A 115,343-nucleotide genomic window follows, 5' to 3' on the forward strand; every position below is an offset into this window, starting at 1 on the left:
TATAATCTGCACAAGGCCGATACCATGAAACTGATCCAAAGCCTGTTGTGCGCGTTAATGGCCACTTTCGCCGTCCCGGTCTGCGCAGAAACCCTTACCCCTTTGCGGGCGCACGACGTGCGCTCAACTATTGGTATCAATACCCATGTCAACTATACTGACGGATCATACCGCGCGCCGGATGAGGTCTATAAGGCGCTCGATTATCTCGGCATCAAGCTGATCCGCGACTCCTCGCCGTTCCCGTGGGTCGGCGGCAGCACGGGGGTAAACACCTATACCGACCTGATGAAACAGGGGGTGAAGTTCAATATTCTGGTCTTTGGGCAAGGGCCGGGGGCTAATTATGACCCGAAAATCCCGGTTGATCTGATCGATAATCTCGAATGGGCCTATCCCGGCGGGGTGGTCGCGATCGAAGGTTTTAACGAAATCGATCATGCGCCGGTGACCTATGGCGATCAGCGCACTGAGGCGTCATCGATTGCCGCCCATCTGGAAACGGTGCGCCTGATCCGTGAGCGTAAGCGTATGAAACATCTCCCTATATATGACCTGACCGGGGCAGCGGTTCCGCAGGCTTTGGGGCCGCGCGGCGATTATGCCAACAAACATGTCTATGCCCAGAACGGCAATCCGCCCCGCCCGCATTTCGAGGGGGCTCACCGTGGCCTGAGTGGCCTTAAGCCGTGGGTGGTGACGGAGTTTGGCTATGCGACCTACCCGGAAATCGACTGGCTGGTGATTGGGGTCGATGAACGTACTCAGGCTAAGGGTGTACTGATGGGCATTTTTGATGCCTATCATTTGGGAGCATCCAGCATATATCTTTATGAGTTGCTGGATCAGAAGCTGGAGCCGCATCGGGAGATGCACTTTGGCCTGTTTGATTACCACTATAAGCCTAAACCGGCGGCCACCGCCGTGCGCAACCTGATCCGTATCATTGAGGATAAAGGTGAGGGCGCAAAAACGTTTACTCCGCGCTCGCTGGAGGTCGGCCTGACCCTGCCGGAAGGGACGTTTACGCTGGCGCTGGATAAGGCGGATGGGGTGACACAACTGGCGATCTGGCGCGAGACTCAGATCTGGGTGCGCGAGGTGGGCAAGCGTAAGGACAACCCCCCGGTGCCGCTGACAGTCAAACTACCCAACGGGGCCGAGGCCCGCGCACTCTATGATCCGCTTGTTAGCGATCAGCCCGTCAAGAGCTATGGCGGTGAGGGCCAGGTGACCATCGACCTGCCGGATTATCCAGTCATACTCGAATTTAGCCGGTAATCAGCGGCTTAAACGTGTCGATCACGGCGCGGTAGGACTCGCGCTTAAACGAGACGACCCGGTCCATGACCTTATCGAGATCGCACCATTCCCAGGCTTCAAACTCCTGCTCACCGTGGGCTTGCAGGTTGATCTCGGCGTCGTCGCCTAAGAACCGATAGGCAAACCAGATTTGCTTTTGGCCTTTAAAATTGCGGCCGATCTTTTTCTGCGCCAGCACTTCGGGCGGGAAGTCATAGATAACCCAATCCTGAGTGCGCCCGATCAGTTCGACCGAAGTCATACCGGTTTCTTCATAAAGCTCACGTTTGGCGGCAGGCTCCAGCGCTTCGCCGTCGTCAACACCCCCTTGCGGGAATTGCCAGACGTAAGCGCCGGTCATACCAAAGCGATGGCCAAGCCATACCTTGCCGTCACGATTGACCACCACAATGCCGACATTGGGGCGGTAAGCTTTCAGAGTGTCATCAGTCATCGGCGCGTTATAGCCGAAGCGGGCGCCAGTTGCAGCCCTTTTTGATTGAGCGTTTGCGTCCACTTAATCGCCGTCGCGACCGTCACCGGATAGGCAAAGCCGGTGCCCAAGGCCTGCCCGCGGCTTTTGGCGGCGGTTTCTAACCCTGCCAGTTGCGCCTGAATAGCCGCGGCGGTCAGGGATTGATCGATGATGCGGTCGGCACTGGCGCGTGGCATGGTGGCGGCGGCACCGTCAATGGCCCGGCCCTGTCCGTCATCAATGAAGGCAAGGCCCCGCGCCCGCAGACTGCCGGTCAGGGCACCAACACCGGTGCGGTCTTTCAGGAAAGCGCTGCCCTGATAGTTTGTGATGCCAAAATAACCGGTAGCGCGTCCCAGCACCTTATTAAGGCGCAGATTAAGATCATCGGCGCGGGCATTGATCAAAAGGGTGTCCGGGCCGGTGTCATTGTCAGGATAGTTGACCGGCTGCATCGGCACTTCGATCAGGACTTCGTGGCCCTGCGCGCGCGCCAGATCAATCCAGGTCTGAAGATTATCGGCATAGGGCACGAAGCTTAAGGTCACATCGGCTGGCAATTGTTCAATGGCGGCCTTGGTGGTGGCGGGATTGATACCTAAACCGCCGACGATCAGGGCGACCATCGGGCGGCCATCGCTGCGGAACGGGCGGGCATATCCTTGCGCCGGAGTCTGACCATTCGGCCCGATGGCTGGCAGCGGGCCTTGCGGTGATGGTTGTGACAAACCTGCAATCGGGGCGGGCGGCAGGGGCTGGGCGCTCAGTTTTGGCGCATTAACCGTGCCGCCATCACTGCCGGGCAAAGTAATGACGGCGCGGTTATCAACCGGCTGACCATTGGCATCCAATACGCTTACCGGTGCGTCGGAAAATAAACCCAGAGAGTCGATGGTAAAGGCGTCGGCGCCTGAGGGTGCCACCGGTGTATCTGTAAGGTGCGCCGCTGTGGTGGCCGGTTTTTCTTTCGGCATTTTGACGCGGATACTGGGTGAGCCGGCGTCAGGGTCTGAGGACAGGGCGATAAAGGTAGCACCCAACCCCAAAAAGACCATAAGCGCGAGGGCAGGGGCGACATAGGGTTTATTGAGCGTGGTCAGTATAGGAACCAGCTTCGCTTTAAGGTCAAGGCCGGGCTTTCTCGGTGTCTTACCAAACACCGATCCTGCCGCTCCGCTCGTGGCCTTGAATTTAGCGAACATGTGACGCAAGCCTTAAAGCGCGTCGTAAAACAAGCGCGCATATGAGATCATTGATCCAATATGCGCGACTTACAGTTAACAAAGACTAACGAAAGTTAAATTTGTCAGGGTTTCGGCGTGGCGGGTTTGGCTGGCTCGGCAGGTTTGGCCGGAGCTGCGGGAGGCGCGGGCTCAGCCTTGACCGGATCCTTGGTCGCGGCGCTCTTGGTTGCGGCAGTTTTGGCCTGCATCTTTTTTTCAAAGCGCGAACCGGGCTTGGCTTCCGCGGCGGCGGCATAGGCCTTACCGCGCGGATGAGCGGCGGCCATTTTGACATCGCCGTTGTAGCCCAGCACGTCCAGCGCCCGCGCCAGTTGGAAATCACCGGCCTTGGTATCATAATCCTCTGGTGGCACTTCGGAGACCTCGTGCTTTTCGCGACGAGCCTTGCCTTCGTCGGCATCGAGCGCGTTTTTATAAGCGGCCTCGGAATACTGGAAGGCCGAAGAGGCGATGATTTTGGCCTGTTCCTTGGTTTGCGCAACCTCAAGATCCGGCTCAATACCAGTTTTCTGGATCGAACGGCCAGACGGGGTGTAATAGCGGGCGATGGTCAGTTTGACGGCGCGGCCTTCGCCAAGGTCCATAACACTCTGCACTGATCCCTTGCCAAAGGTGGTAAGGCCTACGATCGATGCGCGCTTCTGATCCTGTAAGGCACCGGCAACGATTTCCGCCGCCGAGGCTGAGCCCGGATTGGTCAGGACGACGATGGGCAGGCCCTTCATCATGTCGCCCTTTTTGGCGTGATAGCGCACGATGTCGGAGGTGTCGCGCCCGCGCTGGGAGACGACTTCGCCGCCCTCCAGGAACATGTCGGCCACCCCTACGGATTGATCGAGCAGACCGCCCGGATTGTTACGCAGGTCAAGCACCAGACCTTTGAGCTTATGCTTGGCCTTAAGCTCGGTCAGGGCGTCGCGGGCTTCCTTGGCGGTGTTTTCATTGAAGGACGAGATGCGCAGGTAGCCGAAATCACCCTCCATGCGCGCCTTGACCGATTTGACGTTGATGATCTCACGCGTCAGGGTGACACCAAACGGCTCATCGCGGCCTTCGCGGACGATGGTGATGGTGATGTCGGTCTTAGGCTCACCCTTCATCTGGGAGACGGCGTCATTGAGCCGCTGCCCCAGGATCGAGGTGCCGTTAATGGCGGTGATATAGTCGCCGGACATGATCCCGGCCTTGCTGGCGGGCGTGTCGTCCATAGGGGTCACGACCTTGACCGCACCGTCTTCGGACTGCACCTCAAGGCCCAGACCACCGTAGGAGCCGCGGGTTTTTTCCTTAAGATCGGTGAAATCTTCGGCCGGCAGATAGTTTGAATGGGGGTCGAGCGAGGACAGCATGCCCTCAAGCGCAGCTTCGATCAGTTTTTTGTCGTCGGTTTCGACCACATAGTTCTGCTGAACGAGAGCGAGGACGTCGCCAAACAGTTCCAGCATCTCATAGGTGTCGGATTTAGGCGAAAACACCGGCTGGTTGGCATAGGCCATAGCCCCAACCCCCAAGGCCAGTGCCGCAACGCCACCCGTCAAAAACTTCTTCATAAACGCTGTCCAAACAAAGATATGCCGCAACTGGCCTAACATCATAGGTTACGAGCCTTGCCATAATTTACAAGGGGGCGAGGCGGGTGACCGTGAAATTATCCAGACATGCAACTATGGCGTAACAGAGGCAAACAGGCGGTTAACGCTTAAGATGCCGCCAGATCAAAGCGCGCATTGGGGTTCACCGGCACTTCGCCACGGCGCAGTTCCAGATAAAGTTCGGTCTTTTTTGACGACAGATTGGGCATGCGCCCGACCGGTTCACCGGCGATCACGGTCTGACCCGCATCGACATAGACCCGACCAAGACCGGTCAGCACGATCCGCTCATCTGCACCCGTGCGCACGATCACCACCTGTCCATAGGTATCGAGCGGCCCGGCATATTCTACCGTGCCATTGCCGGGGGCGGTCACTTGCGCGCCGGGTGCCGATTCCAAGGTCAGGCCGCGGCTGCCTTCGACGCCATAGTCACCGACTTTTTTACCCAAGATCGGGGATTTGAGACGGTTATCTTTCGAAGCCCCAAGAAGGCCTTTGAGCGGCAGGTTACCGCGCAGGCGGTCGGACTGGCTTTTCAGCACCAGGGCCTGACGTTCCGCCGCATCGGCTTCGCGCAAAAGCTGGTCTTCCAGATCGTATTTTTCCGCGATCAGCGCTTCGATCCTGGCCTGCTGTTCCGATACATCGCTCTCAGACACGAACAGGGCTTCCGATTGCAGGGCGGCGGCGCGTCTGACGTTGATCAGGGTTTTGTTCTGTTCGGATAGCTTGGCGGCGCGCAGTTTCAACTCCGGCGTGATTTCCTTCATGATGATGGCGGCGACCACGGCATCATTGGCGCGGCGTGAGGACACGAAAATGGCCGGTGGCGGATTGCGTGAATAAAGCTGCAGGGCGGATAGCAGGCGCGATTGTTTGGCGCGAACGGCCCCTAATCTTCGGGTCAGATCGGCTTCCATCTGATTGAGGGTCTCAAGCTTAGCACGGTAGATAGCGCTGCGTTTTTCGGAAGCGCCCTGCTGGCGGGAAATCGCGACGATCTGCTCGCGCAGTTTTTCTATCTCAGACGCAATCTGACGGGCCGAGGCGCGGCGCGTGTTGGTGGTGCGTTCAGCAGCGGTCAGGCGTGCATCGATGGCGTCCAGTTCGGCCTGAGCCTGTTTTGACAGGGGGGGCTTGGATTGGCTGGTCACCGGCCCGGTCAGGCACAACAACCCCGTCACGACCAAAGCCGCAACACTGGCGGGTTTAAGCTGACGGGGTGGTTTGCGCATTACCTATGGGTAAACCGGTTTGACGCGCTTCTCAATAGGTTAGCCGATTTCGCCTCTGATGCGTCCCGACAGTATCAGTTCGACCGGAATGTTATTGGCGCGAACCGCATAGCCGCCCGCTCCACCACCGCGCCCGCGATCGCCCAGACCGGGTTCGCCGTCGCGACCCGCATTGCCGCCGTTTCCGCCAGGTGTGGCATTGGCCATCGTACTTGCCGATCCGGACATGGGGGGTGGTATGATGCTTCCACTCCAGTACCATCCTGTCACTGAGTGATTATTGCCGCCACGGCCGGGGCTGTGGAGCGTACCCGGCCGGCCATTATTGGCACCGCCATTTCCACCGGAGCCGCCAATGCCATACTGACCATTGGGAAAGCCGCCCCCTCCGCCTCCGCCTCCGGGCGCGCCCTGGCCCTCTCCAATCGAGCCGCCGCTGACCTCAGCACCACCGCCCCCTCCGCCTCCGCCTTCAACAGTGCCGGTTTCAGCGATTACAATAAGGATGGGCGCACGCACATAGATGGCGTCGCCGCCTTTCGTGCCGGATTTTGCACCGGGGACAGGGCCGCCATCGCCACCATTGCCGCCCCCACCATAGACCTTGCCGTTGATGGCCAACGCAAGATAAGCGGTGTCGGGCCAGTCGCCGGTATCGATCGCCGTTCCGCCGCCGGGTTTGCCCATGATGGTCGTCTGTTTTTCGACCACGAACAGGAAGTTTGCAGGGGATTTCCCGTCATATCCGGCCTTGTCGGCCAATGTCCGCAAATCGGCGGGTTCAGTGACCACTATGGTCGTCAGGGGCTTGGACATCCGATCCGGCGGCAGATTGGCGGTCACCGTCACGGTTGTGACATTTTCAGGATTATCAGGTTTGTCCTGAGCGGTCGCCGCCCCCGCTGCCACCCACAACGCCACCAGCAGCGCGCACCATTTTAATGTCATGATAGCCCCCTCAGTCTGTATAATTATACTGTATACAACTGAGGCGCGTGTCAAGTTTAGTCGCGGTGATATGGCGACCCGGAAAGTATGGTGGTCGCACGGTACATCTGTTCGGCCAGCATGAGGCGTACCAAAGCGTGAGGCCATGTCTGGGGGCCAAAGGCCAGTGTAAAGGCTGAGGCCTTGACCAGTTCCGGATCAAGGCCATCGGCGCCACCGATGACAAAGGCCATCTTACGTTCACCGCGATCCTTGAATTTATCGATGCGGGCAGCGATCTGGCGTGAGGTCAGAAGTTCCCCGCGCTCATCGCAAGCGACAATCGCCACGCCTTCGCCAAGTGCTGTCAGAATGGCTTCGGCCTCTTGGGCTTTAGTGGGGGCTTTATTGGTTTTCTTAGTCTCGATTTCGAGCAGTTCAGCAGGGCCCAAACCTAAAGCGCGCCCCGTATTGGAGGCGCGCTGAAGGTAGTCGCGGGTAAGGGTATTTTCAGGCGTCGAGCCTAAGCGCCCGACTGCCGCCAGAATTAGCTTCATACAGGCGGGTGACCTTAGTTTGTGGACACCGTATGGCCGGTGCCGGTCGCCGAAACCGACCAGATTTTCTCAATGTTGTAAAAGGCGCGTACTTCCGGGCGGAACAGGTGCACGACCACATCACCCACATCGATCAATACCCAGTCGCAAGCCGGCAGGCCTTCGATCTTGGCCTTCCCGTGACCGGCATCCTTCAATGCGCGCAGCACATGGTCTGCCAGAGCGCCAACGTGGCGGTGCGAGCGGCCCGATGCGATGATCAGTGTGTCGGCCATGGATGATTTGCCGCGCAGGTCGATGCAGACGATATCCTGCGCCTTATCGTCATCCAGACGGTTGAGGATTAGGGTTTCAAGCGCCAAATCTTCGCCGTCCGCCGGGGACAGGCTACTGAGATCGATGGCAGGTTCACCGGCATCATGCACGGAGGATGGAGCGGTGGACGGGGCCGTTGCGGCCGGTTGACGAGACAGTGTCATGGTTCCTTAGATTACAGATAGTACGTCGACCTTAGCACATTAAATCGCCAAGGTCATCCACGTTGGTTAGGGGCTGTGGGTAATTTTAGAGCGTTTTCCCATCAAATGATATCATTTGATGGATCAGAAAGAGCGACCACATTTAGGTGACCGATTTGCGCCGAAGGTTGCGCAGGGCGGTCGATGAGGCGGTATGGAGCGGGCCGGTCAGATAGGTCCAGGCCGGAACCTTTTGATGGGCAAGGGTTTTGGCAGCTTGCGCTGAGACGCGGGCATGGGCAAAACGGCGCGCAGTCGGTGAAAAACGGCTGTTCATCAAGGCGCCCGGCCGCGACACTATGGCCATCGGGATCATGTGCGCGATCTGCGTCCAGCCGCGCCAGCGATGGAAGGAGGCCAGACTGTCGCCACCCATGATCCAGACGAAATTCACACCGGGGTAGCGGGCCTTGAGGGCGCGCAGGGTGTCGAGCGTGTAGTTAGCCTTAATGCGGGTTTCAAAATCAGAGATTATGTCACGCGGCCCGATAAACGGGCGAATGGCGTCGATCCGGTCGGATAGAGGTGCCGTTTCATGATTTGATTTCAAAGGGTTCTGTGGCGACACCAGCCAGATGATCTTATCCAGCCCAAGGGCGATGCGCGCGGTATTGGCGACATGGGCGTGGCCTTCGTGGGCCGGATTGAATGAGCCGCCAAACAGCCCGATCGTCATGCCGCGCTCCAGATGCAGGCCGGTACGCAGCGCACCGGGCCGCACAGAATGATAAAGAGGGGCGGGACCGGCGAACCACATGAGTTAGCGCATTCCCAAAAGTGCCAAAACACTTTCATGGCGGTTTTGGGATATAAATGCGCGGCCAAAAAACACGTCTAGTTGTCCCACGGGCTGTAGGGGGCGGCTTCCGGCGTATCGTCGCTGTCCTCAGCCACAGTTGATTGACCGCTGATGATACCGAACGCGACAAACAGTAGTTCGCGTACACCTTCGCCGGTCACGCCTGAAATCAGATAAGGTGTCTTTTTGGCGGCTTTTTTCAGGGCTTTGGTCAGCTCTTTGCGGGCGTCGGCATCCATGGCGTCAACCTTATTGATCGCCAGGATTTCAGGTCGTAGAGCCAGGTCCGGATCGTATTTTTTAAGCTCCTTGCGGATAACCTTATAGGCGGTGACCGGATCTTCCTGAGTGCCGTCCACCAGATGGATCAGCACCTTTGTACGTTCAACGTGACCGAGGAAACGGGTGCCCAGACCCGCGCCATCAGACGCGCCTTCGATCAGGCCTGGGATGTCGGCGATCACAAAGCGTTGCTCCGGCCCCAGATCAACCACCCCCAGATTGGGCGTCAGGGTCGTAAACGGATAGTCAGCGATTTTGGGCTTGGCCGCAGAAGAGGCCGCTACAAAGGTCGATTTACCGGCGTTGGGCAATCCCAGAAGCCCGGCATCGGCGATCAGTTTCAGGCGCAGCCAGATCCAGCGTTCCTCGCCGTCCTGACCGGGCAGGGCAAAGGTCGGGGCCTGATTGACCGGGCCCTTGAAGCGGGTATTGCCCCAGCCGCCATTGCCACCCTTGGCCAGCATGTATGTTTGACCGGCTGTATCCAGATCGACGATCAGAGTTTCCTGATCTTCTTCAAATACCTGCGTGCCGACCGGGACTTTCATGACGATATCTTCGGCATTGGCGCCGTGCATCTGGCGGCCCATACCGTGGGTGCCGGTCTTGGCTTTGAAATGCTGCTGATAGCGGTAATCGATCAGGGTGTTCAGGCCTTCGACCGCTTCGATCCACACGTCGCCACCCTTACCGCCGTCGCCGCCATCGGGGCCACCATTCGGGATGAACTTTTCACGGCGGAACGACACGGAACCCGCGCCCCCGTTACCGGAACGGATGAAAATTTTGCACTGATCGAGGAACTTCATGAGGGGTATGTGAACTAAAAGGGAAAAAATATCAAATAGTCTCTGAGAGTATAAGGGGCGAGCCTCTTATACTCTCAGAGGATTTTGATCAGGTGCAGGGCCGTATGGCCACTATCACGCATCAGGGAGGTTTCCTGCGTGCGACGGCCTGTGTAGAGAAATCCTGACCGGATCAGAACCTGAGCGGAAGGCGCGTTATCGGCAAAGTGCGCCGCATGAACGATTCTCGCGCCGCCATATGTGCGCAGCCAGCCAAGCGCGGCTGTCACAGCCTCAGTCCCATAACCGTGGTTTTGGTAAGGGTGGGCAATAAACAGACTCAGCATCGGGCCAAAGCTGTCCTGGCCTACGGTTTCGGAAAACAGCAGGACACCAATCAGTCTCCCGCCCAACCGGATGCCCCACTTGGGGAAACGGCGCGAATGCTGGGTCATGGCCATGCTGAGAAACGCGAAGGCGTCGTCCAGTTCGAACGGATGCGGGATGTCGTGGGTCATCCGCGCCGTTTCAGCCGAGGCAAATACCTGCGTCAGGGCCGTGACATCGGAAAAGGTCAGCGGGCTTAAAACCAGCCGCGCGCTTTCAACCCGCGCGGACGGGAGGGGTGTATGCAAAATGGGGGGCGTTAAACTTAAATCTCTGCCCCCGAAATCCTTGGAGATCATCGGAGTGTGTCCTTAGAAAACTGAACGCGGGGCAAAGAAAAAGGGGAGCCGGTATGATCCGAACTCCCCGCTTATCGCTTTAGTTCAGATCGGGCTTAAGGGTTAAGCGCGATCTGAAACATGTCTTCGATCGGCTTATTCAGCAGCCTGGGCTGCCGGAATGATCGACACATAACAGCGGTTATCGCGCTTGGTGGTGAACTTCACCTGGCCATGAGCCGTAGCGAAAAGGGTGTGATCGCGGCCCATGCCGACATTTTCACCCGCGAAGAACTTGGTGCCGCGCTGACGGACGATAATGTTGCCAGCGAGGACAGCTTCGGAGCCGTACTTCTTGACGCCTAGGCGTTTGGATTCTGAATCGCGGCCGTTACGCGACGAACCGCCAGATTTTTTGTGAGCCATGGTGGCCTCCTAATAAAATGGTTGTCGCTTAAGCTTCGGTGTCCGAAGCGTCGGCTTTCTTTTTGGCCGGAGCCTTTTTCGCGGGCTTTTCAGCCACAGCTACGTCTGCAACCGAAGGAGCCTCGACAGCGGCAGCCACGTCACGCGGAGCCAGATTGCGGGCGCGGGCATTAAGCTCGGCCTTGGTGGTCAGCGAGACGGTGCCGTCCCACTTAGCGGACTTACCGGCACCATCGATGCCCGTGACGCGGATCACGGTTTCAACCTGACGGTGGCCACGAGTGCGGCGATAGCCCTGACGACGGGTCTTCTTGAAGATCTTGACCTTGTCGCCCTTACGGGTTTCGACCAGAGTGCCAACGACCGCACCACCGTCAACCAGCGGAGCGCCGACCACAGCACCGGCTTCGTCACCGATCATCAGGATTTCTTCAAAACGGACTTCTGCGCCCGCTTCGCCTTCAAGCTTCTCAACAACCAGAAGGTCGCCGGCTGAAACGCGGTATTGCTTACCGCCAGTTTTAATGACCGCGTACATGGTCAAGCGCCTCTTATCTATATAGACTAATGCGCAGACCCTGAATTTACCGAATTAAGGTGACTTCAAGCCCGCGCCATAAACGGGTGACCCAGCAGACAAAAAGCCTGTCGGGCGTGAGGGGCGGACTTATACAGACGATTATTGATGAGTCAATCGCAAAGCCGCGGCAAATCTGCATTATTGGCGCACGGATGAGCGAAAAATAGTGCAGGCGCTGATCGTGACAATGTTTGCCGCTTGATTTCGATCTTAAAAAGCATACTTAAACACCAACTCCTGTCTATATTACTGTGAAGGCGCATTTATGGCCGATACTGCATCCATTTCCTCAAAGACCCCTGTGACGGTTCTGACCGGCTATCTGGGGGCGGGCAAGACGACGCTGCTCAACCGCATCCTGTCGGAAAACCACGGTCAGAAATACGCGGTCATCGTCAATGAATTCGGCGAAATCGGCATCGACAACGACCTGATCGTCGGGGCCGACGAAGAAGTCTTTGAAATGAACAACGGCTGTGTCTGCTGCACGGTGCGCGGTGATCTGATCCGCATCCTGCAAGGGCTGATGCGCCGTAAGGGTAAGTTTGATGCCATTATTGTGGAGACCACGGGCTTGGCTGATCCGGGGCCGGTGGCGCAAACCTTTTTTGTTGACGAGGACGTTAAGGCCAAGACCTATCTGGATAGTGTGACCGCTCTGGTTGATGCCAAGCACTTCAAATCGGCGCTGGATGCCGACCGGGTGGTTAAGGAACAGATCGCCTTTGCCGATCAGGTTATCCTCAATAAGACCGATCTGGTGACGCCGGAGGAGCTGAATGAAGTCGAGGCCCGTATCCGCGGCCTGAACCCGCTGGCGACCATTCAACGCGCTGAGCGTTCGGGTGTCGATATCAAAAGCCTGCTGAACCAACACCGCTTTGACCTGTCGAAGATGGACGGCATCGCCAATCATGACGACCACGGCCCGGACTGTGCCGATGATTGCGGCCATGATTACCATTACGATCATAGTCACCACCATCACGATCATAATCCGGCCCACGGTGAAGCTGGCCATGTCCATGACGAACACTGCGGCCATGACCATCACCACCATGATCACGGTCACGCTCATGATCATGGGCACATTAATCCGATCCATGACAATGAAATTCGCTCGGTATCGCTGTCGTCGGACAAACCGCTGGACGGCGTGCGCTTTACCAAATGGATCGATCAGCTTCTGGCCGCTAAAGGCCCTGACATTCTGCGCGCCAAGGGCATTATCGACGTGGCCGGCGAAGATAAGCGTCTGGTGTTTCAGGCGGTGCACATGATCCTCGAAGGCGAACTGCAAGCGCCGTGGAAAGACAGCGAAAACCGCTTCTCACGCGCGGTGTTTATCGGCCGCCATCTCGATGAAGTGGCCCTGCGCGCCGGTTTCGAAGCCTGTATCAAAGTTTAAAACCCGCCGCCCCGGCTTGCGGGGGAGGTAGATTTTTGCTTTAGCAACAAGACGGAGGGGGCAGCGTCACGGAAGGTGTTGCCCCCTCCGTTGTCTCATGCTTTCGACAACACCTCCCCCGCACGCAGGGGAGGAGGAATATAAAAATGACCTTTGCTGTTCAAAAAGACTACGGCGCCTATGTCGTCAGCTCCCTGTTCGATGCCGCCGATGAAGCGATTGTCGCCCTGTCCGACGGTCGAGTGGTGTTTGTCGATGTCGACATGAGCTTTGACGCCCACCCGGGTGCCGGGATTTTGTGCGCCGTGGCCCATCCGACCGGTGTGGGCATAGTCACCGGCGGCGATGACGGGCGGGTGGTGTGGACGACCAAGGACTCCCAGCCGATTGAGCTTTTGAACATAAAGGGCGCGTGGTTTGACTCGGTCGCTGTGAATGCCGAGGCCATGCTTCTGGCGGCCGCCTCTGGCAAAAAGGTCTATATCTATGACCTCGCTAAAAAGGGTGAGTCCAAAATTTTCGAGCACCCCAACAGCGTCTCAGGATTGGTGTTCGACCCTAAGGGCCGCAAGCTTTATTGCGCCTCCTATAACGGCGCCTATGTCTGGTTTTCGCGCATCCACCCTCAAAAACCGCAACTGCTGAAATGGGCGGGATCGCATACCGGCATTGCCATATCGCCTGATGGTAAGTTTGTGGTCACCTCGATGCAGGAAAATGCCCTGCACGGCTGGCGGTTATCCGATTCCAAAGACATGCGCATGGGCGGCTATCCGACCAAGATCAAGTCGATCGACTTCTTCGCCAAGGGCAAGCTTTTGGCCACGTCCGGCGCCAATGGCGCGGTGGTATGGCCGTTCCTGAAAGCCAACGGGCCGATGGGTGAAGAGGCGTCTGAGATTAACGCCGATGAATCGTCGATGGTCACGGTGGTGGCCGGTGCGCCAGAAGATACAGTGCTGGCGGCGGGGCTTGATGATGGCCGGGTGTGGGTGGCTGAGCTGCAATCGACCGGCATTGAATATATTCAGCGCGAAAAAGGCTCACCCATTACGGCTCTTGCGGTATCCGGTGATGCCGCGCGCATCCTGTTTGGCAACGAAGACGGTGGCGTCTGGTTGTTTGAATCGACCCATTAAGTTATTTACCAAAGTCGTGTATAGATAGCCGTACTAGGTTATTCGGGGCGTTTTATGTCGGGGTTGTTCGCAAAGCTTAAATCCGTCAAGTGGGGACGGGTTTTGTTAGGGCTTGTGCTTGGGTTTTTTGTGTTCAGCGTGGGATCAGTTCTGATCCACCGCTTTGTGCCGGTGCCGGTGACCTTTCTGATGGTGCAGCGCCTGTTTGAAGGCGAAGGCTATGATCACCGCTGGGTGTCGATGAAAAACATCAGCCCGCACCTGCAGACCGCGGTAATCGGTGCCGAAGACGCCCGCTTTTGCAGCCATGACGGTTTTGATTTTGAAGCCATCGAAAAGGCCCAGAAATACAATGCCCGCCACACCAAACGTAAGCGCGGGGCCTCGACCATCTCTCAGCAGACGGCCAAGAACGTCTTCCTGTGGCCCGCGCGGTCGTGGGTGCGCAAAGGCGCTGAGGTCTATTATACCGTCCTGATTGAGACCCTGTGGCCGAAAAAGCGGATCATGGAAGTCTATCTCAACAGTATCGAATGGGGGCCTGGGGTTTATGGCGCCGAGTCGGCGTCGCGGTACTGGTTTAAAAAAAGCGCGTCAGAGCTTTCCCGTGCCGAAGCCTCACGTCTGGCGGCTATACTGCCCAGCCCGCGCAAGTGGCGGGCGGCAAAACCAGGTAAATACGTCGCTAAACGCTCCGGCCGTATCCGCGCCAATGCCTCATCCATCAAGGCGACCGGCGATATGGCGTGTTTGAATTAGTTAACGCCTGCTTGCGAATGTAACCATTGAAGGCTTGACGATCTCCCCCAAATGCCTTTCCCTGTGCCCGTTCTGTTTCAGGGAGAGGGTTTCATGATCATCAAGCGTTTGATGCTGTCCGCCGCTATGGTCGCTATCTTAAGCGGCTGCGCCACCACCTCATCGGTAGAGCCCGCCGCCCCGCCGGTGGCCACGGCCCCCGAAGCGCCCGTTATGGCGACGAAGCCCACACCGGCTGAGGCCAAGGCCTTTGTCGATGCGGCGGAGACCAAACTGTCCGAAATGAGCGAATATGCGGCGCGCGTGCAGTGGCTGCGGGCGACCTACATCAATTTCGACAGCATGTGGCTGGAATCCAAGGTCAACGGCGAATTTACCGAGCAGACGGTGAAATACGCTATGGAAGCCGCTAAATATGATGGCGTTAATGTCGATCCGGTGACGGCGCGTAAACTCAAGCTTTTGAAACTGGCCCTGTCTCTGCCTGCCGCTGATCGTCCGGGCGCCGCCGATGAACTGGCGCAGATTTCAACGCGTCTGGACTCGGTCTATTCGACCGGAAAATTCACCTATAACGCCAAAACCTATACCCTGAACGACGCCTCCGAAGTCATGGCCAAGTCGCGCAATCCGGCGGAACTGCGCGCCATGTTTGAAGGCTGGCGCACCGTGTCGCCGGCCATGAAGGCCGACTACACCCAGATGATCAAGCTGTCGAACGAGGGCGCTAAAGGGTTAGGCTTCACGGATGCCGGGGCCATGTGGCGGTCGGGCTATGATATGGAGCCCGATGCCTTTGCGGCTGAAACCGACCGTCTGTGGGCGCAGGTTGAGCCGTTCTATAAGAACCTGCACTGTTATGTGCGCACCAAACTGAATGAGAAATACGGCGATGCCGTGCAGCCCAGAAATGGTGCCATCCGCGCGGACCTTCTGGGGAACATGTGGGCGCAGGACTGGGCCAATATCTATGATATCGCGGCCCCAAAAACCGGCAATTACAAGACCGCCTACAACCTTGATGCCCTGCTGAAATCCAAGAAATACGACGAAGTGAAAATGGTCAAGACGGGTGAGGGGTTCTATACCTCGCTGGGTCTGGCGCCATTGCCGCAAACCTTCTGGGAGCGCTCAATGATCGTGCGTCCGAAAGACCGCGAAGTGGTCTGCCACGCCTCGGCCTGGGATCTGGATAATGCCGATGATATCCGCATCAAGATGTGTACCCTCGTCAACGGCGAAGACCTCTATACCGTCCACCATGAACTGGGCCATAACTACTATCAGCGGGCTTATAAGAACCAGCCGTTCCTATTTAAAAACGGGGCCAATGATGGCTTCCACGAAGCGATCGGTGATTTCGTAGGCCTGTCGTCAGTAACACCTAACTATCTCAACCAGATCGGTCTGCTGGATAAGGTGCCCGCCCAAACCGGCGAAGATATTCCGTACCTGCTGAAAATGGCGATGCAGAAGATTGCCTTCATGCCATTTGGTCTGCTGGTCGATCGCTGGCGCTGGGAAGTCTATTCCGGCCAGATCACACCGGCGCAATATAATGACCGCTGGTGGGCGCTGGTCAAAAAGTATCAGGGCCTGACCCCTCCGGGTGCCCGTCCGACCGCCGCCTTCGATCCGGGAGCCAAGTACCATGTGGCGGCGTCTGTGCCCTATACCCGCTATTTCCTAGCCCACGTTTATCAGTTCCAGTTCCAGAAAGCCGCCTGCGATCAGATCGGCTTTAAGGGGCCGCTCTATCGCTGCTCTATCTACGGGGAAAAGGCCGTGGGCGAAAAGTTCAACAAGATGATGGAAATGGGCCAGTCAAAGCCGTGGCCTGATGCGCTTGAGGCCTTTACCGGCACACGCCAGACCGATGCGTCGGCGGTGGCGGAATATTTCGCACCGCTCAACACCTGGCTGATCCAGCAGAACAAGGGCCAGAAGTGCGGGTGGGAGGTGTGATAACTCACCTCTAAAGTCCCTCGCTGACGCTCAGTGTACTTTAGAGGTGCAAGAAATGTCACCCCCACGGCTAAGCCGTGGGGGTGTTTCAATTTTTAAGAGCAATGGCACTAAGTCTGATATGGATTACTCTTTACACGACACATATTACGTTACGCTTTCACCGGGCTATTTTTATATTTGGCTCGGTTTAAATGCGCTTGTTGCTTTAGGGGTTGGGTTCTGGGCGTGGCGTAAAGGGCCTAAAGTGGGAGCGATTATGCTCGCTGTTTCTATGGCCATTTTACTGCTAATTTTCAGTGGTTCGGTATGGCAAAGCTTTATGTCATTCCCCGAAAACCTGTCTCCCGAAGCCTTGGCATCTGGTGGGCGCAAAATTCTTTGGGGGCCTTTGCTTTCGTTAGGCGTCGCGCCGCTTCTTCTTACGCCGTTGGCGTATGGGGTGGGGTTCTGGCTATATCGTCGCTGCAAGAACCTTAAGTCAGCTTGATTTCGCGCAGGCGTTGCTGGAGGAAATCTTCGGCGGAGATGGGGTCGGGGAACTGGTTCGGGCGGTCTACGCTGATGCAGTTTTCAAGCGTCTCAATGACATAGGGCGGCTCGAAATGCAGGAAAAACGGCGTCGAATAGCGTGAAAAATCCTTGCGGCCTTCGGCGGGATTAACGACGCGGTGGATGGTCGACGGCAGCACCCCATTGGTCAGGCGCGACAGCATATCGCCGATATTGATGACGATGCAGCCTTCCGGCGGGGTGATCGGCAGCCATGTGCCGTCACGATCCTGAAGTTGCAGGCCCGGTTCTTCGGCGCCCATCAGCAGGGTAATGACATTGATATCGCCGTGGGCGCCGGCACGGACACTTTCACCCGCAGCGGTCACCGGCGGATAGTGCAGCAGGCGAAGCACCGAATTGCCTTCGCGCACGGTCGGGGTGAAAAATTCCGGGTCGAGTTTCAGATAGATGGCAATGGCTTTCAGCACCCGTTTGCCGAGGAAATCGAGCGCGGTGTAAAGCTCTGACACATGGTCGCGAAAGCCGCTGACTTCGCCGGGCCAGACATTTTCTGGCATATAATCGCGGTACGGGTGCCCTTCGGACAGGTCACGGCCAGTGTGCCAGAACTCCTTAAGGTCGTGATGGCTGGCGCCCTTGGCGGTCTCGATCCCAAACGGCGTATAGCCGCGCTGACCGCCGACGCCGGTCTTATATTGCATCTTGGTGTCTGTCGGCAGGGCGAAGAAGGCCTTGGTGTCGGCCAGTGCCTGATCAACCAGAGTCTTATCGAGGCCTGCCCCGTCCTTATCGAACAGGCCCGACAATACGGCGAAGCCATAACGCTCAAACGACGCGCCCAGACTTTGCGAAAAGGCGTCGATATCCTCGGCATAAAGGCTGATCGGAACGGGCGTAATGGCGGAAGCGGTCATGATAAAACCTGTCACAAAATATACTTTTCCAGCCGTTATGCCTTAGTCCGGCTACGGCGGGGGCGCAAGGGATCAATTGCCGCACTTGTGGGGGCGTTAAATCCGTATTAATTCGCGTAATTCTATCACACTCGCCCAAAACTTCGGCGTCTGAGGAAATTTTAATTGCGGGGCGGCTTTAACCATTGTTCATATCGGTTGAAGTCAAGCCGTTTGGAATCGAAAGAGCTGTTGCGTATAGCCATGAGATTGTGGGCTCACAAACCCTTAGCGTCAAATATCCGTGGCCTTAGCGCCGGGGGGCTTTTGTGCGCCTTGTGGCTGGTACTGGTTGCGGCCGTGCCTGCCGTCGCCACACCTGCGGTAACGGAAGCGCCCGCCTCGGCGTCGACGGATCAGGTTCTGGCCGAAATGGTCGATCCGAAATTTCAGCCGATCAATTCGACAAAAGCCCTGAAATCATCTGAGCAGTCGGTGGTGCGGGTGCTGGTGGTTTACCGCGGTTTCGGCGGCGTGCCGCTCGATGCTGTTGGCATGGGCTCCGGCTTTGTGGTCGCGCCTAACTATATCGTCACCAATTTCCATGTGGTCGAAGCGCCACCCGAAGCGTCATCGGCGGAAATCTACATCGTGCCGCATAAGGACACCGGCGCAGCCTATCAGCAGGTCGAACTGGTCAAGTCCTGGACCGAAGGCGATCTGGCGCTGCTGAAAGCACCGTCCTTAAAAGTGGCTCCGCTCAAGCTTTATCTGACCCCGCAAAAGAACCAGCGCATTGTGGCTATGGGCTATCCGGGGGTAACCGATCGCTTGCTGAAGCGCGGCGGGACGGAGCTTTTGGTACCGGCGGATGCCTATGTCACCCAAGGCTCGATCGCGCTGTTTGCCTCAACCAACCCTGATGGCGGGCGGGTAGATACGTTGTTTCATACCGCACCGGTTAATCCCGGCAATTCCGGCGGGCCGCTGCTGGATGAATGTGGTCAGGTGGTCGGCGTCAATACCTGGAGCGCGGCCTCTTCCCTGTCGGATAGCGGTGATTTCGATGTGCCGGCAGGGCAATATGTCGCTACCCACGTCTCAGCGCTCAATACATTCTTAAATTCGGCGGGCATTACCCCGCAGATCCAGCCCGATGCCTGTTACGCCAAGACCGAAGATGAAATCTCGAAAGACGACGCCCTGACCAAGGCCCTGGCTGCCGCCGCCGAAGCCCAGCGTCAGCGTTTGGAGCAGGCCAAAAAAGCCGAAGCGGCTTCGGCCCTGATGGATCAGTTGCAACTGGCGGCTCTTGTGGTGCTGTCGCTGCTGGTTTTGGTGCTGATTGTTGTGCACATCCGCCGTGAGCGTGAGCATAAGGAAAAGGCGGCACCGACGGCCTATGCGCCAGAGCCTGAAACGGCGGACGCCAAGCCGCTGCAACTGAAATCGGCCCCGCAAAAGGTACGCATCAAGCACCCCTTCCCGTGGGGCTGGACATTGCTTGGGGTGCTGGTGGTCATACTGGCGCTGGTGTTTGTGGTGCGCGACTCCGGTTTGTGGGAGCGTCATGCGGCCAAGACAGCCGCCGCTGAGACCGTGTCCGAAGGGCTGGTGCGTCTGGCGTGTGAGGTTGATAAATCCGCATCTCCGCGACCGCTGAACGGGGCGGGCCCGACCGAATTTGAGTTCGAAGCCTCGCGGGCTTGCGTCAACAACCGCACCCCCTATGAGCGTCAGGCGGATGGGTCATTGCTGCGCTTTACGGTCAGCGATTCTGAGCCGTTTGCGGCGAAACTCGAACTGTCCAAGGACGGGCTAAGGTTTAAGCGAAGCGATTATCGCCTGTCGCCGGAGGCCCATCAGGCCTATGTGTCACAGCGCACGGCGCTAGGTACCCTGCGCTGTGCATCGCCTGACAATGCCGGTCAGCAGGCGGCCCTGAAAGACAATCTGCAAAAAGTGCGCACCCTGGCGCAGTCTTATCTGACAGCGGCGCCGGAAACCCAGACCGTGTGGCGCTGTCATAAAACTGAGGCCGCCAAGGCTGTAAAATAACAACCTCATCATGTTTTAATGATGCGCTTATGGCCCCCTTATTTTTGGATGGGTCAACGGCATTGGTTGTTTGTGTCATTCATTCTAGGTTCAGCAAAACTGGAATAGTTTCAGGCTATAACCGCTTCAACCCATGAATGGCGGTAGGTCTGAGCTTAAGGGAGAGTTTAAGCATGAAAAAAGTTCTGTTAGGTTTCGCCGCCACCGGTATTTTGCTGGCAGGCTGTACGACGACCGACCCGAATACGGGTCAGGTGGTGCGTGATAACACCAAAACCAACGCCATCATCGGTGCGGCCGTAGGGGCTGCGGCGGGTTATGCTACCAACACTAATAAGGGTGAGCAGGGCCGCAAAAACGCGATCATCGGCGCTGGGATTGGTGCACTCGGTGGTGCGGCTATCGGCAACTATATGGATAAGCAGCAAGCGGCCTTGCGCGAAAAGCTGCACAATACCGGCGTGACCGTGGATCGTAAGGGCAACATCATTACCCTGAACATGCCGTCTGATGTGACCTTCCCGGTCAATGGCGATCAGGTCGATTCCCGCTTCTATAAGGTGCTGGATGACGTATCGGGCGTGCTGAAAGACTATCCGTCGACCTATATCGATGTGGTCGGCCATGCGGATCGTACCGGTTCGGCTGAGTATAATCAGGCCCTGTCGGAACGCCGCGCCAATTCGGTCGCCAACTATATGTCGAGCCGCGGTGTCGCCTATCAGCGCATCTATGTCGCCGGGGCTGGCTTCAATCAGCCGATCGCCACGAACGATACGCCCGAAGGCCGCGCCCAGAACCGCCGGGTCGAAGTGACCTTGCGTCCGGTTGAGCAATAGGTTTAGGCAGTAATTTCTCAACACCTCTGAGCTATAACAGGCGGCATGACACCCTCATGCCGCCTGTCTTTGTTAGGAGCCGAAGTTGATGCCATCACGCCCGATGAGGTGATGGACACCATTGCGCAATCGGTCGTAGCAAAACGCCGGATGGTGATAGCCAATCACAATCTACATAGTCTTTATCTGTTTCATCGCCGTGCGGACATGCGGGCCTTTTACGATAAGGCCGACCTGATCGAGATCGATTCTACGCCCATGATTCTGTGGGGTCGCCTGCTTGGCAAAGACGTGTCGCGGGCCCATCGCTGTACCTATCTCGATTTCCGCGAAAGCTTTTGGGCTAAGGCGCAAAGTGAGGGATGGCATGTCTATCATGTCGGTGGGGCACCTGAGCATAATCCACGCTCCAGGGCCGCGATCCTTAAACGCTATCCGAATGTGCGGCTTTCTATGCACACCGGCTATTTTGATGTGAACGGCTCCGACAATACGCGCCTTCTGGCCGATCTGGCCGATAAAAAGCCGGATGTGTTGCTGGTCGGCATGGGCATGCCGCGTCAGGAGTTATGGATTCTGAATAATCTGGAGCAACTGCCTGATTGTGCGATCATGCCGATCGGGGCGGCCTTCGATTATGAGGCGGGCGTTATGTATACGCCGCCGCGCTGGACCGGGCGGGTGGGGTTAGAATGGCTGGTCAGGTTTCTTCATGAGCCGAAGCGTTTGTTCAGCCGTTATTTTCTGGAGCCCTGGGTGCTGATCCCCCATGTCGTGCGTGATCTGATGCGGCGCAGGCCGCGTTAACTACGCCTTAAGCGCACCACCGCATCATGCGCACAAGACCTAGAGCGTTTTCCTATCAAATGGGATCATTTGATGGATCAGAAAGAGCGACCACTAAAAATTAGAGCATTTCATCTGATGCAATCAGATCAAAATTGGCTCTAATTCGTCAAAGTAACCGGAGTTTTGGCATGTCCGCACCGTTATATCGTGATTTTGCCCCTCAGATGGATCCCGTACAAGGTAAGGTCGTGCTGATCACGGGGGCTACCGGCTCATTCGGGCGCAAGATGGTCATGACGCTGCTGCGGGATTATGATCCGCGCAAGGTCATCATTTTTTCGCGTGATGAACTCAAGCAATATGAGATGCGCGCCGAGCTTGAGGAAATGTTTCCGCGCGAAAAAACCTCACGCTTGCGTTTTTTCTTAGGCGATGTGCGTGACCGGTTGCGGCTGGTCATGGCGTTTCGCGGGGTCGATATCGTCATCCATGCCGCGGCCCTGAAACAGGTGCCGGCGGCGGAATATAACCCGTCGGAATGTATCGCCACCAATGTCAACGGGGCGGAAAATGTCGTCTCGGCCTGCCTTCAGACCGGCGTACACCGGGTGGTGGCGCTCTCTACCGATAAGGCCTGTTCACCGATCAATCTTTATGGCGCCACCAAGCTGGCGTCGGACAAGATTTTTGTGGCGGCGAACAATATGGCGGGCGATACCGGTATCCGGTTCTGTGCGGTGCGATATGGTAATGTGATCGGCTCGCGTGGGTCGGTGGTGCCGTTGTTTAAGCGCTTGATCGCTAACGGGTCGAAAACGCTGCCGATCACCGATCCTCGCATGACGCGGTTCTGGATCACCTTGGATCAGGGAGTCAATTTCGTCCTGTCGTCGCTGGAACTGATGCAGGGCGGGGAAATTTTCGTACCCAAAATCCCGGCGACCCTGATGACCGATCTGGCCACCGCTATGGCCCCTGAGCTTGAGCAACCCACGGTCGGTATTCGGCCAGGCGAGAAACTGCATGAGGTCATGATTTCCGCCGATGATGCGCGCGCGACCTATGAGCTGGATGACCGCTATATCATTGAGCCGGAATTTGCCGAATATACCCGCAAAAGCTTTGCCAAGGTGCGTGGTGCAAAGCGCGTGTCGGAAGATTTCTACTACGCGTCGGATGTCAATCCGGAACGGCTGGACATTGACGGCATTAAGGCGCTTTTGGCCGCCTATACGGGATAAGGCGCGATGCTGAGCCAGCCCTTTTTGGCCTATGGCCGTCAGTCGATCGATCAGAGCGACATTGATCATGTTGTTGAGGCGTTGCAATCCGATTTTCTGACCACCGGCCCGTGGGTTGAACGGTTTGAGCGCGAACTGGCCGCCTATGTGGGGGCGAAAGAAGCGGTGGTGGTCGCAAACGGCACGGCGGCGCTGCATCTGGCCATGCTGGCATTGGGGGTAGGGCCGTCCGATGTAGTCATTGTGCCGTCGATCACCTTTGTGGCCTCGGCCAATTGTGCCGCCTTTTGCGGGGCGCAGGTGGTATTTTGCGATGTTGATCCGCTGACGGGTTTGATGACCGATGAGACGTTTGAGGATGCGCTGAAGATCGTCCGGTGCGACTATAGCGAACTGCGCTTTGCCGGGGTCGTTCCGGTGCACTATGCCGGACGTGCGGTGGCGCTGGATCAGATCGCGGGGCGGTGCGCGGAACTGGACGCCTTTGTGGTCGAAGATGCCTGCCATGCGCTGGGGACGCTTGATAAAGGCGTTATGGTTGGCGCGTGCCAGTATTCGCAAATGGCGGTATTTTCGTTCCATCCGGTCAAGACCCTGACGACCGGTGAAGGCGGGGCGATCACCACCAATGACACGGAACTGGCACGCAAACTGCGGGCTCTGCGCAGTCATGGCCTTGAGCGGGAACCGGCGCGGTTTACCGGCCTTGGTTACGGCGATGACCGGGATAGTGGCGGTTGGGTCTATGAGATGCAGGCGTTAGGCTATAACTATCGCTTGCCCGATCTGAACTGCGCGCTGGGGGTTTCGCAACTCCAAAAGATGCCGCACTTTGCCGCCCGTCGCCGCCGGTTGGTTGCGCTTTATCAGTCGGCGCTCACGGCAGCGCGTCTGCCGGTAAGCTGGACGGCACCCGCAGCGCAGACCGATCCAGTGTTTCACCTGATGGCGGTGCAGATTGATTTTAGAGCAATAGGCAAAACCCGCACCGAGGTCATGGCAGAGCTAAAAGCGCGCGGTGTTGGTACGCAGGTGCATTACATCCCCGTCCATCGTCAGCCCTATTGGCAGCAGCACGCGTTGGGTCAGCGGGATCTGCCGGGAGCCGATGCCTATTACAGCCAAACCCTGTCCCTGCCGCTCTATCCTGATATGACCGACAGCGATCCGGCGGCGGTAATTGCCATCCTGAAAGAGGTGTGCGGCCTATGACCTATGAAATCGACATTGCCGGTCGCAAGATTGGATCGGCCCATTCGCCCTATATCATCTGCGAACTGTCCGGCAATCATAATGGCTCGCTGGAGCGGGCGCTTGCGCTGGTCGATGCGGCGGCGGAGACCGGTTGTGACGCCATAAAGCTTCAGACCTATACCGCCGACACCATCACTATGAAATCCGACCGACCTGAGTTTTTCATCGGCGGCGGGCCGTGGGAAGGCTATGGGCTGTGGGATCTCTATAACGAAGCCCACACCCCCTGGGACTGGCATGAGGCCCTGTTTGAACGGGCGAAGTCGCGCGGCGTGACCATCTTTTCGTCGCCGTTCGATGAAACGGCGGTTGATCTGCTGGAGGGATTGGGGGCGCCGGCCTATAAGATCGCCTCGTTTGAAATGATCGATTTGCCGCTGATTGCCTATGCGGCGTCTAAGATGAAGCCGCTGATCCTGTCGACCGGCATGGCCAATCTGGCCGAGATCGAAGCCGCCGTCGAAACCGTCCGTAAATACGGCAATGGCCAGTTCGTGCTACTGCACTGTGTTAGCGAATATCCGGCCAATATCAACGATGCCAATGTGCGGGTTGTTCCCGATCTGGGGGCAAAGTTTCAGTGCCCGTCGGGCCTGTCGGATCACACCTTTGGGACGGCGGCATCCATTGCGGCGGTAGCTCTGGGCGGCTGCGTAATCGAGAAACACTTTACTTTGGCGCGGGCAGATGGCGGGCCGGATTCGAGTTTTTCGCTGGAACCGGCCGAATTTACCGCTCTGGTGCGTGACTGCAAGGACGCGCATCGGGCCTTGGGGAGTGTGCATTATGACACTCTGGGCTCTGAGCGCGGCTCAAAGACCTTCCGGCGCTCTCTCTATGTGGTGGCCGATGTCAAAGCTGGTGAGTTGTTGACCAAAGATAATGTCCGCTCGATCCGTCCGGGTTTGGGTTTGCCGCCGGTCAGACTATGGGACGTACTGGGTAAACCCGCCGCCCGTGATCTGGTGCGTGGTGAACCGCTAACGGACGAAATGATAGAACTCCCCCTGTTGCAGGGGGAGCTTTGATTTTAGGGTGTCCTAAAATCAAAGAGGGGGTAATTCAACGGTGGTTTTACCCCAACCGTTTCGCCCCTCACCCCAACCGGCACGGGCCGCCCCGCTCTCCCCGCGAGCGGGAGATGAATTATATCTCGCCTCGTGCCTTCAACACCTCAAACGCGACCTCCGCGACCTCCCAATCTTCCGGGGTGTCGATATCGTGGACCAGATGACGAGGCAGGATGACCGGCACGGAGACCGGTGAAAAGGCGATATGACCGTTAAGCCAGGCTTCGGTCTTACCCCAATAGAACTGGGCGGCGTCATGATAGGCGGGCTCTAAATCCTGCGAACGCTTATTTAGATTCTCCGGCCAGAACATATCGACGCTGCCGTCCGGCGTGCGCTTTAAGGCGCGCTGAATGGGAAAGGCAAACGAAGTGACCGAAAAGGCAAAGGATTTGTTGTGTGCGATCAGCGCGTCATGGCCCTCAATCAGGCGCTCAACCTGAATAAACGGCGCGGTCGCGTAGATGCAGCAGGCCAGATCAAAATCGATACCTTGCGCCTTAAACCAGTTGATCGCATGGACTACCACCGCACCCGTGCCGGTATGGTCATCGGCCAGTTCAGGCGGTCGTAGGAACGGGACTTCCGCGCCATATTGCTTGGCGACCTCAGCGATTTCCGCATCGTCAGTCGAGACGATCACCCGCGCAAACAAGCCGCTGTCGATGGCCGCGCGGATCGAATAGCTGATCATCGGCTGACCATGAAAGGGCTTGATATTCTTACGCGGAATGCGCTTTGAGCCGCCGCGGGCCGGTATGATAGCAATAGCGCTCATTTCAAAAAAATCCGGTTAATATAGGGATCATAGCCGCCGGGATTATCCATAATGGGCGCTTTCGGGCAGTGCGGTGAGGCATAGAGATTATACTGGATGGCCAGCAACAGACGCGGCTTATTGACTGGCAACTGGCCCTTGTGAAAGCCGTAAACATCCTCAAGGAACCACGATCCGGCCGGGCCGGTAATGGCGGTGAGGCGATCCGTCCCAAAAGCTTCTGTAATGGCTTCATCGGTCTGGGCCTTGCCGGTCTCTAACGCGCGGTCATTGTGCGATCCGCGCACAAACATATGGGGGCCCGCCTCGTCGTCGACCTCGGTCAGGTAGTAGAACAGCTTGATGTTTTGTACGCAGTCATAGTCGCGGTGAAAGCGCTGCACGCCCTTGGCGGTATGACGGTCGGGGTATGACCAGAAGGCCCCGATATTATCGACCACAGGCTTGCAGCCAAGATGTAGTTCCATCGCCTCCAGCACGTCAGGCCGGTTCATCAGATCGAGCATATGGGGGGCGCGCAGGGTTTCTTCGGCGGTATAGTAGCCCATATTGATCTCATCTGCGGGCGGCTGATCCCACGCGAATGTACCGACATGGGGGCGGAACGGATCATGGCAGGGCGTGACCTTAAAATAGTCGACCACATCATTCAGTATATCCGCCGGTATGGCCGGTTGCATCGGGGTCAGGCCATCCTGCTTCAAAGCCTGACACAACGCACGGGCTTGATCGGACGGCGCAAAATCGAAGGTTTTTGGTTTAAGTGCGCCGATGAGTGCCGCTACCCCGCCGCGCTGCGGCAGGCCCAGCGTGGGTAGAAGATCATAGGCAATATGGCGCGAATCCTGACAGGCACGCTCGGAAAACCGTTTCAGGGACGGCACGCGGGTCCTTAGCCGTTCTGAAAAGGTTGTGGCCATCTTTAAAGCCCTGCGAGATCCGCCAGATCGTTGAGGGTCTTGGCCTGTTTCAGCTTTTCATTATCGACGATCCGGTCGAGGTCTGAATCGACCATCGCCACGAACGAGATAACGGCCAGGCTGTCCCAGTTGCCGAGGTCATCAAGGGTTTCAGCGCCTGTAAGACCAGTCGTCTCGGTTTCCAGAATTTCGGCCACAGCGGCGAAAAAGGCGGGTTTATCCATTGGGCGGTACTCCGGTAGTGCGTTGTGCGAATCGTGAGGTTGAAAGTCGCGGTCTGGTCACAGGGAATATGGTTTTCGTCAATATTTGCTTAAAACTTGCTAACTAAGGTTAACGCGAAATCGTCCCAGATACTATGGAGGGCCGGCATGACTTCAGCCCGTTTAAGCGGCATTGGTATCAAGGGCGTGCGGGTGTGCGTGCCGAAGGATATCCGCCGCCTTGAGGACGAAGACCTTTTTCCGGAAGCGAAAGACCGCGACCGCCTGACTGGCTCCATCGGGGTGATTGAGCGCCGGGTGGCCCGTGAAGGGGTCACGACCTCTGATCTGTGCGAACAGGCCGGGATGAACCTGTTGGCTGAGTTGGGCTGGGCTAAGGACAGCATCGATGTGCTGATCATGGTCACCCAAAGCCCGGATTACGTTATTCCGGCCACCGCCTGCACCCTGCAAACGCGGATGGGTATCGGCAACTGTCTGGCCTTTGATATTAATCTGGGCTGTTCCGGCTATCCCTACGGTTTGTGGACGGCGGCCAGTTTGCTGAAGACCCTGACGGTTGAGGGCCGTCCGGCGCGGGCTCTGGTGCTGGCCGGAGATATTTCGACCGTAAAGCTGCTGAAAGACGATAAGGCGACCGTGCCTTTGTTTGGTGATGCCGGGTCGGCTACGGCGCTGGAGGTCGATGACGCAGGCGGTATCTGGCACGGCGTGTTCGGCACGGATGGATCAGGCGCCGAGCATATCATGGTCAAGGCGGGCGCTATGCGGCGCTCATTGGTGCCGACCGATGAGCCACAATCGCCCGAAGAGCAGGCGGCTTTATACAAGGAATCGCGCCTGCATCTGAACGGGGCGGAAGTGTTTAACTTCACCCTGCGGGCCGTGCCGGCGCTGGCGAAAGAGCTGTTCGAGACGGCAGGCATTACCGCCGATGACGTCGATTATGTCGTGCTGCATCAGGCCAATGCCTTTATGCTCAATCACCTGCGCAAGAAAATCGGACTGCCGGAAGAAAAGGTGCCGATTGCACTGGGCGCTTACGGCAATACATCGTCGGCCTCGATCCCACTGGCTATGGCCTCGCATTTGTCGGAGGCTTTGACGCAGCCGCAGCGTCTGGTAATGATGGGCTTTGGGGTAGGCTGGTCGTGGGGGGCGGTCAGGCTGGATATGGCCGCCATTCCGGCACCCAAGATCGACGAATATGTTTGACGGTCTCTACAGCGGGTTTAGCTCCGACGTATATCTCAGGCCTGACGTGTTTGAGGCCGAGATGGAACGGGTGTTTGCCCCGTCATGGCTGTGTCTGGGCTTTACCGATGACCTGCAAAACCCGAACGATTTCATTACCCGTCAGACCGGGCGTACGAACATAGTCGTGCAGAATGTCAAAGGCACGCTGCGCGCGTTTCGCAATGTCTGCACCCACCGGTTTTCGCGCATTCAGTGTGAGGCGAAGGGCAACCGGTCTCTGACCTGCCCCTATCATGGCTGGTCGTTTGATGGCGAAGGTGTGCCGGTGGGCGTACCGCACAATGCCAAGAGTTTTGACCTCAATGATGCGGATCGGCAGAACTTGCGGCTGGAGGCGTTTCAACTTGAAACCTGCGGGCGGTTTGTGTTTGTGCGCATGGCAGCGGGCGGGCCGGATCTGCGCGGGTTTTTGGGCAATTTTTATGAAATCCTCGAGCACCTGAGCGAAACCTGCCCGGAACGGTTCGATAGCCATCAGGCATCCTGGGACTTTAACTGGAAGCTGGGCATGGACAATGCCGCCGAAGGCTATCATGTCCCGCTGGTCCATCCGGAAAGTTTCGCGGCCATGCTCAAACCCGACCTGCGCCTGACGCCTGAGGGTGAGCATGGCTATTTTGTCGGTGATTTCCGCGAACAGTCGGTGAAATGGTGGACAGGCGTGTCAAAGGCCATCGGGTTGCAGACCACGCTACGGTTTCCTGAATATGCCTGTTTTCTGGTCTTTCCCAATATCGTCATCAATATGAGCTGGGGCGGGTTTTATTCAGCCCTGATGTTTGATCCCATCGGGCCGGAGACGACGGCGGTCAATGCCGGGCTGTTTCTGGGCCACAATAAGGGTGGGGCTGCCCGCGACATGATTGTGGCGCAGCTAAAGGAATTCTCCGATAAGGTGCGGGCTGAGGATCACGATATCTGCGCCAAGGTGCATCAGGGGCTGAGCTCTATGGTCACGCCGCGCGCGCCCTTATTGGGTAAGATGGAAGATGCCTGTGCTCACTTCCATGCTGTCTATGCCAACCGAATGAAGGGGGCTTTATGAGCGATCTGATGCCGGTTCAAAATCCATCCCGCGCACCTTTCAACCCAATGTCGCTCGAAGGCCGCACCATTCTGGTGACCGGTGCGTCGAGCGGTATCGGTAAGGGTACGGCCATCTATCTGGCGAAACTGGGCGCACGGGTCATTGCGTCGGGGCGTAATGCCGAACGGTTGCAGGAAACGCTCAACGAAATGCCGGGTGAGGGCCATGTTGGGCGGGTGCTCGACCTGTCGGAACACGAGAAGATAGTGCCGTGGATGAAGGAAACCTGCGCGCTTTATGGCCCTTTGAGCGGTCTGGCGCATTGTGCGGGCATCCAGTCGATGCGGCCGTTGCAGACAGTTAATCTCGACTATATCCGTGAGGTATTCGACGCCAATCTGACGGCGGCGCTGGTGCTGGCTCAGGCCATGCGGCTAAAGGCGTGCCACACGCCGCAGGCCTCATTGGTGTTTGTGGCCTCGACCTCGGCCCTGCGCGGGGCATCCGGCAATTCGGTCTATGCGGCGTCAAAAGGCGGTATGGCGGCCATGACGCGCAGTCTGGGGATCGAACTGGTGCGCGACGGGTTGCGGGTCAATTGTGTGGCGCCGGCCCTGGTCGATACGCCAATCGCCCATGCCTATCGTAAGCTGACTGAGGACGGCTATCAGAAACTGACCGCAGCGCATCCGCTGGGGATTGGCTACCCTGAAGATGTCGCCGCGGCGGTCGCCTTCCTGCTGGCCGATACCTCACGCTGGATTACCGGGTCGATCATGGCCGTGGACGGAGGCCTGCTGGCATGACGGTTGCCGCGCCCAAAGCCCCGTCACGGCGCATCAGTTTGTCGCTTAATCATGATCATAGCTGTGCGCCGCTCAGCTATCTGGAAATGGGGCGGGCGGACGGGCCGGTATTGGTGTTTCTGCATGGGCTGGGGGCGGATTGTCTGGCCTGGCATTATTGCCTGCCCGCGTTCATATCAAAATACCGGGTATTGGCGCTCGATCTGCCGGGACATGGGAAATCAGGTCAGGATGTGGGTGACGGCGATGTCGCCTTTATGACCGGCTGGCTGGACGAAGCCCTGGCGCTGCTGAAGGTGCCCTCGGCCCATGTGGTCGGTCATTCGATGGGGGCCAAGCTGGCGCTTGGTCTGGCCCATCGTCACCCTGAGCGTGTGCAATCCCTGACCCTGATCGCACCGGCGGGGCTGGGCGGGCCTTTTCATTATGAGACGATGGATGCCTATCTGGCCGCGCCGTCGCTAAAGACCGCCCATGATCTATCCCGGTTTCTGGTGACTGAGCGCCACGCCCAGATGGTGCCCGCTTTGGCTCAGGCGCTTTTTGAGTCGGTCAGCGATGCGGGGCGACGGGCGGCCTTCATAAAATTGCTGGAGACCGCCAAAACCTTTGGTGTGGAATTGTCGCCGCAATGGCGCGACTGGTCGCGCTTGCGCTGCCCCTTGCAATTTATCTGGGGCGATCAGGATCGGCTGACGCCCTTACATGAGGTGGCCTATCTGCCAGCGGATGCGGTGGTTCACGTCCTGCCGGACACCGGCCATCTGCCCCATGTTGAGGCGGCGGCAGGCGTTGTGTCGCACCTGAAAGCGTTTTGGGAGGGATAGGGCGGTCATGGTCACCTTTGTCACCCGCGGCCCGGCCCTCAGGGGCATTGTGACGGCCATGCCTCAGCGTCAGGACGCGAACCGTGATCTGGCCACCCTCTTTGGCGAAGAGGCGGTCGATAAAATCATCCGGGCGACGGGGATCGAGACCCGTCCGGTTTCGGACGGCCTGCTGATCAGTGATATGGCGGTGGCGGCGGCGGAAAATCTGATGGAGGGGCTGGGCTGGACGTCGGACAGTATCGACCTGTTGGTCGTGGTGACCCAGACGCCGGACTATCCCTTACCCGCAACCTCCTATGTCGTGCATGGCCGGTTGGGTCTGCCGATGACGACGGCGACGCTGGATTTGCGGCTGGGCTGTTCGGGCTTTGTCTATGGCCTAAGTGTCATATCGTCGATGATGGCGGCGGGCGGCTTAAAGCGGGCCCTGCTGATTGGCGGCGATGTCATCAACACTATGATCGCCGAGGATGATCGGGCGCTTCGTCTGTTGTTCGGGGATGCGGTGGCGGCAACGGCTTTGGAAGCGTCAGATGACGATCATCAGATTGGCTTTGATCTGGGCGCCGATGGGTCGGGTGTGCCGCATCTGATCTCAGAAACCGGCGGTGTGGCAAAGTCCGGCAATCCGCAGCTTTATATGGACGGGGCGCGGGTGTTGTCGTTTTCGTTGCGTCAGGTGGCGCCTTCGGTAGCGCGGGCGCTGGCAGTGACGGGACAAACCGCAAGTGACATGGATCATGTCATCCTGCACCAGGCCAATGCCATGATGATTCAGTCTCTGGCCAAAAAGATCGGCTTGCGCGATGATCAGGTGGTTGAGGCGGTCAGGGACTATGGCAATACCGGCCCGGCGTCGATCCCGCTGGCCATGTGTGATCTGTTTCGCGGGCGCGCATCGCAATATCCGGTAAATCTGCTGCTGAGTGGTTTCGGTGTCGGCTGGTCGTGGGCGTCAGCCGTCTGGCGGACATCCCTGCCGACCTATTGCGAGATTATCCGTCTGCCGCATAAGGATCAGGTATAATGGCGCGTTTGTGGATCAGAACCGAAGCGTCTGCCGTTATCGGCCTTGGCCATTTCATGCGTTGTTTCGCCATTGCCGAAGCCGCCCGTGCGCACGGGTGGAAGGTCAGCTTCATCCTCAATGAGGCCTCAAGCGCTGCCCAAAAACATATGGCGGCCATCGGCGCCAACTGGGTTCAGGTGCAAAGCCGGATCGGCTCTCAGGCGGACGGGGTCGCGTTGCGCGTACTGATTTCCAGCCATCACTGGCTGATCATCGACAGCTATATCGCCACCGCAGACTATATCGCCGCCATGTATGATCATGCCAAAGTTCTGGTCATGGATGATCTGGCGCAACTGAGCCATATCCGTGCCCATATGGTGGTCAATGCGGCAGCGGCGGCCAAAACCTTACCCTACGACGATATTGCCCCGCAGGCCGTGGCCTGCCTTGGGCCACTCTATGCACCGATCCGTGCTGAGTTCAGCCGCGACTATCCAAAGTCCGAGCAGGAGGGCTTTATCGCCCTGATGTTTGGCGGATCAGATCCTAACAACCTGACGGGACAGGCGCTTAATCATCTGTACCATGAGATGTTCCCGATGATCGGCCAGCGCGTGCCGATCCGTCTGATCGCAGGCCCGGCTAATCCCCATGTTGAGGCCCTGTCAGCCCAGATTGCGGGCATGGAGCAGGTGTCATTACATGTGGCCCCGGACAGTGTGGCGGAGACTTTGAATGGGGCGGCCCTGGTGGTAACAGCCGCCGGTGGCAGCGTCGGGGAAATTGCGGCCCAGAGCCTGATGGCGCTGGTACTGATCGTGGTTGATAATCAGATCATGTCGCTCAAATCCTCACCCTATCCGGTGATGGATGCGCGCGCGGGTTTACCGGATGATTTTGCGCAGTGGGTAGCAACCTTTCTGATGCACCCTGAAATCTGTCAGGAAACCGCCACGCGCGCCAAAGCCTTAATCGACGGGCAGGGGCCGCGCCGGATTGTTGAAATCATGAACGAATTGAGTGTTTAAATCATGATCTACGCGCATATGTCCTTCCGTGAACCTACGGCTGATGACGCCAAAATGATCCTTGACTGGCGCACGGCGGATCATGTCGCGCCCTATATGCTGACCACGGTCGACTATGATCTCGATAAACAGAGGGCGTGGATTGAGCGCAGTAATGCCCGCGACGATTATCACCACCGCCTTATCCTGATCCACGGCCGACCGGTCGGCTATACCTCGATCACCATAGTTGATATGGAACATCGCGTCGGTGAAATCGGCATCTATATGGGCGAACGCGGCGTGTCAGGCGACCTGACCATGTATAATTTCGTACCGACCCTGAACCATGCCTTCTACGCCTTGCGGCTGAATAAGCTGGTCAATCACATCGTCGACTGGAATCCGCGCGTCATCAAGGTTCAGAAATATAACGGCTACCGTCAGATCGGTGTCGAAGAGGGCAAGATCATCAAGGACGGCGTCGCCCATAATCTGCATGTGTTTGAACAGACGGCGCAGGAATGGGCGCAGTTCCGGCGGAAATACCCCGACACCCGTGACTGGGATGGTGTAGCGCGTCCCTAAGTCGTCGTTGCCGATTGAGATTTAGTGGCGCGGGCCTATATTACTAATCGAATATAGGAGATCACATATGGCCCGTTCATCGCTCGGTTTTGACCTGACCCCGCCGACAGAGACGCAGTATAAGTCGCTTGCGGCCAAACTTGATCCCGAAGCGGTACGCATCCTGCTTAATCATGGCACGGAACCGCCCTTTTGCGGCAAGTTCGATGAGTATGAGGATGAGGGCATCTATACCTGCGCCCTGTGTCACCTGCCGCTGTTTAAATCCCGCGCCAAGTTTCATTCCGGTTCGGGCTGGCCCAGCTTTTATGAAAGCATCAACAAAGATCACATCCGCTATATTCAGGATCGCTCACACGGTATGGTGCGCACGGAAATCCGCTGCGGGCGCTGTGACGCGCATCTGGGCCATGTGTTTGAAGATGGCCCGCGTCCGACCGGCCTGCGTTACTGCATGAATTCGGTCGCTATGGACTTTGTACCGGACGGCGAGACATTGCCAGATGTGCTGGAGCGTGATGATCCGGCGCAGGTTTAATTTGATCTGTATGCAGATCAAATAATTCCGTTCAAAAATGCGTGAAATTATTCCGTATCCGGATTTATTTTTGTTGCTAAGTCTCTAAAAGAGCGCATGATTTCATAACAGTCCAGGGAGGGCTGTGCCGAACTTTCGGCTTTAACCCGATATAAAAAACGGGAGTGAAATCATGATCAAGTTAACCGCGATCGCCGTGGCAGCGGCGTTTGGGACGCTTATGACCACCTCAGCTTTTGCCGAATGCGACATCATTCAGGGCCAGCAGGTGGGTAAGGCCATCACCCGCGTCACCCAAAAAGACCTGTCGGGGGTGATAACACCCGCCCGAAAGCCGGTGATCGACATCCTGCGCTGCGAAGGCGGCGGCAGTAAGTTTGAGGCGACTTTTCGTTATTCGCAAATAAACAGCGATGGCCAGACGGTCTGGATCGAAGGCACGGCCAAAGGGCAGAATGACCGGATCAGCGATATTCAGTACCGCAAGGCAAGCCCCCAACTTCAGTCCAGTCTGGAGCCGCGCAAGGGTAAGTTCTGATCGCGCAAGGCGACCTCTGAAAAGAGGTCGCTTTTAGCCTTGGTCAATGGCTTTGTGCATAGTGTCGGCAAGCGAGTTGAAGATGCCACAATAAGCGGCGGCAATAACGGCTGCCACGATCATGCACCATAAGGCCAGCCCAATTGCTGTAGGTGCGGGTGGTGCAATCGGAAGAACCTCGTTTGTATGGTAGGGATCATCCTGAAACGCCTTACCGTGTAGTTCGGGGTCGTACTTCAACAACAAGAAAATATGACCAAGTACGCTGCAAGCTATAGAGAAGCCATGCGTTAGGATGATATCCCGATATTCATTGTCACCCCACATCGCGATAATGCCGAAAATTATATACTGAATAACCGTAAGCTTCCAAAGGACACTAAGTGTTCTTTGCGGAACAATAGGTTCGCTAAAATAATCGATTAAATCTGGCGTCCCGTTTTTATATTTTACTTCGGGGAAGACCCGCACGGCTCTTTGTACACGCCCGTCAGACAAAGCTAATATAAATTGCGTGCCCGCAACGATGACTGAAACCCACATCAGAGCGTACCATATAGGCGCAGGCAGCCAATCCGTGAATGTGGCCGCAGGTATCGCAATAAGGCCGGCAATCGCGTTGACAACAACCGGCCAGTAAAATGCGGCCATCAGCCTGTCGTAAGTTTGCACGAAACGCATTCATTCCCCCATTGCCGGTAATGTTGTCATGGTAAGTATTCGATCGGCAACAAAAAAAGCGGCCCCGTTATCGGAGCCGCTTTTATTAATGGGGTGTGGGGTTTGTAACCCCACAATCCTTTAAGCCGAGGTGTAGGCCGTCTTGACGATGGTGTAGAATTCCTTGGCATAGGCGCCTTGTTCGCGCGGGCCGTAGGATGAACCCTTACGGCCACCGAACGGAACATGGTAATCAACACCGGCGGTCGGCAGGTTGACCATGACCATACCGGCCTGAGCGCGGCGCTTAAAGGTCTCGGCAGACTTGAGCGAGGTGGTGCAGATACCGGCCGACAGACCCATTTCGGTGTCGTTGGCAACCGCAATGGCTTCTTCCAGGTCCTTAACGCGGATCACGGACGCGACCGGGCCGAAGACTTCTTCCTTGTTGATGGTCATGTCAGGCGTCGTCTTATCGATCAGGGTCGGGGCATAATAGTAGCCCGGCGTCCCGAACGTCAGGTCTTCGCCACCAGCGACGATCACGCCGCCTTCGGCCTTGGCCGTGGCAACCGCATCCTGAGCGATCTTGAGTTGTTCTTGCGACGCGATCGGGCCCATCTGAACGCCATCGGCGCGGCTGTCACCAACCTTGATCGCCTTGGCGGCCTTGGCCAGCTCGGCAACAAAGGTGTCAGCGATGCCTTCGGTCACGATGATGCGCGAAGAAGCCGTGCAGCGGTGGCCGGACGAGAAGAACGAAGAGTTCAGAACCGAGTTAACGGCGATGCCGAGGTCGGCGTCATCAAGCACGATGACCGGGTTCTTACCACCCATTTCGCACTGGATGCGCTTGCCCTTGGCCACAGCCGCGTCACGGACGCGCGTGCCGGTCGGAACCGAGCCGGTGAAGGAGATGGCGTCGCAGCCGTCGATCAGCAGCGGACCTGCGACCGAACCGCGGGCGAACACGACGTTCAGCACGCCCTTGGGCAGGCCGGCGCGGGTCAGGATGTCCGCCAGAGCCCAGGCACAGGCCGGGGTCAGTTCGGCAGGCTTACAGACAACCGTGTTGCCAAAGGCAATCGCCGGGGCCATTTTCCAGGCCGGAATGGCGATCGGGAAGTTCCAAGGGCAGATCAGGCCGATGACGCCGACCGGCTCACGGGTGATCTCAACCTTAACGCCGGGACGCACAGAATCGAGCACTTCACCGTGGGCGCGCAGGGCTTCACCGGCAAAATATTTAAAGATGTGACCGGCGCGGGTGACTTCGCCGATGCCTTCGGGCAGGGTCTTGCCTTCTTCGCGCGACAGGAGTGCGCCTAGTTCGGCCTTACGGGCCAGAATTTCTGTACCGGCATTGTCGAGCACGTCAAAGCGCTGCTGCGGCGTCGAATACTGCCAGGTCTTAAAGGCTTCGCGGGCGGCCTCGATGGCGGCCTTTACCTCGGCTTCACCGGCGGTCGAATAGGTGCCGATGATGTCGTTGGTGTCCGAAGGGTTGATGTCGTTGAAGGTGTTGCCCGTTACGACCCATTCGCCGTTGATCAGGTTGCCATATGTTGTCAAAGTCCGCTCTCCCGGAGTGTCTGAAAATCTTTGTAGCTACGCGCCAGAATGTTAGCGCTAACTTAAGGGGCATGTGGTCGCGCAAAAGCCGCTTTACGTCAACCGCCTCTCGCAAAAAAGTGAAAAGTCCGGCTAAACCGGAATTTGTGCGAGCCGACCTCTATATAAAGAAAAGTCCGACAAATTAAAGGGCTGATTTCAGAAAATCGTATACGAAATGGTCGCGCAAATCCCTTTTTTGGATTGAAATGTTGGGTAATGCCTTTTGAGGTGCGCGCGTCTCATAACCTGATACATCACCATTTTAGGTTTTGACGCGATATTGTAGCCGAAAACCGCATACACTTTTCGGCATATCGCTGACTGAAAATTCAGGCTTTTTAAGAAGGCGTCCTATGGCTATTCCGTTTATCGACCTCGGCACCCAACGCGCGCGTATCGGCGCGAAAATCGAAGCCGGTGTGCTTAAGGTCATTGGTCATGGCGCCTATATTATGGGGCCGGAGGTCAAGGCCTTTGAAGCCGATCTGGCCGCCTTTGCCAAATCAAAGCACGCTTTATCTTGCGCTAACGGCACCGATGCCATTGAGCTGATCCTGCTGGGACTTGGGATTGGTGAGGGCGACGCCGTATTTGTCCCGGCCTTTACCTTTGTGGCGACGGCGGAAGTCGTGCCGATGACGCGGGCTGAACCGGTGTTTGTCGATATTGATGCCCGTACCTACAATATCGATCCGGTCAAGCTTGAAGCCGCCATTGAGGCTGTGATCAAAGAGGGGCGTCTTAAGCCGGCTGCTATTGTCGCGGTTGATCTGTTTGGTCAGCCCGCCGATTATCCGGCGCTCAAACTCATAGCCGACAAGTATGGTCTGCCGCTGATCTCAGATTCCGCTCAGGGCTTTGGCGGCACGATTGACGGTAAGCAGCCGCTGGAATGGGCGGTTGCGACCGCGACCAGCTTTTATCCGGCCAAGCCGCTCGGCTGCTACGGCGATGGTGGGGCGGTGGTCACCAGTGATGATGTGTTGCAGGATCGTCTGATTTCATATCGTGTTCACGGTGGGGCGACCCCTGCGGATGCGGCGGCGGCCAAATTCGAGCATGAGACCAAGTATCTCAATGTCCGTATCGGCATGAACTCACGCCTTGATACCATTCAGGCCGCCGTTCTGATCGAAAAGCTGGCCATTTTTGGTGAGGAAATCGAACTGCGTCAGGCCGTGGCCAAGCGCTACAACGAAGCGCTGGAAGGCTTTGTGACCAGTGTGCCCTATGTGAAGGACGGCTACGTCTCGACCTGGGCGCAATATACGATTGAGCACGAAAATCGTGATGGGCTGCAACTGCATTTGCGCGAAAAAGGCATCCCCACGGCGGTGTATTATCCGATCCCGCTGCACCAGCAGCCGGGCTATGCAGCCTTTACATCTGGCACGCGCGATCTTTCGGTATCTGAAGCCAAGTCCAAGACGGTGATTTCCTTACCGTTTTCGCCTTACCTGACGGCGGAGACGCAAAATGAGATCGTTGAGGCGGTGAAATCTTTCAAGGGTTAAAATGCGTCGTGATGCGCAACAAAATGACTCTATGGCGGTAAAATTTGTCACCAAAGCCATTTTTGCAGGAAAAATTTTGACGTGGAATTGACAAGACGTCAGTTTATATGCTTGAGAAAAACAGCGTAGCCTTCGCGTGTGCAAACGTGCGGATGAACAGGCGAAGCGCTAATTTTTCAGGCTTGATACGGGGATATATCGGGAATGACGGCTACACCCGCCACGGATGCGATGGTTGCTGCGGCAAACCCTGAACCGGTCTCAGCATTGCTGGCCCATCAGGCGCCGCTTTCGCTCGACCCGGCGGCCACTGTGTGGGTGCTGATCTCGACCGCTCTGGTGCTGCTGATGACCCTGCCGGGCCTTGCGCTGTTTTACGGCGGCATGGTGCGTAAGAAAAATTTGTTGGCGACGCTGGCCCAATCAGTGGCCGCGACCATTCTGGTGTCGGTGCTGTGGATCGTAATCGGCTACAGCCTGTCGTTCGGCGTCGGCCCGAATGACGGCTGGAACAAGGTTCTGGGCGGTTTTCAGGTCGCCCTTCTTTACGGCGTTGGTATGGATACGGCCTATTCTACCTTGCCGGGCTTGCCTGAATATTTATGGGTGGTGTTCCAGATGACCTTTGCGATCATCACGCCCGCCCTGATCGCCGGGGCGTTTGCTGAGCGCATGAAGTTTTCGGCCTTTCTGCTGTTTGTTGGCCTGTGGCACCTGCTGGTTTATGCACCGGTCTGTCACTGGGTATGGGGCGGCGGTTTCTTAGGCGCTATGGGTGTGCTTGATTTCGCCGGTGGTGCGGTGGTGCACGTCAATTCCGGTGTCGCGGGTCTGGTCTGCGCCTATGTTCTGGGGCAGCGCCGCGGTTACGGCCGTGATAACATGGCGCCGCATAATCTGGCCTTTACGATGATTGGCGCCTGCTTGCTGCTGTTTGGCTGGATCGGGTTCAATGGCGGCTCAGCCTTGGCGGCAGATTCTCTGGCGGCAGTGGCGACGCTTAATACGATTTTGGCAGCCATGACGGGTGCTATCGGCTGGATTATTCCGGAGTGGATTGAACGCAAGCAGCCCACGCTTTTGGGCATGATCACCGGTCTGGTGGTTGGTCTGGTGGCCATTACCCCGGCGGCGGGTTTTGTCGACCCGCGCGGGGCGTTGCTGATCGGTCTGATTACCGGCCCGATCTGTTTTGTGGCCTCGACCGCGATCAAGAAGGCCATGAAATATGACGATAGCCTGGATGCCTTTGGTGTGCATGGTGTTGGTGGTTTGGTCGGCGCGTTACTGACCGGTATTTTCGCCACGACCTCGGTAAATGCTCTTGCCGAAGGCGCCAATATCGGCAAGCAGGCGCTGGGTCTGGTGGCTGTGATTATCTGGTCGGGTGTGGTGACGTTCCTTATTTTGATGATTTGCAAATACACGACCGGCCTGCGGGTCACTGAAGAACAGGAAATTGAGGGTCTCGACAGCACGCAGCACGGAGAGACCCAGCACGGATAGAAACAAGCCACATTTTCCAAAAGGCTTGGGCGTTTATCCTCCCCCTCGCGTTTTGGCTCCGCTTTCGGCAGTCAGGCCGGGCAGAGACCAGAACCGAGGGGGTTCGTATGTTTGGACTATGGTTTTTGAAAAAGACATTCGTTTGCAATTGGCGTTCGCATTCGGACGATGTCTGTGAAGAGAACAAAAGGCAAACTGGTATCCATTGATACTAAGTGGCCTGATGCTGATAAAAATCTCACCCACGGGTGAAATCTTTATCTAACTTGGTTTTTGTGCTTTTTATTTGGCAGCAATTGCGCTTTCACCCAAGCGCTTTTGCTGAGCGGATCAGGCGCAGTGAGGCAATAGTTTTGGGGTCGAAGGTGTAAGGACTTTCGACAGGTTTTGGAGGTTTAACAATGACGGGCGAAACGAACCGCTTTGTTGTCGAAGTCCGGCGCACGCCGCAGAAGCATGATGCGAAAACCCGCATTACCAACTTCTCGGAAATTTATGCCGATTTCAAACCGACACAAGCCACGACCCAGTCTTCGCGCTGCGCCCAGTGCGGCGTGCCGTTCTGCCAGTCGGGCTGCCCGCTGCAGAACAACATCCCCGACTGGCTGCGTATGACTGCTGAGGGCCGTTACGAAGAAGCCTATCTGCTGTCGTCAGCGACCTCGACCCTGCCGGAAATCTGCGGCCGCATCTGCCCGCAGGACCGCCTGTGTGAAGGCTCGTGCGTGCTCGAACAATCCGGATGGGAAAACGTCACCATTGGCTCGGTTGAGCGCTTCTTAGGCGACATGGCGTTTGAAAACGGCTGGATCGAGCCGATCGTCCCTGTGCAGGAACGTGGCCAGAGCATCGGCATCATCGGGGCTGGCCCTGCGGGTATCGCGGCGGCGGATCGTCTGCGCACGCTTGGGTACAAAGTCACCATCTATGACCGCTATGACCGCGCCGGTGGCCTTCTGACCTATGGCATCCCGTCGTTTAAGCTTGAAAAAGACGTCGTGCTGCGCCGTACCGACCGCCTTGCGCAGTCGGGCGTCGAATATGTGATGAACTGCGACATCGGCAATGATGTCTCGTTCGAGGAACTGCGCGAAAAACATGACGCGATCATGATTGCGACCGGCGTTTACAAGACCCGCCGACTGAGCGTGCCGGGCTGTGGCTCGCAGGGCGTGGTGATCGCACTCGATTACCTGACCGCATCAAACCGCGTCGGCTTTGGCGACACGGTGCCGGACTATGTGTCGGGCCGTCTGAATGCCGAAGGCAAGAACGTCATCGTCATCGGTGGTGGCGACACGGCGATGGACTGCGTGCGCACCGCGACCCGTCAGGGCGCGAAGTCCGTCACCTGCGTCTATCGCCGTGACCGCGCCAACATGCCGGGCTCAGACCGCGAAGTGTATAACGCCGAAGAAGAAGGCGTGAAGTTCGAATGGTTGTCGGCGCCTATGGCGGTGCTGGGCGATGCCGAGACCGTCACCGGTCTGAAGGTGCAGCGTATGCGCCTGACCACGCCGGATGCACAGGGGCGTCAGGGTATCGAAGACATTGCCGGTGCTGAAAACGATCTGCCGGCCGATCTGATCATTGAGGCGCTGGGTTTTGAGCCGGAAAACATTCCGGTCATGTTCAATGAGCCGGGTCTTGAGGTCACCAAGTGGGGCACGATCAAAACCCTTGCCGGTGAGTTCCAGACCCTCGTGCCCGGCGTATTTGCGGCCGGTGATATTGTGCGCGGTGCGTCTCTGGTGGTGTGGGCTGTCCGTGAAGGTCAGGATGCCGCCGCCGATATCCACCACTATCTGCAAACCCAGTTGGCTTTGTCTCTGTCGGAGGCTGCCCAATGAGCAAGAATGCAAGAATGTCTTACGAATTTGATCTCGAACGCTATCTCGAACAACGCCAACGCCTGATCGACGGCCACGCCTATGATCCGGCGTCGGAAATCGACTCCTGCGGTGTGGGTGTCGTCTGCTCCATCGACGGTAAGCCGCGCCGTGACGTGGTTGAACTGGCCGTTAAGGCGCTGAAAGCCCTGTTCCACCGCGGCGCCGTTGATGCTGATGGCAAGTCTGGTGATGGTGCGGGGATTATGTTGTCCGTCCCGCAGGCCTTTTTTCAGGAGCAGGTTCGCAATATCGGTCACAACCCGCGCTCCGGCCCGGTTCTGGTCGGACAGGTGTTTTTGCCGCGCTCAGACCTTGGGGCCCAAGAGGCCGCGCGGACCATCGTCGAATCCGAGATCCTGCGCTCTGGCTTTTATCTCTATGGCTGGCGTCAGGCGCCGGTCGATGTCGCGCAATTAGGCACGCGCGCCGCCTCGACCCGCCCGGAGATCGAGCAGATCATGATGGCCGCCCCCGAAGGCTTAGAGGGCGAAGCGCTGGAACGCGCTATGTTCCTGTGTCGCCGCCGGATCGAAAAGCGCGTTGATGAGGCCAACCTTGATTGCTACCTCTGTTCGTTCTCGTCCAAGACCCTGATCTATAAGGGTATGTTCCGGGCCGAACTGGTCGATGATTTCTATCTCGACCTTAAGGATCCGCGTTTTGAATCGTCGGTGGCCATCTTCCACCAGCGTTTCTCGACCAACACCTTCCCCGAATGGAAGCTGGCCCAGCCGTTCCGTATGCTGGCCCACAACGGTGAAATCAACACCCTGCGCGGCAACGTTAACTGGATGAAGTCGCATGAAATCCGCATGGCGGCCACGACCTTCGGCGACCACGCCGAAGACGTAAAGCCGGTCATCCAGCCGCGCGGTTCGGACTCAGCCGCGCTCGATAACGTGTTCGAGGTTCTGGTGCGCGCGGGCCGTTCGGCTCCGATGACCAAGGCGCTTTTGATTCCGGAAGCGTGGTCGAAACAAGAAGTCACGATGTCGGATAAGCATCGCGCGCTTTATGCCTATGCCAATGCGGTGATGGAACCGTGGGATGGCCCCGCTGCCGTCTGCGCCACCGATGGCCGCTGGGTTGTGGCGGGTAAGGATCGCAACGGTCTGCGCCCTTTACGTGTCACTGAAACCAAGGATGGTCTGCTGATCGTCGGCTCCGAAGCCGGTATGACGGGTGTGTCCGAAGAGCGCGTCTCGCGCCGTTCAGGCATCAATCCGGGCCGGATGATCGCGGTCGATCTGGAAGAGGGCAAGCTCTATTCCGAGACCGAAATCCTTGATGCCCTGGCCTCAAAGCACGACTATACCCAGTGGCTTGAAAACATGGTCGAAGTCGATTCGATCATCGAGCCCGGCCCTGAGCCGCGCGCCTATCACGGCGAAGAACTGGATCGCCGTCAGATCGCTGCGGGCTTTACGGTCGAAGACCTCGACACCGTCCTTGACGCCATGATCAAGGATGGCAAGGAAGCTATTGGTTCTATGGGCGATGACACCCCGTTGGCCGTTCTGTCGAATGAATGGCGGCCTTTGTCGCACTATTTCCGTCAGAACTTCGCGCAGGTCACCAACCCGCCGATCGACCCGTTGCGCGAAGAAGCCGGCATGTCGCTCAAGACGCGCTTTAAGAACCTCGGCAACATCTTGGCCGAAGACGAAGCCCAGACCAATGTGCTGGTCATGGACTCGCCGTTCATGACCACGGGCATGTATGACCGCCTGCTGGAAACCTCAAACGTCGGTCAGGTGGCGCAGCTTGATTGCTCGTTTGCGCTGCCGGACGTAGCGGCAAAGCCGGGGGCTGCCCTGCGGGTGGCGCTCGATCGCCTGCGTGATGAAGCGGTGGCCGCCGTGAAAGCCGGTGCTGCCATGATCGTGCTGTCGGATAAGGCGTCTGGCCCGGCCCGCATGGGTGTGCCGATGATTCTGGCGGCGGCGGGTGTTCATGCCCGTCTGGTGCAGGAGGGCTTACGCTCATTTGTGTCGATCATCGTCCGCTCGGCTGAGGCGATGGATAGCCATGCCTTTGCCGTTCTGGTCGGGGTTGGGGCGACGGCGGTCAATCCGTATCTGTCGCTGGAGTTGATGCAGGCGCGTTTCGAGGCGGGCCGTTATGGTCAGATCACCTCCTACAAGGCGTTCATGAACTATAAGAAGTCCATCGAAGCTGGTCTGATGAAGATCCTGGCCAAGAAGGGCATTTCGATCATCTCGTCCTATCGCGGCGGTTATGAGTTTGAGGCGCTGGGCCTGTCGCGGGCGCTGGTGGCCGAATTCTTCCCCGGCGTGACCTCGCGCATTTCCGGTATCGGTCTGGCCGGTATCGAGACCAAGCTTCTGGAACTGCACCAAAAGGCATGGGCGTCCAAGCGCGCTCTGGTGCCGATTGGTGGCTTCTATAAGCTGCGGGCCGCCGGTGAGACCCACTATTATCAACCCAAGCTGATCCACCTGCTTCAGGATGCGACGACGCGCGGCGATTACAAGACCTTCAAGACCTACTCCAATCTGGTCGGGAAGATGTCGAAGGATACGCCAACCGCACCGCGTGATTTGCTCGATTGGGCCCCGAAGGCCGCACCGGTGGCGATTGATGAGGTCGAGTCGGTCAACGAAATCCGTAAGCGTTTCGTAACGCCGGGCATGTCTTTGGGCGCACTGTCGCCAGAAGCCCATGAGACGCTCAACATCGCCATGAACCGTATCGGCGCGCGCTCGGTGTCCGGTGAAGGCGGCGAAGATCCCGAACGCTATGTTCGTCGTCCGAACGGCGATAACCCGAACTCGGCTATCAAACAGATCGCCTCAGGCCGGTTCGGCGTAACGGCAGAGTACCTCAACCAGTGCCGCGAAGTCGAAATCAAGGTCGCGCAAGGGGCCAAGCCCGGTGAGGGCGGTCAGCTTCCGGGCTTTAAGGTCACGGAATTCATCGCCCGTATGCGTCATTCGACGCCGGGGGTTGGCCTGATCTCGCCGCCGCCGCACCACGACATCTATTCGATCGAAGACCTGGCGCAGTTGATCTATGACATCAAGCAGATCAACCCGGATTGCCGCGTGACGGTCAAGCTGGTGTCCCAGTCGGGTATCGGCGCGGTCGCGGCAGGCGTGGCCAAGGCCAAGGCCGACGCCATTCTGGTGTCCGGTCAGGTCGGCGGTACGGGCGCATCGCCGTTGACCTCGATCAAGTTTGCCGGCCTGCCGTTTGAAATCGGTTTGTCGGAAGCCCATCAGGTGCTGACGCTCAACAACCTGCGCGGACAAATCCGTCTGCGTTCGGACGGCGGGATGCGCACCGGCCGCGATATCGTCATCGCCGCCATGCTTGGGGCCGAGGAGTTCGGTATCGGTACGGCGTCTCTGGTGGCCATCGGCTGCCTGATGGTGCGTCAGTGTCAGTCGAACACCTGCCCGGTCGGTGTATGCGTGCAGGATGAACGTCTGCGCGCCAAGTTCACCGGCACGCCGGAAAAGGTCATCAACCTGTTCACCTTCATCGCCGAAGAAGTGCGCGAAATTCTGGCCTCGCTCGGCCTGAAATCACTGGATGAGGCGGTCGGCCGCACCGATCTGCTGCGTCAGATATCCCGCGGCGGAGCGCACCTCGATGACCTCGATCTCAACCCGCTGCTGGTTAAGGTCGAGCGCGATCCGAACGCCCTGATCACCCTGCCGCATGAGATCAATGCGGTGGCCGATACGCTGGATGCCCAGATCGTCAAGGATGCTGCCCCGCTTCTGGAGCGCGGTGAAAAGATGTCCCTGACCTATGATGTGCGCAACACCATGCGCGCGGTCGGCACCCGCACATCCTCGGCGCTGGTGCGCCGGTTCAAGGATACGCTGGCCGACGGTCACCTGACCCTGCAACTGCGCGGGTCGGCGGGTCAGTCTCTGGGGGCCTTCGCGGTCAAGGGGTTATTTATCGATCTGGTCGGGGAATCCAACGACTATGTCGGTAAGGGCCTGTCGGGGGCGACCATCTCGATCCGTCCGCGCCACTGGCAAGAAAAGCAGGCTCTGGCCGGCAACACCATCCTTTACGGGGCGACGTCGGGTAAGCTGTTCATTGCCGGAACCGTCGGTGAGCGCTTTGCTGTGCGTAACTCCGGGGCGACCACGGTTGTCGAAGGGGCCGGTGCGCATGGTTGTGAATATATGACCGGCGGTAAGGTCGTCATCCTCGGTTCGGTCGGCGCCAACTTTGGTGCGGGCATGACCGGCGGTGTTGCCTATGTCTGGGACCCGGATAAGTCGTTCGCCAACTACATCAACCCCGAAGGTATCACTTTACGTTCGGTACCGGATGAAGCGGAAGCCGAGTTGAAGGGCCTGATCGAGGAGCATTTCAAAATGACGCTTTCGCCACGTGCCGAGGCCCTGCTTGATGACTGGGATAACAGCCTTAAGGCGTTTGTTCAGGTTATGCCGAACGAGATATTGGCGCTACAGGCCCGCTTGGAGAAAATAGCTTAAAGTAAAAAAGCGGTTCGTTAACAGCGAGCCGCTTTTGTTTTATGGTGTAGCCAAACATAAGAGGAGGCCGCCATGAAAGTCGATATCCAAACTGAGCATCACTGGCTGGAGAAGCTGACGGGTGATTGGGAGATCCTCCCTGACTCCTCGCTGCCCGAAGCTGAGCGCACGACCGCGTGGATTGAGCGCGGACGTATGCTGCACGGGGTATGGCTGGTGGTCGAAGGTCACGGTCAGATGCCGGGCGGTGGTGAGGCAACCACCCTTATGACGCTTGGCTTTGATCGCGCCAGAGGTCGGTTTGTCGGTTCATGGGTGGGGTCGATGATGGATCATCTGTGGGTCTATGACGGTCACTGGAATGAGGCGCATAAATCCCTGTCGCTGGATTGCGAAGGGCCTGACTGGGAAAACCCCGGTCAGACCCTGAAATACCGCGATATCTATACGCTGAATGATGACGATACCCGCACGCTGACGGCAATGGTGCAAACCGTGGACGGCGAGTGGAGGCGACTGATGCAAAACCACTATCGGCGGGTTAACCCGTAAAAAAGTCCCTCGCTACGCTCAGTGTACTTTCTTACGTTGAATGCAGTTCCGCCCATTCAGGGTTTTCTTTGTTAATCCGTGATAAAGTACACTGAGGCGAGAGCTTGCTCGACGCCGAAGGACTTTCTCACGAGATCAAATTCCGTCCCCACCAAATATCGGCTTATGGATGCCGCACTCGGTTTTGTCCTGACCGGCCCAGCGGCCGGCGCGGGCATCCTCACCCGCCTCGACCGGCTTGGTGCAGGTAAAGCAGCCGATGGACGGATAGCCCTGTTCGACCAGCGGATGTGGCGGCAGGGCATGGGCTTCGATATAGTCCGCAATATCGTCCGCCGTCCAGTTGGCCAGCGGATTGACCTTGAAATTACGACCATCCCATTCGACTATCGGCATATTGGCGCGGGTCGCCGCCTGATGACGCTTACGGCCGGTGATCCAGGCGGTGTAATCGTCCGTGATCTTATTCAGCGGGCGCACTTTACGCAGGGCGCAGCAGGCGTCAGGGGCCAGCTTCCACAGATTGCCCTTAGGGTCGAAATCCTGTTCCTCACCCTTATCGGCCTTGAGGTTGATCAGGTTGGTCAGGCCTAAGATTTTGGCCAGTTGATCGCGGTACTGCAGGGTCTGAAAGAAGTGCCGGTCGGTATCCAGAAAAATCACCGGCAGGTCTTTGTTGATCTGCGCAATCAGGTGCAGCATGACGGCGGAATCCGCGCCAAACGATGACGACAGGGCGATGGAGCCTATAAACTCATGCTCTATCGCATCGCGCAGGATGTCCTGAGCCGTCCAGCTTTCATAGCGGGCCGACAGTTCTGCCGCACGCAGGGCCTCAGCAGAGGCGACCTGATCGGCCAGATTGTTGATGATCATAGTCATGATCTGATCCTAACCGGTTTAGGCTCCGGCAAGCTGTTTGCGTAACGCCCAGATAGGTTGACGGGCGTCGGTGGCGCTTTGGTAAGCATTTTCAAACCGGTCGGTCGCGGCCTTAATAGCCCCTTCGGGATCGGCGTCTTTAAGCAAAAATTCGTTGAACCCGCAGCGCAGCATGAGGAACAACTGGTCGCGAAGCACATCACCGACCGCGCGGATTTCGCCCTGATAGTTCAGGTCGGAGCGCAGGATACGGGCGGTGGAATAGCCGCGGCCATCGCGGTAGCCGGGGAAGTTCACCTCGACCAGTGCGATCTTTTCCATATAGGGACTAAGCGCGCGAATATCATCCCCCGGATTGATGCGCACACCGTACTTGCCGTTCAGGCCCGGCAGTTCGTTGAGCGCGCGCTCAAAACCCAGCACATAGGGCCCGTCGGCACCGACGACATCTTCGTCATTGAGCAATGCCCAGCCATCAAGGATGCGGGTGCCGTCCTTGGCGATCAGGGTGGGGGTAGCTGAAGAGTTAAGCTGGCTCATGAAGCGCCTCTGCAAAAGTTTCACGGCCCAGACGCTCAACCACATCGATGAAGCGCTCCGCAGGCGACGTGCGAAGTTGAAGATAAAGGCGCACGACGCGCTCAAGGGCACCGGGCACGGCCTCAGCCGACAGACCCTTGCCGGTGATGACGCCAAGCGCGGCTTTTTCATCGGCGCGACCGCCCAGCATGATCTGATAGACCTCGATGCCCTGCTTATCGACGCCCAGAATACCGATATGACCGACATGGTGGTGACCGCAGGCATTGATGCAGCCGGAGATCTTGATCTCCAGTTCACCGATCTCATCAGTCAGATTAGCATCGGAAAACTTTTTAGAAATTTCCTGCGACAACGGGATCGAGCGCGCATTGGCCAGCGAGCAGTAATCCAGGCCGGGGCAGGCGATGATGTCGGTAATCTTTTTGGCATTGGCGGTCGACAGATTAACCCGGTCCAACTGCTGATAAAGATCATAGAGATCAGCCTTGGCCACATGGGGCAGGATGATGTTCTGGTCATGGGCCACGCGCAGTTCGCTATAGGCAAAGCTATCGGCGACATCGGCCATGACGTCCATCTGCGCGGATGAGGCATCGCCCGGCGGCAGGCCTACCGGCTTGGTCGAGATGGTCACGCTAACGTGGTCGTCGCGCTTATGCGGATGGGTGTTGTTGCGCACCCAGCGCGCAAAGCCCGGATCGGCGGCTTTGGCACGATCAAGAGCGGCGGCATCAAAGGCCTTATCGGCATAGGCCGGATCGGGGAAGAACGTGCGAATCCGATCAATTTCGTAATAAGGCGCGTCAATGGCGGCCTGATCGAGCTGAGCCCATTCTTCTTCGACCTGACGGGCATATTCATCAGGCCCAAGCGCCGATACCAGAATCTTGATGCGCGCCTTATAGATATTATCGCGGCGGCCATAGCGGTTATAGACCCGCAGACAGGCCTCAAGATAACTCAGCAGCTTTTCACCCGGTACGCCCGACTTGATCAGGTGGCCCAGATGCGGTGTGCGGCCCATGCCCCCACCGACATAGACATCAAAGCCCTTGGGCGTCAGGTGCAGGCCGATATCGTGGACGCGGATGGCTGCACGATCCTTGGTGGCGCCGGTAATGGCGATCTTGAACTTGCGCGGCAGGAAGGTGAATTCCGGGTGGATGGTCGACCACTGACGGATGAGTTCGGCCCACGGGCGCGGATCGTCAAGCTCGTCCTTAGCGGCACCGGCAAACTGATCGGTAGTGGTGTTGCGGATGCAGTTGCCCGAGGTCTGCATGGCGTGCATTTCGACTTCGGCCAGTTCTTCAAGAATCTTGGGCGTGTCCGCCAGCTTGATCCAGTTGAACTGAAGGTTCTGACGCGTGGTGAAATGGCCGAAATCGCGGTCATAGGTGCGGGCGATGTGGGCAAACCGGCGCATCTGAACCGACGACAAAACGCCGTAAGGAATGGCGATACGCAGCATATAGGCGTGCAGTTGCAGATAAAGACCGTTCATCAGACGCAGGGGTTTGAACTGGTCTTCGGACAGCTCCCCGCTCAGGCGGCGGGCGACCTGATCGGAAAACTCGGCATTACGTTCACGGACAAGGGCGTGATCGAACTGATCATAGACGTACATTACTAAAATACCTCGTCACGGTTAAATTGTTTGGCGGTGTCAAACGTGGTTTGGCCGATCGTGGGGCCATTGGCGCGCACAAATTCGCGCACATGCTCGCGCTGTACCGGATCACCGGCGTCGGTCACGGGAATGAGATAAGGGGCGACCACTTCGGTTTCGCGAGCGACCCACTCAGCCTTAAGCGCCTCAGCCGCGTCATCCTCAAGACGCGCCGCCAGAGCCGCATCCTCAACCCAGCCTGAGCCGGAATACCACAGCACCAGGCCGTCGGTTAATCGGTTGGCGGTCAGAAGCTTCATGCGGAAACCTTTATCGTTGGTTGAGCCATCGCCTGTGCGCGATCCCAGTGTTCGTGACTTAAGGCCGTGACCTCGCCGATAATGACGAGGGTCGGCCCCTTGGGTGGGGTGGCAGCCAGAGTCGCTGCCAGTTCGTTTAACTGTGTGGCGGTGCGCACCTCATCGGGGCGCGTGCCGTTTTCGATAATCAGGGCGGGTGTCGAACCTGCGCGGCCATGCTCCATCAGTTGGGCACATACCCTTGGTGCGGTCGCCACGCCCATATAGATCACCAGCGTATGATGCGCCAGTGACAAGGCGGCCCAATCCAGTTGCAGATCGTTGTGTTGCGCGTCCCCATCTTTAGCATGGCCAGTGATGAAAGTGACGCTTTGGGCATGGTCGCGGTGGGTGAGGGGTACACCGGCGGATGCCGCACAGCCCAGAGCAGCTGTAATGCCCGGTGTGACATGAACCTCGATGTCGGCGGCTTTGAGCGCCTCAACCTCTTCGCCGCCGCGGCCGAACACGAACGGGTCGCCACCTTTGAGGCGCACGACGCGCTTGCCCAGGTTGGCCTGCTCGACCAGCAGAGCGTGAATCTGATCCTGCGGCACCGAATGGTTTGAGCGTTGCTTGCCGACATAGAACCGTTCGCTGTCGCGGCGGGCTAAGTCCATAATGGCATCCCCGACCAGCCGGTCGTAGATGATGACATCGGCTTCACTCAACAGGCGCAGGGCCTTAAGCGTCAGCAGTTCCGGGTCGCCGGGGCCAGCACCGACCAGATGCACCACACCGGTGCGGGGCTTGGGGGCCTTGATCTCAGCCAGTGCGGCGGTCAGGGCTTCATCAATTTTACCCGAACGCGCCAAGGTTGTCGCGGGCGCTGTCAGAATATGCTCCCAGAACCGGCGGCGATCATCGACATTGCTGAACGCTTCGCGCAGGTGCGGTGACAGTTTGAGCGCAAATTCGGCCACATGGGTTTCTGACGGCGGGACAGCGGCCTCGATCTTGCGGCGGGTTTCGCGCGCCAGAACGGGTGCTGTGCCGCCGGTGGCGACGCCAATCGACAGAGATCCGCGATCGATAATGGCCGGGATGTGAAAATCGCTTAGGTCGGGCTGATCGACGACATTGACCGGGATTTTCAACGTGTGCGCCAAGGTCGCGCCACGCTCCGCGGAAGCGCGATCTTCAAACGCCACTAGTATCAGGGATGCGTCGCGCACATCATCGGCGGTCGGCCATTCGGCGTGTTCGATATCATAGATCAGCAGTTGCGCCGGTGTGCGCTCAACCAGATTAAGCTTGCGCGCAAGCGTCACCCCCGCGCCAATCAGCGCGACCTTACGGCCTTCCAACGGCCAGGACAGGGGTAAAGCGATCATAACCATCCTCAAAAGGCAGACCTAGGTATCATACCTTAGTGTGGACTTTTAATCTCTAGCCTTGGATGGGAAAAGCGATGGTTTTTACCCTCTGGGATTAGAGGGGCTAAATAAGCCTAAGTTATTGCGAATTATACGCAAATCAACGTGCGTTCAGCAGATAACCAAAGTCTGATGGCGTGCTGAAGTCGCCGCTATCGGCGTGGCCGGTATCCGAGGTCAGGCAGAAATGGTGCTGGAGCGGATGACGGCCGAATTCGCGCGTATTTTCATTCATATCCAGATCGGCCAGACGCAGGGCAACCCTGATTTGATGCTTGGTTCCGCTGCGCTGGCACAGAGCACAGGTGCAGTCCTTGGTGTCGCCGGTCAGTTCTGACAGGTCGAAATTGATGTCGCCAAAATGAGCCGCGCCTAAGTGGAGCATGATACGCCTCCGATATTTACAAAGCGCATCCCTAAAAGTGTGCAGCGGTTTTAGGATAAGATGCGCGTTAATTATACAGTGCACAGATATAGTGCAGTGCAAATAAAGGAACAATTAGACCCTAATACGGCTAACCTGCCGCGTCATAGGCGCGCTTAACGATGGCCATCAGGCTGTCATCGACCTGTGCCGCCTCGGTCAGCGGCACCACATACTGGCACATGCCGCCAGGCGGCAAGGCCTTGACGCGCGGATCGTCTATCGCGTCTTTCAGGTTTAGTCCCAGTTCAAAGCGGTCATTGGTCTTGGGGCCGAGCATAGCGAACTGCTTCTTGCGGCGCAGGGAGACATAGCCCTGTTTCGGGGCGATCTCGAACTCACCGAAGCCATTGATGCCAGCCATCAGGGCTTCGTGGATCGGGCGCTGATGGGCTTTTTTGTCTTTATAGATGGCGTCCAGAACATCATCGGCGGCGGCATTTTCAGGGACCGCGAATGTCCCGCCGCGCAGGGCAAAATGCGTTAAGCTATTGGCGTCGCCGTGGCCGAGACCGTAATCGGATTTCAGCCAGGCGACGATGTCGCCGTGCTTGGTTTTGCCAGATGCGGTGATGTCCGCCATCAGGGCGATGCGGGATTTGCCCGTCTTTGTCTCGATATTTGAAAGCTGGGTTTCCAGCGCCTGTTCAACCGTACCCATGTGTGCTTCCCCGTCAGAGACCGACAGAATGACCTAATGTTCGGCACCGTTCCACTTATTGATGGTCAATTTTTCGAGATCGACATCGGGCAGGCAGCGTAAATTGACTGCGATCATCGGTTTGCCATTCGGGGCTGTGCCTTCGCCGTAGGGTTCAACGCCGCAGACCTTACAGAAATTATGGGCGATTTTCATTGTGTTGAAACGGTAGGTTTCGATATCGGCCGGATCGGTTTTGAGGTGAAGCGCATCTTTGCCCACAAAGGCCAGCAGGCTGCCACGCCGTCGGCAATAGGAGCAATTGCAGTCTATGGCGTCCTTGAAATCGCCTTCAACCTCAAAACTGATCTTGCCGCAATGGCAGCTTCCGGTGTGCAGCATGGTTTTCTCCTGTTTTGCCGGAGGTTAGCGAATCTGAAAGCTGTGGGCAAATCCCGTTTATGTGGTTTGCCCCCTCCACCCCTTCGGGGTCCCCCTCCCCCGTAAACAGGGGAGGAGAAAAAAGCCCCTCCGGTGGTGCCGAAGGGGCTTTGGTAACTAACGGGTGCAGGGTCTGTGACCCTGCTATTTCACGCCCATTTTCTTTTGCAGTTCCGACGACGAGGTTGTGTACTGAAAACGCAGTTTCTTTTCCGGATAGACGTAGCGGAAGGCTTGCTGCGACATCAGGGCGGCTTCGTGGAAGCCGGACAGGATCAGCTTGAGCTTGCCCGGATAGTAGTTGATGTCGCCGATGGCAAAGACCTGCTTGGTTGAGGTCTCGAACTTTTCGGTATCCACCGGGATCAGGTTTTCGTGCAGGTTGAGGCCGAACTCGGCCACGGGCCCAAGCTTCATGGTCAGGCCGAAGAAAGGCAGGAAGGCGTCGGCATCGATGTGTTGCTCATTGCCGTCATTGTCTTCAATCGTAATAGATTCAAGGTTGTGGCCGGTTTCGCCCTTAAGGGCGGTCGCCTGACCGATCACGAGGTCCATCTTGCCGTCGGCGACCAGTTGGCGCATCTGGGATACCGTGTGCGGCGCGGCGCGGAAGTCGTCGCGGCGGTGAACGAGGGTGATGCGTTCGGCCACATTGGCGAGGTTGACCGTCCAGTCGAGGGCCGAATCACCGCCACCGGAGATGACTATCTTCTTACCTCGAAACGCTTCCATCTTACGGACGGCATAGTGCACGCCCTTACCGGCACCAAGGTTTTCAAAGCCATCAATGCCGGGGATAGGCGGCTTTTTCGGCTGGAACGAACCGCCACCGGCGGCGATGATGATGCAGCGGGCCTCAATCTTCGTGCCCTGATCGGTGGTCAGTTTCCACTTGATCGTGCCGTCTTCCTGCTCAACCTTTTCGATGGCTACGGCCATTTCATTGAAGTGGTACTTGGCGCCAAACGGGGCGATCTGCTCCAGCAGGCGGTCGGTCAGGTCGCTGCCGCTGATGATCGGCCAGGCGGGAATGTCATAGATTGGCTTTTCCGGATAAAGCTCGGCGCACTGCCCGCCCGGTTTATCGAGAATATCGACCAGATGGGCCTTGATATCGAGCAGGCCCAGTTCAAAAACGCTAAACAATCCGACGGGGCCCGCGCCAATGATAATGACGTCGGTGGTCCAGGATTGTCCGGCATCCAGCACCTCAAGCGATGCGATCAGGTCTGCGTGGCTCATATTCGTCTCCGATAGGCTCTCGAACTCAAAGGGTCTAAGCGATTTCCAAACGGCCTTCAGGATTTGGCAATCACTCTGTAAGATTAGTATTTTTAAACCGTACCGAAACCTATATAGGTGACCGGGTTAGATTTGTTGATGGGTTCTCTATGTCTCGCGATCGTTTGCCGCCATTGTCGGCGCTTCGGGTATTCGAAGCGGCCGCCCGCCACGAAAGCTTCAAGCATGCGGCCGAGGAATTGTTTGTAACCCCCGGTGCGGTCTCCCAGCAGATCCGTCTGCTGGAGGATCATGTCGGTGTGGAACTGTTTGTGCGCGATGGCCGGCGTGTGGTGCTGTCCGATGCGGGTAAGGCCTCGGCCCTGATCCTCAAGGAAGCGTTCGAGAAGATGTTCGAAGCGACGCGCCTGATGAAACAGGTGCAGCAAAAGGGCCGGGTGACTATTTCGGTCGCCCCCAGTTTTGCCGCCAAATGGTTGATGCCGCGCCTGAGCGATTTCAACGCCGAAAATCCCGATGTTGATGTCTGGGTCAGCGCCGACATGACCACGACCGATTTCGCCACCTCTGATGTCGATCTGGCTATCCGCTACGGCCACGGCAACTATCAGGGGGTCAATGTCGAGCATCTGTTGGAAGAGGGGGTTTTGCCGGTCTGCTCGCCGCTGCTGTATGAGGCCGCGCCGATCCGCAAGCCCGAAGACCTGAGCAACCACGTCCTGCTGCACGATGTTGGCTTTGAAACCGATCCGACCTGCCCCGACTGGCCGATGTGGTTTAAGGCCCATAAGGTTGAGGGTGTCGATGCGTCGCGCGGGCCGCGTTTTAACCAGAGCCACATGGTCATTGAGGCCGCTGTGGCCGGTCGCGGTGTGGCCCTGGCCAAGCGCACCATTGCCGAGGCCGACCTCAAGGCTGGACGGTTGCAGGCTCTGTTCGGTGAGGATTTCAGCCCGATTTCCTACGGCTATTATCTGGTCTGGCCGCAGTCGCGTGAACCCTCTCAGGCCCAGACGCGCTTCATGGATTGGTTGCGCGCGCAGGCTAGAGACGAGGGCAACCCCTCGCTCGGCGGCTTTGATAAGCCTGTGTTTGCGGCGCAAGATATCTGACATTTTAGGCCAGCCACCCCGGCACGGGCAGATTTTTACTGCGCAGGAATTCCGGGTTGAAGATCTTAGAGGCATAGCGGTTGCCGTAGTCACATAACACGGTGACGATGGTCTTGCCGGGGCCTAGGTCCTTGGCCAGACGGATGGCGCCGGCGATATTGAGCGCGGTTGATCCGCCCATCACCAGGCCTTCGTTTTGCACCAGATCAAACACGATCGGCAGCCATTCTTCGTCCGAAATCTGATAGGCATGGTCGATGACCGCGCCCTCTAAGTTCGCGGTAATGCGGCCCTGACCCACGCCTTCGGTGATGGACGAGCCTTCGGATTTCAACTCGCCGGTGGTGTAGTAGCTATAGAGGGCAGCCCCCAGCGGATCGGCCAGACCGATCTTGATGTCGGGGTTTTGTTGTTTCAGGTAAAGGCTCATGCCCGCCAGCGTGCCACCCGATCCGACCGCGCAGATAAAGCCGTCGATCTTGCCGTCGGTCTGCGCCCACACTTCGGGGCCGGTGGCGTCGATATGGGCCTGACGGTTGGCGACATTGTCGAATTGATTGGCCCAGATGGCCCCTTCCGGGTTCTTGGCGGCCAGTTCTTCGGCCAGACGACCGGAATAGCGCACATAGTTATCGGGGTTGGAATAGGGGACGGCATCGACTTCGATCAGTTCAGCGCCCAAAAGCTTGATGGCGTCCTTTTTTTCCTGAGACTGGGTGCGCGGGATAACGATGACGGTTTTATAGCCCAAGGCATTGGCGACGGTCGCTAAACCGATGCCGGTATTGCCTGCCGTACCTTCGACAATGGTGCCGCCGGGACGTAGCAAACCCTTGGCCTCAGCGTCGCGGATGATCCACAAGGCGGCGCGGTCCTTGATCGACTGACCGGGGTTGAGGAACTCGGCCTTGCCCAAAATCTCACAGCCGGTCGCTTCAGACGCGGCGTTCAGCCGGATAAGCGGCGTGTTGCCGATCAGGTCGATGACGGAGGCAACGGGCTTTTGCGAGTGTGACAAGACGGCGCTCCTTTTGAGGGACGGTTTTTCGAGTGTCTCTTTAATCAAAGGCCGATGACAGCCCAAGCGATAGTTTCTAATGGCGGGGTTTAGTGGTTCTGTGGCCTTAAGACAAGCGCATTGAAAACCGTTCGCAGGAAAACCTGCGCTGAATCAGGAATTTTTACGCACCGCTTAAGCAAAAATGGTTGTTCTTAGCGCATCGCCTCCCCTATAGCTTGGCGAAACAAACAGAGGAACCTTAAGGCTCATGGCCGTCTTTACGCCCGTATCTTTGGAAGAGGCCAGAGCCTATCTCAGCCAGTATGATATCGGTGACCTGATCCATCTCGAAGGGATTGAGGAGGGGGTTTCCAACACCAATTTCAAGGTGGAAACAACGACGGGTCTTTATGCCCTGACGCTGTTTGAGGCGGCGACGCCGATCGATGACCTGCCCTATTTTATGGACTATACCCTGCATCTGGATCGCAAAGGCTACCCGGCGCCAGGGCCTGCGATCATGCGGTCTGGCGAAACTATTGGCGAAGTGTCGGGGCGTAAGGCGGCGCTGATTAAATGGCTGCCCGGACGCTGGCCGCGCAATCCGGACACGCGCCATGCAGCCTCTGCCGGAGAATATCTGGCCAAATTGCATAAGGTCGGGGCGGATTTCGCGCAGACACGCGAAAATTCGATGGGTATTGCGGCGTGGCCGCACCTGATCGCGCGCTGTGAGCCCAAGGCGGGTCAGTCGGTACGGGCGATGGCGATCTTAGAGGATTTTCGAAAGGAACTGGATTTCCTGAAGAGCGTTTGGCCGAAGTCAGGTGCGCTGGAAAGCGGCGCGATCCATGCCGATTACTTCACCGACAATGTGCTGATGGACGATGACGGCAATGTCACCGGCGTTATCGACTATTACTATGCCTGCACCGATTTCTACGCCTATGATCTGGCGGTCAGTCTTAATGCCTGGGGCTTTACACCGGGCGGGCAGGCCCAGCCTGAGATGATCGCGGCCTTTGCCAGAGCCTATCATGCTGAGCGGCCCCTTAGCGATGCCGAAGTTGAAGCCCTGCCGCTGTTTGCGCGCGGATCAGCGGTGCGTTTTACCCTGACGCGGCTTTATGATCTGCTCAACCACGACCCGTCATGGGTGGTGAAGCCCAAAGACCCGGAAGCCTTTTACCGCCGTCTGGATTATCACCGGGCGATCAAGGATGGTTGGGCGTATTTTGAGACGTGATGAAAACAAGGGGGATTATATGAAAAACTTTAAACTATTTCTGTCCGTGCTGATGCTTTTGATTTGTGCACAGGTTCCAACTTTTGCTGAGTCATCTCTCAAGGGGGTAACGCCCGAAAAGTTTGAGTTTATACAAAAACTTGCTGCGGCGGGCGATGCAAAACTTCAGCATGTCGTCGGCTTAGCTTACTATGAAGGTGAGATTGTAGCAAAAGATTACAATAAGGCCCGTGACTGGTTTGAAAAAGCCGCTGCTAATGGCATGGGGATCTCGGCGTCCTACGTTGCAAATATGTACTTTGATGGTATCGGCGTTGTCCAAAGCTATGAAATGGCCAAACGCTGGCACATTAAAGCTGCGGAGAACGGCTTTAGAGAAAGTTTTACCTTTCTAGGCTTTATGGTCGCCATAGGTCAGGGGCAAAAATCTGATCCGATAGAAGCCTGCATGTGGTTTAATCTGGGCAAGGATGAAGGTGAGCTCACAGCGACAAAAATGCTGGATGAGCTCTCCCAAAAGATGACGCCAAAACAAATCGCTGATGCTAAGGCCATGAGTATCGACTGGCGCTTAAAGCGCCCCAAATCGCAATAACTCTCGTAAGAAGCACAGCAGAAGTAGGGTATTTAATAGAGGGCCGGCAATCCTCTATCCCTTCACAAACCCCTTAACGGCGGCGAGGGCCGCGGCATAGTCGTTCTTGATCGGGGTGATGGTTTCCTTGAGGCCATGCAGCTTTTGGATGGCTTCCGGGACTTCGGGAGCGAAACCGAGGGCTTCGGTTACAAATTCCGGGAACTTGGCGGCATGGGCGGTCGACAGAGCGATAATCGGCTTACCCGACTTTCTTTCCAAAGCCGCGGCAACCGCGACGGCGGTGTGCGGGCAGATGACCTGACCCCAGGCGTCATGGGCGTGCTTGATGGTCTTTTTGGTCGTCTCTTCCGACACGGTCGAAGCCGAAACCTCAGCCTTCAATGCGGCTTGCAGTTCTGCCGACAAAGAGACGTCACCATCGGCGGCAAAGGTGTCAAATAGCGCCTTGGTGGCGGCACCGTCACGGCCGGAGGCTTCAAACACCAAACGCTCAAAATTCGATGGCGCCTGAACGTCCATAGACACGCTGGCGGTTGGCGTCGCCTGACGGCGGACATAGCGGCCGGTATTGATGGCCTGATTAAGCGCATCGTTGGAATTCACGGCGGCGTGCAGATGGCCGACATTGGCGCCGATCTTGCGCCCGGCCCAGCCGGCAAAGGCGTCACCGAAATTGCCCGTCGGCACCACAAATTCCGGATGGTCGGCACCGGAGGCTGCCGCGGCGGCCAGATAGTAGGGCACCTGCCCCAGAAGCCTACCCCAGTTGATGGAATTGACGCTGGAGATCAGGCCGCGCTCTTTGAGCGACGCCTCGCCCAGAAGCTGCTTCACAAAGCGCTGGCAGTCATCGAAATCGCCTTCGACACCGATATTGAGGACATTGTCGGCCTCAACCGTCGTCATTTGCAGGCGCTGAACCGGCGATACGCGACCGAGCGGATGAAAGACCACCAGACGCACATGCGCGGAACCCGCAAAGGCGCGCACGGCGGCAGCGCCCGTATCACCTGATGTGGCGGTGACCAGCGTCAGCTTTTCGCCGCGCTGCGACAGGGCGGCATCGGTCAGAGGCGCGATCATCTGCATGGCCATGTCTTTGAAGGCCAGAGTCGGGCCGTGCCACAGTTCCAGAATCCACAGATTGTCCTCGACCTGCGTCAGCGGGGTTTCGCCGTTTCGCAGAAAAGCGGCCTTGGTCTTGGCGGCAGCGGCCTTAACCGCATCTGCGCCCAGCACATCGACACCAAACAGGGTCAGCAGCTTTTCGGTCAGTGTCCCATAATCGCCCTTGGCGGCGGTCGCCAGTTCGGTGGCATCAATCTCAGGCCAGCTTTGCGGCACATAAAGTCCGCCATCGGGGGACAGGCCATCCAGCAATGCGCCCGCAAAGGTGCGATGATCGTTGAAGCCGCGCGTACCGATATAGTTCATCGTCAAAAGCCTGTACCTTTGGTCTGTGTCGGGGTGAAAATTCGCTGAACCCGCCGGATTTAAAGCCGTGACCTGCAAAATGGTTCCAATGGATACCGCTTTGAGGGTAAGTTTTTCGATTTTAAGCGAAAAGGCTTCACTTAAGGGCTGTCACGAATTAGAAGTCCCGCAACCGATTTTAAGTCGGGCACGCCCTAACACTTTACGCTGTCTGAGAAAAGACATTTATGACCGTCATGGCCGCAAAAACCGAAGTCCTGACCCTGCCTGAGCCCCTGCTTAAGGCCCGCCGTCTGACGGTCAAGATCGGCTCGGCTCTGGTGGTTAATGCCGAAACGGGTGAGGCTGACATCGACTGGATGCGCGGTATGGCGCAGGATGTGGCGGCCCTGATGCGTGAGGGCAAGCAGGTGATGATTGTCTCCTCTGGCGCCGGCGCTTTGGGGCGGCGCTATCTGGGCCTCAAAGGTTCGCGTTTGCGCCTTGATCAGAAACAGGCGGCGGCGGCGGTCGGGCAGCCCCGTCTGATGCAGGCGTGGGAAGGGGTGTTCAACGAACTGGGCCTTAAGACCGCGCAGGTGCTGCTGACCCGCGAAGATACCGAAAAGCGCAGGCGCTGGCTCAATGCCCGCGCGACGATCGAGACCCTGTTTGATCTGGGGTGTGTGCCGATCGTCAATGAAAATGACACGGTTGTGACCGAAGAAATCCGCTATGGTGACAATGACCGGCTGGCCGCGCGCGCGGCGCAACTGGTGCAGTCCGAGGCCTTGATCCTGCTGTCGGATATTGACGGGCTCTATACGGCTGATCCGCGCAAAAACCCGGACGCGCGCCATATCCCGCTGGTTGAGCGGCTGGATTCAGAAATTGAGGCCATGGCCGGTGGGGCCAATGCGTCTGCGGGCGTGGGCACCGGCGGCATGGCGACCAAGATTGCGGCGGCCCGGATTGCGGGCTCTGCGGGCTGTTCAACCACCATTGCTTACGGGGCCATGCTGCGGCCTTTGTTGGCTTTGGGGGCGGGGGCGAAATTTACCCTGATCCGGGCGCAGGCCTCGGTGACGGCAGCCTATAAGGCCTGGATTGCGGGCACGGTCGTGCCGGCGGGTGAGGTCGTGCTCGATGACGGGGCGGTGGCGGCGCTGAAATCCGGTAAGAGTCTTTTGCCGTCGGGGATCGTTGAGGTGCATGGCAGCTTTGACAAGGGCGACAGCATCTCCATATTGGGTATGGACAGAGCCGAGCACGCGCGCGGCATTGTCGCCTATGGGGCTGACGAAATCCGCCTGATCAAAGGGCGTCCGTCGAAAGAGATTGAAGGGCTGCTGGGATATACCAGCGGCGATGCGGTCATTCACCGCGACAACTTAGCTATGATTTAGGTGCGACCATGAGTGAGATGCCCTTAAAAGACCTGATGGCCTATATGGCGGGAGCCGCCAAGGCAGGCGCTGAAGCCTTGCGTCTGGCGGGGCCGGAGGTTCGCACGAAGGCTATTTGGGAGGCCGCCAAGGCGATCCGGGCGCGCAAAGCTGAAATCCTCGCTGCCAATCAAGCCGATCAGGCCGCTGCTGCCACCAAGGGTATTACCAAGGCGATGATTGAGCGTCTGGTGCTCAATGACGATCGCGTTGAGGCCATGGCCAAGGGACTTGAAGAAGTAGCCGCCTTGCCCGATCCCGTGGGGCGTGAACTGGCGCGCTGGAGCCGTCCGAACGGACTTGATATCGCCCGCGTCTCGACACCCATTGGCGTGATTGCCATCATCTACGAGTCCCGTCCGAACGTGACGGCGGACGCCGCCGCCCTGTGCATCCGCTCGGCCAATGGCGCGATTTTGCGGTCAGGCTCCGAGGCCCTGCACTCGGCGCTGGCGATTTTTGCGGCCATTGAGGACGGACTGGTGGCCGCCGGTCTGCCCAAGACCGCCATCCAGCTTGTGCCCGTGTCGGATCGTGATGCGGTTGGCTTGATCCTTGGCGGGCTGGATGGGGCGGTTAATCTGATTATTCCGCGTGGTGGCAAGTCGCTGGTGGCGCGGGTGCAGGCTGATGCGCGGGCGCCGGTATTGAGCCACCTTGAAGGGCTCAACCATACCTATGTCCATACGGATGCAGACCCTGATAAGGCGGTGGCGCTGACGCTGAACGCCAAAATGCGGCGGGTGTCGGTGTGTGGGGCGACCGAGACCTTGCTGATCGATAAGTCGGTGGCGGCTGACCTGCTGCCGAAGATTGCACAAGCCTTGGTAGATAAGGGCTGTACCCTCAAAGGCGACGAAGCCGCGCGGGCAATTTTTGCTATGGAAGCGGCCACCGAAGAGGACTGGCGCACCGAATATCTCGACACTGTTTTGTCGGTGCGGGTGGTCGACGATATCCATCAGGCTATGGACCACATCAAAACCTATGGCACCGAACATACCGAGTGCATCATCACTGAAAACGCTGAGGCGGCGGAGCTGTTTCTGAACTCGGTCGACAGCGCGATTGTGCTGTGGAATGCCTCAACCCAGTTCGCCGATGGCGGTGAATTTGGTCTGGGGGCGGAAATCGGTATTGCCACCGGCCGGATGCACGCCCGCGGGCCGGTCGGTGCCGAGCAGCTCACGACATTCAAATATCAGGTGCGCGGAACCGGCCAGACCCGACCCTGAGCCTTTGCGTTGAAAATGGCTTCTGGCGGCGTCGATCAGCCTTGGCTGTATTCATATACAGCCGTCGTTGATCTTCTGGCCAGCTACCATTTTGACTCGCAAATGCGCCGAGTAAGATATGCCCGTTACTGAGTTACCGCGCCTCGCCTTAGGGTGTTAGAATTGTGTCAGGTGTGACCTGAGATTGTCATAAGCCTGTCGCAGAATCGGGTTAGGCGAAGTTTACGGATTTTTCGTTTCATTTGGCGTACTGTGATCCGTGTAAGGATAATCTTTTCGGATAGGTCATGCCGGACTATAAACCGCCCGCTAAACATTATGTCCCGCTGGGCGGTATTTTGGCCTTTGCGGGGCTGATCCTTATGGCCGCTATTCCTGATTTTCAGCCCTATACGGCCTGGGCGTCGCTGATCCTTGTGGCCTATGGCCTGATCAGTTGCTATTCGCGTCTTCAGACCTATCTTGAGGTGCAGTCGGCAAAGCCCGCGACTGAGATCCGTGTCAAGGTTCAGCCCGAAGGCCCTTCGTTTCAGGAAGTGCTGCGCGCTATGCCAGATCCGGTGATGGTCGTCTCTGGCCTTGAACCCGATGACATTGCCGGACGCTGGGTCGTGTTTGCCAACAAAGCGGCCATGAAGCTGTTCCGCATGGAGCGTGAGGGTGGGCTTTTAGTGTCCTATATTCGTAACCCCGAACTGCTTGAGGCGGTGGATGAGGCCCTGTTTGGCAATGTTAGCCGCTCCACAGTCTTTGATGAAACCGGCGGGGCGCAGGACAGGTTCTGGCAGGCCTGGACGTCACCCCTGCCGGTCGAAGGCACGGGCAAGCGCTTGGCGCTTATGGTTATGCGCGATGAGACCGATGTGCGCCGCATTGAGCGTATGCGGGCTGATTTTCTGGCCAATGCCAGCCATGAATTGCGCACGCCGCTGGCGTCTTTGTCAGGCTTTATCGATACCCTGCGCGGCCATGCCAAGGACGACGAAGGGGCGCGCGATAAGTTCCTCAGCATCATGGCGGCGCAGGCTGACCGTATGGGCCGGCTGATCAATGATTTGCTGTCGCTCAGCCGGATTGAGATGAACGAGCACGTGCCGCCCACGGGCGATGCCGATATTCCGCTGGCCGTTAAGGATGTGGTCGACTCCTTGACTATACTGGCGCAGGAAAAGGGCGTGGCGATTTCAGTTGTCGCCCCCAAACCTGGCCTGTTCCCCGTTGTTGGCGACCGTGACCAGATTTTACAGGTGGTGCAGAATCTGACCGACAATGCGTTGAAATACGCGCCCGAAGGTTCAGTGGTTGAAATCGAGGTCCTGCTCGATCAGGCCTTGCCGCAGGCGACCGCCCCGGTTGAAGGGCAGGCATCGCGTCTGATGTTGCTGCGTCCCGACCGGCAGTTGAATGATGTCTACACAGTCGTGCGGGTGCGTGATCATGGCCCCGGAATTCGCCGTGAGTTTTTGCCCCGACTGGCCGAGCGTTTCTACCGTGTCGAAGGTCAGAAAAGCGGCAATAAGCTGGGCACGGGACTTGGCCTTGCCATCGTCAAGCACATCATCAGCCGCCACCGCGGTGGACTGGTGGTCGAAAGCGTCGCGGCTGAGGTGCCTGCGGCTGATGGCTTGAAGCCTGATCGGGTGGTGCCGCTGACCGTTGACGTTAAAACCTGGACGGCGTTTAGTGCCTACTTTCCGCAGAAGTCAGTTTATGGACAGGTGCCGGTCGGGCCGCGCGCTTTGGAGGGTGGGCTGAAAAGCGCAGGCTGAAAAAACACAGTCTGAAGCCGAATTTGCACCATATCACACGGTTTTGTGACACGTGTTATGAAACTGTCATAAAAAGTACTTAAAGGGCGCATCAAGACAGTCTATAGGCCGTCCTATCCGGGTGTAAGTCCGGCCTACGCAATTTCAGGGTTTCCCCGTTTATGACCGGCTATCTCTTTCTCGCGCTGATCGTTTTCTCAGTCGCCAGCTTTATGTTTGGCCGGTCACTGGCGCGGCGCAAAGCGGCAGCCCAAGGGGTGCGTGCGCACTCCCTGCCTGCCTTTTCGGGTTGGTTCGTGGCGATCTGGAGCTTCATTCCGGCGGCTGTGGTGTTGCTGGTTCTGGTCATATTCGGTGCTCGGCTGGAAAACGCCATTGTGCAGTCGGATGTTCCTGCTGCCGTCCAGCAGTTGCCGGAACTGAATCAAGGCCTGTTCTTTCAGGATGTGCGCGCCATAGCCAACGGCGGCACGCCCAGCACGACGGTTTATGACGGTGAGTTGAAGGCCGCATTCGACCACAAGGTGGCTCAGGCCAGGAGCGTCGATTCGACCATTAATCTCGGCGCCTATGTCCTTACGGCGGTTCTGGCGCTGGCGGGCGGCCTTCTGGCCTATACGCGCATTTCGCCGCAGTTCCGCGCCCGTAACAGCGTGGAGCGCTGGGTGTCGGTGTTTCTGGTCGCCTGTTCGGTGGTGGCGATTCTGACTACGCTTGGGATAATCCTGTCACTACTGTGGGAATCTTTGCGCTTCTTTCAGTCCGTATCGCCGCTTGATTTCCTGTTTGGTACTCACTGGTCGCCACAGATCGCCATGCGCGCCGATCAGGTCGGCTCATCGGGTGGTTTCGGCGCGGTGCCGTTGTTTATCGGTACCTTCCTGATCATGCTTATCGCCATGTGTGTGGCGGCGCCTGTGGGGCTGTTCTCGGCCATTTATCTGTCAGAATATGCCACGCCGTTCATGCGCGCCTGGATCAAGCCGGTGCTGGAAATTCTGGCCGGCGTGCCAACCGTGGTTTACGGTTTTTTTGCCGCGCTTGTGGTCGGGCCGAGCTTTCGTGAATTTTTCAACTGGCTTGGGGCCTTCATGCCGGGTACGCCGATGGGCGAGTACCTGATGAACGTGCAAAACCAGATGGCGTTGGTGGCCGGTGTGGTCATGGGCATCATGCTGATCCCGTTCGTGTCGTCTCTGTCCGATGACATTATCAACTCTGTGCCTCAATCCCTGCGCGACGGTTCTCTGGCTATGGGGGCGACGCGCTCCGAGACCATCAAAAAGGTTGTCCTGCCCGCGGCTCTGCCGGGTATCTCAGGCGCTATGTTGCTGGCCGTATCGCGAGCGATTGGTGAGACCATGATCGTGACTATGGCGGCGGGTTTGCAGGCCAAGACCACGCTCAATCCGCTTGATACTGTCACGACCGTCACCGTGCAGATCGTTACCCTCCTCACCGGCGATCAGGAATTCGACAGCCCAAAGACCCTGGCCGCGTTCGGCCTTGGTCTGACCCTGTTTATCGTCACCCTTGCTCTTAACCTGATCGCCCAGCGCATCGTCCAGAAATATCAGGAACAATATGACTGATACCGTTCAATCTTCTCTGGCTGAAACCCGCGCGCCGGCAAAAGTCGATCTGAAAACGGCTGTGGCCAAGCGCCTGAAAGCCCGTCACGCGGCGGAGATGCGTTTTCGTGCCTATGGCGTACTGGCCATCTGCGTGGCGGTGCTGTTTCTCGGCATCCTGCTGGAGCGCATTGTCCATCAGGGCTATACTGCCTTTGTCACCCACTCGATCACGACGGAGGTCTATCTCGACCCCAACCGGATCGACCCGACCGACATTATGGGCGCCAACTACGACCAGATGATCACTGAGCAGGTCATGGCCAAGATGGGTGTGGCCGAAGATGAATACGGCACGACATCGGGTGAGTATAAAGAAATCCTGTCGCCGGATCTGGGCTTTAAGGCGCTTGAGGCCCTCCGTGATGATCCAAAGCTTTTGGGTAAGAAGATCAGCCTGACATCACCGATCGCGGCCAATGCCGACCTTTATTACAAAGGCGAAATTAGCCGGGACATCGTTGAGGCGGATCGCAATGTTTCCGATCAGCAGATGGTGTGGATGGATGACCTGAAAACCAAAGGTTTGGTCAAGGGCCATTTCAATACCTATCTGTTCACCAATACCGACTCGACCCAACCGGAACTGGCTGGCCTCCTAGGGGCGATCATGGGTTCGGCCATGATGCTGCTGGTGACGGCGGCGCTGGCTATTCCGATTGGTGTGGGGGCGGCTCTGTTCCTTGAAGAGTTTGCGCCAAAGAATCGTTGGACGGCCCTGATCGAGGTCAATATCAACAACCTGGCCGCGGTGCCTTCGATCGTTTATGGTTTGCTGGGGCTTGCGGTATTCATCAACTGGCTGGGTATGCCGCGCTCATCGCCGCTGGTTGGCGGTGTGGTGCTGGCCCTGATGGCCCTGCCGACCGTGATTATTGCCACCCGCTCATCGCTGCGGGCCGTGCCGCCATCGATCCGCGAAGCCGCCCTTGGTATCGGCGCCTCAAAGACTCAGGCGGTGTTTCACCATGTGCTGCCGCTGGCCATGCCGGGTATTATGACCGGCACCATCATATCTCTGGCCCACGCTCTGGGTGAGACGGCACCGCTGTTGATGATCGGCATGATCTCCTTCGTACCGGGTCTGCCGGAAAGCGTCACCTCGGCCGCCTCGGTTCTGCCGGTTCAGATCTTCATCTGGGAAAACGCCTCTGAGCGCGCTTTCCATGAACGTACCGCCGCCGCCATTATCGTGCTTCTGGTCTTCATGATCGTCATGAACCTGGCGGCGATTCTGCTGCGTCGTCGCTTTGAAAGACGGTGGTAATTATGAAACTCTATACGCGCCCGCTCTACGCCCCTGATACGTCCATCGGTAAACCCAGAGACCCGTCCATGACCACGACCGCCACAACCCCGAAGTTCGTCGCCCGTGACGTCAAGGTCCACTACGGTGACAAGCAAGCTCTGCACGGCATTGATATCGACATTCTCGATAAGTCGGTAACCGCTTTCATCGGCCCGTCGGGCTGCGGTAAGTCGACTTTCCTGCGCTGCCTGAACCGCATGAACGATACCATCCCAAGCGCCCGCGTTGACGGCACCATCCTGCTCGACGGCGAAGACCTGAACGACCGTAAGGTTGATCCGGTCGTCCTGCGGGCCCGCGTCGGTATGGTGTTCCAAAAGCCGAACCCGTTCCCCAAGACCATCTATGAGAACGTTGCCTATGGCCCGAAGATTCATGGCCTGGCGACCTCGAAAGAAGAGATGGATCACATTGTCGAAAGCTCGCTCAAAAAAGCGTCGCTGTGGAACGAAGTCTCTGATCGCCTGCACCAGCAGGGCACCGGCCTGTCCGGCGGCCAGCAGCAGCGTCTGGTCATTGCCCGCGCCATTGCGGTTGGCCCCGAAGTCATCCTGATGGATGAGCCCTGTTCGGCGCTTGACCCGATCGCGACCGCTAAGATCGAAGAACTGATCGATGAACTGCGTCAGCAGTTCTGCATCGTTATCGTTACGCACTCGATGGCGCAGGCCGCGCGGGTGTCACAAAAAACCGCCTTCTTCCACCTCGGCAATCTGGTCGAAGTCGGCAACACCGAAGATATCTTCACCAATCCTAAAGACCAGCGCACTCAGGATTATATTACTGGGCGCTTTGGATAAGGACTGACACATGAACCCGCATACCGTTAAGACCTACGGCGAAGAACTGGATCAATTGTCGGCTGAGGTCATCCTGATGGGTGGGCTGGCTGAGGCTCAGGTCGCTGATGCCGTCGAAGCCGTGGCCCGCCGCGATGTCGCTCTGGCCCAAAGCGTCATCCAGCGCGATCAGCGTCTGGATGAACTGGAAAAAGACATTGAGCGCAAGGCCATTCGCCTGATCGCCCTGCGCCAGCCGATGGCGTCTGACTTACGCAAAACCGTGTCGGCCATGAAGATCGCCACCTCGCTGGAGCGTACCGGCGATCTGGCCAAGAACATTGCCAAACGCTCACTGGTCATTTCCGAGTCCGAGCCGATGTCGGGCCTGACCCGCTCGATCGAGCGCATGGGCAAGCTGGTGTCGTCGCGCCTGCGCGATGTGCTGGATGCCTACAAGGGCTCAAAGCTCGATATCGCCCAAGCCGTTTGGTCGTCGGATACCGAAGTCGATGAACACTATAACGCCATGTTCCGCGAACTTCTGACCTACATGATGGGCGATCCGCGCACCATTTCGGCCTGCACCCACGTCCTGTTCATGGCCAAAAACCTGGAGCGGATCGGCGACCACGCCACCAATATGGCTGAGCACATCCACTACGAAGTGACCGGCGAAGACTATATGAACGAACGCCCCAAGCTGACCACGATGGAACCGTAAGAGCATACCATGAAGCCGTACATCATTATTGCCGAAGACGAAGACGCTTTATCGACGCTTTTGCAATATAATCTTGAAAAAGAAGGTTATGAGGTCGCGCAGGCTGTCGACGGCGACGAAGCCCTGATGATGATCGAAGAGCGCATGCCCGATCTTCTGGTGTGTGACTGGATGATGCCCAAGGTGTCAGGCATCGAAGTCTGCCGCCGACTGCGTGCCCAGACTGAAACGCGCAACCTGCCCATCGTCATGCTGACCGCCCGCTCCGAAGAAAGCGACCGCATCCGCGGTCTCGATACCGGCGCCGATGACTATGTGGTCAAGCCGTTTTCGATGGTGGAACTGATCGCGCGTATCCGGGCGGTGCTGCGCCGCATCCGTCCGGGCCTCAGTGAAGATCGTGTTCAGTTCGGTGAGATTTCGGTCGACCGTCTGTCGCACCGTGTCCAGCGCGGCGGTCGTGATGTCCATCTGGGCCCGACCGAATACCGCCTGCTGGATTACCTGATGCAGCATCCCAAGCGCGTCTTTTCGCGGGAGCAACTTCTGGACGCCGTCTGGGGCAATGATGTCTATGTCGAAGCCCGCACGGTTGACGTTCATATCGGCCGCCTGCGTAAGGCCCTGAACGATGGCGCGGAAAAAGATCTGATCCGCACGGTTCGCTCTGCCGGCTATTCGCTGGATTTGCAGGCCTGATTAGAAAATTCAGGCTTTTTCAATCTGCACTTCGGGTCGGGGATGGGGCGGCGCGTCGGCCAGTTCAAACCGGATTTCCTGTGCGCGATAATCGATAGAGACAACCGCGAACTGCCGCAAAAAATCCATCCCGACCAGCAGGGCGGGCTTATTCTGTAATCGCCAGCTATCGAACACGGGCACATCGGCAATGGCTATGGCCGCATTGCTGAAGGTCAGCTCCTGCATACGCAGTCTGTTTATCCGGACTGTAGGCGCGATTAATTCGCCGCCGGTAACCCCGCTTAAGCTGATAGGGCCCATCTCGGATAGTTTGCCGTTCTTTTTCAGCAACGCGTCCCTTAGCGCCGTATTGCCGATGGAAACCTCGGCACCCGTATCGATAATGGCCGACGCCAGCACACCATCCATCCGGCAGTCGCTGATGCGTAAGTGCCCGGCTGAGCCATAGGCTTTGACGCGGGTGATATCGGGCGCGTAAATCCGTTGCGTCGCATAGCGTGGGGCTTCGACCCGCAGTGTGCGCTTCTTGAAATCAAAGGTCACGCGTGTGCCATTGATGACATCCAGCCCCAGAAACCCATCGGCTTTCAGCAGAGCGCGCGGCAATACGGGTACCGTCAGATCACGATGGACGAATGGCCCAAGCGTCAGTTTGCTAATACGCGCGGTGGAGGCGGGGACAAGGCCATTTATGCCCTTGACCACCACTTCGCGGCCACCCGGCAAAGCCAGAAGGCTGGCCAGTTCTGTGGATATGACCGATTGTTCGGCGGCGGTGTCGACCACAAACTGGTAAGGGCCCTGACCGTTTATAAACACGCCCACGGTCATCTGATTAGCCGCGGTATTACGCGCGGCAAGCTTTGCGTCTTCGCTGTCTTTATCGGTTTTGGGCGGGGCGACGGCACTCCATGCCGGATTAAGGCCGCTAAGGCAGGTGGCGGCACCGGCGCGAATGAGCGTGCGCCGGCACAGATAGTGCCGGTTTATATCTGACATGCGTTTCCCCCGGCCGTGTGATTATGAGCTTATGGCCTTGGCTATAAAACTAGCGCAAATGGCCAAAAGCTGCAATCGGGCAGGGTGATCAGATCAGAGACTGATAAAATAGGTCTTTGAGCAGTATTCGCAGGTGATGTGTACCTTGCCGTCCGGCTCGATCATATCGTTCTGCTCTTCGGGGGAGAAGGACTGCACCAGACTTTCCACCCGTTCCTGCGAGCAGCGGCATTGCTGGTAAACGTCCTTAAAGGTCGACAAACGCACGCCGTCCTCATGGAACAGGCGGTACAGCAGACGCTCGGTCTCCAGCGAAAAATCGGTCAGTTCATCTTCGCCCAGGGTCGCAAACAGGGCGCGGATATGATCAAAAGCCTCGCGGGTTTCGCCGCGGCTAAGGTCACCGGCAATGGCCTGAATCATAGCGCCACCGGCCCGCCACACCGGGCCATCGCCTGAGTCTTCACGTGAAACCGCCAGCTTGATCTGGGTCGGTATTTGTTCGGACTGGGCGAAATAATGCTCCGCGCACAAAGACAGGCTGTCGCCTTCTATCGGCGTGACCCCCTGATAGCGATCCATCTGACCGTCAGGATCAAGCGTCATGATAAAGGTGCCCTTGCCGATCAGGGCGCGGGCGCCCAGACTGGTGAATTCCGAGGCATTGGCGGCAATCAGGTCTTTTAATTCGGTTTCGTCATAGCGGCAGAAGGCGCGCAATCCGCCGCGGGTATCGTAATCCGCCACGACATAGCGCACGCAGCCTTCGCCCTGCGCCTGCATGATCAGGCGACCCTCGAATTTCAGAGCGGAGCCGACCAGCACCGCCAGCGCGCAGGCTTCGGACACCAGATGGGCGATCTCATCCGGATAGCTATGGGCGGCAAGAATGGCGTTCAGACTGTCGCCCAAGCGCACCACGCGGCCATGAACCGGCAAGGTGTCGATCACAAAGCGAGCGGAAAAGTCCTGATAGGGCGGGGTGTCGTTACTCATGAAACCTGATCTTATGGAGCCACTGCGCAAACGCAGCGTCGAATTTAAGGAATTTGGCTAAGTCTTGAAACGGAACGGCATAGATAATCAAGGGTTTTGCCAAAAAAAGAGGGGGCGGCGCTTTTTAATCACGTATGGCCAGTTGTTTTACGGGGGGTTTTGCCCTATTTGCGCAGGCGAAAATCAACATGATATTGCCATGCTGATGTCTGTTTTACGCTGCGACGTAACACCCCCTTTGTGAGTGCAACTGCGATGACCACAACCCTTGAAAATCCTGTAGCTGACAAAATTCAGGCGGCGGTTCTGCCGACCATAGTTCTGGATTTCGACTCGACCTTCACTCAGGTTGAGGCGCTGGATATATTGGCCGAGCAGTTGTTTTCTTCCGATCCGGCCCGTCTGACCGATATTACGGCCATCAAAGATCTGACCGATCTGGCCATGTCGGGGGAGATTTCCTTTGCAGAAGCGCTGCAACGCCGGGTTCAGATTTTGAAGCCGACCAAGGCCGATCTGGAAGGGCTGGTGGAGACGCTCAAAGGACTGGTCAGCGCGTCGGTCGCCCGTAACAAAGAAGCCTTCCTGCGCCATCCGGGCAAGTTTCGCATTATCTCCGGCGGCTTTCATGACTTCATAGCCCCCGTGGTGGCCGAGTATGGCATCCGGCCTGAGCATATCCTCGCCAACCGGCTGGTGTTCGGCGATGACGGTATCGCCGTAAGCGTTGATCAGGGTAATCCTTTGTCAAAAGACGGCGGTAAGGTGGTGGCCCTGCAAGGCTGGGACATTACCGGGCCAGTGGTCATGGTCGGCGATGGCTGGACCGATTTTGAAGTCTACAAGGGCGGGGCCGCTGACCGGTTTTATGCCTTTGTTGAAAATGTGAAGCGCGAAAAGGTCGTTCAGGCCACCCACGGTATTGAGGCCGCGCAGGTCGTCGTGTCGTTCGATGAGGTGCTGCACAACGAAGGTTTCGAGGGGCGTTATTCCTTCCCGCGTTCGCGCCTCAAGGTGCTGCTGCTCGAAAACGTCCACCCGACCGCGATTCAGGCCTTTCGCGAAGAGGGCTATGACGTCACGACCGTTAAAGGCGCGCTGGATGAAGATGACCTGATCGACGCCATTCAGGGTGTGCATATCTTAGGTATCCGCTCCAAGACCACAGTGACACAAAAGGTGCTTGATGCGGCCGATAAGCTGCTGGCGGTAGGCGCCTTCTGTATCGGGACCAATCAGATCGATCTTAAGGGCTGCTCGAAAAAGGGTATTGCGGTCTTTAATGCCCCCTATTCCAATACCCGATCAGTCGTTGAAATGGTCATGGGGCTGACGGTCATCCTGACGCGCAATATCTACGATAAGTCGATCCAGATGCACACCGGCAAGTGGGATAAGTCCGCGACCGGCGCCCACGAAGTGCGCAATAAAACGATCGGTATCATCGGCTATGGTGCCATCGGCTCGCAGTTGTCGATCCTGGCCGAGGCGTTCGGGATGCGGGTCATCTATTATGATGTGGCCGAAAAGCTGACGCTTGGTAATGCGCGCCGCTATCGCTCACTGGATGCGCTGCTGGCCGAGGTCGATGTTTTGAGCATCCATGTCGATGGCCGGGCCGAAAACAAGAACCTGATGGGGGCTGCGCAATTTGCCAAGATGAAAGACGGCGCGTTGTTTATCAACCTGTCGCGCGGCCATGTCGTTGATATTGATGCCCTGGCGCAAGCGCTGAAATCAGGCAAGATTTACGGGGCGGCGGTCGATGTCTTCCCGGAAGAGCCGCGCACCAATGACGATCCGTTTGTAAGCCCGCTGACCGGTATCAAGAACCTGATCCTGACCCCGCATATCGGTGGCTCTACCGAAGAGGCCCAGGAAGCGATCGGGGAGTTTGCTTCGGAACGTCTGCTGAATTTCCTGAACCGGGGCGATACGACGTTTTCGGTCAATATGCCGAACGTGCAGTTGTCCGAAGTCGAAGGGCGTCACCGCTTTCTGCATATTCACCAGAACGTGCCAGGGGTCATGGCGGCGATCAACAACATCATCGCCAAATATAATCTCAATATTCTGGCCCAGCACCTCAAGACCAATGAGTCTCTGGGCTATGTGATCGTCGATGTTGACCGTGGTTATTCGAAAGAAGCGCTGGAAGAACTTAAGGCCGTCACCGGGACGTTGAAATTCAGATCTCTGACCTAAAAAAAGGCCCCGAAACCGGGGCCTTTTTTCACTTTTAGCATCGTGCATCTTGTCCAAAAACCGCGCAACACTTTTTGGCTTCGCCGAACTCCGTTTGGGATGCGCTTTAATCTAAGAAAAAGGTATCTTCGTCTTTGGGGGGGGGCGGTTGGTTCAGTGTCTGCCACGCGTCATAAACGGCACGTGGTACTTTAGGAGAAGACATCTTGCCTGGTGTCAGTTTTTCGATGAAATCGAATTTCAGACCCATCTTGTGGGCCATGGTCCAGACGGAGCGCCCGCGTCGCACGACATGAGCATCCAGATCGATCAGCCAAACCTCAGACGGAATCTCACCGATAGAGTCGAACAGAACCTGTGCGCCGGAGGCTGATTGATCAAGTATGGTACAGTGAATAGTTTGCTGGCTATTCAGAAATAGCAGGCAGCCACGGTCGTTACACTCAAATCGCGGTTCGTTCCGGCGATTGGCGAACATTTCATAGGGCTGAATGATTTCGACCTTAGATGACGCCGCCGGCGGTGTGGCCAGCGGTGTGGAATGAGGGGGCGAAGAGACGGGAGCAGACGGTGTGGCCATGATAGAGTGCACTTCGTTGAGACGAACAGGGGACTGAACGCAACGCCTTAATAGAACTGAATTTTTTAAGCTTACTGTGCCGCATTCGCGACCCTGCACCAAGGGTGGGCGGATCGTGTAACCAGCGTTTGGCAGATAACAAATCTGCCATGTTGCGGTGCACGTTAAACCCGGTTTCTTTACAAACCGTGTCCAAAACGGTCAGTGATCACGTATTTTAGAAAAATGTCTCTCATCACTATCTCTTGACATTTGCAGCCGTATCCATCATGTGACCTTCTTCGCATCCGCGAAATCTCTTTGTCAGGCCGCGTGAGGTAAGGCTTTTAAAAATTACACCACATGTTTGTGTGTGCCGTATCGCCTGACAGACTTATAAATTACCGCCATGCCGAATGGTGGTCACAATCAAAAAAATACGATGGCTCGTGACACGCGGAGCCTCGCCCATAAACCGCCCGGCCTCACAGATGATGGCGCGGGCAGGGCTGTTTGCGTGTCTTTCGCGTTTGCGTGAGATGTCTTGAGCGGCCTCACCCCAGAAAGCGAAGTCTCTGCGTGAGCAATAATTCTGTAACCTTCAAAGATTTAGGCCTGACGTCATCCCTGTTGATGACCCTTGAAAAAGAAGGCTATGTCAACCCGACCCCTATTCAGGCGCAATCGATCCCGATCGTCCTGAAGGGCCATGACCTTTTGGGGATCGCCCAGACGGGTACGGGTAAGACGGCGGCGTTTGCCCTGCCGATCCTGCACCACATCCTGACCAATCGCATCATTCCGGCACCGAAGACCGTGCGCGTGCTGGTGCTGTCGCCAACCCGCGAACTGGCGACTCAGATCGCCGACAGCTTCAAGACCTATTCGCGCGGCATGGGTCTGCAGATCGCGACCATTTTTGGTGGCGTGAAGTATGGCCCGCAATATAAGGCCCTGCTGAACGGGCTCGATATTCTGGTAGCGACACCGGGTCGTTTGATTGACCATCTGGATCAAAAGACGGTTGACCTGCGCGGCGTTGAATTCCTGGTGCTCGATGAAGCTGATCAGATGCTGGATCTGGGCTTTGTGAAGCCGATCCGCCAGATCGCCGCCAAGCTGCCGCATAAGCGTCAGAACCTGTTTTTCTCGGCCACTATGCCGAAGGAAATCGTAGGTCTGGTCAACGAACTGCTGACCGACCCGAAGAAGGTCGAAATCGCCCCCGAAGCCACCACGGCTGAGCGCGTCACCCAGCAGGTCATCTTCGTTGAACAATTGCGTAAGCGCGCCCTGTTGTCTGAACTTTATGCCGAAGATGCGCTTACCCGTACTCTGGTGTTTACGCGTACAAAGCGTTCTGCCGACCGGGTCACCGCCTATCTGCAAGCCGGTGGCATCGAAGCCGCCGCCATTCACGGTGACAAGAACCAGGGCCAGCGCGAGCGCGCCCTTCAGGCCTTCCGCGATGGTCGCGTGCGCGCACTCGTTGCAACTGACATTGCCGCCCGCGGTATCGATGTTGACGGCGTGACCCACGTCATCAATTTCGAGCTGCCCTATGTGGCCGAAGCCTATGTTCACCGCATTGGCCGGACTGCGCGTGCTGGCCGTTCGGGTATCTCGATCACTTTGTGCGCCGATGACGAGCGTAAGTTCCTGAAAGACATCGAACGTGTCACGCGTCAGCGCATCCCGTCGTTCGATCGCCGTAAGGATCAGGCTTTGAAACTGTTGGACGAGGCCATTCTGGCGTCGGGCAATACCGAAAAGCCGAAGACGCCTGAGCGCATTGCCGTTGCCCGTCACATTGATGGCGATGCTGAGCGCGTCCATAAGCGTCAGCGCAACCGTCCGGGCCGCAATGAGCGCCGCGAAATGCGTGAAAACGGTCGTCCTGAGCGGGCTGAGCGTGCTCCGTCGTTCGATCCGATGGCGGCTGAGCGTGAAGCCACGGCCCCTAAGCGCGATTTCACTGAGAAAAAGTCGTTCAGTGAGCGCAAATATGGCGACAAAAAACCGTTTGGTGCGAAAAAGCCATTCGGCAAGAAACGCTTCGACGCACCGGTTGAGGCCGATCAGTTCTTTGATCGCCCGGCCCGCACTGAGCGTCCTGCGAAGGATGACCGCCCTGACCGTCGTGGAGACGAAGGCAAGCGTCCGTTTGCAAAGTCGAATGGTGCTAAGCCTGAGGGCGATAAGAAGCCATACGGCGACAAAAAATCCTTTGGTGCGAAGAAACCGTTCGACCGTAAACGTTCCGAGGGCGCTGACGGCCACAAGGCCCGCGATGCCCACGGCTATAAAGGTCGTGATGGTGGGGCTAAGCGCGGCTCCGGCCAACCTGCTGCTGAGCCCAAGGTCAACCGTGCGGATGGCGCGCAATTCAAGCGCCGCCAAAAACAAGCAGGGTAATTTAGCTTGCCCCTACGTTAAAAACGCTAAGAAAAGCCCGTGGCATATCATGTCGCGGGCTTTTTCCTTATTTTCACAGTTGTGTGATGAGCTTATTTTTCGTTTAATGCGGTCTTGATGGGGTTTTGATTTTTATGCAGGTCACAGGACGAATGAACGCCGGTAGTTGCTATGCGCGAATCCTTGCGGGCGTTGGAATGGCGTTTGCCGTGCTTTTCACGGTTTCGGCCTGTTCACCCAAACCTGACGAAGGCAGCGCGGCCCCGCTGGCCATTGCTGCCAAGGCCGTTGATCATCATTCCTATGCCAAACCGCTGGAAGCGCGGGTGCGCCACGTTGATCTGGATCTGACGGCGGATTTTGACCGCAAGATTTTGTCTGGCACGGCGGCCCTGTCGCTGGAGACTGAGCCTGATGCCCGTCAGGTCATCCTCGATACCAAGGCTCTGAATATTCTGGGCGTGACCGATGCTGCGGGCGCACCGTTGAAGTATGCGCTCGGCAAGTCTGACCCCATTCTGGGCGCGCCTCTGACCATCGAACTGCCGCAGGGCGCGCAAAAGGTCATTGTGCGTTATGAAACGACCAATAAGACCGAAGCCCTGCAATGGTTGTCCCCCTCACAGACCGCGGGCAAACAGCATCCGTTCCTGTTTTCGCAAGGGCAGGCCATCCTGACCCGGTCGTGGCTGCCGACGCAGGACAGCCCGGCCATCCGCCAGACCTATAGTGCCCGCATAGTGACTCCGCGCGCGCTTAAGGCCGTGATGAGCGCCGATATGCTGACGCCCGACGGCGAAGACGTGATCGATGCGCCCGGTAAAAAAGCTTACCGTTTCAAGATGGACGAAGCGATCCCTCCCTATCTGATTGCGATCGCTGTGGGAGAAATTGACTTCCGGCCCTTGGGTAAGCGCACCGGTGTATATGCCGAAAAAGTCACCGTCGAAGCCGCCGCCGATGAGTTTGTCGATGTCGAAAAAATGGTCGGGGCCGCCGAAAAGCTTTACGGGCCCTATCGCTGGGGCCGCTATGACATTTTGGTTCTGCCGCCATCGTTTCCTTATGGCGGAATGGAGAACCCGCGCCTGACCTTTGCCACGCCGACGATTCTGGCCGGGGATCGCTCACTGGTGTCGCTGGTCGCCCACGAACTGGCGCACTCATGGTCCGGTAATCTGGTCACCAACGCCACCTGGAATGATTTCTGGCTCAATGAAGGCTTCACGGTCTATTTTGAGAACCGCATCATGGAGGAACTTTATGGCAAGGACCGCGCCGCTATGTTGCGCACTCTGGGCTATCAGGATCTTCAGGACACGGTTAAGGGCTATATGGATGACAAGCATCCGGAACTGACGGCGCTTTATATTGATCTTAAGGGCAAACATCCCGATGATGGTTTCTCGGAGATCCCTTATGAAAAAGGCGCATCCTTCCTGCGGGTGATCGAAGATACGGTTGGCCGCCGCCGGTTTGATGCCTATCTTAAGGGCTATTTCAATCGCTATGCTTTCAAGAGCATGACCACAGATGCCTTTATCGAAGACCTGAGTGAAAACCTGCTCAAGGGTGATAAGGCGCTGGAGGATAAGATCAATGTCCGGGCATGGATTTACGATCCGGGCCTGCCGACCAATATTATTGTCCCGAAATCCGATGCGTTCGATAAGGTGGATGCGCAGGTCGCGGCCTTTATCGGGGGGGCAGCGCCGGCCGAATTGCAGACGACGGACTGGACGACGCAGGAATGGCAAAGGTTCCTGAACCAGATGCCGGAAACCCTGACGGTGGACCAGATGGTTAGCCTTGATGACAGGTTTAAATTTTCAGCCAGCCATAATTCCGAAATTCTGTTTCTGTGGTTGAAGCTGGCGATTGCGCATCATTACGAGCCTGCCATGCCGGCACTGGAAACCTTCTTAACCTCGCAGGGACGACGCAAATTCATCACGCCGCTGTACCGCGATCTGATGGAGCGGCCGGGCTGGGGGCAGGCTATGGCACGCCGGGTCTATGCCGAAGCCCGGTCAGGTTATCACGAAGTTACCCGTGCCAGTGTCGATAAGGTCGTAAACTAAAACTCTTTTAAAGGTTTTGGGCTAAGTTCGCGTTTTAAGCCACGGACTAAGCCGCCCATGCGCGATGCCATTTTTATCGGAATTGCCGAATCCCGCGTCAAGGGATTTAAGACCCGCCTGGGTCTGGCGGCGTTTCTGGGCGGTACGGCCATGTTGCTCCATCCGTCAATCTGGCCGCTGGTTTGGTATAGCGTTTACGTATTTTCACAGATTATCGACAATAATCTGTTCAAGGCGGCGCTGAAAAATCCCAAAAAGCAAGGCGATGAAGCGAAGTTTATTTTCGCCATCGCGCTGTCCACGCTCATTTTCTCTGGTATGGCCGCCTATACGTGGATTTTCGGCGGCGAAGAGGGGCGGATTTTTGCCGTCATTTCGATCTGTGGTGCGTTGCTGCATGTGACCTTGCAGCTTTATAACCGACGGGCCTATCTGTTTGCGGGGCTGGTGCCTCATACCCTTTATCTGCTGTTCCTGCCGTCAGTTACAGCTTTGATCGAGCCGGGCCATAATTCGTTCACCCTGTTTATCGTCAATGTCGGCACCTTTGTGTTTCTGGGCAATCTGGCCTGGGCGGTGAAGCAGAACAACCAAAGCCTGTATGACCTGAAGCTGGCTAAGGATGAAGCGCAAGCGGCGCGTAAGCTGGCCGAAAATGAGAGTGCCGCCAAGACCAATTTTCTGGCGGTTATTACCCACGAAATCCGCACGCCTATGAATGCGGTACTGTCGGCGGCCAACCTTCTGAAGCGTACCCCGCTTAATGACGAACAAACAGATCACGTCAAAATGCTCAGCAATGCCTCTGAAGTTTTAATGGGGCTGTTGAATGACGTTCTCGATATCTCCAAGATCGAAGCGGGTAAGATGACGATTGAGCGCGCGCCGGTCGAATTGAAGGAACTGGTGTCGGGCATCGGCCAATTATGGTCACCGCAGGCCCAGATCAAGAATGTCCGGCTGATACTTGAGATAGAAGATGGCCTGCCGTCACAGATTATGATCGATCCCTTACGCCTGCGGCAGATTTTGTTTAATCTGCTGTCGAATGCGGTCAAGTTCACCTCCAAGGGTCTGATTATTATGCGGGTATACCGCACACGCAATGAGGCCGGGGGTGCGGAGTTGCGTTTTGATGTTGAAGATCAGGGCATTGGTATTGCGGACGATCAGCTAGAGCGTATTTTCTCCAGCTTTGAACAGGCTGACGCCGGCACGACCCGCCGTTACGGAGGGACAGGGCTGGGTCTGGCCATTTCACGTAAGCTGGCGCAACTGATGCACGGTGATATTTCGGTGCGCTCAAGTCTTGGGCATGGGTCATGCTTCTCGCTCAGCCTGCCTTATGACAGCCTGCTGCTGACCGCTGTGGATGTGCCGCAGGGGCTGTCTGCAACCGAAGCGGATGTAGCGCCCGCAGACGGGCCGCGCACCATCCTGATCGTCGATGACCATGAGGTTAATCGCCGCATTGTGTCTCTGTTTGTGCAGCCACTGGGCTGGCGATGGGTCATGGCCGAAAACGGCCAGCAGGCGGTTGACCTGTGCCGTTCCGAGGCCTTTGACATCATCCTGATGGATATGCAGATGCCGGTTATGGGCGGCATCGAGGCGACCAAATGGATCCGCACTCAGGACGGCCCTAATCAGGATACGCCAATCGTCGCCCTGACCGCCAATGCGATGGAGCATCACCAGAAGGCGTGGGCTGAGGCCGGTGTTGAGGACTTCCTCGCCAAACCGATCGATCCGGATTTGCTGATCAATACTCTGATCGCCAAATCACGGATCAATCCACTGCGGGCGGCGGCATAAAGCGCATACCCAAAAGTGTGCAGCGGTTTTGGGAAAAGATGCGCGTCTTAAAATAAGCAGGTATCAGCGCTTAACGTCGAAGCCCTCATCACTGAGGAAAGCGCTCAGATCAGCCGCGTTCGCCAGGCTGAAATCGCCCGGAATCGCGTGCTTCAGGCAACCGCAAGCGATACCGAGATCAAGCGCGTCCTGATCGGTCTTGCCGCTTAAAATGCCATGCAGAACACCGGCTGCAAACGCATCGCCACCGCCGATGCGGTCAACGATCCCTGCTATGTCGTAGGTCGTGGTCTCAAGGCTCTCAGACCGCGTAAACATCAACCCCGCCAGACGGTTATGATCGACATTGACCTGGGTGCGGCGCGTGGAGATCAGGCGCATCAGATCGGGGAAGGTCGCAAAGGCATGGTCGGCGGCGGCCCGGTTGCGGGCCAATGAGCCGTCTTCGCCGTCGAATTTCGTTTTAAACACCAGTTCAATGTCGCGGTAACCACCGAAAATCAGGTCAGCATGGGACATCAACTGCTTGATCAGAGTCGGGGCATCGCCGCCCCACGCTTCCCACAGCTTTGGGCGGTAGTTGCAGTCGAACGAGACCTTGACCCCTAAAGCCTTGGCCGCATTCATACCGGCCAGAGCGGCATCAACACAGTTCTGACCCAGAGCGGCGGTCACGCCGGAGACATGCAGCCATGAGGCGTCCGCCAGCAGCACCGGCCAGTCCAGCTTTGAAAAATCCGCCGTGGCAAAGGCTGAGCCCGCCCGATCATAAAGAATATCCGACGGGCGGTGAATGGCGCCGGTGGTCAGGAAATAGAGCCCCATCCGGCCGGGGGCTGTGGTGACATCAGAGGTATCAACACCCCATTTGCGCACTTCCTGAACGGCAGCCAGACCCAGATCGTTGTCAGGGATGACGCTGATCATCTTGGCTTTGTGGCCAAGGCGTTGCAGGCCCACAGCGACATTGGCTTCAGCGCCACCGATGAAGGGCACCAGTTGCGGCAAGCCATAAAGCGGATCAACCCCCGTCGTCGTCAGCCGAACCAGCAATTCCCCAAAGCACGCAAAGGCCTTCATAATGTTCAGTTTCCCTCTTTCCGTATGGGTTTGTGTGTAGTGCGCAAAACCGTGCCTGTGAAGCGGTTTTGGCCGTTCTCATAAAAAAAGAACTTCGGGCCGGGAAGGCGCGAAGCTCTGGGTCAGATGCACCGTGAAGGTATCCGGCACAAGGGACAGTTTCAGGCAGATCAGGCGTACTCTACTTACGGTGCGCCGCCCCCCTGCCCCCCGGCTTCGGCGCACCGATCTCATGAATTAATATTTGTAACGGATGCCAAACAGGAAAGACCGTCCTGACCTGGTGTATTCCAGAAGCGCGTCCTGATTGGTGTTACCGGTCAAGGCTTGATTATAGGCATTGTAGCGGTCATCGGCTTCGTCACTCAGGTTAATGCCTTCGAACGATAAGGTAACATTGTCCGTTAACTGATAGGTGGCCGACATGTCGTAGTTCAGGGTCTCATTCTTGCCCTGGAAGTCCGCGCCGCTGCCGGGCAACAGGTTGGTCAGATACCGCGAACGGTAGGCTGCCGACACACGCGCTGAGAACTTCTCGGTTTCATAATAGAGCGTGGCGTTCCAGGATTCCGGTGACATGCCCAGAAGGTCTTCGGTACGGGTGGTGGTCGAAGTCGTCGATGTCCGGTAGGCAATCTGCGATTCAACGTGGGTATAGTTCACAATGCCGCCAAAGTTTTTCAGCAGGCCGGGTAAGAAAGTGAACGGCTTTTGCAGGCTAATCTCATAGCCTCTGAGTGTGCCGCCCGGTGTTGAAATCGGGTTGGTCACAACATAGTTCGTGCTGCCTGTCTGGCCATTCGGCAGAAGATCAAGCGGCAGGCCCAGATCACTGTAAGGTGCTGTGTAGTTAAAGTTCTGAATATAGCTGCTGATATCCTTTTGGAAAAAACCGATTGAGAACAGCGTGTCCTTATCGGCGTACCATTCAAAATTCAGATCGTAATTGGTCGAGCGGAACGGATCCAGCATCGGGTTGCCGCCGGTATAGGTCAGGGTTGAGGTATTCAGCGTCCCCCCCGGCGTCAGGTTGGTGAGTAAGGGCCGTGCCATCGTTTTAGCCGCGGCAAATCGGATAAAGACGTTGTCCAGCGGCTCAATAGAGACGTTCAGGGCCGGCAAGGTGTCATTATAAGTCCGGTCAACCGACACGTAGGTGGTCGCTGTCAAATAGCCTTCGGTGTGCTGATTGGTTTCGACATATCGGACGCCAAGATTGCCTTTGACCGGCATATTGCCAAGCTGGGTTCTGAAATCGATTTGCGCATAGAGGCTGTTATCGACTTCGCTGGCCGCCCGGTTGAGGCCGCGGGCCCCGCCGACGCTGGACGTACCGGTGGTGAAATCCCCATAAGAATTGACGCAGTTACATTCAAAATTAATCGCAGCGACGATCTTATCGACATCCGGCACCAGCCATGAACTGCCAAAGCCCTCAACGGTTCGGGAGATGTTGGCAATATTGGCATTGAGGAAGGTGGCGGCGGCTGCGGGCACATTTTCATTAGCGCGGCGGGCCTGACGGGTCAAAAAGTCGTATTCTTTACGCGCGACACCAAACTTTAGTTTGTAATCAGACGTCAGATCATATTCGAGATCCAGCTTGGCGGTTTTGAATTCATTATCCGTTTTGTTCGGACGAATACGCACCAATGAGGCATCGCCTGCCGTTGTGGCTGACGAATAGGCCCAGTAACAGGCCTGATTGACTGTACAGCCATTTTTGGTGGCGTAGTTGAATGTCGGGTTACGAGAATCGGTAAAATCATAGGAATAACCGTCGACATCGTAAGCATCGAACGACAGGGTCGTCTGACGCGGATTATCCTGAACCGATTTTGAAGATCCCAATATTACCTTGGCTTTCAGGCGGTCGGTAAACTGATGATCGACAATCAGATTCAACTGGCCAAAGGTAGATGACTGATCGTCGAAGCGCATTTCGGAGCGAATATCGACATCATTGAAACTAGCCTTGGTGATCGTACCGGTGCCGTCGATGGTGTAGTTATAAATATCCGATTGCGGATTACCCTGACCGCCGCGGCTGAAGGACAGAGCTTCCAGATAATGCTCTGTGCGGTCAGCCCGGAACTTTGAGTACATGGCCTCTAAGGTGACTAAGGTGCTGTCGCTCGGGCGCATCTGGAATGCACCGGTCACGCCCAGACGTTTTTGATCATAGCTTAGGCGGCCATAGCGCGGAATGCGTGGGTGCAGGGCGTTTGAGATGGCCAGTGCCTCTCCGGTCAAAGTGCCCGTGGTCGGTATAGCGGTAAAGCTCGACCCGCCATTGGTGGAATAGCTTTGGAAACGTGCGCCGGAGGTTTGGTTGAACGCATTTTCCCAACGTACAGTCGAGGGGCCTTCTTCAAACAGATTGCGTTCCGAATAGGCGACCGACAACAGTGCGCCCAGCTTGCCGTCAGCCCAGCGGTTGGAGATCAGCATGGTCAGGCGCGGGCTGGTATCTTCTGAGCGGTCATTGTAAGCCGCTTGTGCGCCGGCGGCGAAGGTGAAGCCTTTATAATCAAACGGTCGGGACGCCTGAAGATCGACCGTAGCCCCCAGCGAGCCCTCATCGATTTCGGCTGATTGCGATTTACGCACGGTCAGCGATTTAAACAGCTCGGACGCAAAAACGTTGAAATCGAAGCCGCGATCAAGGTTGGCGCCGGTTGAATCCTTACCGCCTGTGGTCGCCAAAGCTTCAAGGCCATTGATGCGAACGCGCGTAAAGGTCGGGCCCAGGCCGCGAACCGTAATCGTACGGCCTTCGCCGCCATCACGATCAATGGCAATGCCCGGAATACGTTGCAGGGACTCAGCCAGATTATTGTCCGGAAAATCAGCAATATCTTCGGCGCTGATGACATCGACAATCCCCAGATCCTGCTTTTTGGTGCTGATTGAACTTTGCAGCGAACCGCGGAAGCCGGTAACGACTACGGTTTCGACATCTTCGGCGGGTGCTGCATCCTGAGCAAAGGCGGCGGTGCCGAGCGATGCGGCCATCAGGACGGCCAGCGATGCTCCGAAGCGGATGCGGGCACGATAAATTTTAGGCGCACCTGTAGCGTGCGTGATTTTGGCAGGCATAGATCAACTCCCCGTTTTTGCCATTGATCATACCCCTCACGATGAGGTGGTTGATCAGTCATTGTTTTAAGAGCCCTGATAGGGCGCCCGTTCTGGCTAAAATCTGACACCGGTGTCATTTGAGTTTGATGTTATGACACCGGTGGCATATGGTACGCATAGATGATTTAATAAAACAAGTATGGAAATGACGTTGTTGTCAAAAGTGGCAATTCTGCCATATTTTTGGGTGTCCAGATGCCGCAAAAGCGGCATTTTCAGCCGCTTTTGGCATAGGTTTCGCTTTTATGGGTAAATCAAGTCAGCTCTGAGTTGCCAGATTCAAGGCGGTAGGTTTGCAATTTTAACTCAATCTGAGACAGATTTGGGCTGTCGAACTTGACCGTCGAAGATTGTCCGATCAGGATATCATGAATACCAGTGGTCGCCCCCGATGAGATGAGCTGACCTTTGCGCAATGGTTTTCCACGACGGGCCAGATGCCCGGCCAGCCAGCCGATGGCTTTGAGCGGGCCGCCCGGCATGGTGAACAGGCCGCCCTGACCCACCACGTGTCCGTCAATCTCAGTGGTGGCGCGAAACGCCTTCACGGCATTTTCATCCAGATCGCCGACCGTAGACGTCTCGTCAAAGGCCATCAGTTGCGGTCCCAAAATCAGGCCGAAATTATTGCCGAAGTCCGAGGCCACGACGGTAGGGCCCAACTTGTTTATGGTCGGTAAGGGCGATCCGGCCATCTCAATGCCTGCGAACATGGCGTCGATTAAATTGAGCGCTTCCGCCTCAGTGTAATCGGTCTTGGCCACCGGCGCGTCCTTACCGATACGGAAGATGTATTCGGCTTCAACGGCGGCAAAGCCATGCTCAAACACCGGCACATGAACGGGTTCGCCACTATAGAGCTTGAACATCGGTTGAAAGATCGGGCCGGCCAGACGCTCGGTGCCGTGTTCGGCCTGTTTTTCCGGCGCCAGACGGCCGATTTTCCAGCCAATAACCGGCTTGTCCCACAGGGCAATGGCCTGATCCTGAATGAAGTAGGATTCATCCAGAACCGAAGGGATCGTGCCGGGATAGTCGTTGAGCGCCGTGGCGGCACGGCGCGCACTTACGAAGTTTTTGGCAATATCTTTTAACGGCATCAGACTTTTCCTTCATTCAGGCCTTCACTCAGGCTCCACATCAGCGCCCCGACACCCTTGGGGTCATTAGGGGTGATTTTTTCAGACATATAATACTCAAACGTACCGTCGCGATAGGGCACATTGCCAAGTCCCGCCACGCCGCAAATGCCATTCAGCGTTGACGGCGTTAGGAAGCGGTCAATGGCGGCCTGAAGGCTGTCGCGTCCGGCTTTTTGTTCAGTTTCGCCCACAATACCCAGCCGTGCCGCCTTCATCAAACCATAAGCGATCATCAGGGAGGCCGAGGCTTCTTCGTAATTGCCCGCACGATCACCCTGATCTACCACCTGATACCACAGGCCATTATCAGAGCGAAACTTCAGCAGACCGTTTAGGGTGTTGCGGGTAATGCGGGCCAATTCGGCGCGTAAAGCGTCATCAAAGCCGTTTGAATGTTCATAGGATTCAACCAGAGCCCCGATCCACCAGCCCATAGATCGTCCCCAGACATTGGGCGACAGACCCGTCTCCGGATTCGACCAGCGCTCCGCGCGGCTTTCGTCCCAGCCGTGGAAATAAAGGCCGTTATCTTTTTTCAGCAGGCGATCGACACTGGAAAACTGCTGCACGCTGTCGGCAAACAAAGCTTCATTGCCGGTGATACGGGCATAGGCGACCTGAAACGGCTGGGCCATGAACAGGCCGTCGAGCCATACTTGATGCGGGTAAATCTGCTTATGCCAGTAGTTGCCGGACTGGGTGCGTGGATGGTTTTTCAACTGGGCGAACTGGATATCCATCGCCTTACGGAAACGATCCTCACCGGTGATTTCATAGAGCGGAAACAGAATCTTGCCGCCATTAATGTGGTCGATATTATACTCGGTCGGCAAGAAGGTCGGCATGGAACCATCAGGCAAGACACGGGTTTCCATCTCCTTCAGGATATAGTCCAGAAAGGCTTCATCACCGGTCGTCTGATAAAGGTCGAGCGCGCCTTTCCAGACGATGCCGTCTTCATAGTTCCAGAACGGACGGTACGGTTCCCAGCTTTTGAAGTAGTTGCCGATAAACACGGGCACCTGTGCGCCGAATGCCGACAGGGTGCGGATAGTGGCGTTGCTGATCGTGAAGGCCCGACGCATAGGTGCGTCAATGACATCAACGGGGATGTTGTGGGATAGATTCATCATAGGACGTTTTCCAGTTCGATGTCCTGCCCCAGATAGCCTTTGAGGGACAGGTTACTGAGGCGGACATTGCGGGCATTGCAGATGTAGAGCCCTTTGCGGGCGACGGCGGGAATCGAGGCGGCCATGTCGGGGAAGCCGGCATCAGCGGTCTCGGCAAAACTAACCCTGAAATCGTCGATATGGATGCCGTCGATCGGCTGTTCCGGTAGGCCGAGCAGATAGGCGGCCGCGTGGCGGGTCTGGTCGCAATGGATGTGCGTCAGAGTGATCTCACCGATAAAGGGCGTGCGGTCATCAACAGGCAATGGACTGCGGTTACCGACATAATCGGTCTTGCCGTCCGGATCGCACCAGTAAAAGCTGTTGATCACAAAGGCTGTGCCGACATTTTTCATGCGGATATTGTCAAAGCGGATATGGGCTGCCACGGCATCCTTACCGCGCCCGCGCCGGGTTTTGATCCGCAGGCCGCGATCCGTACCGGTAAACAGGCAATCGCGCACCGTGACATCATAAATGCCTGAGGCCATTTCAGATCCAACCACGACCGCGCCGTGACCATCCTGCATCCAGCAGTTGGAAATCGTCACCCGCCGCGTCGGGCGAAGCGCTTTGCGGGTCATGCTGATCTTGCCGGATTTCAGCGCGATGCAGTCGTCCCCAACCGTGAAATGCACGCCGCATATTTTAACGTCGGTGCAGCTTTCGGGGTTGAGGCCATCGGTATTGGGACTGTCGGACGGGGCCTTGATCTTAAGGTTGGTGAAGGTCAGCCAGCGACTGTTCAGGGGGTGGATCGTCCATGACGGACTGTTGGCGACCGTGAGGCCCTCACAGGTGATTTTCTCACTGTCGATGATCGAGATCAGCCGCGGCCGCCAGGCGGTGTGATCACCGTCGCCAAACGGCACCTTGGGGCGCGACCACCAGGTGTCGAAACCGGCGCGGCCATCGATTTCACCCTCGCCATAGACCATGACATTGCGGGCGGCGATGATATTGATCAAAGCGGCATGACAATTGAGCGCCTCACCTTCCCATGACCCCAGCCAGACCTTTTCCCGCCCTTCGTCGTCATAGAGTATGCCGGGCAGGATCGGCCATCCCGTGAGGTCGCGCCGCCCCAACAGGCGGGCGTCTTTAGCGATCTCAAGCGCCATATCACTTTTCAGAAACAGCGGTCCGCTGACATAATTACCATCTGACAGCCGCACCCGGCCATCACTGGGGCAGGCGGAAATGGCAGCCTGCAAGGCGGCGGTGTCGTCAGCGATACCATCGCCTCTGGCCCCAAAGGCGCGTGGATCAAGCACGGCCTTGCACCGGACGGTTCGGGCGACCAGTTCTTCGCCGTTCACCGTCACCTTATAGAGCGTATCCGGCGTGAGGCCCGTCAGTGTAAACACATTCAGATCGGTGGTGAGTTTAAGCACGCCATCGACGTAGACCTTACGCGCCGCGTCCGCCCGGTAGATGCTGCCATCGCTGATTTCAAAGCTAAGCGACGTCGGCAAATCAGCAATCAGGTTCAGGCGCGGTATCTCATCTCGTGGCATGGTTAGCGGATGACCCGGTGCAGTATGGCGTTGATGTCATCGTAAAGCGCATCGCCCGCCTGTTCGAGTGTGATCTTGCCGTATCCAAACGATTCCAGAATATCCTGAAAACCGTCACGGACGCGCGGATGCTCGAAATAGGGGCTTTCCAGCACATTTATGGGCAGACGGGCCAGCATGTCTTCGCTGTCTTGCTGAAGCTTGCCGATCAGACCATCCTCACGCAGGATAGCTTGCGCGGCTTTGGAGACCGGCACGCCGCGCTTGGTTTCCATCGCCCGCACCCCTTCCGGGTCGTTGAGCAGGAAGTTGATCAGCATGGCCGATTCCCTCGGGTGCTGGGATTTGGCGTTGACAGCGAACATCATCGACGGCCGGTACAGTAACCCGGCATCGGTCGCCCCTGGCCGCATGGGATAGGGCGCCAGCGCCACTTCCTGCTTTCCGGCCAGAGTGTCGGTGTATTTCTCAATGGCACTGTTCCATTGATAGGTGCCGGCAAATTCGCCGTTGATCCACGGTCGCATTTCCTGCTGCGGCAGATAGCCGTAAGAGGCCCGCACCTGCGCGCTGGGCCAGACATGATCGCGGATCATCTTCGCATAAAACCCGGCATATTCGTGCATATCGGCGCGGGTGCAGTTAAGTGATTTGGTCTCAGAATTGACCAGCGCCTTACCCGTCTTTTGCACAATGTATGACCGCGCCAGAGCAATAAAGTCCTGAAACAGGCCATCGAGCGGATAATAGGCATCGCCGAGCTTTGCCTTGAACTGCGGCCCGCGCGCGAAGAGCGCGTCCCAGGTATCGGGCAGGCTTAAGCCCGCCTTATCATAGGTGGTTTTGTTGAGGTACATCAGGCGGGCAGCATTGGAAATGGCCACCGCATTGAGCTTGCCCTTCGTTGTCCCCATCGACAGGGTGCGGGCATCAAACTGGCTGAAATCGATCTCGTTCTTATACTGATTGAGGTCTGTGAAACCTTCGCCATCGCGCGAAAACAGGGTCTGCCAGTACCAGTTGATCTGCATGACATCCGGGGCGGTCTCGCCGGCGATCTGGGTCGTCAGGCGCTCCAGATGGCCGGTAAAGCCGGTATATTCGCCGCGCACCCGAATGTGAGGGTGGCGTTTTTCAAACCGTTGCAGGGCATTGAGCGTGGCTTTGTGCGCCGATGTGCCGCCCCACCAACTCATCCGCAGGGTGATAGCCCCGCCGTCTGACGATGACGTTGTGCTCTGTGAGCAGGCTGACAGGCCGGTGAGTGCGGCGGCCCCCAGTAACACCTTGCGGCGGTGGAGCCTTAGGGCGTCAAGAGTTGTATGCGACATAGCTTACCCCTTCACCGCGCCGGAGGTGATGCCCTCAACAAAGTATTTCTGGGCGAGGAAGAACAGGATTAGGGACGGTGCCAGGGCAATGGTCGACATGGCCAGAATCTCGTTCCATGAGGTCGCTTCGGTCACGTCGATCGACATTTTGAGCGCCAGCGCCACCGGATATTTCTCGACTGACGACAGATAGATCAGGGGCTGGAGAAAATCATTCATCGACCACATGAACTGGAACAGGGCGACTGAGATAATGGCGGGCAGGATCACCGGTGCGACCACCAGCGTCAGCACCTGAAAACTGTTACAGCCATCCATGACGGCGGCCTCTTCCATTTCCATAGGCAGGGAGCGCATGAACTGGATGATCATGAAGACGAAGAAGCCTTCAACCGCAAAGGCCTGCGGGGCGATCAGCGGCAGATAGGTATCAAGCCAGCCAAATTCACGGAACATCAGATATTGCGGGATCAGCAGCACCGATTTTGGCAAAAGCACGGTCGCCATAAGCAGCGCAAACAACAGATTGCGACCCGGAATGGCAAAACGGGCAAACCCATAGGCGACGATGACCGAAGAGATGACCGTTACGATCACCTTGGGCACCACGATCTTCATGGTGTTGATCAGATAGGTCGCAAAGGTATATTCGGTCGAGGTCTCCCAACCCTTTTTAAAGCCATTCAGCGTCGGCTCTTTCGGGATAAAACCGATTGAGGAAAAAATTTCCTGATTGTTCTTGAACGATCCGCCGATCATCCAGAACAACGGATAAAGCATCATAAAACCGATAGCGATCAGAATGCCATAACGCAGGAAGGCATTGATGACTGGCAGGTGTTTACGCCATCCGGCGTCAGCGGGTGCGGACACGCTCATTTCTTGTCTCCCCGATTCTTATCACTCTCTTGGGCATAGAAGACCCAGTGCTTCTGCGACCAGAAGGCAATGGCGGTGAAGATGGCGATGATGACGAACAGCACCCACGACAGGGCCGAGGAATAGCCGAGATTGAAGTATTTGAACCCTTCCTCATAGATCATCAGCGGCAGCAGATAGCTGGATTTGAGCGGGCCGCCGCCGGTAATAATGTAGGGGCCGTTAAACTCCTGAAACGCCTGCACGATCTGCATGATGAAGTTGAAGAACAGCACCGGGGTCAAAAGCGGTAGGGTGATCATCCAGAACTGACGCATCCGTGAGGCGCCGTCGAGGTCTGCGGCTTCATAAAGGTCTTCGGGGATGGCCTTGAGGCCCGCCAGAAACACCACCATCGCTGAGCCGAACTGCCACAGGCGCAAAAGGATGATCGAGAACATGGCGGTGTTGGGTTCCCCCAGCCAGTTGACGCCGGTAATGCCGATCATCTCCAAGGCTTGATTAATCAGGCCGTCGCCCGCGAACACAAAGCGCCAGACAATGGCGATGGCGACCGAACCGCCAAGGATCGACGGCAGGTAATAGGCCGTGCGGAAAAAGCCGATGGCGCGCAGTTTGAAGTTCAGCACCACCGCAATAAACAGCGCAAAAGCCAGCTTCAGCGGCACGGTGATGAACACGTAGAAAAACGTGACACCGAGCGATTTCTGAAACGTCGCGTCGCGGCCCATTTCGGTATAGTTCTGAAGGCCGGTAAAATTGGCGCTACCCAACTGATCCTGCAATTGCGCGTCGGTCAGGCTGAGGACGAATGAGGCCACAAACGGAAAGGCTGTAAACAGCAAAAAGCCGATGACGAACGGAGCGACATAGAGGGCACCGATTTTCTTGTCATTGAACATGGCGGCCTCACACCACGTCGGGGTTGAAATCGAGCGCATGTCCAAGCGCCAGACCATCCGCGTCAAAGATATGAGCGCGCTTAAGGTCGATGGTCAGTGCCACTTCCTGATGGTTATGAACGGCCGTTTCGCCGTCCAGCTTGATGATGATCGGCTCGCACTCAAATTCTTTCAGGGCGACATAGGCGAAGGTCTCACCGCCCAAACGCTCAATCAGGGTGACATAGCCGGTCAGGTGCGCCTCTGCGCCTGGGGCGGCGAGGCTCAAAGATTCCGGGCGCAGGCCCAATTGGATTTTATCGGATGTGGGTTTCGAGACATCCTTGCGCGGAATGATCAGCGAGCCTTGTGCCGTCTGGATACGCACACTGTCGGAGGTCGCCCCGGCGTAGGTTGCTGGCAGGATATTCATCCGCGGCGAGCCGATAAATCCGGCCACAAACAAATTGGCCGGATGGCGATACAGCGTCATCGGTGATCCGACCTGCTCAACCAGACCGGCGCGCAGCACAACAATCTTGTCGGCCAAGGTCATGGCCTCAACCTGATCGTGGGTCACATAGACCGAGGTCGCACCCAGCTTGCGGTGCAGACGGGCGATCTCAACGCGCATCTGACCGCGCAAAGAGGCATCGAGATTGGACAGCGGTTCATCGAACAAAAACACATCCGGTTCACGCACAATGGCGCGACCGATGGCGACGCGTTGTCTTTGCCCGCCGGATAGCGCCTTGGGGCGGCGTTGCAGCAGATGGTCCAGTTGCAGAATCTCAGCAACCTCATGAACCTTGGCGCGGATTTCGGCCTTGGGGCGGCCCTGAATTTTGAGGGCAAAGGCAATGTTGTCTTCGACCGTCATGTGCGGATAAAGGGCGTAGGACTGGAACACCATCGCCACGCCGCGCTTGGACGGATGAGCATAGGTCACGTCCTTATCGGCGATAACAATTTCACCCGAAGTTGGCGTCTCTAACCCTGCGATCAGGCGCAGCAATGTGGATTTGCCGCACCCTGATGGCCCGACAAAGACGACCAGTTCGCCCTTTTTGACATCAAGGCTTACGCCCTTGATGACATCGGTGCCGTTAAACGATTTGGTGACGGCGCTAAGCCTTACGCTGCTTGAAGTCACATTTCCCCGCTGTACATTTTGTTATTTTTGCTGTTGAGAACCTTAGTATAGGAAACCGGTGTCATTTTCAACGCCGATTATGAATTAAGCTGACATTTGGGCTTATGCGGGCTTGCTGAGACGGCCTTCGGCGGCTATTTGAGGCTGCAACTCATCACAACTATGAAAAAGGATATGCCATGAAGATTGCTTTGATCAACGAGAACAGCCAGGCCGCCAAGAACGGCATCATTTTCGACGCGCTTAAGACGGTTGCCGAACCGCTTGGTCACACGGTTTTTAACTATGGCATGTACGGCGCCGAAGATAAGGCCTCACTGACCTACGTCATGAACGGCCTGCTGGCGGGTATCCTGCTGAACTCAAAGGCGGCTGATTTCGTCGTCACCGGTTGCGGCACCGGCATGGGCGCCATGCTGGCCTGTAACTCGATGCCGGGCGTTTTCTGCGGTCTGGTGATCGACCCGACCGACGCCTTCCTGTTTGGCCAGATCAATGACGGCAACGCCATTTCCATGCCTTACGCCAAGGGCTTTGGCTGGGCGGCCGAACTGAACCTGCAGGACGTGTACCGTAAGCTGTTCGACGGTGAGCGCGGTCTGGGCTACCCGAAAGAGCGCGCCGAAATCATGGCCAAGAACCGTGGCATCCTGAAAGACCTCAAGGCCGCGTCGTGTAAGGACATGCTGACCGTCCTCAAGACCGTTGATCAGGATCTGCTGAAGGCCGCGGTCGCCGGTGAGAAGTTCTCGGAATACTTCTTTGCCAATGCGCAGGACGAAGAGATCAAGGCTTACATCAAAGGTCTTGTCGGTTAAGCGATTATCGCCTTAGCGCACAAAAAACCCCTTCCGTGTAAACGGAAGGGGTTTTCTTTTGAGCTAAATTCAGGCTGGGTTAGCGGGCCAACCAACCTCCGTCTACCGGGATGACCGAGCCGTTGACGTAATCCGAGGCGCGTGAGGCCAGGAACACAGCGGTGCCGCCGAGGTCGGCCGGATCACCCCAGCGGGCGGCCGGAATACGGTCGAGGATCGACTTGTTGCGGGCTTCGTCGGCGCGGATCTGAGCCGTGTTGTCAGTTGACATATAACCCGGTGCGATGGCGTTGATATTGACGCCCTTGGCGGCCCATTCGTTGGCCAGCAAGCGGGTGATGCCGGCAATGCCCGACTTTGACGCCGTATAGGACGGGACGCGGATGCCGCCCTGGAACGACAGCATCGAAGCGATGTTGATGATCTTGCCGTAGCCGTTGGCGATGAAGTGCTTGCCCGCGGCCTGCGACATGAAGAAGGCCGACTTGATGTTGACGTTCATGACGTCGTCCCAGTCTTTTTCCGAGAAATCAACCGCGTCAGCGCGGCGGATCAGGCCGGCATTGTTGACGAGGATATCGAGACCGCCGAGGCCTTCGAGGGTTTCCTTGATGATGCGGTCAACGGGCTCAATTGAGATCAGGTTGGCGTCGATATTGATGAATTTACGGCCTAGTGCCTTGATCTTTTCACCGGTTTCATCGGCGGGCACGATGCCGGCGGCGGCGATGTCGGCACCGGCTTCAGCCAGTGCAATGGCGATGCCTTGGCCCAGGCCCGTATTGGCACCGGTGACCAGAGCAACCTTGCCGGTCAGATCGAATGGATGTGTCATGATAGAGTCCTTTTTGCTTTCGGCCCTGATGTTAAAAGCGAGTTATATCGATCCCGCTCACTTAATGAATTATGTCAAAAATTTCTGAAGGGCCGCCCCGATGAAATTTTTGTCCTCACTGATTGCGAGGATAAGTACACTGAGGCCGTAAGGCCGAGGGACTTCTCCTCGATGTTATTTAAGTTGACAGATATCGAGTACGTTCATGTCGGTGTAGTCGAGATTTTCCCCGCCCATCGCCCAGATGAAGGTGTAGTTCGACGTGCCCGCGCCCATGTGGATCGACCACGGTGGTGACACGACGGCTTCGTCATTTTGCATGATGATGTGACGGCAGTTATCCGGCTCACCCATGAAGTGGAAGACGCGGTCATTGTCGCCAAGGTTATAGTAGAAATAAACCTCTGAGCGGCGGTCATGCAGGTGCGGCGGCATGGTATTCCACACCGAACCGGGGGCCAGTTCGGTCAGGCCGAGCAGAAGCTGGCACGACTTGGCGGTGGTGGGCACGATATACTGATAGATGACGCGCTGGTTCGATTGCTCCAGCGAACCGCGCTCCAGCGGAACCGCCTTATCGATCGAAATCTTGACGGTCTCATAGCGCTGATGGGCAGGCGTCGAGGTCAGATAATATTTAGCCGGGTTTGCCGCATTATCCGATTTAAACAGAACCTCAGCCGTGCCCATCGGCACATAAAGACCGTCCTTTTGGGCCAGCGTATAGTCAACGCCGTCGATAGTGACGACCCCAGCGCCGGAGCCGACATTGATGATGCCCAGTTCGCGCCGCTCCAGAAACGGATGACCGGCGGCCGACGCCGGTTCGGTCTGATCCGGCAGTTTGACAACCTCATTCACCGGGGCCGCGCCACCAATGACGAAGCGTTCAAAATGCGTGTAATTCAGGACGATCTCATCGGCTTTGAACAGGCCGCCCATGTGGTACTTATCGCGCAAATCCTGATTGCCGACATTGGTCATCATGTCAGGGTGAGTGGCGTACAAGGTCTTGGAATAGATCGAATGTTTATCGCACATGGCAAGCCCTCAAAGCGGGGAACAGATGCTTCGATCAATCAAATCGAAGCATCTTAAATCACGTTTGATCCACCCTTAAAGCTTATAGGCCGCTTTGGGAAGATTATATGTGAGATCTTTAATCGTCTGCGCCGCCTCATCAAGTTCCAGCCGGTGCTCGGCCACCAGTCGCGCCAGGAAATTGGCATCGATACGGCGGGCGACATCGTGACGGGCCGGGATCGACAGGAAGGCGCGGGTGTCATCATTGAAGCCGACGGTGTTGTAGAAGCCCGCGGTCTCCGTCACCTGCTCGCGGAAGCGGGTCATGCCTTCGGGCGAGTCGTGGAACCACCAGGAGGGGCCGAGCTTAAGGATCGGATAGTGACCGGCCAGAGGCGCCAGTTCGCGCGAATAACTGGTTTCATCAAGCGTAAACAGAATGACCGTCAGGTCTTTTTCATTGCCAAACGCGTCCAGCAAGGGTTTCAGATCGTTGACATAGTTGGTCGGCAGCGGGATATCGCAGCCCTTATCGCGGCCATAGGTCTCAAACACTTTGAGGTTATGGTTGCGGAAGGCGCCGGGGTGAATCTGCATGGTCAGGCCGTCATCCAGCGACATGCGCGCCATTTCGGTCAGCATCTGAGCCCGGAACAACTCGGCATCATCAAGGCTGAACCCGCCACGAATGATGCGGTTAAACAGGGCCTCTGCGTCAACAGGCGACAGATTGGCGGTCTTTGCTGTCGGGTGACCGTGGTCGGTCGAGGTCGCACCCATAGTCATGAAAAAGTCGCGGCGGTTGCGGTGGGCGCGCAGATAGCCTTTCCAGCTATAGACATCCTCACCGGACAGCTCACCAAAAATTTTCAGCTTGGCCTTGAAGTCTTCATGCTCAGCATCGATCACCGGGTCGGGGCGATAGGCGGTGACGACGCGGCCGTTCCAGCCGGTGTCCTTGATTTTCTGGTGATGCTCCAGTGTATCGGTCGGTGATTCCGTTGTCGCCAGCAGTTCGATGTTGAAGCGCTCAAACAGGGCGCGCGGAAGGTAAGCGTCGGACGCCAGTAACTCACCGATACGGTCGAAATAGAAATCCGCCGTCTCTTCGCTCAGCTTGACCTCAAAGCCCATGATCTGGTCGAACACATAGCCCATCCACATCGAGGTTGGCGTACCACGAAACAGGTGCTGGTTTTTGGCAAAAATTTTCCAGGCTTCACGCGCATCGGCAGGGCTGGGGCCGGCCTTGGAGCCGACGCCGACATCGTCCATAGCAATGCCCTGCGAATAGAGCATGCGATAGATATAATGATCAGGTGCCAGAAATAGCTGGGTAGCATTGCCGAAAGACTCGTTATCTGCAAACCACTGCGGATCAGTATGGCCGTGAGGGCTGAGGATCGGGAAATCTTTGACGAGTGCGTACAGTTCGCGGGCAATGGCGCGTTGGGACGGATCGCTGGAAAAGAGGCGATCTTCATTCAGTTTCAAGGCTTCGGGCATGTATTCGTTACCAATAATTATGAAGCGCCGCGCCTTTTCGTGGGGCGGTCAATTCAGCTACTCCCTGCCTCCATAGGTAACCGGTGTCATCGCATTTGTCCAGAGACTATTTGCGACGGTATCTCAGGCAATGGCCGGAATTAGGGTTTAAAGTTTTTTGGAACGGGGGCGGTGGAATCGCGCACTACCAAAGCCGCATCAAAAACCGTGGTGTGTTTGCGGTGATCTTCCTGATCGATAAGAGTTTCTGCCGCCATGCGGCCCATATCACGGATCGGCAGGCGCACGGTCGTCAGTGCCGGATAGACGCGCGCGGCCAGCGGACTGTCATCAAAGCCGATAATGCTGAGATCGCCGGGTACTGACAGGCCCATTTGCAAGGCGACCTTATAGACGCCGATGGCCATTTCATCGTTGGAGGCAAAAATAGCGGTGGGCCGGTCAGGATGGCTTAGGATTTTCTGACCCGCCTCGAAACCGGACTCAAAGGAGTAGGCCCCTTCGGCGGTAATTTCAGGGTCAATATCGAGTCCGTGGGCCTTAAGGCCTTCGGCAAAGCCCTGACGGCGCTCCTTGGCGGAAGCATAGGTGTGCGGGCCTTCGATAAAGCCGATGCGGCGATGGCCGAGGGAGACCAGATGGTCGGCGGCCTGCTGGCAGCCCATGCGGTCGCGCGACACGACCTGAGAGGTCTTGATCGGCGGGGAATTATCGTCACCATGTCGGGCGGTGATGCGCACGAACGGCACCGCCAGTTCTTCTAACACCTGGATCAGTTGCCGGTTTTCCGCGATCGGCGGCAGCAGGATCACACCTGACAGGCGTTGCAGTTCCACAAAGTCGCGGATTTCTTCAAGGAAGCTGTCTGAGGTTTTATCGCAGGGGTGGACCACCAGTTCGATGCCGGAGCCGCGCACCTTATCCAGAATACCCATCTGCATGTTGACGATATACTGGGCATTAGGGTTGTCGTAGATCAGCCCCAGCAGAAACGACCGGCGAAACGCCAGTCCGCGCGCCTGCGGATCGGGCCGGAAGCCAATGCGGGCGATGATAGCGTTGACGGCTTCGCGGGTTTCCTCACGCACTGACGGTGAGTTATTGATGATCCGGGAGACGGTTTTTTTGGATACCCGCGCCAGAGCCGCGACATCATTGATGGTCGCTTTTTTGCGCCGCTTCAGGAACTCTTCGACAGGGTCTGCGGCGGATTTAACAGGCTGAGTTTGGGGGGGTAAAGTCATGGGCTCCCGGTCGTTCGTTTAAGTTATGTGTAAAGTGCGTCGGTTATGATGACAAGATGCACGAAAGCCGTGGGAGGGGTGGCCAGATCGGCATGTATATGTTTTAGCGGACGGAGTTCGGGTGTAAGATGGGCTTGCTATCGGGTCATAAACAGATTAATGACACCGGTTACCATAACGCGAAAATATGCGGCTGTCCAAACTAAAAATCAGCGTGTTACCGGCCCTGCGGGAGAGAGGGCCTTAAGGTTTGAAAACTATGCCAGATGATATTAAAACCGGATGCGGCCAACTGGGCGAGGGGGATCACGCCCTGATCCGTTATGTGCGCGTCCACGACAGCGACCACGTGGTGATCGCGGTCGAGGAACTGCCGGCGGGGACGGTGGTTGAGATCGACGGCCAGCCGCCGCTTGTGCTTGAGGCCGATATCCCCAAGGGCCATAAGTTGGCGCTCTATGATATTCCGGCGGGGCAGGAGGTGCGCAAGTTCGGCTTTGTCATCGGCCGTGCCTCTGTCGATATCAAACGCGGGGAACACATCCATGGCCATAATCTGGTGACGGCTTTAAGCGGGGTTGAGGATTATGATTATCAGCCGCGGCCCGCGCCGAAACCGGGTGATGCGCCGGACGCCCACACTTTTATGGGCTATCGCCGTGCCGATGGCCGGGTCGGTATCCGCAATGAAATCTGGATATTATGCACCGTGGGCTGCGTGGCGCGCACATCCGAGCGGCTGGCTAAGATCGCCGGTGAACGCTTCAAAGGTCGTGTTGACGGGGTTTATGCCCTGACCCATCCGCTGGGCTGTTCGCAACTGGGTGATGACCTTGATCACACGCGCAAACTTCTGGCAGCGCTGGCGTCTCATCCCAATGCGGGCGGTGTGCTGATTGTGGGGTTGGGCTGTGAGAACAACCAACTCAGCGCCCTGATCAAGGAAGTGTCGCGCGAACCCGATCGTCTGAAATACTTCGCTGCCCAGATGGTCGAGGATGAGCATGAGGCGGGTCTTGAGGCGCTGGAGGAACTGGTGGCCGTGGTTGAAAAAGACCAACGCGAAGAATGCCATGTTTCCGATCTGGTGATCGGTGTCAAATGCGGTGGCTCGGACGGATTTTCTGGCCTGACCGCCAATCCGCTGGTGGGCCGGATTGCTGACCGTGTAGCGCTGGCGGGGGGGAAGTCGATCATGACCGAGATCCCTGAAATCTTCGGCGCTGAGCGCATCCTGATGGCGCGCGCCAGGGATGAAGCCGTCTTTCACGGCGTCGTGGATGTGGTCAATGACTTCAAACAATATTTCCTTGATCACAAACAGCCGGTGTTTGAAAATCCGTCACCGGGCAATAAGGCCGGTGGTATTACCACGCTGGAAGAAAAATCCCTCGGCGCGGTGCAAAAAGGCGGTTTGAGCCAGCTTAATGAGGTTCTGCGCTATGGCGAACGGGCGACGGTGCCGGGCCTGTCTTTGCTTGAGGCGCCCGGCAATGATGCGGTCTCTTCAACCGCGCTAACGGCCGCAGGGGCGGTGATTGTCTTGTTTACTACGGGCCGCGGCACGCCTCTGGGCTTTCCGGCACCGACGCTCAAGATCGCGTCTAATACGGCTTTGGCGAATAAAAAGCCGCACTGGATTGATTTTAATGCTGGTCAGGCCTTAGAAGGAAAGACACTTGACCAGACGGCGGATGATCTGATGGATCTGATACTGAAAACCGCGTCTGGTCAGCCGAGTTGCAATGAGAAAAACGAGGAACGCGAGATCGCGATCTGGAAGAACGGGGTGACCTTATAGCGTGGGGGAAAACTGTTTTTCCCCCACGAACCCTCTTACAAGATATATTATAGGAAATGCCTGATGTCCCGACTGTCGCTTGCCACGCTTGATGCACTGAAAACCGATGTGATTAGACCGGCCTATGATCCGGCAGGCCTTGCGATTGGGGTGGTGCATTTTGGGCCGGGGGCGTTTCATCGCGCCCATCAGGCGGCGTATCTCGATGCGATTGCGGCCTTTGATCCGCGCTGGGGCATTTGCGGCGTGTCGCTACATTCCACCGGCGTCCGCGATGCGCTGGTGCCTCAGGATGGGCTCTATACTCTCGCCATACTTGATGAAGAGATCAAATACCAGATCATCGGCTCCATGCGCGAAGTACTGGTCGGCCCCGAAGATATCGAAGCCGTGCTGGAGCGCCTGACGCGCGACAGCGTCGGCATAGTTTCCTCGACCGTCACCGAAAAAGGCTATTGCCTGATGCCGGACGGAGCGCTTGATTTCGCCCATGCCGATATCGTCCACGATGTTGCCCATCCGCAAACACCTAAGTCGTTTGTCGGCTATGTGGTCGAAGGCCTGCGCCGTCGCCATGCCAAGGGGCAAAAACCGTTTGTGCTGATCCCGTGCGATAACCTGCCGAAAAACGGCCACCGCCTGAAAGCGGCGGTGGTTGCGCTGGCGGCCAAACATGATCAGGCTTTGGCGGACTGGATCGAAGCCAATCTGCAATGCCCGTGCACCATGGTCGATTCCATTACTCCGGCCACGGACGATGCCTTGCGGGCGCGCGTTGAGGCGGCAACCGGTGTGGCGGATGCCTGGCCAATCCAGCGCGAAGCCTTTACCCAATGGGTGATCGAAGAGCATATTCATGACGGCGGGCCGGACTGGGCTCGGGCGGGTGTAACGCTTACCGATAATGTGCCGGCCTATGAACGCGCCAAGCTGCGCCTGCTCAACGGGCCGCATTCGACTCTGGCCTATGTGGGGCTGCACAAGGGCTATGAGAGCGTGTCCGAAGCCATGACCGATGCGGAGTTGGCAGGCTTTGTCCGTGATCTGATGATCGAAGATGTGGTGCCCTTGCTGGAGGCCCCTAAGGGTCTTGATCTGGTGGCATATTCAGAGGCCATTCTGAAACGCTTCCGTAATCCGGCCATCCGTCACCTGCTGTCGCAGATCGCGTGGGACGGCTCGCAAAAGCTGCCGATCCGACTGTTAGGTTCCCTGTCCGAGGCGCTGGCTCGCGGTGCGGACATCCGCCGTTTTGGCGTGCCGCTGGCGGCGTGGATTCGGTTTGTGCGCCACAAAGCTGTCACCGGTGAAGCCATTACCGATCCGCTGGCGGCAGAGCTGATTGCCTTGGGTAAGATGCTGAAAGACGATGTGTCGGATGTTCAGACCGTGCTGGCTTTGCGCGCTGTGTTCCCCGAAGCCTTGGCTAGTGATGCAAAAGTTAGCGCCGCCTTAGAGGTCGCCTATGCTGATTTACTGGCGGCGGAAAAGGTTGCGGCGTAGACTTGCCACCATAGGGCGGTATCGGTTAGGTCAGGATAAACCTGAAAAAGAGACCGTCCCCATGCCAAATCCTGCCTTTAGCGTACCCGCTGAACCTGTACCTGCTGATGTGATTGCCCTGTCGGAAGGGGCGGCCAATGTGCTGTCGGGTCAATGGCCGAACCGTCAGATCGAAGCCGTGACGCGGCTGGAACTGCATGGCTATTACACAAAAGCGGCACGGGCGCGGGCGCTGGTCTATGCTGGGGGCGGCTATCACCGCCTGATGCACGACAAGGAAGGGGTTGAGGTCGCGTTATGGCTTAACAGCCTTGGGATCGATGCCTATATCATGGCCCACCGCCTGCCCGGTCAAGGCAATCACGATAAGGATATGGCGCTGAAAGACGGCCTGACCTGTCTTGATTATTTGGCGCAGTTCAAGGATTTGCCGCTGCTGCATGTGGGCCTGTCGTCGGGCGGGCATCTGGCCGGTGTTATGGCCTGTCAGGATCATGCGCTGAAAGCCGCCGGCGCGTTGATTGCCTATGCGCCGATCAATGCCAACCACAAAGATTATAAATTCCCGGCGGGAAAGCCTGATTATCCGCCGGTCGAAAAGCAGGCTTTCTATAATGACTGGCCGATCGGGATTGCGACTGAGCCCCACGGCGTGCCGGACTGTCCGGTCTTTCTGGCTTACGGCCTTTATGATGAGATCGTGCCGGTCGATCATGCGCTCAACATGATCAAGGCCGGTCAGGTCTTAAAACGCGATGTCGAAGCCCATATTTTCGATCAGGCCCCGCACGGCTTTGCGCTTCGTGAAACAATCGGCACACATGCCTACTGGCCGGAACTGGCGGCCCGCTGGTTCGACCGGGTTTTGGCTTAGGTTCCCTGCTGAATAAACGGTACCTTTTCAAACAGCTTACGCTCTTCACTCCGGGGATCATTGGCCATTTCGGGTTTCAAATCCATTAGCATCGTCTCACGGTTAGGTAAGGAGTAGGGTTTCCATTCGGGCAGGGCGGTGGTCTGCGGCGATCCGGTGCGGGCAAAGGCAATAAAGGTATCGCTGAACAGATCAGCCATGTGTTGCGCTTCCGGGGTGTTGGTAGTGATGGCGCCTTCGACACCCGTATTTCGGAACACCAGCGGGATTTCGATGGTATGCAGTGCGCCCAGCCGGCCACCGTCCTTAGGTGTTGGCCAGTTCTCCTGATAGACAAAGGTTTTAGCCCCCGCCTTGGCCCGTTCTTCGGCTTCTATAATCGCGCCGCGCCATGATCTCCCGGCGGTCGTCGCGGCGAAAAACACATCGGATGGCGACATAGTAGGGTAGAGTTTGCGATAGGTATCGACCACCAGATAGGGGTCGATATCGACACGATATTCCGGCGGCAGTTTGTTGGGCAGGTCATCCCAGCTCAGTTCGAAATTCTTTGGATTGCCCCCCAGAAAGCCGCGGGTCTCACCCTTTGTATTGCCGATAATCATCGGGATATGATGGGACTGCGCGGGCGCATCAGGATAGAAGGGGTGGCGGAACAGGATAGTCTCATCCAGCACCGGCCCCATATAGACATTGCCTTTACCTATTACCGGATCGGGGGTTTTCAGGGCATCAACCAGGGCCTGCATCGGCAGGTTCTGTACCGCGGCCAAACCGTCCGCGTCGGGTTTCAGACCGAGGGTTTTGAGGAATGCTTCGGCCCGCAGGCAGGCATTGCCGGGGCCAGACGCCGTGACCTGCTGACCGCTCATGGTCGCTGCCCTATGGAACAGACCTTTCGCCGCCGGGGTGGCCATCATGGTCGCGATCTTGGCCCCGCCGCCGGACTGACCAAAGACCATGACATTATCCGGATCGCCGCCGAAGCCTGAGATGTTATCGCGCACCCATGACAGCGCCAGATGCAGATCCATCTGCCCGCAATTTCCTGAAAATCTCAGGGGCGTGTGCTCAAGGAGCGAAGCGTTAGCACCGCCCCTCAACAGCCTCTCAAAGCGCGCCAGATAGAGATAACCAAACACATTGAGGCGGTGATTGACGGTGACGACCACCACATCACCGTGGGCCGCCAGATTGGTTCCGTCATAGAGCGGATCGGAGCCTGAGCCGCCATTATAGGCCCCGCCATGAATATAGAACATGACCGGGCGCTTCTTGCGGGGCGACGCGTCAGGCGTCCAAATATTCAGAAATAAGCAGTCCTCGCTGATGCCGATATCGGCCCGTCCACTTTGCGGCGATGACAGGCCATAATGATCGGCTTTATAGACCTGCTTTGATACGGGCAGTGGTATGGGCGGCTGAAAGCGGGGGGCGATGCCGTAGCGGATGCCTAAAAAAGTGCTGATGCCGCCTTTGACAAAGCCCTCGACCGGACCGGCGCGGGTTGCGACGCGCGGGTAGCGGTCTTTGGCGGACACCGGTGTCACAATGGCTGCGGCAGAAAGGGCAGAAACACCCGTGAGGATTTGGCGGCGGTGCATGGAACATCCCTGTAGGTTTTTGTCTACAGTGCCGCTTAGCGCTTCATATGTAAAGTCAGCCGAACTGATAGCCGCTGATGGCGGCATTGATGTGGGGCAGGGTCTGGCTATAGGTGACCGCGCCCGCATCGTCACTGGCGGCACCGGCCACGACCATCAGCGGGATCAGATGTTCTTCGCGCGGATGGGCATCACGGGCGGCGGGGGCATGGCTCCAGTGGATCAGACGATCTACACGTTCCGCAGACGAAACTTCCGTAGCTGTGGCTTTCAGCCAGTCATCGAAATCGTGGGAGAAATTATGCGCCTGACCGGCCAGATTAACGCCCCGCCCCATCAGGGCCTTCATATTGTGAAAGCTCATGCCGGAGCCGATGATCAGCACACCTTCGTCACGCAAGGGGGCTAAGGCCTGCCCCAGCCGGATGTGCTCGGCCGGATCGAGACCTTTTTTCAGCGACAACTGCGCCACCGGAATATCGGCATCGGGGTAAATCAGCTTGAGTGGAATGAAGACGCCGTGGTCATAGCCACGTGTCTCATCATGGTTGAGCGTAATCCCGGCCTGCGCCGTCAACTGCCCGATACGGGCAATTAGCCCGGAAGCATTATGAGTGGGATAGGTGATCTGGTAGGTATGGGGCGGAAAGCCGTAATAATCAAACAGCAAATCCGGCTGAGGCGCAGTTTGCAGCGTAAATTCGGCCTCTTCCCAATGAGCGGAAATGACCAAAATGGCCGCAGGCTTTTGGCCGACCTGACTTGCGATCTCCCGCAGATAATCCCCCATGCCGGTCCAGACATCGGCGGGATTCCAGTCCATGAAAAAGCACGGGCCGCCGCCGTGGGGGATGTAGAGGGCGGGCAGGCGCGAACCTGAAGACATTAATTCACTCATATCGAACCTGCCCGGTAAAATTTAGTCTTTGTTGGCTTCGGCGGTGATTACGAGATTGACCTCATCACTAACGAAGGGGACGGCCTTGGCCATATTGAAGTCAGAGCGCTTAATGGTGGCTGTGGCGGAAAAGCCTGCGGTCTTTTTCTTAGCCATGCCGATCTTGTTGAGCTTGACATCCAGGGTTACCGGCTTGGTGACGCCCTTGATGGTCAGGTCGCCGGTCACCTTGGCGGTATTGGCGCCGGTGACATCAACCTTGGTTGACTTGAAGGTCGCGGTCGGGTGATTGGCAACATCAAAGAAATCTGCGGCCTTAAGGTGATCGTTGAACACGGCCACGCCGCTGTTGATACCGTCGGTAGCAAATGAGACTTCAACCGAAGAGGCGGCCGGATTGGCTTCGTCCAAGGTCACGGTGCCAACCGCATTCATAAACTTTGCGGTCGGGTTGGAAAAGCCCATATGGTTCCAGCTAAAGGCGACTTCAGTGTGGTTTTGGTCGAGCTTATAGGTTTCCGGGGCGGCAAAAGCACCCGCAGCACTCAGGCTCAGGACGGCGGTAGCCAGCAGGGCGGATTTGACAAATTTCATAATGATCTCTCTTAATTTGGTGTGAGGAACGCAAATCTGAAACGTAACTATAATGGTTACGAATTGCCATTTCAAGACAGGCTGAAATTTTTTTGAGAGTTTACGCGTAAGGTAGAGGACTTGGTACGAACAGTTTCGTGATCCGGTTCAGGTGTTTTTGGGTAACACTGCCCGCGCAAATAAGGCGCTTTGACGGACTGACACAATTTATAAACCATACTGTCATTAGGCCTGTGTAGGTGAGGCATATTTAAGGCCAACAGAGCGGGTGTAATTATGACGGAATTCGGCAGATTGAAATCGTTTGGCTTGGGTGTAAGTCTGGTCGCCTTGATGGCAGGTGCCGCCCATGCGCAAACACCTGTGGCCCAACCCCCTGTGAATGAGCCTATCACCGAAGTCGTAGTCACCGTGCAAAAGCGTGAGCAGACCCTGCTTAGCGTTCCCGCTGCGGTGACGGCCTTCAACTCATCCTTTATGAATGACTTAGGCATTACCGATTTTCAGGAACTGGCGCAGTTTGTGCCGGGTTTCGAAGTTCAGGATCAATCGCCTAACAATCCGGGCTTTATCATGCGCGGGATCACGTCGGATTCCGGCACGGCGACCGGTGAGGCCCGTGTCTCGGTTTTTCAGGATGGCCTGAGCATTTCGCGTTCACGCGGGGCCTATATCGAACTGTTTGACCTGAACCGCGTCGAAATCGCCAAGGGGCCGCAATCGACCCTGTTCGGGCGCGGCGCGTTGATTGGGGCGGTCAATGTCATCCAGAACAAGGCTGATCCGACCGATTTCAATGCGGCAGCGCAGGTCGGTTTTGGCAATTATGACTATCGTCTGACCGAACTGATGCTGAACCTGCCGGTCAATGATAAATTGGCGGTACGTCTGGCCACGCGCTTTAAGTCGCGTGATGGCTATACGGAAAATCTGCTGGGGGGGGAGGATTTCAACAGCCTCGATACCCGCGCCGCACGGGCGGTCATCAGCTATGCCCCGGCCGAGAAGCTGAATTTCGATCTGATCGTCAACTATCAGGAAGACACACCTGCGGGCACGGGCTTTAAATCCGGAACCTTTACACCGACCAATCCACAAACCGGCGCAGTGATCGGCGACCTGAGCCCCCATAGTGGCGCGGCCTTGTCGGCGGTGGGTGGTTTTAAGGGCGGGCGTGATCTGGGCCTGGAGCGCTATGTGTGGGGCACGACCCTGCTGGGGCGCTATGAGATCAGTGATAGCCTCACCCTGTCGTCCTTAAGCGCCTATCGCCGCTTTACGGCTTCGGAAGTGTTTGATGCCGACGGCATGTCCTTGCCACTGACCGTGTTTGGCGAAGATGCCTATGGTAAGGTTTGGACCCAGGAACTGCGCCTCAACTATGACGGCAATGATAAGCTGTCGTGGTTTGCCGGCGTCAGCTATTTCGACGAAGAGGCCCGCACGGCCGTGCCGCTTCAGATCGATGAACGGGTCGCCTCGGTATTCCTGACCAATCAGTTGCCGCGCCCGACGCCGCTGGCCTATCCGTTCATTCAGGCGGGCCTGCAATCGACGCCGTCGCTGGCCGCGCTCTATCCGTTGCTCGATCCGGCGCACCGCGAAACCTCGACCAGCTATGGCGAGACGCGCTCATTTGATGTCTTTGGCGATATCACCTATCGCCTGACGCCGAAATTTGAGATCAGCGCCGGGGTGCGTTACACAAGTGACGACAAGACCTCTGGCTATTCAGCAAGCGTCGTTGGTAATTCCGGTCTGGCCTCGATCAGCTTTGCTCAGTCGACCGTGACCAGCTATGTCACTCAATACGTGCAGGCGACCGGCATGATGCCGTCATCGGCACAGCAGACGGCGGTGTTTAATCAGGCCCTGACAGGGGCGCTGAGTTTGCCGCTGGGGATTTTCAAGCAGCCGACAGCCGGTAACGGCAATCGCATTGACCGCGATTTTGATGATGATGGTTTCACCTATCGTCTGGTCGGGCGCTATCTGTTCAGCGATACGCTCAATGCCTATGCCTCCCTCTCGCGCGGGCGTCAGCCCAAAACCTTAAGCGGCGATTCCGGCAGCACCCCCTTAAGTGCGGCGGTCTTTACTGAGGCCGATTCTGAGACGGTGGACAGTCTTGAAGCCGGGATTAAGGCGCGTCTGTTTGACGGTCGCATGAGCTGGGATTCGGCGGTCTATTATTATCAGTATGATAATTTCCAGACGTCGGTCGCGACCAGCACCGGCAATGTCATCACGGTCAGCGCGGGTGAGGCCAAGGCCTATGGTTTGGAAACGCAGGCCTATTACCGCGCCAAGCCGGGGATCGATCTGTTTGCCACCTATGCCTATAATCACGCCCGTTTCGGCAACGGCCTTTATGACGGCAATCACTTCCGCCTGAGCCCGGACCATACGGTGTCATTAGGCGCGCGGCTGAAAAAAGAATTTGGCCTGGGTACCGTGTCGTTCACCCCAAGCTATGTCTGGCAGTCGGAAGTCTATTTCGATGACAATAATGACCTGCCCCAGTTCCAGCCCGCGGTGGCGGGCCTTCGTCCGGTCGCCGACACCAAGCAGGACGAAAAGCAGGATGCTTACGGCCTGCTCAATTTGCGCCTGGGCTTCAAACCAGCCAATGGGCCGTGGGAGGTTGAGCTGTTCGGCACCAATGTCACGGACGAAGACTACATCAAGGATGCGGGCAATGTCGGTGATAATCTGGGGATCGCGACCTTCATTCAGGGGGAGCCCAGCATGTATGGCGTGACCCTGAAGCTTAAATACTAACCTTAAAACAGTATTGGGCCGCCTGCGGATTGCGGGCGGCAGGTGCCGGTTTCCGACAGGGCTTCGGTGGAATCGCGGCCAAAGCGCTTGTCCTCGGTCCAGTGTTTCTGGCCGTAGAATGCGCCGGTCGTGCGATTAAGCGACACCTTAAGATAGCCGCCCTTTTTCTGGGTCTGATCGACCAGTTCGTAATAGGTTGGGCTTACGGCCGCATTGCAGCGGAAGCTGAAACAGAGCGTATCGCGGATGATCGAGCTATGGTCGGGATCGATCGACATGACCTTGAAATCCGCTGCCGTGTCCGGAAAGGTCTCGGATGGGATCAGACTGAGATAAAAGGTACCGCGGGTGGTCTGATCCTTGCCCATCGTCGTCACTGTATCGCATTTCAGCGTAATTTCGCGCCCGCTGGGCTTAGTTGCCGGTGGTGTTTTCAGGTTGACGATAACCGTGGGCGGCGCGGCCGGTGGTGGCGGTTCAGGTATTGCCACATCCGTCACGTTTGGCGCGGCAATGGCCGCTACCGGTTGCGATGAGGTGATCGGCTTAAGCGGCGCCGCCTGAACAGTGGGGGGGCTGGGTTTCAGGCTGGTATAAGGCACTGGGGCTGACGGCAAGGTAGGTGCCGGCTCAGTTTTTTTCTTCACGACCGTTTTTTTGGGCACCCGCTTGACCACAGGCTTGGGCGTATCGGCCGCCGCGGCATCCCATTCTTCGGCCACGGCCAAAGATGGGGCCAAAGCGGGCAAGGCTAGCACAAGGGCAAAGGTGGCGATGGCGATCCGCATCACACCTCTTCCCCGAAACGATCAGAGACCAGATCGACTAGGGCCTGAACGGCATCGGCGGCCTGCGGGCCTTCGGCTTCGATGCCGATATGGCTGCCCTTACCGGCGCCCAGCATCAAAAGGCCCATGATCGACTGGGCATCGACGCGGTGGTCGTCACGCAGGACATAGATCTGGGCATTGAAGGTAGCGGCCAGCTTGACGAATTTGGCTGAAGCGCGCGCGTGCAGCCCTTTTTCGTTGCAGATTTCGACTTCGGCGTGTGCGACGCTCATGACTTTGGGCAACCCTGAAAATAATGAGCTGCCATCATCCGTAATGGCCGCTCGGTCTTCAAGTCTCATAAAAAGCTTATTTAAGTTAATATTTGGGTAAGCATAACCTTAAGGGTCAGCTTTCACCTGACAGGACATAAGACGCTACGGTAATATATTTGCGACCGGCTTCCTGGGCATGCAGAACGCAGGTCGACAGGGGCTCATTCTTACGTAGCGATGCCAGCTTGATCAGCATAGGCAGGTTGATGCCGGCAATGACCTCAGCCTTAGTTTGCTCCATGACGGAGATGGCCAGATTGGACGGGGTGCCGCCAAACATATCGGTCAGCAGAATAACGCCGTCACCCAGATCATTGGCAAAGGTGGCCTCTAAAATATCCTGACGCCGGCGGGCCATATCGTCTTCAGGGCCGATACAGATCGCCGTGACGGCGCTTTGCGGGCCCACCACATGTTCCATAGCGGAAATGAACTCTTCCGCCAGCCTGCCGTGGGTTACGATCACAAGCCCGATCATAAAGACAACTTCCTCAAACCGATCCGTAAAATCCGGAACCGCCGTCACAGCCCGTTTAGTCTCTGGGCCAAGACCGCTGATCTTAGCGGATTGTATGCACTGCAAAAAGTCCTTTTACCTGTTTAGGCGTAAATTCGTCCTAATCCAAGCGAATTGAGGGTGCGCGGACGGTTTGTGTCAGGGATATAAGCAGTTTGGCCACACTTGACGCTTCCCTTGGGTTAAGTCTCAATGCCGGAATTTTCAGGCCAAGTATGTCGGTAAATTCCGGTTCTGGCAGGCGCTCAACGGCTGAATTTTGGCAGTGCACCGTAAGGCTGATGCGGCTAAAATGGCGGGTTCGTAAGGTGGTGATGCCGATGCCGCGGACTTCGATCTGACCTTTGATGGTGTCAGGCGCACTGGCGTAAATCTGATCGCCTGAGCGCCACAGCACCGAATAGTCATCGCTGATAAGGGCGCAACCCTGTGACATAGTGCGTAAGGCCAGATCGCTCTTGCCCACCCCGGACGGGCCGCTGATCAGCACGCCATGCCAGGTGCCGCCGATCAGGCAGCTTATGGATGTGGCATGAACAATGAGCTTACTCACAGGGCACCATAGGTGTTCGGCAAGGCGACGGTAAAGCGGGCTCCGATGAGGTTGCCTTGCTCATCCTTGCGGTTTTCGGCCCAGATGCGCCCGTGATGAGCCTCAATGATCTGGCGCGAAATCGACAGGCCAAGGCCCGAATTGCGGCCAAAGCGGGTGCCCTTGGGACGGGAGGTGTAAAATCGCTCAAAAATAGTTTCCAGATTGTCTTCAGGTATGCCGGGGCCATTATCATCAATGGTGATTTGTAGCGGCAGAGCCTGATCGCGGTCGGAATGGCCCAATTGGATGTGAACCGTACCGCTTTCGGGGCTGAAGGAACGGGCATTGTCGATCAGGTTGCGAAACACCTGCCCCAACGGGCCTTCGCGGCCAATGACGCGGGACGATGACGGTGTGATGGAGCGGGTGAAAACCACGCGAACGGATTCATTGTCTTCGGGCGTATAGAGCGAGACGATATCTTCCATCAGAGCACCGATGTCGACGGGCTTAGGCGTATCGCGCGACAGCTCGGCATCTAGGCGTGAGGCGTTGGAGATATCAGTGATCAGCCGGTCGAGGCGATGAACATCCTGATTAATAACATTCATCAACCGCATCTTGGCGCTGTCATCTTTAACCAGATTAAGGGTCTCAAGGGCCGATCGGATTGAGGTTAGCGGGTTCTTGATTTCATGGGATACATCAGCGGCAAAACGGTCAATCGCATCCATGCGTTTGGATAAGGTGTCGGTCATGGATTCCAGAGATCGCGCCAGTGTGCCGATTTCGTCCTTACGGTCTTCGAGATCGGGCAGGGAAATAGCGCGGATCTTTTCCATGCGCACACTGTCGGCGGCGGCGGACAGGCGCTGGATCGGGCGGCTGACCCACCAGTTGATCAGCATGGCTGAAAACAAACTGACCCCCACCGCGACCAGAATGAACGGCATCATGGCGAGGCGCTGGGCGGCGACGATGGCATCAACGTCGCCCGCTTCCAGCGTGAGTACGCCCAAAACCATCTTAACCCGCCGGATCGGTATTGATACCGACACAACCTTTTTGCCGCTTTCGTTGAGGCGCACCGAGGTGACCTGCGTGCCGCCAAGCGCCAACGCGACCTCATCGCTCAGTGCAGCCTGCGCTTTTTCAAGACTTGCGGTCTGGGCAGAGCGGTCGGGCACCGCCTCCCCAGGATCGCGGGCCGGGGGCAATGGCCGGACATCGACGCTTTCTGAAACGACGTAGCTGTCGGACAGGAGTTCGCCTTCGGCATCAAACAGGCGTGCGCGCTGTCCCTTGGGGATAAAGCGGCTCAGGGCCAAATGAGCGCTGGAGGCCTCAAGATAGGGCTGCGGGTCGCCGACCGTCGCCACCACGGCGATGATTTCAGCCATAGTGTCGGCTTGCGCCGTCAATGATTCTTTGCGGTTTTCTACCAACCCCTGCCGGAATTCGTTCAGCGCCAGCGCGCCCACCACCAGAACCAGCAACCCAAGCAAATTCAGCCCCAGAACCAGCCGGCTGAGGCGTGAATTTCCAAAGGTCAGTCTGAACCGCTGCATGATAGCAATCGGCCCTTAGGCCTCTTTGTAGCGATAACCGACGCCGTACAGAGTCTCAATGGAATCAAACTCATCATCGACCTGACGGAATTTTTTGCGCATCCGCTTCACGTGGCTGTCGATGGTGCGGTCATCGACATAGACTTGGTCGTCGTAGGCGGCATCCATCAGATTGTCGCGGCTTTTGACAAAACCCGGACGCTGAGCCAGCGCGTGCAGCAGCAGGAACTCGGTCACGGTCAGGCGCACGGGCTTGCCGTCCCAGGTACATTCGTGACGGGCGGCGTCCATAACCAGCTTACCGCGCTTAAGCGATTTGGCATTGAGGGCTTCGGTGATTTCCGGGGCCTCGCCCTGTTCAACTATGCCCGCGCGGCGCAGGACGGCCTTGACCCGCTCCAGCAGCAAACGCTGTGAGAAGGGCTTGTGCATATAATCGTCGGCGCCGAGGTTAAAGCCCAACAGTTCATCGATTTCATCGTCCTTGGAGGTCAGGATAATGACCGGCAGGTTGGAGGTGGCACGCAGGCGGCGCAGGACTTCCATGCCGTCCATGCGCGGCATTTTCACATCGAGAATAGCCAGGTCGGGCGCATCTTTTTCAAGCGCGGCCAGACCTGAGGCTCCGTCATAATAGGCGGTGACCGTATGGCCGCCGCTTTCCAGCGCCAAAGATACGGACGTTACGATGTTTTCGTCATCATCCACCAAAGTGATCTTCGCCATGTCGGGTCTGTCTCCGCAAATTATCTTAGTCGTTAGTATGTGACTGATAAGGCTTTAATTCTATAGCAATATGCGAAAAAGTGTCAGCGGTTTTTGGCTTCGCCGAACTTCGTTTCGCGTCAATATTGCGTCAAAACAATAATTTAGATCGTTATGATCTATCATAATGATCTAGTCTTTAAGTTGACGCCTTAAAGGTCTTAATCGGGCCGGAATGCGGCTTCAACCTTAATTTAACGCCGTTTGTGTATGGTTTGTCATAAGTTCTAGCGCTTTCCAAAAAGTGTCTGCGGTTTTTGGGCTAAAAAGCGCGTGAGTAAACAAAGCGCTTTCCAGAAATTCGGCCCTGTCAGAATGACGTGGTCACATTAAGGTCAAGAATATGTCCGGCCCGATCCATTACGAAGTGTTCGCGCGTAAAACGCCTGCCTCCGGCTGGGCGCTTCAGAGCGCAGTTGAAAACCGCGAGGCGGCGGTGGCTATGGCCGAAGACATGCTGGCGCAGAATCGTGCGGCCGCGGTCATGGTTACCAAAGAAGTCTTTTCTGAGGGCACGGGTGAGTTCAAAAGCTTTACTGTGCTCAACAAGGGCGCGGCGGAACAAAAGAAAAAAGACCGGCCCACCCAACCCGCTGAGAACATCTGCGGTAGCCCGCAGGAATTATATACGGCGCAGGCCCGCGAAAAAGTGGCCCGCCTGCTTGAGGACTGGCTGCGCCGTTACCGTGTGACGGCCTTTGAAATGATGCACCGGCCTGATCTGGTGGAGCGCTTCGAAGCTTCAAACAATGACGTGCAGCATGTTGCGCAAAAACTGGCCGTGCCGGAAGCACAGGAAACTGGTGCCTCGATCCATGAGATCATGCGTCGCTGGACCGCCCTGATCGATAAGGCGTGTACGCGTGTCATCAGTGATGGGCGCAAGAATCTGTTTCCCGATTTGACGCTTGAGGGGCTGACCGCTCAGATTGATAAGATCAGCGGCCATCCGGAAAAGACCTATGTGCTGGGTGGCGGTGTGGCCAAGCTGATGAAGTCCGCCACGGCCCCTGCGGGCAAGCTGTCTATCCTGTTGCCGTTTGTGCAGCGCCTGGCCGAAAGCGGTGAGGGGCGAGGCTGGGCGGTTCAGGTATTTGAAGCGCCGATCATGGAAATCTTTGCGGGCAAGACCGCGCTGACCGACATTGTGGGGCAAGAGCTTGACCTTGGGTCGGGCCTTGCCATTCTGACGCGGCTGGTGGCCGGGCCGGAAGCGCAGATGGTGGCTAAAATCGATCCGGTGGTGTCGCGGACCCTGCCGGAACTGACCGGGGTTCTGGCCGACATTCTGAAACTGATCGAAGCCGGTCATTTCAAGGCGCTTACGGCCAGTGTTTCCAAACGGCTGCTGGTAGAGCTGAAAAGTGTGCGCCGGTTGCGCCCGTCAAGCCCGGTTCTTGAGATCGAAACCCTGCGTGCTCTGGCCCTGGTTATGACCGCGGCGGGCAAGGAACAGACCCAGCGTGAGGATATCGCCGAAGCCTTTGCTGAGCGCTCCAAAACGCTAGTGTCGAGCGATTTTGTTGACAGTCTGATCAAGGACACCGTTAGCGCCTTTGAAGAGATCGAGCGCCTGATCTGGTTGTGCGAGAATGTCGTCGGTTCCGCCAATAAGCGTCAGGCGGTACGCTGGGTATCTTCATCCCTGACCGGCCATCGCTTTGAGCGTGAAATCCGGGATGCGTCTAAATCCGCGCCCACACGCCTGAGCTTTTTGGCGGGCTTGCAAAAGCGTCTGATCCGAGCCGAGCTGCCGGAAAAGGAAGCGCAGGAGTTGCGGGATAAGCTAGGGGCGCTGGGGGCGTCGATTGCGTCCGAAGTCAATCTGATGATGCACCTGACGCGGGTCGGCGGATCATCGATGCAGAAACTGACCCTTTTACTTGGCTTTGCGGCCGGACAATCGGCACCGCTGGGGCCGGTCAGCGATATGGCCAAGGCCGAGGTGATGAAGCTGTTGAAAAGCCCAGAGGCGCGTAACCACCTGATGAGTGACCCCGCCGCATTTATGCAACTCAAGCCGCTGATGCAGGCCGCTGGTATTGGGGCGGCGGCGTAAGCTTCTCCCCATAAAGACAATAAAAAAGCCCGCCGAATAGGCGGGCTTTTTCATGGGGTTTTGTGTACTTTAAGCTGCTCGCACTCTGGCGAGGAACGCGCTGACCTGATGGCGAAGCTGCTCGGCCTGTTCCGCCAGTTCCGATGAGGCGCTCAACACCTGAGACGCACCGGCACCGGTTTCTTCGGCCATACGGGCCACGCCGGTGATGTTGACGGTCACTTCGGTGGTGCCCATCGACGCCTGATTGACGGCTTGAACAATCTCATTGGTGGCCGCCCCTTGTTGCTCGACGGCGGCTGAGATGGTGGTTGAGGAGTCATTGACTTCACGGATGGTGGCGGCAATGCTCTCGATAGCCGTCACCGCCTGCTTGGTCGTGCCCTGAATGGCGGCG

102 protein-coding genes (1 of these 102 cut by a window edge) are annotated in these 115,343 nt (G+C 57.1%); 47 read left to right on the plus strand and 55 right to left on the minus strand.

Annotation, left to right across the window (positions count from 1 at the left end):
* Positions 1 to 24: 24 nt before the first annotated feature.
* Entirely contained in the window at positions 25 to 1,281 is a 1,257-nt protein-coding gene (locus tag PQU98_RS12365; RefSeq protein WP_272745245.1) for a hypothetical protein, read from the plus strand.
* On the opposite strand, the gene PQU98_RS12370 is transcribed toward PQU98_RS12365, so the two are convergent.
* The 12 genes from PQU98_RS12370 to rplU all read right to left on the minus strand — a co-directional run bounded on the left by PQU98_RS12370 (position 1,271) and on the right by rplU (position 11,351).
* The gene (locus tag PQU98_RS12370) at positions 1,271 to 1,756 is read right to left on the minus strand and encodes an RNA pyrophosphohydrolase (RefSeq protein WP_272745246.1); all 486 of its coding nucleotides are present in this window, start codon (positions 1,754 to 1,756) and stop codon (positions 1,271 to 1,273) included. The two genes, PQU98_RS12365 and PQU98_RS12370, sit on opposite strands and share 11 nt — an antisense overlap.
* On the minus strand, positions 1,753 to 2,979 hold the full coding sequence (locus PQU98_RS12375) for a divergent polysaccharide deacetylase family protein (RefSeq protein ID WP_272745247.1): 1,227 nt from the start codon (positions 2,977 to 2,979) through the stop codon (positions 1,753 to 1,755). Before PQU98_RS12375 ends, PQU98_RS12370 begins: the two co-directional genes overlap by 4 nt.
* Before the next feature lie 104 nt (positions 2,980 to 3,083).
* Positions 3,084 to 4,571, minus strand: a complete 1,488-nt coding sequence (locus tag PQU98_RS12380) for a S41 family peptidase (RefSeq protein ID WP_272745248.1) — start codon at positions 4,569 to 4,571, stop codon at positions 3,084 to 3,086.
* A gap of 149 nt (positions 4,572 to 4,720) precedes the next feature.
* Positions 4,721 to 5,851 carry a murein hydrolase activator EnvC family protein gene (locus PQU98_RS12385; RefSeq protein WP_272745249.1) on the minus strand — a complete coding sequence of 377 codons (1,131 nt, stop codon included), beginning with the start codon at positions 5,849 to 5,851 and terminating at the stop codon, positions 4,721 to 4,723.
* Positions 5,852 to 5,890: 39 nt separating this feature from the next.
* Positions 5,891 to 6,799, minus strand: coding sequence for a hypothetical protein (locus tag PQU98_RS12390; RefSeq protein WP_272745250.1), 909 nt, complete (start codon positions 6,797 to 6,799; stop codon positions 5,891 to 5,893).
* Positions 6,800 to 6,855: 56 nt separating this feature from the next.
* Positions 6,856 to 7,335, minus strand: a complete 480-nt coding sequence (rlmH, locus tag PQU98_RS12395) for a 23S rRNA (pseudouridine(1915)-N(3))-methyltransferase RlmH (protein ID WP_272745251.1) — start codon at positions 7,333 to 7,335, stop codon at positions 6,856 to 6,858.
* Positions 7,336 to 7,349: 14 nt separating this feature from the next.
* Complete coding sequence (gene rsfS, locus PQU98_RS12400; RefSeq protein ID WP_272745252.1) at positions 7,350 to 7,814, minus strand: ribosome silencing factor; 465 nt, start codon at positions 7,812 to 7,814, stop codon at positions 7,350 to 7,352.
* A gap of 142 nt (positions 7,815 to 7,956) precedes the next feature.
* Positions 7,957 to 8,610, minus strand: coding sequence for a nicotinate-nucleotide adenylyltransferase (locus PQU98_RS12405; RefSeq protein ID WP_272745253.1), 654 nt, complete (start codon positions 8,608 to 8,610; stop codon positions 7,957 to 7,959).
* Between the two features lie 77 nt (positions 8,611 to 8,687).
* Entirely contained in the window at positions 8,688 to 9,743 is a 1,056-nt protein-coding gene (gene obgE / locus PQU98_RS12410; protein WP_272745254.1) for a GTPase ObgE, read from the minus strand.
* Between the two features lie 74 nt (positions 9,744 to 9,817).
* Positions 9,818 to 10,357, minus strand: coding sequence for a GNAT family N-acetyltransferase (locus PQU98_RS12415; protein ID WP_272745255.1), 540 nt, complete (start codon positions 10,355 to 10,357; stop codon positions 9,818 to 9,820).
* 186 nt (positions 10,358 to 10,543) lie between these two features.
* On the minus strand, positions 10,544 to 10,813 hold the full coding sequence (gene rpmA, locus PQU98_RS12420; RefSeq protein ID WP_272745256.1) for a 50S ribosomal protein L27: 270 nt from the start codon (positions 10,811 to 10,813) through the stop codon (positions 10,544 to 10,546).
* A gap of 28 nt (positions 10,814 to 10,841) precedes the next feature.
* Positions 10,842 to 11,351, minus strand: a complete 510-nt coding sequence (rplU, locus tag PQU98_RS12425; protein WP_272745257.1) for a 50S ribosomal protein L21 — start codon at positions 11,349 to 11,351, stop codon at positions 10,842 to 10,844.
* A 307-nt stretch (positions 11,352 to 11,658) separates the two neighbouring features.
* On the opposite strand from rplU, the gene PQU98_RS12430 reads away from it, so the two are divergent.
* The 5 genes from PQU98_RS12430 to PQU98_RS12450 all read left to right on the plus strand — a co-directional run bounded on the left by PQU98_RS12430 (position 11,659) and on the right by PQU98_RS12450 (position 17,154).
* Positions 11,659 to 12,801 carry a CobW family GTP-binding protein gene (locus PQU98_RS12430; RefSeq protein ID WP_272745258.1) on the plus strand — a complete coding sequence of 381 codons (1,143 nt, stop codon included), beginning with the start codon at positions 11,659 to 11,661 and terminating at the stop codon, positions 12,799 to 12,801.
* Between the two features lie 146 nt (positions 12,802 to 12,947).
* Positions 12,948 to 13,940, plus strand: a complete 993-nt coding sequence (locus PQU98_RS12435) for a WD40 repeat domain-containing protein (RefSeq protein ID WP_272745259.1) — start codon at positions 12,948 to 12,950, stop codon at positions 13,938 to 13,940.
* Positions 13,941 to 13,994: 54 nt separating this feature from the next.
* Positions 13,995 to 14,699 (plus strand): monofunctional biosynthetic peptidoglycan transglycosylase, encoded by a 705-nt coding sequence (gene mtgA / locus PQU98_RS12440; protein ID WP_272745260.1) that lies wholly within the window; start codon positions 13,995 to 13,997, stop codon positions 14,697 to 14,699.
* A 93-nt stretch (positions 14,700 to 14,792) separates the two neighbouring features.
* Entirely contained in the window at positions 14,793 to 16,664 is a 1,872-nt protein-coding gene (locus PQU98_RS12445) for a M2 family metallopeptidase (RefSeq protein WP_272745261.1), read from the plus strand.
* 121 nt (positions 16,665 to 16,785) lie between these two features.
* Positions 16,786 to 17,154: a hypothetical protein gene (locus PQU98_RS12450; protein WP_272745262.1), complete on the plus strand. Its 369-nt coding sequence runs from the start codon at positions 16,786 to 16,788 to the stop codon at positions 17,152 to 17,154.
* Here PQU98_RS12450 and PQU98_RS12455 read toward each other — a convergent pair.
* Positions 17,141 to 18,094: an isopenicillin N synthase family dioxygenase gene (locus PQU98_RS12455; protein WP_272745263.1), complete on the minus strand. Its 954-nt coding sequence runs from the start codon at positions 18,092 to 18,094 to the stop codon at positions 17,141 to 17,143. The genes PQU98_RS12450 and PQU98_RS12455 overlap by 14 nt on opposite strands.
* A 243-nt stretch (positions 18,095 to 18,337) precedes the next feature.
* Between PQU98_RS12455 and PQU98_RS12460 the strand changes: the two genes are divergently transcribed.
* From PQU98_RS12460 to pseI, 6 genes are all read left to right on the plus strand, one after another.
* Positions 18,338 to 20,131, plus strand: a complete 1,794-nt coding sequence (locus PQU98_RS12460) for a S1C family serine protease (protein WP_272745264.1) — start codon at positions 18,338 to 18,340, stop codon at positions 20,129 to 20,131.
* A gap of 173 nt (positions 20,132 to 20,304) precedes the next feature.
* Positions 20,305 to 20,970: a YiaD family glycine zipper/OmpA-like lipoprotein gene (locus PQU98_RS12465; protein WP_272745265.1), complete on the plus strand. Its 666-nt coding sequence runs from the start codon at positions 20,305 to 20,307 to the stop codon at positions 20,968 to 20,970.
* A gap of 45 nt (positions 20,971 to 21,015) precedes the next feature.
* On the plus strand, positions 21,016 to 21,777 hold the full coding sequence (locus PQU98_RS12470) for a WecB/TagA/CpsF family glycosyltransferase (protein WP_272745266.1): 762 nt from the start codon (positions 21,016 to 21,018) through the stop codon (positions 21,775 to 21,777).
* Positions 21,778 to 21,947: 170 nt separating this feature from the next.
* Positions 21,948 to 23,000 (plus strand): UDP-N-acetylglucosamine 4,6-dehydratase (inverting), encoded by a 1,053-nt coding sequence (gene pseB / locus PQU98_RS12475; RefSeq protein WP_272745267.1) that lies wholly within the window; start codon positions 21,948 to 21,950, stop codon positions 22,998 to 23,000.
* Positions 23,001 to 23,006: 6 nt separating this feature from the next.
* Positions 23,007 to 24,212 (plus strand): UDP-4-amino-4,6-dideoxy-N-acetyl-beta-L-altrosamine transaminase, encoded by a 1,206-nt coding sequence (gene pseC / locus PQU98_RS12480; protein WP_272745269.1) that lies wholly within the window; start codon positions 23,007 to 23,009, stop codon positions 24,210 to 24,212.
* Entirely contained in the window at positions 24,209 to 25,282 is a 1,074-nt protein-coding gene (gene pseI / locus PQU98_RS12485; protein ID WP_272745270.1) for a pseudaminic acid synthase, read from the plus strand. The genes pseC and pseI overlap by 4 nt, the downstream gene beginning before the upstream one ends.
* A 118-nt stretch (positions 25,283 to 25,400) precedes the next feature.
* Here pseI and pseF read toward each other — a convergent pair whose 3' ends face one another.
* From pseF to PQU98_RS12500, 3 genes are read right to left on the minus strand one after another with little or no spacing between them, the layout of a single operon-like run.
* Positions 25,401 to 26,102, minus strand: a complete 702-nt coding sequence (gene pseF, locus PQU98_RS12490) for a pseudaminic acid cytidylyltransferase (RefSeq protein ID WP_272745271.1) — start codon at positions 26,100 to 26,102, stop codon at positions 25,401 to 25,403.
* Positions 26,099 to 27,022 (minus strand): phytanoyl-CoA dioxygenase family protein, encoded by a 924-nt coding sequence (locus PQU98_RS12495; protein ID WP_272745272.1) that lies wholly within the window; start codon positions 27,020 to 27,022, stop codon positions 26,099 to 26,101. The genes pseF and PQU98_RS12495 overlap by 4 nt, the downstream gene beginning before the upstream one ends.
* Positions 27,023 to 27,024: 2 nt before the next feature.
* A complete protein-coding gene (locus tag PQU98_RS12500) occupies positions 27,025 to 27,246 on the minus strand; it encodes an acyl carrier protein (protein WP_272745273.1) in 222 nt (73 codons plus the stop codon).
* 147 nt (positions 27,247 to 27,393) lie between these two features.
* On the opposite strand from PQU98_RS12500, the gene PQU98_RS12505 reads away from it, so the two are divergent.
* From PQU98_RS12505 to PQU98_RS12545, 9 genes are all read left to right on the plus strand, one after another.
* Positions 27,394 to 28,461, plus strand: coding sequence for a ketoacyl-ACP synthase III (locus PQU98_RS12505; protein ID WP_272745274.1), 1,068 nt, complete (start codon positions 27,394 to 27,396; stop codon positions 28,459 to 28,461).
* Positions 28,454 to 29,548, plus strand: a complete 1,095-nt coding sequence (locus PQU98_RS12510; RefSeq protein WP_272745275.1) for an aromatic ring-hydroxylating oxygenase subunit alpha — start codon at positions 28,454 to 28,456, stop codon at positions 29,546 to 29,548. Before PQU98_RS12505 ends, PQU98_RS12510 begins: the two co-directional genes overlap by 8 nt.
* Positions 29,545 to 30,336 carry an SDR family NAD(P)-dependent oxidoreductase gene (locus PQU98_RS12515; protein WP_272745276.1) on the plus strand — a complete coding sequence of 264 codons (792 nt, stop codon included), beginning with the start codon at positions 29,545 to 29,547 and terminating at the stop codon, positions 30,334 to 30,336. Before PQU98_RS12510 ends, PQU98_RS12515 begins: the two co-directional genes overlap by 4 nt.
* The gene (locus PQU98_RS12520) at positions 30,333 to 31,163 is read left to right on the plus strand and encodes an alpha/beta fold hydrolase (protein WP_272745277.1); all 831 of its coding nucleotides are present in this window, start codon (positions 30,333 to 30,335) and stop codon (positions 31,161 to 31,163) included. The genes PQU98_RS12515 and PQU98_RS12520 overlap by 4 nt, the downstream gene beginning before the upstream one ends.
* A gap of 7 nt (positions 31,164 to 31,170) precedes the next feature.
* A complete protein-coding gene (locus PQU98_RS12525) occupies positions 31,171 to 32,193 on the plus strand; it encodes a ketoacyl-ACP synthase III (protein ID WP_272745278.1) in 1,023 nt (340 codons plus the stop codon).
* Positions 32,193 to 33,206 (plus strand): UDP-2,4-diacetamido-2,4,6-trideoxy-beta-L-altropyranose hydrolase, encoded by a 1,014-nt coding sequence (pseG, locus tag PQU98_RS12530; RefSeq protein WP_272745279.1) that lies wholly within the window; start codon positions 32,193 to 32,195, stop codon positions 33,204 to 33,206. The genes PQU98_RS12525 and pseG overlap by 1 nt, the downstream gene beginning before the upstream one ends.
* 3 nt (positions 33,207 to 33,209) lie before the next feature.
* Positions 33,210 to 33,773: a GNAT family N-acetyltransferase gene (locus PQU98_RS12535; protein ID WP_272745280.1), complete on the plus strand. Its 564-nt coding sequence runs from the start codon at positions 33,210 to 33,212 to the stop codon at positions 33,771 to 33,773.
* 67 nt (positions 33,774 to 33,840) lie between these two features.
* Positions 33,841 to 34,311: a peptide-methionine (R)-S-oxide reductase MsrB gene (gene msrB / locus PQU98_RS12540; protein WP_272745281.1), complete on the plus strand. Its 471-nt coding sequence runs from the start codon at positions 33,841 to 33,843 to the stop codon at positions 34,309 to 34,311.
* Positions 34,312 to 34,483: 172 nt separating this feature from the next.
* Entirely contained in the window at positions 34,484 to 34,849 is a 366-nt protein-coding gene (locus PQU98_RS12545; protein ID WP_272745282.1) for a hypothetical protein, read from the plus strand.
* A 33-nt stretch (positions 34,850 to 34,882) separates the two neighbouring features.
* Here the strand turns inward: PQU98_RS12545 and PQU98_RS12550 are convergent, their stop codons facing one another.
* Both PQU98_RS12550 and PQU98_RS12555 read right to left on the minus strand, forming a co-directional pair.
* Positions 34,883 to 35,530 carry a hypothetical protein gene (locus PQU98_RS12550; RefSeq protein WP_272745283.1) on the minus strand — a complete coding sequence of 216 codons (648 nt, stop codon included), beginning with the start codon at positions 35,528 to 35,530 and terminating at the stop codon, positions 34,883 to 34,885.
* A 120-nt stretch (positions 35,531 to 35,650) separates the two neighbouring features.
* Positions 35,651 to 37,081 (minus strand): aldehyde dehydrogenase family protein, encoded by a 1,431-nt coding sequence (locus PQU98_RS12555; protein WP_272745284.1) that lies wholly within the window; start codon positions 37,079 to 37,081, stop codon positions 35,651 to 35,653.
* A 395-nt stretch (positions 37,082 to 37,476) separates the two neighbouring features.
* On the opposite strand from PQU98_RS12555, the gene PQU98_RS12560 reads away from it, so the two are divergent.
* From PQU98_RS12560 to PQU98_RS12580, 5 genes are all read left to right on the plus strand, one after another.
* The gene (locus PQU98_RS12560; protein ID WP_272745285.1) at positions 37,477 to 38,637 is read left to right on the plus strand and encodes a DegT/DnrJ/EryC1/StrS family aminotransferase; all 1,161 of its coding nucleotides are present in this window, start codon (positions 37,477 to 37,479) and stop codon (positions 38,635 to 38,637) included.
* Between the two features lie 204 nt (positions 38,638 to 38,841).
* Positions 38,842 to 40,143, plus strand: a complete 1,302-nt coding sequence (locus tag PQU98_RS12565) for an ammonium transporter (protein ID WP_272745286.1) — start codon at positions 38,842 to 38,844, stop codon at positions 40,141 to 40,143.
* Positions 40,144 to 40,544: 401 nt separating this feature from the next.
* Positions 40,545 to 41,993 carry an NAD(P)-dependent oxidoreductase gene (locus PQU98_RS12570; protein ID WP_272745287.1) on the plus strand — a complete coding sequence of 483 codons (1,449 nt, stop codon included), beginning with the start codon at positions 40,545 to 40,547 and terminating at the stop codon, positions 41,991 to 41,993.
* 14 nt (positions 41,994 to 42,007) lie between these two features.
* On the plus strand, positions 42,008 to 46,519 hold the full coding sequence (gltB, locus tag PQU98_RS12575) for a glutamate synthase large subunit (protein WP_272745288.1): 4,512 nt from the start codon (positions 42,008 to 42,010) through the stop codon (positions 46,517 to 46,519).
* Positions 46,520 to 46,591: 72 nt separating this feature from the next.
* The gene (locus PQU98_RS12580; protein WP_272745289.1) at positions 46,592 to 47,071 is read left to right on the plus strand and encodes a DUF1579 domain-containing protein; all 480 of its coding nucleotides are present in this window, start codon (positions 46,592 to 46,594) and stop codon (positions 47,069 to 47,071) included.
* A 135-nt stretch (positions 47,072 to 47,206) separates the two neighbouring features.
* Here PQU98_RS12580 and PQU98_RS12585 read toward each other — a convergent pair whose 3' ends face one another.
* The 9 genes from PQU98_RS12585 to PQU98_RS12625 all read right to left on the minus strand — a co-directional run bounded on the left by PQU98_RS12585 (position 47,207) and on the right by PQU98_RS12625 (position 54,587).
* A complete protein-coding gene (locus PQU98_RS12585) occupies positions 47,207 to 47,953 on the minus strand; it encodes a phosphoadenylyl-sulfate reductase (protein ID WP_272745290.1) in 747 nt (248 codons plus the stop codon).
* Between the two features lie 18 nt (positions 47,954 to 47,971).
* Entirely contained in the window at positions 47,972 to 48,493 is a 522-nt protein-coding gene (locus PQU98_RS12590; RefSeq protein WP_272745291.1) for a DUF934 domain-containing protein, read from the minus strand.
* Positions 48,480 to 50,123, minus strand: a complete 1,644-nt coding sequence (locus PQU98_RS12595) for a nitrite/sulfite reductase (RefSeq protein WP_272745292.1) — start codon at positions 50,121 to 50,123, stop codon at positions 48,480 to 48,482. The genes PQU98_RS12590 and PQU98_RS12595 overlap by 14 nt, the downstream gene beginning before the upstream one ends.
* Before the next feature lie 2 nt (positions 50,124 to 50,125).
* Positions 50,126 to 50,425, minus strand: a complete 300-nt coding sequence (locus tag PQU98_RS12600) for a DUF2849 domain-containing protein (protein WP_272745293.1) — start codon at positions 50,423 to 50,425, stop codon at positions 50,126 to 50,128.
* Positions 50,422 to 51,798: a siroheme synthase CysG gene (gene cysG, locus PQU98_RS12605; RefSeq protein ID WP_272745294.1), complete on the minus strand. Its 1,377-nt coding sequence runs from the start codon at positions 51,796 to 51,798 to the stop codon at positions 50,422 to 50,424. The genes PQU98_RS12600 and cysG overlap by 4 nt, the downstream gene beginning before the upstream one ends.
* Positions 51,799 to 51,940: 142 nt before the next feature.
* Entirely contained in the window at positions 51,941 to 52,225 is a 285-nt protein-coding gene (locus tag PQU98_RS12610; RefSeq protein WP_272745295.1) for a hypothetical protein, read from the minus strand.
* Positions 52,226 to 52,355: 130 nt separating this feature from the next.
* Positions 52,356 to 52,925, minus strand: a complete 570-nt coding sequence (locus PQU98_RS12615; protein WP_272745296.1) for a DUF5655 domain-containing protein — start codon at positions 52,923 to 52,925, stop codon at positions 52,356 to 52,358.
* A gap of 33 nt (positions 52,926 to 52,958) precedes the next feature.
* Positions 52,959 to 53,306: a GFA family protein gene (locus tag PQU98_RS12620; protein ID WP_272745297.1), complete on the minus strand. Its 348-nt coding sequence runs from the start codon at positions 53,304 to 53,306 to the stop codon at positions 52,959 to 52,961.
* 183 nt (positions 53,307 to 53,489) lie between these two features.
* Positions 53,490 to 54,587 carry an NAD(P)/FAD-dependent oxidoreductase gene (locus PQU98_RS12625; RefSeq protein ID WP_272745298.1) on the minus strand — a complete coding sequence of 366 codons (1,098 nt, stop codon included), beginning with the start codon at positions 54,585 to 54,587 and terminating at the stop codon, positions 53,490 to 53,492.
* Between the two features lie 149 nt (positions 54,588 to 54,736).
* Between PQU98_RS12625 and gcvA the strand changes: the two genes are divergently transcribed.
* Positions 54,737 to 55,699, plus strand: a complete 963-nt coding sequence (gene gcvA / locus PQU98_RS12630; RefSeq protein WP_272745299.1) for a transcriptional regulator GcvA — start codon at positions 54,737 to 54,739, stop codon at positions 55,697 to 55,699.
* 4 nt (positions 55,700 to 55,703) lie between these two features.
* On the opposite strand, the gene PQU98_RS12635 is transcribed toward gcvA, so the two are convergent.
* Positions 55,704 to 56,717, minus strand: a complete 1,014-nt coding sequence (locus tag PQU98_RS12635; protein WP_272745300.1) for a cysteine synthase A — start codon at positions 56,715 to 56,717, stop codon at positions 55,704 to 55,706.
* Between the two features lie 250 nt (positions 56,718 to 56,967).
* Here PQU98_RS12635 and PQU98_RS12640 point away from each other — a divergent pair, with 250 nt between their 5' ends.
* On the plus strand, positions 56,968 to 57,945 hold the full coding sequence (locus tag PQU98_RS12640) for a homoserine kinase (protein ID WP_272745301.1): 978 nt from the start codon (positions 56,968 to 56,970) through the stop codon (positions 57,943 to 57,945).
* 19 nt (positions 57,946 to 57,964) lie between these two features.
* Positions 57,965 to 58,540, plus strand: a complete 576-nt coding sequence (locus PQU98_RS12645; protein WP_272745302.1) for a tetratricopeptide repeat protein — start codon at positions 57,965 to 57,967, stop codon at positions 58,538 to 58,540.
* A 54-nt stretch (positions 58,541 to 58,594) separates the two neighbouring features.
* Here PQU98_RS12645 and thrC read toward each other — a convergent pair whose 3' ends face one another.
* On the minus strand, positions 58,595 to 59,977 hold the full coding sequence (thrC, locus tag PQU98_RS12650; protein ID WP_272745303.1) for a threonine synthase: 1,383 nt from the start codon (positions 59,975 to 59,977) through the stop codon (positions 58,595 to 58,597).
* A 236-nt stretch (positions 59,978 to 60,213) separates the two neighbouring features.
* On the opposite strand from thrC, the gene proB reads away from it, so the two are divergent.
* The 8 genes from proB to phoB all read left to right on the plus strand — a co-directional run bounded on the left by proB (position 60,214) and on the right by phoB (position 69,547).
* The gene (gene proB, locus PQU98_RS12655; protein WP_272745304.1) at positions 60,214 to 61,362 is read left to right on the plus strand and encodes a glutamate 5-kinase; all 1,149 of its coding nucleotides are present in this window, start codon (positions 60,214 to 60,216) and stop codon (positions 61,360 to 61,362) included.
* Between the two features lie 8 nt (positions 61,363 to 61,370).
* Entirely contained in the window at positions 61,371 to 62,636 is a 1,266-nt protein-coding gene (locus PQU98_RS12660) for a glutamate-5-semialdehyde dehydrogenase (protein WP_272745305.1), read from the plus strand.
* A 287-nt stretch (positions 62,637 to 62,923) separates the two neighbouring features.
* Positions 62,924 to 64,405, plus strand: coding sequence for a PAS domain-containing sensor histidine kinase (locus PQU98_RS12665; protein ID WP_272745306.1), 1,482 nt, complete (start codon positions 62,924 to 62,926; stop codon positions 64,403 to 64,405).
* A 161-nt stretch (positions 64,406 to 64,566) separates the two neighbouring features.
* On the plus strand, positions 64,567 to 65,997 hold the full coding sequence (gene pstC / locus PQU98_RS12670; protein WP_272745307.1) for a phosphate ABC transporter permease subunit PstC: 1,431 nt from the start codon (positions 64,567 to 64,569) through the stop codon (positions 65,995 to 65,997).
* A complete protein-coding gene (gene pstA, locus PQU98_RS12675; RefSeq protein WP_272745308.1) occupies positions 65,990 to 67,303 on the plus strand; it encodes a phosphate ABC transporter permease PstA in 1,314 nt (437 codons plus the stop codon). Before pstC ends, pstA begins: the two co-directional genes overlap by 8 nt.
* A gap of 68 nt (positions 67,304 to 67,371) precedes the next feature.
* On the plus strand, positions 67,372 to 68,145 hold the full coding sequence (gene pstB, locus PQU98_RS12680; protein WP_324291049.1) for a phosphate ABC transporter ATP-binding protein PstB: 774 nt from the start codon (positions 67,372 to 67,374) through the stop codon (positions 68,143 to 68,145).
* A gap of 10 nt (positions 68,146 to 68,155) precedes the next feature.
* Positions 68,156 to 68,848, plus strand: coding sequence for a phosphate signaling complex protein PhoU (gene phoU / locus PQU98_RS12685; protein ID WP_189484693.1), 693 nt, complete (start codon positions 68,156 to 68,158; stop codon positions 68,846 to 68,848).
* A 9-nt stretch (positions 68,849 to 68,857) separates the two neighbouring features.
* Positions 68,858 to 69,547: a phosphate regulon transcriptional regulator PhoB gene (gene phoB / locus PQU98_RS12690; protein ID WP_189484692.1), complete on the plus strand. Its 690-nt coding sequence runs from the start codon at positions 68,858 to 68,860 to the stop codon at positions 69,545 to 69,547.
* Positions 69,548 to 69,556: 9 nt separating this feature from the next.
* Here the strand turns inward: phoB and PQU98_RS12695 are convergent, their stop codons facing one another.
* Both PQU98_RS12695 and PQU98_RS12700 read right to left on the minus strand, forming a co-directional pair.
* Entirely contained in the window at positions 69,557 to 70,549 is a 993-nt protein-coding gene (locus PQU98_RS12695; RefSeq protein WP_272745309.1) for an aspartyl protease family protein, read from the minus strand.
* A gap of 93 nt (positions 70,550 to 70,642) precedes the next feature.
* Complete coding sequence (locus PQU98_RS12700; protein ID WP_272745310.1) at positions 70,643 to 71,545, minus strand: Hsp33 family molecular chaperone; 903 nt, start codon at positions 71,543 to 71,545, stop codon at positions 70,643 to 70,645.
* A 255-nt stretch (positions 71,546 to 71,800) separates the two neighbouring features.
* Here PQU98_RS12700 and serA point away from each other — a divergent pair, with 255 nt between their 5' ends.
* Positions 71,801 to 73,750, plus strand: a complete 1,950-nt coding sequence (serA, locus tag PQU98_RS17135; RefSeq protein WP_272745311.1) for a phosphoglycerate dehydrogenase — start codon at positions 71,801 to 71,803, stop codon at positions 73,748 to 73,750.
* Between the two features lie 106 nt (positions 73,751 to 73,856).
* Here the strand turns inward: serA and PQU98_RS12710 are convergent, their stop codons facing one another.
* Positions 73,857 to 74,330: a PilZ domain-containing protein gene (locus tag PQU98_RS12710; RefSeq protein WP_272745312.1), complete on the minus strand. Its 474-nt coding sequence runs from the start codon at positions 74,328 to 74,330 to the stop codon at positions 73,857 to 73,859.
* Between the two features lie 558 nt (positions 74,331 to 74,888).
* Between PQU98_RS12710 and PQU98_RS17080 the strand changes: the two genes are divergently transcribed.
* From PQU98_RS17080 to PQU98_RS12725, 3 genes are all read left to right on the plus strand, one after another.
* Complete coding sequence (locus PQU98_RS17080; protein ID WP_368408156.1) at positions 74,889 to 76,724, plus strand: DEAD/DEAH box helicase; 1,836 nt, start codon at positions 74,889 to 74,891, stop codon at positions 76,722 to 76,724.
* Between the two features lie 197 nt (positions 76,725 to 76,921).
* The gene (locus tag PQU98_RS12720; protein WP_272745313.1) at positions 76,922 to 78,805 is read left to right on the plus strand and encodes a M1 family metallopeptidase; all 1,884 of its coding nucleotides are present in this window, start codon (positions 76,922 to 76,924) and stop codon (positions 78,803 to 78,805) included.
* A gap of 57 nt (positions 78,806 to 78,862) precedes the next feature.
* Entirely contained in the window at positions 78,863 to 80,620 is a 1,758-nt protein-coding gene (locus PQU98_RS12725) for an ATP-binding protein (RefSeq protein WP_272745314.1), read from the plus strand.
* A 63-nt stretch (positions 80,621 to 80,683) separates the two neighbouring features.
* On the opposite strand, the gene PQU98_RS12730 is transcribed toward PQU98_RS12725, so the two are convergent.
* The 9 genes from PQU98_RS12730 to PQU98_RS12770 all read right to left on the minus strand — a co-directional run bounded on the left by PQU98_RS12730 (position 80,684) and on the right by PQU98_RS12770 (position 92,916).
* Complete coding sequence (locus PQU98_RS12730; protein ID WP_272745315.1) at positions 80,684 to 81,700, minus strand: sugar kinase; 1,017 nt, start codon at positions 81,698 to 81,700, stop codon at positions 80,684 to 80,686.
* 237 nt (positions 81,701 to 81,937) lie between these two features.
* Complete coding sequence (locus PQU98_RS12735) at positions 81,938 to 84,799, minus strand: TonB-dependent receptor (RefSeq protein WP_272745316.1); 2,862 nt, start codon at positions 84,797 to 84,799, stop codon at positions 81,938 to 81,940.
* A gap of 296 nt (positions 84,800 to 85,095) precedes the next feature.
* Entirely contained in the window at positions 85,096 to 85,941 is an 846-nt protein-coding gene (locus tag PQU98_RS12740; protein WP_272745317.1) for a 2-keto-4-pentenoate hydratase, read from the minus strand.
* Positions 85,941 to 87,116: a glycoside hydrolase family 88/105 protein gene (locus PQU98_RS12745; RefSeq protein ID WP_272745318.1), complete on the minus strand. Its 1,176-nt coding sequence runs from the start codon at positions 87,114 to 87,116 to the stop codon at positions 85,941 to 85,943. Before PQU98_RS12745 ends, PQU98_RS12740 begins: the two co-directional genes overlap by 1 nt.
* The gene (locus tag PQU98_RS12750) at positions 87,113 to 88,672 is read right to left on the minus strand and encodes a glycoside hydrolase family 28 protein (RefSeq protein WP_272745319.1); all 1,560 of its coding nucleotides are present in this window, start codon (positions 88,670 to 88,672) and stop codon (positions 87,113 to 87,115) included. Before PQU98_RS12750 ends, PQU98_RS12745 begins: the two co-directional genes overlap by 4 nt.
* A gap of 2 nt (positions 88,673 to 88,674) precedes the next feature.
* A complete protein-coding gene (locus PQU98_RS12755; protein WP_272745320.1) occupies positions 88,675 to 90,003 on the minus strand; it encodes an ABC transporter substrate-binding protein in 1,329 nt (442 codons plus the stop codon).
* Positions 90,004 to 90,006: 3 nt separating this feature from the next.
* Positions 90,007 to 90,882: a carbohydrate ABC transporter permease gene (locus PQU98_RS12760; protein ID WP_272745321.1), complete on the minus strand. Its 876-nt coding sequence runs from the start codon at positions 90,880 to 90,882 to the stop codon at positions 90,007 to 90,009.
* A complete protein-coding gene (locus PQU98_RS12765) occupies positions 90,879 to 91,823 on the minus strand; it encodes a carbohydrate ABC transporter permease (RefSeq protein ID WP_272745322.1) in 945 nt (314 codons plus the stop codon). Before PQU98_RS12765 ends, PQU98_RS12760 begins: the two co-directional genes overlap by 4 nt.
* Entirely contained in the window at positions 91,792 to 92,916 is a 1,125-nt protein-coding gene (locus tag PQU98_RS12770; RefSeq protein WP_272745323.1) for an ABC transporter ATP-binding protein, read from the minus strand. Before PQU98_RS12770 ends, PQU98_RS12765 begins: the two co-directional genes overlap by 32 nt.
* A gap of 179 nt (positions 92,917 to 93,095) precedes the next feature.
* Between PQU98_RS12770 and PQU98_RS12775 the strand changes: the two genes are divergently transcribed.
* Positions 93,096 to 93,734 (plus strand): RpiB/LacA/LacB family sugar-phosphate isomerase, encoded by a 639-nt coding sequence (locus tag PQU98_RS12775; protein WP_226744050.1) that lies wholly within the window; start codon positions 93,096 to 93,098, stop codon positions 93,732 to 93,734.
* Positions 93,735 to 93,813: 79 nt separating this feature from the next.
* Here the strand turns inward: PQU98_RS12775 and kduD are convergent, their stop codons facing one another.
* The 4 genes from kduD to PQU98_RS12795 form a co-directional block, all read right to left on the minus strand.
* On the minus strand, positions 93,814 to 94,569 hold the full coding sequence (kduD, locus tag PQU98_RS12780; RefSeq protein ID WP_272745324.1) for a 2-dehydro-3-deoxy-D-gluconate 5-dehydrogenase KduD: 756 nt from the start codon (positions 94,567 to 94,569) through the stop codon (positions 93,814 to 93,816).
* 174 nt (positions 94,570 to 94,743) lie between these two features.
* Positions 94,744 to 95,610, minus strand: coding sequence for a 5-dehydro-4-deoxy-D-glucuronate isomerase (gene kduI, locus PQU98_RS12785; RefSeq protein WP_272745325.1), 867 nt, complete (start codon positions 95,608 to 95,610; stop codon positions 94,744 to 94,746).
* A 75-nt stretch (positions 95,611 to 95,685) separates the two neighbouring features.
* On the minus strand, positions 95,686 to 97,098 hold the full coding sequence (gene uxaC, locus PQU98_RS12790; RefSeq protein ID WP_272745326.1) for a glucuronate isomerase: 1,413 nt from the start codon (positions 97,096 to 97,098) through the stop codon (positions 95,686 to 95,688).
* 140 nt (positions 97,099 to 97,238) lie between these two features.
* Positions 97,239 to 98,342 (minus strand): LacI family DNA-binding transcriptional regulator, encoded by a 1,104-nt coding sequence (locus PQU98_RS12795; protein WP_272745327.1) that lies wholly within the window; start codon positions 98,340 to 98,342, stop codon positions 97,239 to 97,241.
* Positions 98,343 to 98,601: 259 nt separating this feature from the next.
* Between PQU98_RS12795 and PQU98_RS12800 the strand changes: the two genes are divergently transcribed.
* The 3 genes from PQU98_RS12800 to PQU98_RS12810 all read left to right on the plus strand — a co-directional run bounded on the left by PQU98_RS12800 (position 98,602) and on the right by PQU98_RS12810 (position 102,520).
* Positions 98,602 to 100,143: a UxaA family hydrolase gene (locus PQU98_RS12800; RefSeq protein ID WP_272745328.1), complete on the plus strand. Its 1,542-nt coding sequence runs from the start codon at positions 98,602 to 98,604 to the stop codon at positions 100,141 to 100,143.
* Between the two features lie 63 nt (positions 100,144 to 100,206).
* Positions 100,207 to 101,646 (plus strand): mannitol dehydrogenase family protein, encoded by a 1,440-nt coding sequence (locus PQU98_RS12805; RefSeq protein ID WP_272745329.1) that lies wholly within the window; start codon positions 100,207 to 100,209, stop codon positions 101,644 to 101,646.
* 61 nt (positions 101,647 to 101,707) lie between these two features.
* A complete protein-coding gene (locus tag PQU98_RS12810) occupies positions 101,708 to 102,520 on the plus strand; it encodes an alpha/beta hydrolase family protein (RefSeq protein ID WP_272745330.1) in 813 nt (270 codons plus the stop codon).
* Here the strand turns inward: PQU98_RS12810 and PQU98_RS12815 are convergent.
* The 3 genes from PQU98_RS12815 to PQU98_RS12825 are packed head-to-tail and all read right to left on the minus strand — an operon-like array spanning position 102,517 to position 105,616.
* A complete protein-coding gene (locus PQU98_RS12815) occupies positions 102,517 to 104,124 on the minus strand; it encodes a carboxylesterase/lipase family protein (protein ID WP_272745331.1) in 1,608 nt (535 codons plus the stop codon). The two genes, PQU98_RS12810 and PQU98_RS12815, sit on opposite strands and share 4 nt — an antisense overlap.
* 55 nt (positions 104,125 to 104,179) lie before the next feature.
* Entirely contained in the window at positions 104,180 to 105,010 is an 831-nt protein-coding gene (locus PQU98_RS12820; protein WP_272745332.1) for a DODA-type extradiol aromatic ring-opening family dioxygenase, read from the minus strand.
* Between the two features lie 33 nt (positions 105,011 to 105,043).
* Complete coding sequence (locus PQU98_RS12825; RefSeq protein ID WP_272745333.1) at positions 105,044 to 105,616, minus strand: YceI family protein; 573 nt, start codon at positions 105,614 to 105,616, stop codon at positions 105,044 to 105,046.
* Positions 105,617 to 105,892: 276 nt separating this feature from the next.
* On the opposite strand from PQU98_RS12825, the gene PQU98_RS12830 reads away from it, so the two are divergent.
* Positions 105,893 to 108,397 carry a TonB-dependent receptor gene (locus PQU98_RS12830; RefSeq protein WP_272745334.1) on the plus strand — a complete coding sequence of 835 codons (2,505 nt, stop codon included), beginning with the start codon at positions 105,893 to 105,895 and terminating at the stop codon, positions 108,395 to 108,397.
* A gap of 2 nt (positions 108,398 to 108,399) precedes the next feature.
* Here the strand turns inward: PQU98_RS12830 and PQU98_RS12835 are convergent, their stop codons facing one another.
* The 6 genes from PQU98_RS12835 to chvI form a co-directional block, all read right to left on the minus strand.
* Positions 108,400 to 109,185: a hypothetical protein gene (locus tag PQU98_RS12835; RefSeq protein ID WP_272745335.1), complete on the minus strand. Its 786-nt coding sequence runs from the start codon at positions 109,183 to 109,185 to the stop codon at positions 108,400 to 108,402.
* Positions 109,185 to 109,460: an HPr family phosphocarrier protein gene (locus PQU98_RS12840; protein ID WP_267525141.1), complete on the minus strand. Its 276-nt coding sequence runs from the start codon at positions 109,458 to 109,460 to the stop codon at positions 109,185 to 109,187. Before PQU98_RS12840 ends, PQU98_RS12835 begins: the two co-directional genes overlap by 1 nt.
* A 115-nt stretch (positions 109,461 to 109,575) precedes the next feature.
* Positions 109,576 to 109,980 (minus strand): PTS sugar transporter subunit IIA, encoded by a 405-nt coding sequence (locus PQU98_RS12845; protein ID WP_189485963.1) that lies wholly within the window; start codon positions 109,978 to 109,980, stop codon positions 109,576 to 109,578.
* 139 nt (positions 109,981 to 110,119) lie between these two features.
* A complete protein-coding gene (locus PQU98_RS12850; RefSeq protein WP_272745336.1) occupies positions 110,120 to 110,572 on the minus strand; it encodes an HPr kinase/phosphorylase in 453 nt (150 codons plus the stop codon).
* Positions 110,569 to 112,122 carry a two-component sensor histidine kinase ChvG gene (gene chvG / locus PQU98_RS12855; RefSeq protein ID WP_272745337.1) on the minus strand — a complete coding sequence of 518 codons (1,554 nt, stop codon included), beginning with the start codon at positions 112,120 to 112,122 and terminating at the stop codon, positions 110,569 to 110,571. The genes PQU98_RS12850 and chvG overlap by 4 nt, the downstream gene beginning before the upstream one ends.
* A 15-nt stretch (positions 112,123 to 112,137) precedes the next feature.
* Complete coding sequence (chvI, locus tag PQU98_RS12860; RefSeq protein WP_272745338.1) at positions 112,138 to 112,848, minus strand: two-component response regulator ChvI; 711 nt, start codon at positions 112,846 to 112,848, stop codon at positions 112,138 to 112,140.
* 382 nt (positions 112,849 to 113,230) lie between these two features.
* Between chvI and PQU98_RS12865 the strand changes: the two genes are divergently transcribed.
* Positions 113,231 to 114,946 (plus strand): hypothetical protein, encoded by a 1,716-nt coding sequence (locus tag PQU98_RS12865; RefSeq protein WP_272745339.1) that lies wholly within the window; start codon positions 113,231 to 113,233, stop codon positions 114,944 to 114,946.
* Between the two features lie 69 nt (positions 114,947 to 115,015).
* Here PQU98_RS12865 and PQU98_RS12870 read toward each other — a convergent pair whose 3' ends face one another.
* Positions 115,016 to 115,343: the final stretch of a methyl-accepting chemotaxis protein gene (locus tag PQU98_RS12870; RefSeq protein WP_272745340.1), read on the minus strand. Its footprint extends 1,355 nt past the window's final position; 328 of the gene's 1,683 nt are visible here — the last part of the coding sequence; the start codon falls outside the window, past its right edge; its stop codon occupies positions 115,016 to 115,018.

The sequence above is a fragment of the Asticcacaulis machinosus genome, from assembly GCF_028550435.1.
Lineage (GTDB): Bacteria > Pseudomonadota > Alphaproteobacteria > Caulobacterales > Caulobacteraceae > Asticcacaulis > Asticcacaulis machinosus.

Bases quoted from the DNA above. Each gene is read 5' to 3' on its own strand.
- PQU98_RS12365 (WP_272745245.1), top strand. From the start codon at position 25: ATGAAACTGATCCAAAGCCTGTTGTGCGCGTTAATGGCCACTTTCGCC.
- PQU98_RS12370 (WP_272745246.1), bottom strand. From the start codon at position 1,756: ATGACTGATGACACTCTGAAAGCTTACCGCCCCAATGTCGGCATTGTG.
- PQU98_RS12375 (WP_272745247.1), bottom strand. From the start codon at position 2,979: ATGTTCGCTAAATTCAAGGCCACGAGCGGAGCGGCAGGATCGGTGTTT.
- PQU98_RS12380 (WP_272745248.1), bottom strand. From the start codon at position 4,571: ATGAAGAAGTTTTTGACGGGTGGCGTTGCGGCACTGGCCTTGGGGGTT.
- PQU98_RS12385 (WP_272745249.1), bottom strand. From the start codon at position 5,851: ATGCGCAAACCACCCCGTCAGCTTAAACCCGCCAGTGTTGCGGCTTTG.
- PQU98_RS12390 (WP_272745250.1), bottom strand. From the start codon at position 6,799: ATGACATTAAAATGGTGCGCGCTGCTGGTGGCGTTGTGGGTGGCAGCG.
- rlmH (WP_272745251.1), bottom strand. From the start codon at position 7,335: ATGAAGCTAATTCTGGCGGCAGTCGGGCGCTTAGGCTCGACGCCTGAA.
- rsfS (WP_272745252.1), bottom strand. From the start codon at position 7,814: ATGACACTGTCTCGTCAACCGGCCGCAACGGCCCCGTCCACCGCTCCA.
- PQU98_RS12405 (WP_272745253.1), bottom strand. From the start codon at position 8,610: ATGTGGTTCGCCGGTCCCGCCCCTCTTTATCATTCTGTGCGGCCCGGT.
- obgE (WP_272745254.1), bottom strand. From the start codon at position 9,743: ATGAAGTTCCTCGATCAGTGCAAAATTTTCATCCGTTCCGGTAACGGG.
- rpmA (WP_272745256.1), bottom strand. From the start codon at position 10,813: ATGGCTCACAAAAAATCTGGCGGTTCGTCGCGTAACGGCCGCGATTCA.
- rplU (WP_272745257.1), bottom strand. From the start codon at position 11,351: ATGTACGCGGTCATTAAAACTGGCGGTAAGCAATACCGCGTTTCAGCC.
- PQU98_RS12430 (WP_272745258.1), top strand. From the start codon at position 11,659: ATGGCCGATACTGCATCCATTTCCTCAAAGACCCCTGTGACGGTTCTG.
- PQU98_RS12435 (WP_272745259.1), top strand. From the start codon at position 12,948: ATGACCTTTGCTGTTCAAAAAGACTACGGCGCCTATGTCGTCAGCTCC.
- mtgA (WP_272745260.1), top strand. From the start codon at position 13,995: ATGTCGGGGTTGTTCGCAAAGCTTAAATCCGTCAAGTGGGGACGGGTT.
- PQU98_RS12445 (WP_272745261.1), top strand. From the start codon at position 14,793: ATGATCATCAAGCGTTTGATGCTGTCCGCCGCTATGGTCGCTATCTTA.
- PQU98_RS12450 (WP_272745262.1), top strand. From the start codon at position 16,786: ATGGATTACTCTTTACACGACACATATTACGTTACGCTTTCACCGGGC.
- PQU98_RS12455 (WP_272745263.1), bottom strand. From the start codon at position 18,094: ATGACCGCTTCCGCCATTACGCCCGTTCCGATCAGCCTTTATGCCGAG.
- PQU98_RS12460 (WP_272745264.1), top strand. From the start codon at position 18,338: ATGAGATTGTGGGCTCACAAACCCTTAGCGTCAAATATCCGTGGCCTT.
- PQU98_RS12465 (WP_272745265.1), top strand. From the start codon at position 20,305: ATGAAAAAAGTTCTGTTAGGTTTCGCCGCCACCGGTATTTTGCTGGCA.
- PQU98_RS12470 (WP_272745266.1), top strand. From the start codon at position 21,016: ATGACACCCTCATGCCGCCTGTCTTTGTTAGGAGCCGAAGTTGATGCC.
- pseB (WP_272745267.1), top strand. From the start codon at position 21,948: ATGTCCGCACCGTTATATCGTGATTTTGCCCCTCAGATGGATCCCGTA.
- pseC (WP_272745269.1), top strand. From the start codon at position 23,007: ATGCTGAGCCAGCCCTTTTTGGCCTATGGCCGTCAGTCGATCGATCAG.
- pseI (WP_272745270.1), top strand. From the start codon at position 24,209: ATGACCTATGAAATCGACATTGCCGGTCGCAAGATTGGATCGGCCCAT.
- pseF (WP_272745271.1), bottom strand. From the start codon at position 26,102: ATGAGCGCTATTGCTATCATACCGGCCCGCGGCGGCTCAAAGCGCATT.
- PQU98_RS12495 (WP_272745272.1), bottom strand. From the start codon at position 27,022: ATGGCCACAACCTTTTCAGAACGGCTAAGGACCCGCGTGCCGTCCCTG.
- PQU98_RS12500 (WP_272745273.1), bottom strand. From the start codon at position 27,246: ATGGATAAACCCGCCTTTTTCGCCGCTGTGGCCGAAATTCTGGAAACC.
- PQU98_RS12505 (WP_272745274.1), top strand. From the start codon at position 27,394: ATGACTTCAGCCCGTTTAAGCGGCATTGGTATCAAGGGCGTGCGGGTG.
- PQU98_RS12510 (WP_272745275.1), top strand. From the start codon at position 28,454: ATGTTTGACGGTCTCTACAGCGGGTTTAGCTCCGACGTATATCTCAGG.
- PQU98_RS12515 (WP_272745276.1), top strand. From the start codon at position 29,545: ATGAGCGATCTGATGCCGGTTCAAAATCCATCCCGCGCACCTTTCAAC.
- PQU98_RS12520 (WP_272745277.1), top strand. From the start codon at position 30,333: ATGACGGTTGCCGCGCCCAAAGCCCCGTCACGGCGCATCAGTTTGTCG.
- PQU98_RS12525 (WP_272745278.1), top strand. From the start codon at position 31,171: ATGGTCACCTTTGTCACCCGCGGCCCGGCCCTCAGGGGCATTGTGACG.
- pseG (WP_272745279.1), top strand. From the start codon at position 32,193: ATGGCGCGTTTGTGGATCAGAACCGAAGCGTCTGCCGTTATCGGCCTT.
- PQU98_RS12535 (WP_272745280.1), top strand. From the start codon at position 33,210: ATGATCTACGCGCATATGTCCTTCCGTGAACCTACGGCTGATGACGCC.
- msrB (WP_272745281.1), top strand. From the start codon at position 33,841: ATGGCCCGTTCATCGCTCGGTTTTGACCTGACCCCGCCGACAGAGACG.
- PQU98_RS12545 (WP_272745282.1), top strand. From the start codon at position 34,484: ATGATCAAGTTAACCGCGATCGCCGTGGCAGCGGCGTTTGGGACGCTT.
- PQU98_RS12550 (WP_272745283.1), bottom strand. From the start codon at position 35,530: ATGCGTTTCGTGCAAACTTACGACAGGCTGATGGCCGCATTTTACTGG.
- PQU98_RS12560 (WP_272745285.1), top strand. From the start codon at position 37,477: ATGGCTATTCCGTTTATCGACCTCGGCACCCAACGCGCGCGTATCGGC.
- PQU98_RS12565 (WP_272745286.1), top strand. From the start codon at position 38,842: ATGACGGCTACACCCGCCACGGATGCGATGGTTGCTGCGGCAAACCCT.
- PQU98_RS12570 (WP_272745287.1), top strand. From the start codon at position 40,545: ATGACGGGCGAAACGAACCGCTTTGTTGTCGAAGTCCGGCGCACGCCG.
- gltB (WP_272745288.1), top strand. From the start codon at position 42,008: ATGTCTTACGAATTTGATCTCGAACGCTATCTCGAACAACGCCAACGC.
- PQU98_RS12580 (WP_272745289.1), top strand. From the start codon at position 46,592: ATGAAAGTCGATATCCAAACTGAGCATCACTGGCTGGAGAAGCTGACG.
- PQU98_RS12585 (WP_272745290.1), bottom strand. From the start codon at position 47,953: ATGACTATGATCATCAACAATCTGGCCGATCAGGTCGCCTCTGCTGAG.
- PQU98_RS12590 (WP_272745291.1), bottom strand. From the start codon at position 48,493: ATGAGCCAGCTTAACTCTTCAGCTACCCCCACCCTGATCGCCAAGGAC.
- PQU98_RS12595 (WP_272745292.1), bottom strand. From the start codon at position 50,123: ATGTACGTCTATGATCAGTTCGATCACGCCCTTGTCCGTGAACGTAAT.
- PQU98_RS12600 (WP_272745293.1), bottom strand. From the start codon at position 50,425: ATGAAGCTTCTGACCGCCAACCGATTAACCGACGGCCTGGTGCTGTGG.
- cysG (WP_272745294.1), bottom strand. From the start codon at position 51,798: ATGATCGCTTTACCCCTGTCCTGGCCGTTGGAAGGCCGTAAGGTCGCG.
- PQU98_RS12610 (WP_272745295.1), bottom strand. From the start codon at position 52,225: ATGCTCCACTTAGGCGCGGCTCATTTTGGCGACATCAATTTCGACCTG.
- PQU98_RS12615 (WP_272745296.1), bottom strand. From the start codon at position 52,925: ATGGGTACGGTTGAACAGGCGCTGGAAACCCAGCTTTCAAATATCGAG.
- PQU98_RS12620 (WP_272745297.1), bottom strand. From the start codon at position 53,306: ATGCTGCACACCGGAAGCTGCCATTGCGGCAAGATCAGTTTTGAGGTT.
- PQU98_RS12625 (WP_272745298.1), bottom strand. From the start codon at position 54,587: ATGAGCCACGCAGACCTGATCGCATCGCTTGAGGTGCTGGATGCCGGA.
- gcvA (WP_272745299.1), top strand. From the start codon at position 54,737: ATGTCTCGCGATCGTTTGCCGCCATTGTCGGCGCTTCGGGTATTCGAA.
- PQU98_RS12640 (WP_272745301.1), top strand. From the start codon at position 56,968: ATGGCCGTCTTTACGCCCGTATCTTTGGAAGAGGCCAGAGCCTATCTC.
- PQU98_RS12645 (WP_272745302.1), top strand. From the start codon at position 57,965: ATGAAAAACTTTAAACTATTTCTGTCCGTGCTGATGCTTTTGATTTGT.
- thrC (WP_272745303.1), bottom strand. From the start codon at position 59,977: ATGAACTATATCGGTACGCGCGGCTTCAACGATCATCGCACCTTTGCG.
- proB (WP_272745304.1), top strand. From the start codon at position 60,214: ATGGCCGCAAAAACCGAAGTCCTGACCCTGCCTGAGCCCCTGCTTAAG.
- PQU98_RS12660 (WP_272745305.1), top strand. From the start codon at position 61,371: ATGAGTGAGATGCCCTTAAAAGACCTGATGGCCTATATGGCGGGAGCC.
- PQU98_RS12665 (WP_272745306.1), top strand. From the start codon at position 62,924: ATGCCGGACTATAAACCGCCCGCTAAACATTATGTCCCGCTGGGCGGT.
- pstC (WP_272745307.1), top strand. From the start codon at position 64,567: ATGACCGGCTATCTCTTTCTCGCGCTGATCGTTTTCTCAGTCGCCAGC.
- pstA (WP_272745308.1), top strand. From the start codon at position 65,990: ATGACTGATACCGTTCAATCTTCTCTGGCTGAAACCCGCGCGCCGGCA.
- pstB (WP_324291049.1), top strand. From the start codon at position 67,372: ATGACCACGACCGCCACAACCCCGAAGTTCGTCGCCCGTGACGTCAAG.
- phoU (WP_189484693.1), top strand. From the start codon at position 68,156: ATGAACCCGCATACCGTTAAGACCTACGGCGAAGAACTGGATCAATTG.
- phoB (WP_189484692.1), top strand. From the start codon at position 68,858: ATGAAGCCGTACATCATTATTGCCGAAGACGAAGACGCTTTATCGACG.
- PQU98_RS12695 (WP_272745309.1), bottom strand. From the start codon at position 70,549: ATGTCAGATATAAACCGGCACTATCTGTGCCGGCGCACGCTCATTCGC.
- PQU98_RS12700 (WP_272745310.1), bottom strand. From the start codon at position 71,545: ATGAGTAACGACACCCCGCCCTATCAGGACTTTTCCGCTCGCTTTGTG.
- serA (WP_272745311.1), top strand. From the start codon at position 71,801: ATGACCACAACCCTTGAAAATCCTGTAGCTGACAAAATTCAGGCGGCG.
- PQU98_RS12710 (WP_272745312.1), bottom strand. From the start codon at position 74,330: ATGGCCACACCGTCTGCTCCCGTCTCTTCGCCCCCTCATTCCACACCG.
- PQU98_RS12720 (WP_272745313.1), top strand. From the start codon at position 76,922: ATGGCGTTTGCCGTGCTTTTCACGGTTTCGGCCTGTTCACCCAAACCT.
- PQU98_RS12725 (WP_272745314.1), top strand. From the start codon at position 78,863: ATGCGCGATGCCATTTTTATCGGAATTGCCGAATCCCGCGTCAAGGGA.
- PQU98_RS12730 (WP_272745315.1), bottom strand. From the start codon at position 81,700: ATGAAGGCCTTTGCGTGCTTTGGGGAATTGCTGGTTCGGCTGACGACG.
- PQU98_RS12735 (WP_272745316.1), bottom strand. From the start codon at position 84,799: ATGCCTGCCAAAATCACGCACGCTACAGGTGCGCCTAAAATTTATCGT.
- PQU98_RS12740 (WP_272745317.1), bottom strand. From the start codon at position 85,941: ATGCCGTTAAAAGATATTGCCAAAAACTTCGTAAGTGCGCGCCGTGCC.
- PQU98_RS12745 (WP_272745318.1), bottom strand. From the start codon at position 87,116: ATGATGAATCTATCCCACAACATCCCCGTTGATGTCATTGACGCACCT.
- PQU98_RS12750 (WP_272745319.1), bottom strand. From the start codon at position 88,672: ATGCCACGAGATGAGATACCGCGCCTGAACCTGATTGCTGATTTGCCG.
- PQU98_RS12755 (WP_272745320.1), bottom strand. From the start codon at position 90,003: ATGTCGCATACAACTCTTGACGCCCTAAGGCTCCACCGCCGCAAGGTG.
- PQU98_RS12760 (WP_272745321.1), bottom strand. From the start codon at position 90,882: ATGAGCGTGTCCGCACCCGCTGACGCCGGATGGCGTAAACACCTGCCA.
- PQU98_RS12765 (WP_272745322.1), bottom strand. From the start codon at position 91,823: ATGCGCTCGATTTCAACCCCGACGTGGTGTGAGGCCGCCATGTTCAAT.
- PQU98_RS12775 (WP_226744050.1), top strand. From the start codon at position 93,096: ATGAAGATTGCTTTGATCAACGAGAACAGCCAGGCCGCCAAGAACGGC.
- kduD (WP_272745324.1), bottom strand. From the start codon at position 94,569: ATGACACATCCATTCGATCTGACCGGCAAGGTTGCTCTGGTCACCGGT.
- kduI (WP_272745325.1), bottom strand. From the start codon at position 95,610: ATGTGCGATAAACATTCGATCTATTCCAAGACCTTGTACGCCACTCAC.
- uxaC (WP_272745326.1), bottom strand. From the start codon at position 97,098: ATGCCCGAAGCCTTGAAACTGAATGAAGATCGCCTCTTTTCCAGCGAT.
- PQU98_RS12795 (WP_272745327.1), bottom strand. From the start codon at position 98,342: ATGACTTTACCCCCCCAAACTCAGCCTGTTAAATCCGCCGCAGACCCT.
- PQU98_RS12800 (WP_272745328.1), top strand. From the start codon at position 98,602: ATGCCAGATGATATTAAAACCGGATGCGGCCAACTGGGCGAGGGGGAT.
- PQU98_RS12805 (WP_272745329.1), top strand. From the start codon at position 100,207: ATGTCCCGACTGTCGCTTGCCACGCTTGATGCACTGAAAACCGATGTG.
- PQU98_RS12810 (WP_272745330.1), top strand. From the start codon at position 101,708: ATGCCAAATCCTGCCTTTAGCGTACCCGCTGAACCTGTACCTGCTGAT.
- PQU98_RS12815 (WP_272745331.1), bottom strand. From the start codon at position 104,124: ATGCACCGCCGCCAAATCCTCACGGGTGTTTCTGCCCTTTCTGCCGCA.
- PQU98_RS12820 (WP_272745332.1), bottom strand. From the start codon at position 105,010: ATGTCTTCAGGTTCGCGCCTGCCCGCCCTCTACATCCCCCACGGCGGC.
- PQU98_RS12825 (WP_272745333.1), bottom strand. From the start codon at position 105,616: ATGAAATTTGTCAAATCCGCCCTGCTGGCTACCGCCGTCCTGAGCCTG.
- PQU98_RS12830 (WP_272745334.1), top strand. From the start codon at position 105,893: ATGACGGAATTCGGCAGATTGAAATCGTTTGGCTTGGGTGTAAGTCTG.
- PQU98_RS12835 (WP_272745335.1), bottom strand. From the start codon at position 109,185: ATGCGGATCGCCATCGCCACCTTTGCCCTTGTGCTAGCCTTGCCCGCT.
- PQU98_RS12840 (WP_267525141.1), bottom strand. From the start codon at position 109,460: ATGAGCGTCGCACACGCCGAAGTCGAAATCTGCAACGAAAAAGGGCTG.
- PQU98_RS12845 (WP_189485963.1), bottom strand. From the start codon at position 109,980: ATGATCGGGCTTGTGATCGTAACCCACGGCAGGCTGGCGGAAGAGTTC.
- chvG (WP_272745337.1), bottom strand. From the start codon at position 112,122: ATGCAGCGGTTCAGACTGACCTTTGGAAATTCACGCCTCAGCCGGCTG.
- chvI (WP_272745338.1), bottom strand. From the start codon at position 112,848: ATGGCGAAGATCACTTTGGTGGATGATGACGAAAACATCGTAACGTCC.
- PQU98_RS12865 (WP_272745339.1), top strand. From the start codon at position 113,231: ATGTCCGGCCCGATCCATTACGAAGTGTTCGCGCGTAAAACGCCTGCC.